The organism is Coralloluteibacterium thermophilum (assembly GCF_042654365.1).
Classification (GTDB): Bacteria; Pseudomonadota; Gammaproteobacteria; order Xanthomonadales; family Xanthomonadaceae; genus Coralloluteibacterium; species Coralloluteibacterium thermophilum.
The window spans coordinates 112713-202837 of record NZ_JBHSGG010000017.1 but is presented as its reverse complement, the minus strand read 5'-3'; the positions used below and the strand labels follow the sequence as shown (position 1 = coordinate 202837).

The 90125-nt window shown below is 71.3% G+C and carries 82 protein-coding genes and 7 tRNA genes (1 of these 89 only partly in view); 32 read left to right on the top strand and 57 right to left on the bottom strand.

What is annotated here, in order from left to right; genetic code table 11:
• Positions 1–153: 153 nt before the first annotated feature.
• The 3 genes from ACFO3Q_RS07170 to ACFO3Q_RS07160 form a co-directional block, all read right to left on the bottom strand.
• A tRNA-Thr gene (locus tag ACFO3Q_RS07170) sits at positions 154–229 on the bottom strand.
• Positions 230–260: 31 nt separating this feature from the next.
• Positions 261–334 (bottom strand) — tRNA-Gly (locus ACFO3Q_RS07165).
• Between the two features lie 12 nt (positions 335–346).
• Positions 347–432, bottom strand: a tRNA-Tyr gene (locus ACFO3Q_RS07160).
• Positions 433–632: 200 nt separating this feature from the next.
• On the opposite strand from ACFO3Q_RS07160, the gene gph reads away from it, so the two are divergent.
• Positions 633–1325, top strand: coding sequence for a phosphoglycolate phosphatase (gph, locus tag ACFO3Q_RS07155; RefSeq protein WP_377003950.1), 693 nt, complete (start codon positions 633–635; stop codon positions 1323–1325).
• Between the two features lie 197 nt (positions 1326–1522).
• Here the strand turns inward: gph and ychF are convergent, their stop codons facing one another.
• The 8 genes from ychF to ACFO3Q_RS07115 all read right to left on the bottom strand — a co-directional run bounded on the left by ychF (position 1523) and on the right by ACFO3Q_RS07115 (position 8714).
• The gene (ychF, locus tag ACFO3Q_RS07150; RefSeq protein ID WP_377003949.1) at positions 1523–2614 is read right to left on the bottom strand and encodes a redox-regulated ATPase YchF; all 1092 of its coding nucleotides are present in this window, start codon (positions 2612–2614) and stop codon (positions 1523–1525) included.
• 172 nt (positions 2615–2786) lie between these two features.
• Positions 2787–3368 (bottom strand): aminoacyl-tRNA hydrolase, encoded by a 582-nt coding sequence (pth, locus tag ACFO3Q_RS07145; protein ID WP_377003948.1) that lies wholly within the window; start codon positions 3366–3368, stop codon positions 2787–2789.
• 82 nt (positions 3369–3450) lie between these two features.
• Entirely contained in the window at positions 3451–4074 is a 624-nt protein-coding gene (locus tag ACFO3Q_RS07140) for a 50S ribosomal protein L25/general stress protein Ctc (protein WP_377003947.1), read from the bottom strand.
• Between the two features lie 303 nt (positions 4075–4377).
• Positions 4378–5340, bottom strand: coding sequence for a ribose-phosphate diphosphokinase (locus ACFO3Q_RS07135; protein WP_377003946.1), 963 nt, complete (start codon positions 5338–5340; stop codon positions 4378–4380).
• A gap of 62 nt (positions 5341–5402) precedes the next feature.
• Positions 5403–5477 (bottom strand) — tRNA-Gln (locus ACFO3Q_RS07130).
• Positions 5478–5524: 47 nt separating this feature from the next.
• The gene (gene ispE / locus ACFO3Q_RS07125; RefSeq protein ID WP_377003965.1) at positions 5525–6433 is read right to left on the bottom strand and encodes a 4-(cytidine 5'-diphospho)-2-C-methyl-D-erythritol kinase; all 909 of its coding nucleotides are present in this window, start codon (positions 6431–6433) and stop codon (positions 5525–5527) included.
• Positions 6421–7029: a lipoprotein insertase outer membrane protein LolB gene (gene lolB / locus ACFO3Q_RS07120; RefSeq protein ID WP_377003945.1), complete on the bottom strand. Its 609-nt coding sequence runs from the start codon at positions 7027–7029 to the stop codon at positions 6421–6423. The genes ispE and lolB overlap by 13 nt, the downstream gene beginning before the upstream one ends.
• Positions 7026–8714 carry a tetratricopeptide repeat protein gene (locus tag ACFO3Q_RS07115; RefSeq protein ID WP_377003943.1) on the bottom strand — a complete coding sequence of 563 codons (1689 nt, stop codon included), beginning with the start codon at positions 8712–8714 and terminating at the stop codon, positions 7026–7028. The genes lolB and ACFO3Q_RS07115 overlap by 4 nt, the downstream gene beginning before the upstream one ends.
• 69 nt (positions 8715–8783) lie before the next feature.
• Between ACFO3Q_RS07115 and hemA the strand changes: the two genes are divergently transcribed.
• From hemA to zupT, 5 genes are all read left to right on the top strand, one after another.
• A complete protein-coding gene (hemA, locus tag ACFO3Q_RS07110; protein WP_377003942.1) occupies positions 8784–10085 on the top strand; it encodes a glutamyl-tRNA reductase in 1302 nt (433 codons plus the stop codon).
• Positions 10063–11148 carry a peptide chain release factor 1 gene (gene prfA / locus ACFO3Q_RS07105; RefSeq protein WP_377003941.1) on the top strand — a complete coding sequence of 362 codons (1086 nt, stop codon included), beginning with the start codon at positions 10063–10065 and terminating at the stop codon, positions 11146–11148. Before hemA ends, prfA begins: the two co-directional genes overlap by 23 nt.
• Before the next feature lie 22 nt (positions 11149–11170).
• The gene (locus ACFO3Q_RS07100; protein WP_377003940.1) at positions 11171–13042 is read left to right on the top strand and encodes an O-linked N-acetylglucosamine transferase, SPINDLY family protein; all 1872 of its coding nucleotides are present in this window, start codon (positions 11171–11173) and stop codon (positions 13040–13042) included.
• Positions 13039–13560, top strand: coding sequence for a molybdenum cofactor biosynthesis protein B (moaB, locus tag ACFO3Q_RS07095; protein ID WP_377003939.1), 522 nt, complete (start codon positions 13039–13041; stop codon positions 13558–13560). Before ACFO3Q_RS07100 ends, moaB begins: the two co-directional genes overlap by 4 nt.
• 221 nt (positions 13561–13781) lie before the next feature.
• The gene (gene zupT / locus ACFO3Q_RS07090; protein WP_377003938.1) at positions 13782–14591 is read left to right on the top strand and encodes a zinc transporter ZupT; all 810 of its coding nucleotides are present in this window, start codon (positions 13782–13784) and stop codon (positions 14589–14591) included.
• Positions 14592–14616: 25 nt separating this feature from the next.
• Here the strand turns inward: zupT and ACFO3Q_RS07085 are convergent, their stop codons facing one another.
• From ACFO3Q_RS07085 to ACFO3Q_RS07075, 3 genes are read right to left on the bottom strand one after another with little or no spacing between them, the layout of a single operon-like run.
• Positions 14617–14889: an acylphosphatase gene (locus tag ACFO3Q_RS07085; RefSeq protein ID WP_377003937.1), complete on the bottom strand. Its 273-nt coding sequence runs from the start codon at positions 14887–14889 to the stop codon at positions 14617–14619.
• Positions 14886–15452, bottom strand: a complete 567-nt coding sequence (locus ACFO3Q_RS07080) for a TlpA family protein disulfide reductase (RefSeq protein WP_377003936.1) — start codon at positions 15450–15452, stop codon at positions 14886–14888. The genes ACFO3Q_RS07085 and ACFO3Q_RS07080 overlap by 4 nt, the downstream gene beginning before the upstream one ends.
• The gene (locus tag ACFO3Q_RS07075; protein WP_377003935.1) at positions 15449–16723 is read right to left on the bottom strand and encodes a YihY family inner membrane protein; all 1275 of its coding nucleotides are present in this window, start codon (positions 16721–16723) and stop codon (positions 15449–15451) included. The genes ACFO3Q_RS07080 and ACFO3Q_RS07075 overlap by 4 nt, the downstream gene beginning before the upstream one ends.
• 263 nt (positions 16724–16986) lie before the next feature.
• Between ACFO3Q_RS07075 and wrbA the strand changes: the two genes are divergently transcribed.
• From wrbA to ACFO3Q_RS07055, 4 genes are all read left to right on the top strand, one after another.
• Positions 16987–17580, top strand: coding sequence for an NAD(P)H:quinone oxidoreductase (wrbA, locus tag ACFO3Q_RS07070; RefSeq protein WP_377003934.1), 594 nt, complete (start codon positions 16987–16989; stop codon positions 17578–17580).
• Complete coding sequence (locus ACFO3Q_RS07065) at positions 17577–17933, top strand: DUF2069 domain-containing protein (protein WP_377003933.1); 357 nt, start codon at positions 17577–17579, stop codon at positions 17931–17933. The genes wrbA and ACFO3Q_RS07065 overlap by 4 nt, the downstream gene beginning before the upstream one ends.
• A gap of 33 nt (positions 17934–17966) precedes the next feature.
• Positions 17967–18452, top strand: a complete 486-nt coding sequence (locus tag ACFO3Q_RS07060; protein ID WP_377003932.1) for an asparaginase domain-containing protein — start codon at positions 17967–17969, stop codon at positions 18450–18452.
• Between the two features lie 181 nt (positions 18453–18633).
• Positions 18634–20403, top strand: a complete 1770-nt coding sequence (locus ACFO3Q_RS07055) for a phosphoenolpyruvate carboxykinase (GTP) (protein WP_377003931.1) — start codon at positions 18634–18636, stop codon at positions 20401–20403.
• A 136-nt stretch (positions 20404–20539) separates the two neighbouring features.
• Here the strand turns inward: ACFO3Q_RS07055 and ACFO3Q_RS07050 are convergent, their stop codons facing one another.
• Positions 20540–22282, bottom strand: coding sequence for a S8 family serine peptidase (locus tag ACFO3Q_RS07050; protein WP_377003930.1), 1743 nt, complete (start codon positions 22280–22282; stop codon positions 20540–20542).
• A gap of 375 nt (positions 22283–22657) precedes the next feature.
• On the bottom strand, positions 22658–23212 hold the full coding sequence (sufT, locus tag ACFO3Q_RS07045) for a putative Fe-S cluster assembly protein SufT (RefSeq protein WP_377003929.1): 555 nt from the start codon (positions 23210–23212) through the stop codon (positions 22658–22660).
• A gap of 234 nt (positions 23213–23446) precedes the next feature.
• Between sufT and ACFO3Q_RS07040 the strand changes: the two genes are divergently transcribed.
• Complete coding sequence (locus ACFO3Q_RS07040; RefSeq protein ID WP_377003928.1) at positions 23447–23872, top strand: hypothetical protein; 426 nt, start codon at positions 23447–23449, stop codon at positions 23870–23872.
• Positions 23873–23941: 69 nt separating this feature from the next.
• On the opposite strand, the gene ACFO3Q_RS07035 is transcribed toward ACFO3Q_RS07040, so the two are convergent.
• The 4 genes from ACFO3Q_RS07035 to ACFO3Q_RS07020 form a co-directional block, all read right to left on the bottom strand.
• Positions 23942–25393, bottom strand: coding sequence for an NAD(P)(+) transhydrogenase (Re/Si-specific) subunit beta (locus ACFO3Q_RS07035; RefSeq protein ID WP_377003927.1), 1452 nt, complete (start codon positions 25391–25393; stop codon positions 23942–23944).
• On the bottom strand, positions 25390–25701 hold the full coding sequence (locus ACFO3Q_RS07030; RefSeq protein ID WP_377003926.1) for an NAD(P) transhydrogenase subunit alpha part 2: 312 nt from the start codon (positions 25699–25701) through the stop codon (positions 25390–25392). The genes ACFO3Q_RS07035 and ACFO3Q_RS07030 overlap by 4 nt, the downstream gene beginning before the upstream one ends.
• 58 nt (positions 25702–25759) lie before the next feature.
• A complete protein-coding gene (locus tag ACFO3Q_RS07025; RefSeq protein WP_377003925.1) occupies positions 25760–26863 on the bottom strand; it encodes an NAD(P) transhydrogenase subunit alpha in 1104 nt (367 codons plus the stop codon).
• Between the two features lie 194 nt (positions 26864–27057).
• Positions 27058–29376: a DUF1631 family protein gene (locus ACFO3Q_RS07020; RefSeq protein ID WP_377003924.1), complete on the bottom strand. Its 2319-nt coding sequence runs from the start codon at positions 29374–29376 to the stop codon at positions 27058–27060.
• A 127-nt stretch (positions 29377–29503) separates the two neighbouring features.
• Between ACFO3Q_RS07020 and ACFO3Q_RS07015 the strand changes: the two genes are divergently transcribed.
• Genes ACFO3Q_RS07015 through ACFO3Q_RS07005 form a run of 3 tightly spaced genes read left to right on the top strand, consistent with a single transcriptional unit; the run spans position 29504 to position 31602 of the window.
• Positions 29504–30088: a nitroreductase family protein gene (locus ACFO3Q_RS07015; RefSeq protein ID WP_377003923.1), complete on the top strand. Its 585-nt coding sequence runs from the start codon at positions 29504–29506 to the stop codon at positions 30086–30088.
• A 1-nt stretch (position 30089) separates the two neighbouring features.
• Positions 30090–30992 carry a 5'-3' exonuclease gene (locus tag ACFO3Q_RS07010; protein WP_377003922.1) on the top strand — a complete coding sequence of 301 codons (903 nt, stop codon included), beginning with the start codon at positions 30090–30092 and terminating at the stop codon, positions 30990–30992.
• Between the two features lie 28 nt (positions 30993–31020).
• Positions 31021–31602 carry an NUDIX hydrolase gene (locus ACFO3Q_RS07005; RefSeq protein WP_377003921.1) on the top strand — a complete coding sequence of 194 codons (582 nt, stop codon included), beginning with the start codon at positions 31021–31023 and terminating at the stop codon, positions 31600–31602.
• A 102-nt stretch (positions 31603–31704) separates the two neighbouring features.
• On the opposite strand, the gene pip is transcribed toward ACFO3Q_RS07005, so the two are convergent.
• A complete protein-coding gene (pip, locus tag ACFO3Q_RS07000) occupies positions 31705–32655 on the bottom strand; it encodes a prolyl aminopeptidase (protein WP_377003920.1) in 951 nt (316 codons plus the stop codon).
• A 10-nt stretch (positions 32656–32665) separates the two neighbouring features.
• Positions 32666–34048, bottom strand: coding sequence for an FAD-binding oxidoreductase (locus tag ACFO3Q_RS06995; protein WP_377003964.1), 1383 nt, complete (start codon positions 34046–34048; stop codon positions 32666–32668).
• A gap of 92 nt (positions 34049–34140) precedes the next feature.
• Here ACFO3Q_RS06995 and serA point away from each other — a divergent pair, with 92 nt between their 5' ends.
• Positions 34141–35376, top strand: a complete 1236-nt coding sequence (serA, locus tag ACFO3Q_RS06990) for a phosphoglycerate dehydrogenase (RefSeq protein WP_377003919.1) — start codon at positions 34141–34143, stop codon at positions 35374–35376.
• Positions 35377–35598: 222 nt separating this feature from the next.
• Here serA and ACFO3Q_RS06985 read toward each other — a convergent pair.
• The 10 genes from ACFO3Q_RS06985 to ACFO3Q_RS06940 all read right to left on the bottom strand — a co-directional run bounded on the left by ACFO3Q_RS06985 (position 35599) and on the right by ACFO3Q_RS06940 (position 44033).
• Positions 35599–35675, bottom strand: a tRNA-Pro gene (locus ACFO3Q_RS06985).
• An 87-nt stretch (positions 35676–35762) separates the two neighbouring features.
• Positions 35763–36119 (bottom strand): MerR family transcriptional regulator, encoded by a 357-nt coding sequence (locus ACFO3Q_RS06980; RefSeq protein ID WP_377003918.1) that lies wholly within the window; start codon positions 36117–36119, stop codon positions 35763–35765.
• A complete protein-coding gene (locus tag ACFO3Q_RS06975; RefSeq protein WP_377003917.1) occupies positions 36100–36399 on the bottom strand; it encodes an integration host factor subunit alpha in 300 nt (99 codons plus the stop codon). The genes ACFO3Q_RS06980 and ACFO3Q_RS06975 overlap by 20 nt, the downstream gene beginning before the upstream one ends.
• Before the next feature lie 15 nt (positions 36400–36414).
• A complete protein-coding gene (pheT, locus tag ACFO3Q_RS06970; protein ID WP_377003916.1) occupies positions 36415–38796 on the bottom strand; it encodes a phenylalanine--tRNA ligase subunit beta in 2382 nt (793 codons plus the stop codon).
• 156 nt (positions 38797–38952) lie between these two features.
• Positions 38953–39948, bottom strand: a complete 996-nt coding sequence (pheS, locus tag ACFO3Q_RS06965) for a phenylalanine--tRNA ligase subunit alpha (protein WP_377003915.1) — start codon at positions 39946–39948, stop codon at positions 38953–38955.
• A 172-nt stretch (positions 39949–40120) separates the two neighbouring features.
• Positions 40121–40480 (bottom strand): 50S ribosomal protein L20, encoded by a 360-nt coding sequence (gene rplT / locus ACFO3Q_RS06960; RefSeq protein ID WP_377003914.1) that lies wholly within the window; start codon positions 40478–40480, stop codon positions 40121–40123.
• 16 nt (positions 40481–40496) lie between these two features.
• Entirely contained in the window at positions 40497–40694 is a 198-nt protein-coding gene (gene rpmI, locus ACFO3Q_RS06955) for a 50S ribosomal protein L35 (protein ID WP_377003913.1), read from the bottom strand.
• Between the two features lie 202 nt (positions 40695–40896).
• Positions 40897–41418, bottom strand: coding sequence for a translation initiation factor IF-3 (infC, locus tag ACFO3Q_RS06950; protein WP_377003963.1), 522 nt, complete (start codon positions 41416–41418; stop codon positions 40897–40899).
• Positions 41419–41478: 60 nt separating this feature from the next.
• A complete protein-coding gene (gene thrS / locus ACFO3Q_RS06945) occupies positions 41479–43392 on the bottom strand; it encodes a threonine--tRNA ligase (RefSeq protein ID WP_377003912.1) in 1914 nt (637 codons plus the stop codon).
• 218 nt (positions 43393–43610) lie between these two features.
• Positions 43611–44033, bottom strand: coding sequence for a group III truncated hemoglobin (locus ACFO3Q_RS06940; protein ID WP_377003911.1), 423 nt, complete (start codon positions 44031–44033; stop codon positions 43611–43613).
• 147 nt (positions 44034–44180) lie between these two features.
• On the opposite strand from ACFO3Q_RS06940, the gene ACFO3Q_RS06935 reads away from it, so the two are divergent.
• A complete protein-coding gene (locus ACFO3Q_RS06935; protein WP_377003910.1) occupies positions 44181–45566 on the top strand; it encodes an MBL fold metallo-hydrolase RNA specificity domain-containing protein in 1386 nt (461 codons plus the stop codon).
• A gap of 436 nt (positions 45567–46002) precedes the next feature.
• On the opposite strand, the gene ACFO3Q_RS06930 is transcribed toward ACFO3Q_RS06935, so the two are convergent.
• Positions 46003–46077: transfer RNA gene (locus ACFO3Q_RS06930), tRNA-Val, on the bottom strand.
• 109 nt (positions 46078–46186) lie between these two features.
• Here ACFO3Q_RS06930 and ACFO3Q_RS06925 point away from each other — a divergent pair.
• Positions 46187–46912, top strand: a complete 726-nt coding sequence (locus ACFO3Q_RS06925) for a hypothetical protein (RefSeq protein WP_377003909.1) — start codon at positions 46187–46189, stop codon at positions 46910–46912.
• Here ACFO3Q_RS06925 and uvrB read toward each other — a convergent pair.
• A complete protein-coding gene (gene uvrB, locus ACFO3Q_RS06920) occupies positions 46902–48932 on the bottom strand; it encodes an excinuclease ABC subunit UvrB (RefSeq protein WP_377003908.1) in 2031 nt (676 codons plus the stop codon). The genes ACFO3Q_RS06925 and uvrB overlap by 11 nt on opposite strands.
• Positions 48933–49137: 205 nt before the next feature.
• On the opposite strand from uvrB, the gene ACFO3Q_RS06915 reads away from it, so the two are divergent.
• Both ACFO3Q_RS06915 and ACFO3Q_RS06910 read left to right on the top strand, forming a co-directional pair.
• Positions 49138–49677, top strand: a complete 540-nt coding sequence (locus ACFO3Q_RS06915) for a GspH/FimT family pseudopilin (protein WP_377003907.1) — start codon at positions 49138–49140, stop codon at positions 49675–49677.
• A 51-nt stretch (positions 49678–49728) separates the two neighbouring features.
• Positions 49729–49805 (top strand) — tRNA-Asn (locus ACFO3Q_RS06910).
• Positions 49806–49887: 82 nt separating this feature from the next.
• On the opposite strand, the gene ACFO3Q_RS06905 is transcribed toward ACFO3Q_RS06910, so the two are convergent.
• The 10 genes from ACFO3Q_RS06905 to grxD form a co-directional block, all read right to left on the bottom strand.
• Positions 49888–50301 carry a type IV pilin protein gene (locus ACFO3Q_RS06905; protein ID WP_377003906.1) on the bottom strand — a complete coding sequence of 138 codons (414 nt, stop codon included), beginning with the start codon at positions 50299–50301 and terminating at the stop codon, positions 49888–49890.
• A gap of 29 nt (positions 50302–50330) precedes the next feature.
• A complete protein-coding gene (locus ACFO3Q_RS06900) occupies positions 50331–54116 on the bottom strand; it encodes a pilus assembly protein (protein WP_377003905.1) in 3786 nt (1261 codons plus the stop codon).
• Between the two features lie 8 nt (positions 54117–54124).
• Positions 54125–54643 carry a pilus assembly PilX family protein gene (locus ACFO3Q_RS06895; RefSeq protein WP_377003904.1) on the bottom strand — a complete coding sequence of 173 codons (519 nt, stop codon included), beginning with the start codon at positions 54641–54643 and terminating at the stop codon, positions 54125–54127.
• 22 nt (positions 54644–54665) lie between these two features.
• On the bottom strand, positions 54666–55865 hold the full coding sequence (locus ACFO3Q_RS06890; RefSeq protein WP_377003903.1) for a PilW family protein: 1200 nt from the start codon (positions 55863–55865) through the stop codon (positions 54666–54668).
• Complete coding sequence (gene pilV / locus ACFO3Q_RS06885) at positions 55862–56329, bottom strand: type IV pilus modification protein PilV (protein ID WP_377003902.1); 468 nt, start codon at positions 56327–56329, stop codon at positions 55862–55864. The genes ACFO3Q_RS06890 and pilV overlap by 4 nt, the downstream gene beginning before the upstream one ends.
• Positions 56317–56862: a GspH/FimT family pseudopilin gene (locus ACFO3Q_RS06880; RefSeq protein WP_377003901.1), complete on the bottom strand. Its 546-nt coding sequence runs from the start codon at positions 56860–56862 to the stop codon at positions 56317–56319. Before ACFO3Q_RS06880 ends, pilV begins: the two co-directional genes overlap by 13 nt.
• Positions 56863–57164: 302 nt before the next feature.
• Positions 57165–58547, bottom strand: coding sequence for a nucleotide 5'-monophosphate nucleosidase PpnN (ppnN, locus tag ACFO3Q_RS06875; protein ID WP_377003962.1), 1383 nt, complete (start codon positions 58545–58547; stop codon positions 57165–57167).
• Positions 58548–58680: 133 nt separating this feature from the next.
• Complete coding sequence (locus ACFO3Q_RS06870; protein ID WP_377003900.1) at positions 58681–61956, bottom strand: TonB-dependent receptor; 3276 nt, start codon at positions 61954–61956, stop codon at positions 58681–58683.
• 328 nt (positions 61957–62284) lie between these two features.
• Entirely contained in the window at positions 62285–63052 is a 768-nt protein-coding gene (locus ACFO3Q_RS06865; protein WP_377003899.1) for an SDR family NAD(P)-dependent oxidoreductase, read from the bottom strand.
• Positions 63053–63054: 2 nt separating this feature from the next.
• Positions 63055–63375 (bottom strand): Grx4 family monothiol glutaredoxin, encoded by a 321-nt coding sequence (gene grxD, locus ACFO3Q_RS06860; RefSeq protein WP_377003898.1) that lies wholly within the window; start codon positions 63373–63375, stop codon positions 63055–63057.
• 110 nt (positions 63376–63485) lie between these two features.
• On the opposite strand from grxD, the gene ACFO3Q_RS06855 reads away from it, so the two are divergent.
• Positions 63486–64061 (top strand): superoxide dismutase, encoded by a 576-nt coding sequence (locus tag ACFO3Q_RS06855; RefSeq protein WP_377003897.1) that lies wholly within the window; start codon positions 63486–63488, stop codon positions 64059–64061.
• A gap of 130 nt (positions 64062–64191) precedes the next feature.
• Here the strand turns inward: ACFO3Q_RS06855 and ACFO3Q_RS06850 are convergent, their stop codons facing one another.
• A complete protein-coding gene (locus ACFO3Q_RS06850; protein WP_377003896.1) occupies positions 64192–65349 on the bottom strand; it encodes a 5-(carboxyamino)imidazole ribonucleotide synthase in 1158 nt (385 codons plus the stop codon).
• The gene (purE, locus tag ACFO3Q_RS06845) at positions 65346–65861 is read right to left on the bottom strand and encodes a 5-(carboxyamino)imidazole ribonucleotide mutase (RefSeq protein WP_377003895.1); all 516 of its coding nucleotides are present in this window, start codon (positions 65859–65861) and stop codon (positions 65346–65348) included. Before purE ends, ACFO3Q_RS06850 begins: the two co-directional genes overlap by 4 nt.
• A 65-nt stretch (positions 65862–65926) precedes the next feature.
• On the opposite strand from purE, the gene ACFO3Q_RS06840 reads away from it, so the two are divergent.
• The 3 genes from ACFO3Q_RS06840 (at position 65927) to ACFO3Q_RS06830 (ending at position 68646) form a co-directional block, all read left to right on the top strand.
• Entirely contained in the window at positions 65927–66190 is a 264-nt protein-coding gene (locus ACFO3Q_RS06840) for a Trm112 family protein (RefSeq protein ID WP_377003894.1), read from the top strand.
• Entirely contained in the window at positions 66187–67047 is an 861-nt protein-coding gene (gene nadC, locus ACFO3Q_RS06835; RefSeq protein WP_377003893.1) for a carboxylating nicotinate-nucleotide diphosphorylase, read from the top strand. The genes ACFO3Q_RS06840 and nadC overlap by 4 nt, the downstream gene beginning before the upstream one ends.
• Before the next feature lie 1260 nt (positions 67048–68307).
• The gene (locus ACFO3Q_RS06830) at positions 68308–68646 is read left to right on the top strand and encodes a DUF3301 domain-containing protein (RefSeq protein WP_377003892.1); all 339 of its coding nucleotides are present in this window, start codon (positions 68308–68310) and stop codon (positions 68644–68646) included.
• Between the two features lie 5 nt (positions 68647–68651).
• Here the strand turns inward: ACFO3Q_RS06830 and ACFO3Q_RS06825 are convergent, their stop codons facing one another.
• From ACFO3Q_RS06825 to ACFO3Q_RS06800, 6 genes are all read right to left on the bottom strand, one after another.
• Positions 68652–69134: a ClpXP protease specificity-enhancing factor gene (locus tag ACFO3Q_RS06825; RefSeq protein ID WP_377003891.1), complete on the bottom strand. Its 483-nt coding sequence runs from the start codon at positions 69132–69134 to the stop codon at positions 68652–68654.
• The gene (locus ACFO3Q_RS06820; protein WP_377003961.1) at positions 69131–69766 is read right to left on the bottom strand and encodes a glutathione S-transferase N-terminal domain-containing protein; all 636 of its coding nucleotides are present in this window, start codon (positions 69764–69766) and stop codon (positions 69131–69133) included. The genes ACFO3Q_RS06825 and ACFO3Q_RS06820 overlap by 4 nt, the downstream gene beginning before the upstream one ends.
• Positions 69767–69970: 204 nt before the next feature.
• Positions 69971–70714: a cytochrome c1 gene (locus ACFO3Q_RS06815; RefSeq protein WP_377003890.1), complete on the bottom strand. Its 744-nt coding sequence runs from the start codon at positions 70712–70714 to the stop codon at positions 69971–69973.
• On the bottom strand, positions 70707–72005 hold the full coding sequence (locus tag ACFO3Q_RS06810; RefSeq protein ID WP_377003960.1) for a cytochrome b: 1299 nt from the start codon (positions 72003–72005) through the stop codon (positions 70707–70709). The genes ACFO3Q_RS06815 and ACFO3Q_RS06810 overlap by 8 nt, the downstream gene beginning before the upstream one ends.
• A gap of 17 nt (positions 72006–72022) precedes the next feature.
• Positions 72023–72628 (bottom strand): ubiquinol-cytochrome c reductase iron-sulfur subunit, encoded by a 606-nt coding sequence (petA, locus tag ACFO3Q_RS06805; protein WP_377003889.1) that lies wholly within the window; start codon positions 72626–72628, stop codon positions 72023–72025.
• A gap of 227 nt (positions 72629–72855) precedes the next feature.
• Entirely contained in the window at positions 72856–73761 is a 906-nt protein-coding gene (locus ACFO3Q_RS06800) for a transglycosylase SLT domain-containing protein (RefSeq protein ID WP_377003959.1), read from the bottom strand.
• 105 nt (positions 73762–73866) lie between these two features.
• Between ACFO3Q_RS06800 and miaB the strand changes: the two genes are divergently transcribed.
• The 7 genes from miaB to corA all read left to right on the top strand — a co-directional run bounded on the left by miaB (position 73867) and on the right by corA (position 80687).
• The gene (miaB, locus tag ACFO3Q_RS06795) at positions 73867–75216 is read left to right on the top strand and encodes a tRNA (N6-isopentenyl adenosine(37)-C2)-methylthiotransferase MiaB (protein WP_377003888.1); all 1350 of its coding nucleotides are present in this window, start codon (positions 73867–73869) and stop codon (positions 75214–75216) included.
• A 564-nt stretch (positions 75217–75780) separates the two neighbouring features.
• On the top strand, positions 75781–75999 hold the full coding sequence (locus ACFO3Q_RS06790) for a hypothetical protein (RefSeq protein WP_377003887.1): 219 nt from the start codon (positions 75781–75783) through the stop codon (positions 75997–75999).
• A gap of 43 nt (positions 76000–76042) precedes the next feature.
• On the top strand, positions 76043–77035 hold the full coding sequence (locus ACFO3Q_RS06785) for a PhoH family protein (RefSeq protein ID WP_377003886.1): 993 nt from the start codon (positions 76043–76045) through the stop codon (positions 77033–77035).
• A gap of 33 nt (positions 77036–77068) precedes the next feature.
• Positions 77069–77539 carry an rRNA maturation RNase YbeY gene (gene ybeY / locus ACFO3Q_RS06780; RefSeq protein ID WP_377003885.1) on the top strand — a complete coding sequence of 157 codons (471 nt, stop codon included), beginning with the start codon at positions 77069–77071 and terminating at the stop codon, positions 77537–77539.
• 67 nt (positions 77540–77606) lie between these two features.
• Positions 77607–78470, top strand: coding sequence for an HlyC/CorC family transporter (locus ACFO3Q_RS06775; RefSeq protein WP_377003884.1), 864 nt, complete (start codon positions 77607–77609; stop codon positions 78468–78470).
• Between the two features lie 2 nt (positions 78471–78472).
• Positions 78473–79651: a lipoprotein N-acyltransferase Lnb domain-containing protein gene (locus ACFO3Q_RS06770; protein WP_377003883.1), complete on the top strand. Its 1179-nt coding sequence runs from the start codon at positions 78473–78475 to the stop codon at positions 79649–79651.
• A 43-nt stretch (positions 79652–79694) separates the two neighbouring features.
• Positions 79695–80687, top strand: a complete 993-nt coding sequence (gene corA, locus ACFO3Q_RS06765) for a magnesium/cobalt transporter CorA (protein ID WP_377003882.1) — start codon at positions 79695–79697, stop codon at positions 80685–80687.
• A gap of 133 nt (positions 80688–80820) precedes the next feature.
• Here the strand turns inward: corA and ACFO3Q_RS06760 are convergent, their stop codons facing one another.
• The 5 genes from ACFO3Q_RS06760 to ACFO3Q_RS06740 all read right to left on the bottom strand — a co-directional run bounded on the left by ACFO3Q_RS06760 (position 80821) and on the right by ACFO3Q_RS06740 (position 88064).
• Complete coding sequence (locus tag ACFO3Q_RS06760) at positions 80821–81819, bottom strand: ArsA family ATPase (RefSeq protein ID WP_377003881.1); 999 nt, start codon at positions 81817–81819, stop codon at positions 80821–80823.
• Positions 81810–82079: a cory-CC-star protein gene (locus tag ACFO3Q_RS06755; RefSeq protein ID WP_377003880.1), complete on the bottom strand. Its 270-nt coding sequence runs from the start codon at positions 82077–82079 to the stop codon at positions 81810–81812. The genes ACFO3Q_RS06760 and ACFO3Q_RS06755 overlap by 10 nt, the downstream gene beginning before the upstream one ends.
• A gap of 6 nt (positions 82080–82085) precedes the next feature.
• Positions 82086–83768, bottom strand: a complete 1683-nt coding sequence (locus tag ACFO3Q_RS06750; RefSeq protein WP_377003878.1) for a carbon starvation CstA family protein — start codon at positions 83766–83768, stop codon at positions 82086–82088.
• Between the two features lie 134 nt (positions 83769–83902).
• Positions 83903–85966, bottom strand: coding sequence for a prolyl oligopeptidase family serine peptidase (locus tag ACFO3Q_RS06745; protein ID WP_377003877.1), 2064 nt, complete (start codon positions 85964–85966; stop codon positions 83903–83905).
• A 109-nt stretch (positions 85967–86075) separates the two neighbouring features.
• Positions 86076–88064 carry an alpha/beta hydrolase family protein gene (locus tag ACFO3Q_RS06740; protein WP_377003876.1) on the bottom strand — a complete coding sequence of 663 codons (1989 nt, stop codon included), beginning with the start codon at positions 88062–88064 and terminating at the stop codon, positions 86076–86078.
• Between the two features lie 131 nt (positions 88065–88195).
• On the opposite strand from ACFO3Q_RS06740, the gene ACFO3Q_RS06735 reads away from it, so the two are divergent.
• Together ACFO3Q_RS06735 and ACFO3Q_RS06730 are read left to right on the top strand one after the other, a co-directional pair.
• A complete protein-coding gene (locus tag ACFO3Q_RS06735; protein ID WP_377003875.1) occupies positions 88196–88705 on the top strand; it encodes an ankyrin repeat domain-containing protein in 510 nt (169 codons plus the stop codon).
• A 90-nt stretch (positions 88706–88795) separates the two neighbouring features.
• Positions 88796–90125: the 5' portion of a catalase gene (locus tag ACFO3Q_RS06730; RefSeq protein WP_377003874.1), read on the top strand. Its footprint extends 380 nt past the window's final position; only the first 1330 of its 1710 coding nucleotides appear in the window; the start codon lies at positions 88796–88798; its stop codon lies beyond the right edge, outside the window.

The following is a 90125-nucleotide window of genomic DNA, read 5'->3' as shown; positions in this document are numbered from 1 at the left end:
TGCCGTGGTCAACGTGACCGATCGTGCCGACGTTCACGTGCGGCTTGGTGCGCTCGAACTTTCCCTTGGCCATGGCTGGTAATGATCCGTTGTGTGCTTGGTGGAGTTTTTTTCGGTCAAACGCCGCCCTGCTTGCGCAGGGCGGCGATCGGATGGTGCTCACGACTGGAATCGAACCAGCGACCTCCTCCTTACCAAGGAGGTGCTCTACCGACTGAGCTACGTGAGCGAAACTGTGCTGCGACGAGGATCGTTCAATGTGGAGCGGGAGACGGGAATCGAACCCGCACCATCAGCTTGGAAGGCTGAGGTTCTACCATTGAACTACTCCCGCGCCGCGCGGAACTGGTGGAGGGAGGTGGATTCGAACCACCGAAGGCGTAAGCCAGCAGATTTACAGTCTGCCCCCGTTGGCCGCTTGGGTATCCCTCCGGATGGAGCAAGTAGCAAAGAGCCGCTCATTCTGGCGGCGCCGCGCCCCGCTGTCAACGCTTTGTCGACCCGAGATGCGAAGGCGCCCGCCGGCACAGTCTAGCGCGGCGCCGGGCGCCGCGGAGGCCCCGGGCGGCTGCACGCCACGTCGCCGCCGCAGCCTGCAGACTCGCCGGGTCCTCCACCTGCCGGCAGCCCCAATGACCCGACCGTACGACGCCGTCCTCTTCGATCTCGACGGCACCCTCCTGCACAGCGCGCCCGACATCGTGAACGCGATGAACGCCAGCCTCACGGCCAACGGCCTGGACGCCCTCCCGAGCGACCGGCTGATCAGCTTCATCGGCAAGGGCACGCCGGTGCTGGTCGCGCGCGCGCTGGAGGCGCAGGGGCGTGGCGGCGACCCGGCCCTGGCCGAGCGCGTCCACGCGGGCTACCTCGCCGCCTATTCCGAGCGGATCGGCGAACGCGGCGTGCTCTTCGAGGGGGCGCGGGACTGCCTGGCGACGCTGGCCGGGCGCGGGATCGCCATCGGCATCGTGACGAACAAGTACCGGCGGTTCACCGAGACGGCGCTCGCCCAGCACGGCATCGCCGACTATCCCTCGGTGATCGTCGCCGGCGACAGCCTGCCGGAGCGCAAGCCGCGCCCCGAGCCGCTGCTGCACGCCTGCCGCGCCCTCGGCGCGACGCCCGCGCGCACCCTGATGGTGGGCGACTCGGTCAACGACGCGGAGGCCGCGCGCGCCGCCGGCTGCGACGTGGTCTGCGTCACCCATGGCTACAACGAGGGGCGCCCACCGGAGACCCTGGGCACGCCGCTCATCCACGACCTCGCGGCCCTGCCGGCGTGGATCGACGGCCGCGCGGCGGACGTGGCCACGGGGGACTGAGCGGGGCGGTGCTGCGGGAGGGGGCGGGCGGGGCCCTGGGCCCTGGGCTTGGGGCCCTGGGCTTGGGGCTTGGGGATTGGGGCCTGGGGCCTGGGCCTGGGCCCGGGCTGGAAGTCGGGGGGCGGATGCCCGGCGGCGGTCGGCCGGGCCGGGCTCGACCACCGGCCGGCGCCACGAGGCCGGCCGGGCGACCGCGGTCAGACGTTGAAGCGGAAGTGCAGCACGTCGCCGTCCTGGACGACGTAGTCCTTGCCCTCCAGGCGCAGGCGCCCTGCTTCCTTGGCGCCGGCCTCGCCCTTCAGGCGGATGAAGTCGTCGTAGGCGATGGTCTCGGCGCGGATGAACCCCTTCTCGAAGTCGTTGTGGATGACCGCCGCCGCCTGCGGCGCGGTCGCGCCCTTGCGCACCTGCCAGGCGCGGACTTCCTTCACGCCGGCGGTGAAGTAGGTCTGCAGGCCGAGCAGGGTGTAACCGGCGCGGATCACGCGGTTGAGGCCCGGCTCGTCGAGACCCAGGTCCCTGAGGAACTCGTCGCGGTCGGCCTCGTCGAGCTGGGACAGCTCCTCCTCGATCGCGGCGCACACCGGCACCACCTCCGCGCCCTCGGCCGCGGCGCGCTCGCGCACGCGGTCGAGGTGCGGGTTGTTCTCGAAGCCGTCCTCGCGCACGTTGGCGACGTACATCACCGGCTTCATGGTCAGCAGGAACATGTCGCGGATCGCCGCACGCTCGTCCTCGGACAAGCCCAGCGCGCGCACGGGACGCCCCTCGTCGAGGCCGGCGCGGACGCGGGTCAGCAGCGCCTTGCGCGCGATGGCGTCCTTGTCCCCGGCCTTGGACGCCTTCTCGGCGCGGACGAGCGCCTTCTCGACCGAGTCGAGGTCGGCGAGCGCGAGCTCGGTGTCGATGGTCTCGATGTCGGCGATCGGATCGACCTTGCCGGCGACGTGCACGATGTCGCCGTGCTCGAAGCAGCGCACCACGTGGGCCACCGCGTCGACCTCGCGGATGTGCGCCAGGAACTTGTTGCCCAGGCCCTCGCCCTTGGAGGCGCCCGCGACCAGGCCGGCGATGTCGACGAACTCCACCGAGGTCGGGACCACCTTCTGCGGCTTCACGATCTCGGCCAGCGCGTTGAGGCGCGGGTCCGGCACCGGCACCACGCCCACGTTGGGCTCGATGGTGCAGAACGGGAAGTTCGCCGCGGCGATGCCCGCCTTGGTCAGCGCGTTGAAGAGGGTCGACTTGCCCACGTTGGGCAGGCCGACGATGCCGCATTTGATGGCCATGGTTTTCCGGGAGAAGCGGGAAGAGGGAGTCGGGAAGAGGGAATGGTAGGGGTATCGCGGTCCGAAGGTCGCGGGACGCCGGGGAGTACGGAGCCGGGGCGGCGGGCACGGAGCGGAAGCGGCACGACGAGCGAGCCTGCCCCTTCCCTCTTCCCGATTCCCTCTTCCCGCCTCACCCCTTCGCGGTATGCAACCGCTTCATCGCCTCCTCGGCCTTGCCGGCGACCAGCAGCGGCAGCACGTCCAGGGCGTCGTCGATGGCGCGCAGGATGGCGGCCTCGTCGTCCTTGCCGGGACGGCCGAGCACCCAGGGCGTGACCTTGTCGCGCTGCCCGGGATGGCCGATGCCGATGCGGAGGCGGTGGAAGCGGCCGTGGCCGAGGTGCTGCATGGTGTCGCGCAGGCCGTTCTGGCCGCCGTGGCCGCCGTCGAACTTGAGCCGCGCAGTGCCCGGCGGCAGGTCGAGTTCGTCGTGCGCCAGCAGCGCCGCCTCGGGCTCGAATTTCCAGAACCGCAGCGCCGCGTTCACCGCGCGGCCGCTCAGGTTCATGAAGGTGGCCGGCTTCAGCAGCCAGACCGGACGGCCGTCGATGTCCACGCGCGCGGACTCGCCGTGCAGCTTGCCGTCGAAGGAGAAGCGCGCGCCGAGGCGCTGCGCCAGGATGTCCACGAACCAGAACCCGGCGTTGTGCCGGGTCATGGCGTACTCGGGCCCGGGATTGCCCAGGCCCACGATCAGGCGAAGGCCGCTCATGCCGCCCGCACCGCCCTGAAGGCGTCCGGGCGGCGCGGCGCCCGCCGCGCGTCGCTGGCGACGTGACGGCGGGCGCGCGGCATCACTTCTCGCCTTCGCCCTCGCCCTCGGCCGCCGGCTCGGCGTCGGCCTGGACGTAGCCGGCGGTGACCACCGCCACGTCGTGCTCCTTGCCCAGCTTCAGCTCGGGGATCTCGACGCCCTGCGGGAGCTTCAGGTCCGACAGGTGCACGATGTCGCCGGGCGAGAGGTTCGCCAGGTCGAGCTCGATGAACTCCGGCAGGTCCTTCGGCAGGCAGCTGATGCCGATCTCGTTGCAGTTGTGGGTGATGACCACGCCCGAGGTCTTGCCGGCCGGCGAGGTGTCCTGATTCAGGAAGTGCAGCGGCACGTTGACGCGGATCGCCTCGTTCTCGCTGACCCGCAGGAAGTCGAGGTGCAGGATCAGCTGCTTGAACGGGTGGCGCTGCATGTCGCGCAGCAGGACCTTCTCGGCCTTGCCGTCGACGTCGAGCGTCAGGATCGAGGAGTAGAACCACTCGTTCTGGCTGGCGAGCCAGATCTTCTCGTGGTCGAGCTGGACGCTCGTGGGCTCGGCGTGGCCGCCGTAGATGATGGCCGGGATCTGGCCCGCGCGGCGCAGGCGGCGGCTCGCACCCTTCCCTGCTGCTTCGCGGCCCGTGGCCGAAATGGTGTGTTCGCTCATGGATGACTCACTGGTTGGACGCCGACGACGCGGCAAGGACGCCCCTCCCGCGACCAGGAGGGACAGATTTCGGAGAAAACCGGGGAGTTTAGCGCGGCGGAGCGGTGGGGGAAAGGTTCGCGGGGCTCGGGGCTCGGGGCTCGGGGCTCGGGGCTCGGGGCTCGGGGCTCGGGGCTCGGGGCTCAGGGCTCAGGGCTCAGGGCTCAGGGCTCAGGGAAAGATGAAACCACCGGGCCCGACGGACCCACGGCCCCTGTGCCCCAAGCCCTGTCCCCAGGCCCCACCTGCGCCCTGCCCGCTTCATCAATCGAGATACAGCGAACTCACCGACTCGCCGAAGGCGATGCGGCGGATGGTCTCGGCCAGGAGTTCGGCGACGCTGAGCTGGCGGATGCGGCTGCAGCTGCGGGCGGCTTCCGAGAGCGGAATGGTGTCGGTGACCACGAGCTCGTCGAGCTGGGACCCCTCGATGTTCTTCACCGCGGGGCCGGACAGCACCGGGTGGGTGCAGTAGGCGACCACCTTGCGCGCGCCGTGCTCCTTGAGCGCGGCCGCGGCGGCGCACAGGGTGCCGGCGGTGTCGACGATGTCGTCGACCAGCACGCAGGTCTTGTCGCGCACGTCGCCGATGATGTTCATCACCGTGGCGACATTGGCGCGCGGGCGGCGCTTGTCGATGATGGCGAGGTCGGCGTCGTCCAGGCGCTTGGCGATGGCGCGGGCGCGCACCACGCCGCCGACGTCGGGCGAGACCACGATGACGTTGCGGGTGCCGTGCGCGCGCCAGATGTCGGCCAGCAGCAGCGGCGAGGCATAGACGTTGTCGACCGGCAGGTCGAAGAAGCCCTGGATCTGGTCGGCGTGCAGGTCCACCGTCAGCACGCGGTCGGTGCCCACCGCGTCGAACATCTTGGCGGCGACCTTGGCGGTGATCGCCACGCGCGAGGAGCGCATGCGGCGATCCTGGCGGGCGTAGCCGAAGTACGGCACCACTGCGGTGACGCTGGCGACCGAGGCGCGCTTGAGCGCGTCGATCATCACCAGCATCTCCATGAAGTTCTCGGCGGTCGGCGCGCAGGTCGGCTGGATCACGAAGACCTCCTGCCGGCGCACGCTCTCCTCGATCTCGACCTGCACCTCTCCGTCGGAGAAGCGGCCCACCACGGCCTTGCCGGGGCGGACGCCGAGTTCGCGGCAGACCGCGTGCGCCAGCGGGCGGTTCGCGGTGCCGGTGAATACGAGGAGGTTGCCGTTGTCGATCGCCATTGCCGTAGGGGTCCGTGGATGCGAGGCCTGGGCCCGGGCCCCGACGGCCCGAATACCGAAACTGGCTGGGGCGGCAGGATTCGAACCTGCGAATGCCGGGATCAAAACCCGGTGCCTTACCACTTGGCGACGCCCCAACGTTGAGACGGCAAGAAGCCAGAAGTAAGCGTCCGCCCGCGGCCGCTTACGTCTCGCCTCTCGCCTCCAGGCCCGACCACGCCGCCAGACGGCGATGCAGCGGTGACTCCGACGCCCCCGCGGTGACGATGCTGCGCCACGCGGCCGGAAGGCTGCGCTGCGCCGCCACCGCGGCGGCCTCCGTGTCGAACTCGGCGAAGCAGCCCGCGCCGGTGCCGGTGAGCCGGGCCGGGCCGACGCGCGAAAGCGCGTTCAGCACGGCATCGACCGCCGGTTCGCGGCGACGCAGCACCGGCTCGAACGCATTGTCGAGTACGGTGCCGGACACGAAGTCGTGCATTGTCGTTGCGGGTGCATCACGGGTCAATTCGGGCGCCGCGAACAGCGCCGCCGTCGGCACCTGCACGCCGGGGTCCACCAGCAGGTACCAGGCCGGCGGCAGGTCGATCGGGAGGAGCCGCTCGCCGACCCCCTCGGCCCAGGCGTTGCGCCCCCGCACGAACACCGGCACGTCCGCGCCCAGGCGCAGCCCCAGCGCCGCCAGGCGCTCGATGCCCAGCCCGGTGCCCCACAACCGGTCCAGCGCCACCAGGACGGTGGCCGCGTCGGACGAGCCGCCACCGAAGCCGCCACCGGCGGGAATGCGCTTGTCGATCTCGATGTCCGCACCCAGGGCGGTCCCGGACGCCACCTGCAGCAGGCGCGCGGCGCGCACGGCGAGATCCTGGTCGGGCGGGACGCCGGCCAGGCCCGCGCCGCGCCGGACCAGGCCGTCGTCGCGGAGCCGCAGGCGCACCGTGTCGCCCCACTCCAGGATGCGGAACACCGTCTGCAGCAGGTGGTAGCCGTCCTCGCGCCGCCCGACGATGCGCAGGAACAGGTTGAGCTTGGCCGGCGCCGGCCAGGCCGACCAGCCGTCCGCGGCGCGCGCACCCACCGCGTTCACTCGCCCCAGGCGTCGATCACCAGGCGCACGCGGGCGCCGGTGCGATCCTCGGCGAAGACCCGCAGCGGCCGCGCGGGCGTGGCCGCGTCCCAGGCGCGGTAGTCGACCGTCCAGCCCTGCTCGCGGATCAGTGCCGGCCGCCCCTCGGGGGCGAACTCGATGTCGGCCCGCGCGCTCGCGCGCGCGCCGCGCACCCAGGCCTGGAGGGCATCGAAGGGGATCAGCCAGCCGGTGGCCTCGTACAGCAGGGCCTGCGGGTCGGCGCCGTGGCGCGTGCCGCCGTCGAGCCCCTCCAGGCGCACCTGCCCGCCGTTGCGGACCAGGGTCCAGCTGCGCCGGGTCACGGGCGCCGCCAGCCGGATCTCGAAATCCTCGCCGCGCTGCACCCACTCGATGCGCCCGTTTCCGCCGTCGCCCTCGGCGCTGACCGCGATGCGCCCGGAGAACGACCACGCCGGGCGCGCCGCCAGCGCCTGCTCGCGCGCGGCCTGGGCGGCGAGCAGGGCGGCGTCGGCCGGCTGGCGCGCCGGCGGCGCGGTGGCGCAGCCGGCGAGGACGAGCAGCACGGCCGCCAGGGCCGCGCCGCAGCGCAGGAATCGGGTCACGGCAGGTAGGTCTCCAGCGTGCGCCGCAGGGCGCGGTTGTCGGGGTCGAGCATGCGGCCCTGCTCCCAGACCTCGCGCGCGGCGTCCTCCTGCCCCAGCACCCAGAGCACCTCGCCCAGGTGGGCGGCGATCTCGGCGTCCGGCTGCAGGTCGAACGCGCGGCGCAGGTGCGCGAGGGCCTCGATGTGGCGGCCGAGCCGGTAGAGCACCCAGCCCATGCTGTCGATGATGGCGGGCTGGTCCGGCCTCAGCTCGAAGGCGCGCTCGATGTAGCCCAGCGCCTCCTCGTGGCGGTCGGTGCGGTCGGCCAGCGTGTAGCCCAGCGCGTTGAGCACGTCGGGGTTGTCCGGCTGGTCGATCAGGATGCGGCGGAGGTCGGCCTCGGCGAGGTCGATCCGGTCGGCGCGCTCGTAGGCCAGGGCGCGCGCGTACAGCAGCTCCGGGTCGTCCTCGAAGACGGCCAGGGCCTGCCCGTACAGGGCGATGGCCTCGGTGCCCATGCCGCGCCGCGTCAGCAGCTCGGCCTCCAGCAGGTAGGCGGCGCGGCGCAGCTCGCCGTCCTCCTCCTCGTCGTCCTGGATCTCCGAGAGCGCGTCGCGCGCGGCCTCCAGCTGCTCCTGCCCGTCGAGGATCACGGCCATCCGCAGCCGCGCCTGCGCGCGCTCCGGACCGCTGGCGACACTGCGGTACCAGTTCATGGCCTCGTTCGGCAGGTCGAGGTATTCCGCCAGCTGGCCCAACAGCAGGCGACGCTCCGGGTCCACGCTGCCCGGATCGGCGGCACGCACCTCCTGGTAGAGCGCGACCATTCCCGGCTCGTCGCGCACCCGCGCCAGGAGACTGGCACGGGCGGCGTAGCTGGCGTTGTCCTGCTCGCCCCGGGCGAGCGTGTCGGCGGCCGCCTGCGGATCGCCGAGGGCGTCGTACTCGCCGGCCGCGGAGAGGCGCAGGGCGGCATCGTCGGGCGCAGCGGCCAGGGCCCGCTCGATGGCCGCGCGCGCGGCCTCGGCGTCGCCCTGCATGCGGTGGCGCCCGGCCTGCAGCAGCCAGGCGCGGGGCTCGTCCGGGAAGCGCGCGACCGCACCCTCGACCACGCGGGCGGCGAGGTCCGCGCGGCCGAGCTGCTGGGCGAGCCCGCCGAAGGCGAGCCAGGCCTGGAAGTCGTCCGGGAGCACCTCGCGCTCGACGATGTCGGCGAGCAGGTCGCCCACCTGTTCGCGGTCGCGGTGCCCGGCCAGGGTCGAAAGCGCGCGCCGCCAGCCGTCGGGCTCGGCGATCAGGGCCAGGAGGTCGGTGCGGGCGGCCTCGACGTCGCCGGTGGCGAGCGCCAGCGCGGCCGATGCCGCCATCACGCCCTGCGCCTCCGGCGCCTGCCGGCGCCACAGCCGCAGCGCGGCGCGGGCGGTGGCCTGGTCCTGCGCCAGCAGGGCGATGCGGGTGGCGCGCTCGGCGAGGCCGGCGTCGGGCATGGCTTCGGCAGCGGCCAGGTAGCGGCGGGCGGCCTCGGCCGCGTCCCCGCCCTGCAGGGCGAACTCGCCCGCCAGGGCCGCCTCGAGCGTCTCCGGCGCCAGCGCGCGCTCCCGACCGCCCTCCCCGGCGTCCTGCGCGGCCGGCGCATCCTCCTGCGCGACGGCACCGCCCATCAGGACGGCGAGCAGCGCGCAACACAGTTTGTGATAGGTCATGGAACTGCGCGATCGGCGACTGGCGGTACAATTCCGCGGTTTCCAGCCAGCTTAACGCAAGCCGCTTCCATGCCGTTGCTCGCCCTCGGGCTCAACCACCAGACCGCCCCCGTGGCGCTGCGCGAGCGCGTGGCGGTGCCCGCGGCCGCGCTGGACCAGGCCCTGCGCGCCCTGCGCACGATGCCCGGGGTGGAGGAGGCGGCGCTGCTGTCGACCTGCAACCGCACCGAGGTCTACGCGCGGGTGGCGGACGTCGCCGACGACACCGTCGGGCGCTGGCTCGCCGAGCACCACGGCATCGAGGCGCAGCGCCTGGAGCCCTACCTCTACCGCCACCACGACGCCGACGCCGTCCGCCACCTGTTCCGGGTGGCCACCGGGCTGGACTCGCTGGTGCTGGGCGAGCCGCAGATCCTGGGCCAGGTCAAGCAGGCCTGGGCCGCGGCGCGCGACGCGCACGCGCTCAAGACGCCGCTCGACCGCCTGTTCCAGCAGTGCTTCACGGTGTCCAAGCGGGTGCGGACCGACACCCGCATCGGCGCCCACCCGGTCTCGGTGGCCTTCGCCGGCGTGCGCCTCGCCCAGCAGGTGTTCGCGCGGCTCGACCAGGCGACGGTGCTGCTCATCGGCGCCGGCGACACCATCGAACTCGCCGCCCGCCACCTGGCCGACGCCCAGGTCAAGCGCCTGCTGGTCGCCAACCGCACGCTCGAACACGCGCAGGCGCTGGCGCAGCGCTTCGGCGGCTACGCCCTGCCGCTGGCCGACCTGGATCGCCACCTCGCGGAGGCCGACATCGTCATCTCGGCCACCGCCAGCCGCCTGCCGGTGCTGAGCCGGGCCCAGGTGGCGCGCGCCCTGGGCGAACGCCGCCACCGCCCGATGTTCCTGCTCGACCTCGCGGTGCCGCGCGACATCGAGGCCGATGCCGCGCAGCTCGACGACGTCTACCTCTACACGGTCGACGACCTCGACCAGGTCATCGAGGAGAACCGCCGCTCGCGGCGCGAGGCCGCCGAGCAGGCCGAGGCCATCATCGAGCTGCAGGTCGGCCACTACATGGCCTGGTGGCACGCGCGCGACCGCCACGACGCGCTCAAGCGGCTGCGCGCCGGGGCCGAGGCCCAGCGCGCCGAGGCGCTGGCGCTGGCGCGCGAGCGCGTCGCCCGCGGGCACGATCCCGAGACGGTGATGGACTGGCTCGCCAACCGCCTCACCAGCCGCCTGCTGCACGCGCCGAGCGCGGCCCTGCGCGACGCCGCGCTGCGCGGCGACACCGACCTCCTGCGCGCCGCCGAGCGCCTCTACGGCCTCGACGAGGCCGCCACCCTCACCGGAGCCACTGCCGATGACGCCGGGCCTGCTGCGTAAGCTCGAAGCCCTGGCCGAACGTCGCGAGGAAGTCGGCCGCCTGCTGGCGGAGCCCGATGTCGTCGCCGACGGCGCGCGCTTCCGCGACCTGGCCCGCGAGTACGCCCAGCTCGAACCGCTGGCCGAGGGCATGGCCGCCCTGGACCGGGCGCGGCGCGAGCTGGCCGACGCCGAGGCGATGCGCGCCGACCCGGAGCTGCGCGACCTCGCCGACGAGGAGATTCCCGCCGCGCAGGCCCGCATCGCGGCGCTGGAGGAGGAGCTCGGACGCCTGCTGGTGCCGGTCGACCCGCGCGACGAGGCCAACCTCTTCCTCGAGATCCGCGCCGGCACCGGCGGCGACGAGGCGGCGATCTTTGCCGGCGACCTGTTCCGCATGTACGCCCGCTACGCCGAGAGCCGGCGCTGGAACGTGGAGATCCTGTCGGAGAGCCCGGGGGAGCACGGCGGCTACAAGGAGATCGTCGCCCGCATCGAGGGCCGCGGCGCCTACTCGCGGCTGAAGTTCGAGTCCGGTACCCACCGCGTGCAGCGGGTGCCGGCCACGGAATCGCAGGGGCGCATCCACACCTCGGCGGCGACGGTGGCGATCCTGCCGGAACTCGACGAGATCGACGACGTCCAGATCAACCCCGCCGACCTCAAGACCGACACCTTCCGCGCCTCGGGCGCGGGCGGCCAGCACGTCAACAAGACCGACTCGGCCATCCGCATCACCCACATCCCCACGGGCATCGTGGTGGAGTGCCAGGACGAACGCAGCCAGCACAAGAACCGCGCCCGCGCGCTGAGCCTGCTCAAGGCCCGCCTGCTGGACGAGGAGCGCGCGCGGCAGACCGCGGCGCAGGCGGAGTCGCGGCGGCTGCAGGTGGGCTCGGGCGACCGCAGCCAGCGCATCCGTACCTACAACTTCCCGCAGGGCCGCATCACCGACCACCGCGTCGAGGGCCTGACCCTGTACAAGCTCGACGAGATCGTCGCCGGCAACCTGGACGAACTCGTCGACCGCCTCACCCGCGAGCACCAGGCCGACGAGCTGCGCCTGCTGACGGAGGCGGGGTGACCGTCGGCGAGGCGGCGTGCCGGTGAGCGCCGACCCGCGCGCCGAGTACGAACGCCTGGCGCGGGCCACCCAGCTCCGCCCGCACGACCCGGCGGCCTGGCGCGATCTCGGCGTCTTCTACCTGGGGCTCGGCCAGGCGGCCGACGCACTGCGGCTGTTCGAGCGCGCCCTGCACGCGGGCCCGGACCTCCCCGCCTGCCTCTACCTGTGTCACTTGCGCCAGCAGGCCGGCGACCTCGGCGGGGCGGAACGGGCCGCGCGCGCGGCGCTCGCGCTCGACCCCGCGAGCGCCGACGCGTGGTTCCTGCTCGGCAGCGTGCAGACCGCGGCCGGGACGCCGGCCGAGGCCGCCGCGAGCTATGCGCGCAGCGCGGAGCGCCGCCCCGAGGCCGCCGAGACCTGGCACAACCTCGGCATCGCCCGCGATGCCGCCGGCGACAAGCCGGGCGCGCTCGCCGCGTTCCGCCGCGCGCTGGGCGTCGATCCCGGCCTCGCCGCGAGCCTGGCACAGGCGGTCTACCTGCAGCGCGAGCTGTGCGACTGGGAGGGCCTGGACGCGGCGGCCGCGCGCCTGCACGCCGCGGTCGAGGCCGGCGTTCCCGGCGCCACGCCGTTCTCCTTCCTGTCGGAACCGGTCTCCCCGGCGCTGCAGCTGCGCTGCGCGCGGCTGCATGCGGCGCGTCTCGAGGCGGAGGCCGCTCCCCTGCGCGCCCGCCTCGGTGCGGCACCCGCAGCGCGTACGACCGCGGGCGAGGAGGACATCCGGGTCGGCTTCGTCTCCTCCGGGTTCAACAATCATCCGACCGCGCTGCTGGTCGTCGAGCTGATCGAACGCCTGCGCGGCAGCGGGCTGGCCACCGTCGGGATAGCGACCCGGCCCGACGACGGCGGCGCCCTGCGACGCCGGCTGGCGGCGGCCTTCGACGGCTTCGTCGATGCCGGCGCGCTGTCGATGCCGGCGCTGGCCGCGCGCCTGCGCGCGGAGCGGCTCGACATCGTGTTCGACCTGCGCGGCTACGGCGACGGCACGGTCAGCGAGGCCTTCGCCGCGCGGGTCGCGCCGGTCCAGGTCAACTGGCTGGCCTATCCCGGCACCTCGGGCGCCGGCTTCATCGACTGGCTGCTCGCCGACGCAGTGACCGTGGATGCCGCCAACCGCGACGGCTTCAGCGAGGCGGTGCTGCGCCTGCCGCACTGCTTCCAGCCGTCCGACACCACCCGCGAGGTCGGCGTTCCACCGCCGCGCGAAGCGCTGGGGCTTCCGACGGCCGGCCCGGTCCTGGCCAGCTTCAACAACGCCTACAAGATCTCGCCCGCGGTCTTCGACGCCTGGATGCGCATCCTCGCAGGGGCGCCGGACGCCTGCCTGTGGCTGCTGTGCGCCAAGCACCCGGACGCCGACCGGCGCCTGCGCGCCGCGGCGGCCGCGCGCGGCGTGGATCCGGCGCGCCTCGTGTTCCAGCCCAAGCTGCCGCACGCGCAGTATCTCGCCCTGTACCGGCACGCCGACCTCTTCCTCGACACCTGGCCCTACGGCGCGCACACCACGGCGAGCGACGCCCTGTGGGCCGGCTGCCCGTTGCTGACCCTGCCGGGCCCGACCTTCGCCTCGCGCGTGGGCGCCTCGCTGCTGTCCACGCTCGGCGTCGCCGACGCGCTGGTCGCGGGCGACGTCGAGGACTACGTCGCCCGCGCGGTCGCCCTCGCGGGCGACGCCGACGCGCGCGCACGCCTGGCCGCGCGCCTGCGGCAGGCGCGCGACGACGCCCCGCTGTTCGACATGCGCCGCTTCGCGACGGACTTCGCGCGCGCGGTGCGCCACATGGTCGCCCGGAGCCGCGCCGGGCTCGCGCCGGCCGACCACGACCTCCCGCCCACTGGAGCGCCGCCATGACCGCCACCGCCGACTTCATCCCGCTCGCTCTCTGCGTGCTGACCGTCTCGGACACGCGCACGCCGGAGACCGACAGCTCCGGCGACTATCTCGTCGGGGCGCTCACCGCGGCCGGGCATCGGCTGGTCGGGCGCGCCCTGCTGCCGGACGACCGCTACCGGCTGCGCGCGGTGGTCTCGGCGTGGATCGCCGACGAGGGCGTGGACGGCATCCTGGTCACCGGGGGCACCGGCTTCACCGGCCGCGACTCGACGCCGGAGGCCCTGCTGCCGCTGTTCGACAAGGTCATGGACGGCTTCGGCGAACTGTTCCGCGCGATCAGCTTCGAGGAGATCGGCACCAGCTCGCTGCAGTCGCGCGCGGTGGCGGGGCTGGCCAACGGCACCTTCGTCTTCTGCGTGCCGGGCTCGACCTCGGCCTGCCGCACCGCGTGGGAGCGCCTGATCTCCGCCCAGCTCGACGCCCGGACCCGCCCCTGCAACCTCGCCACGCTGCGGCCGCGCCTGCGCGAGCGCTGATGCCCTTCCCTGTGCACGTGTTTCCGGCCCCGGCTGCGCGTGCCGCCCACGGCGCGGCGTCGGCGCTCCCATCCGGTGGGAAACGGCCCGCCCCGCGTCGCGCACGTCTCGAAGGACGTGACACGCTCTAGACTCGCCGCGGACGACGATGCGCGCCACGCAACGGCGCGGTCGCCGCCGGCGTCCTCCGATTTTCCGACCCTGCAGGCATCGCGACCCCGATGGATCCCATCCCCACCTCCAACCTCCTGCTCGCCCTTGCCGTCACCACCGCGGCGGGACTGGCGACAGGGCTCGGCGGCCTGCTCGTGTTCGCCTCGCGCACGCCCAATCCCCGCCTCCTCGCGTTCGGGCTCGCCTTCGCCGGCGGCGCGATGGTCTACGTGTCGCTGACCGAGATCCTCACCAAGTCGATCGAGGCCTTCACCCTCGGCTTCGGCGACCGCTTCGGGTTCACCTACGGCACGCTGTGGTTCCTGGGGGGCGTCCTGCTGATCGTCGCCATCGACCGCCTGGTGCCCAACCCGCACGAACGGCTGGCGGTGGACGACCCGTACTTCCGCGAGAACAACCGCGACTACATCCGGCGCGTCGGCCTGCTGACCGCGGTGGCGATCACCGCGCACAACTTCCCGGAAGGGCTGGCGACCTTCTTCGCGATGCTGGAGAACCCCGGCATCGGCCTGCCGCTGGCGTTCGCGATCGCCATCCACAACATTCCCGAGGGCATCGCGATCGCGATCCCGGTGTACTACGCGACCCACAACAAGGCCTACGCGTTCGTGGCCTGTCTCGTCTCGGGCATGGCCGAACCGGTCGGCGCCGTGCTGGGCTACCTGGTGCTGGCGCCGTATCTGTCGCAGGCGGTGTTCGGCGCCGTGTTCGGCGTCATCGCGGGCGTCATGGTCTTCCTTGCCCTGGACGAACTCCTGCCCACCGCCAAGCGCTACGCCAAGGGGCACGAGACCGTCTACGGCCTGGTCACCGGCATGGGCGCGCTGGCGGTGAGCCTGGTGCTGTTCAAGTGGTAGCCCGCCGCGCGGACCCGCGCGACGCTCAGTAGGTGTGGAAGCCGCCCCCGGCGGCGACGTCGAGCTCGACCGGCTCGCGCCGCACCGCGTCCACCCGCGCGGCTTCCGGCCCCTGCCACAGCCAGCGCTCCAGGGCGTCCACCGCCTCGGGCTCGCCGATGGCCAGGACCTCCACGCCGCCGTCCTCGAGGTTGCGCGCGTAGCCGCGGATGTCCAGGCGCTCCGCCACGTCGCGAGCGCTGGCGCGGAAGAACACGCCCTGCACGTAGCCTTCGACGAAGAAGCGCGCCGCGATCACGCGGCGGCCTCGTGCGCGGCGATGGCCGCCTCGAGCTCCTCCGAGGTCACCGGGCCGAGGAAGCGGCGCGCGACGGCGCCGTCCGGCGCCACCAGCCACGTCGTCGGCAGGCCCCGCGGGGGCTGGATGCCCTCCGGCGTGGCGTAGACGTCGACGATGGCGATGGGATACCCGGCCGGATGCTCCTCCAGGAAGGCGCGCATGGCCTCGGGCTCGATGTCCTCGTAGGCCAGGCCGATGACGCGCACGTCCTCCCTGCGCGCCGCGAAGGCGGTGAGGTCGGGGATCTCCTTGAGGCAGGGCGTGCACCAGGTGGCCCAGAAGTTGACCACGACCCAGCGCCCGCGTTCGGCGGCGAGGTCGAAGCGGCCGTGGTCGAGGGTGTCCAGCGCGAAGGCGATGGTGGGTTCGCCCGTGGTCGCATCGGCCCCGGGGGCGCCTGCCGGCGCAGCCGTCCCGTCGGCGCCGGCGCCGGCGGGTTCCGGCGCCGGCGGGGCCGGTGGCGGGGCTTCGCCGCAGGCGGAGAGCAGCAGGACGAGGGCGATGCCGGCGATGCGGGTCATGGGAGGGCGGGTTCCTCGATGTCGTTGAGATAGCTGCCGACGCTGCGGCGCAGGGCGTCGCGCATCGGCAGGCGCAGGTCGTCGAGCGCGGCGGCCGCGGCCCTGCCGAGCGCGTCGTCGCGGCAGGGCAGCCGCGCCTCGGCGATCGGCACGCGCAGCGCCGCGGACTCGTAGAGCTCGTCGAGGCTGATGTCGTCGAGATCGCGCGTCAACAGCCACTCGCCGTGCTCGCTGCGCTGGACCACGCGGATGTCGGCCAGCTCGCCGAGCATGCGCTGCAGCATGTCGTCGGTGAGGCAAGGCTCCAGCAGGTGGATGATGTCGGTGCGCAGCCCGCGCCCGCGCGCCCGCGCCTGGCGCAGGCGCCCCAGCAGCCGCAGCATGCCGAACAGCTCGTAGCCCGGGGGCAGGCGCATGGCCGCCGGCTGGTAGCGGAAGGCCGACAGCGCGGCGGCGAAGGTCGCGCCCAGCAGCACCACCACCCAGCTCAGGTACAGCCAGAACAGGAAGATCGGCAGCACCGCCAGCGCGCCGTAGATCTGCTGGTAGGACGCGTTGCGCAGGTAGAGCGCGAAGCCCCACTTGGCCGCCTCGAACAGCACGGTGGCCAGCAGGCCGCCGGCCACCGCGTGGCGCAGCGCGACCGTGCGGTTCGGGATGACCGCGTAGGCGAGGGTGAAGACCGCCAGCTCGATCAGCCAGGGCAGCAGGCGCAGCAGGCGTTCCACGAGGCTCGGCGTGCCCAGCCCGGAGAAGCCGGGCAGCGCGAACAGGAAGGACGAGGCGGCGAGCGCGGCCACCGCCATCAGCGCACCGAGGGTCAGGACCGTCCAGTAGACCAGGAAGCGGGTCATGCTCGGGCGCGTGGTGCGCACCCGCCAGATCCGGTTGAAGGTCGCCTCGACGCTGGCCATGGTCCACAGCGCGATGGCCAGCAGGGTGATGACGCCGACCATGGTGAGCCGGCTCGCCGCGGCCGCGAACCCGGTCAGGTACTCCTCGACCGCGCGTGCCGAGCCCGGGACGAAATTCTGGAAGACGAAGTGGGTGAGCCGCTCGCTCCAGTCGCTGAAGACCGGGAAGGCCGACAGCACGCCGAACACCGCCGTCGCCAGCGGCACGAGGGCGAACACCGTCGTGTACGACAGCGATCCCGCCACCTCCAGGCAGCGGTCGTCGCGGAAGCGCCGCCACAGGAACAGCGAGAAGCTCCGGATCCGCTCGCGATCGATCCGTTCGGCCCAGGCGCGGAGGACGGTGAGGGGTTGCATGGGGGGAGGATACTGGCCGGGTCGTTGGAAGCGGGAGGCGGCAGAGGCGGGAAGTGGGAATCGGGAATCGGGAATCGGGAATCGAGAATGGAGATGCCTGGTGCCGGGGTGCCCGGTTCCACAGGAGGCCGGCCGGGCACCGCCCCCCCCCAACTGGACGCCGCGCCCCAGGTCCCCATTCCCCATTCCCACTTCCCGCCCCCCGTTCCCCCATCCCCCGTATCCCCCTACCCTACCCCCCTCCCCTCCCTCCCTCCCAGCCGATGCCCGACATCCTCGTCCTCTACTACAGCCGCGGTGGCGCGGTCGCACGGTTGGCGCGGATGGCGGCGCGCGGGGTCGAGGAGGTCGAGGGCATGCAGGCACGGCTGCGCAGCGTGCCGCCGGTGGCGCCGGTGACCGAGACGGCGCGGCCGCCGGAGCCCGACGAGGGCGCCCCCTACGCGACCAAGGCCGACATCGCCGAGTGCGCGGGCCTGCTGCTGGGCAGCCCGACGCGCTTCGGCAACATGGCTGCGCCGCTCAAGCACTTCATCGACAGCCTGGGCCCGGAATGGGCGATGGGCACGCTCGTCGGCCGACCGGCCGGCGTGTTCACCTCGACCGCCTCGCTGCACGGCGGCCAGGAGGCGACCCTGCTCAGCATGATGCTGCCCCTGCTGCACCAGGGCATGCTGGTGATGGGCATCCCCTACACCGAGCCCGATCTCGGCCGCACCCGCAGCGGCGGGACGCCCTACGGTGCCAGCCACGTGTCCGGCCAGGACGACGACCCGGTCCTGACCGACGAGGAACAGCGCCTGGCGCGCGCGCTGGGACGGCGCGTGGCCGAGGCGGCGCGGAGGCTCGCGGCATGAATGCCCATCGCCTCGCCCTGCTCGGGATCATCGCGCTGACCGTCCTGCAGCCGGTCTGGCACGTCTGGCTGATGCCGCCGCGGCAGGCCGACCCCGGCATGACCGCGCTGCTGTTCTCCCTCCCCCTGCTGCCGGTGCTGGTGCTGGGCATGCTGCGCCGGCCGAGCACGACCTTCTGGGGATCGGTCGTCGCCCTGCTCTACTTCGTGCACGGCGTGACCGAGGCCTGGGGCAGCGACGGCGTCAATCCGCTCGCCCTGATCGAGATCGCGCTGGCCTGCGGGATCGTGCTCGCCGCGAGCTGGACCGGCATGCGCGCGCGCTTCGCCCGGCGCCGCGGCCGGACGCCGTAGAATCCCGCCTTTTCAGCGAGGCGGAATCTCCCGATGGACCAGCTGTGCATCGTCACCACCGGCGGCACGATCGACAAGGTCTACTTCGACGACAAGTCGGACTTCCAGGTCGGCGAGCCCCAGATCGGGCGCATCCTCGAGGAGCTCGGCGTCGCCTTCCGCTTCACCGTGATCCCGCTGGTCCGCAAGGACAGCCTGCACCTCACCGACGACGACCGCGCCCTGATCCGCCAGGCCATCCTGGCCCAGCCGGCGCGGCACGTGCTGATCACGCACGGCACCGACAGCATGGTGCAGACGGCCCGGGTGCTGGCCGACGTGCCCGACAAGACCATCGTGCTGACCGGCGCGCTCAATCCGGCGCGCTTCCGCGGATCGGACGCCGAGTTCAACATCGGCTGCGCCGTCGGCGCCGTGCAGACCCTGCCGCCCGGCGTCTACATCGCCATGAACGGGCGCATCTGGGACCCGCACAAGGTCCGCAAGAACGTCGAGGCCAACCGCTTCGAGGCGCTTTGAGGCAGGAGTGAGTGGAGAGGAGTGAAAAACGAATGCGGCCAGCCGCGCTCGCGTGCGGGGCGACGGCCCGCTTTCCCCTTGCTCGTTTCTCACTCCTCCCTACTCACTCCTCAAGCTCCTGACACCGGTTACTTGTGCGACGCCGCGTGCCGCTTCTGCTGCGGTGCGGAATAGTTGCGCGATGAACAGTTCCCTCGACAGCCTCAACCGCTGGGTCGACGACGTCGCCCGGCTCACCCGCCCCGACCGCATCCACTGGTGCGACGGGAGCGATGCCGAAGCCGACATCCTGCGCCGCAGGATGGTCGAGCGCGGCGAACTCATCGAACTCAACCCCGACAGCCATCCCGGCTGCACCCTGCACCGCTCGCATCCTGACGACGTCGCGCGCGTCGAGCACCTGACCTTCGTGTGCACGCGCGAGGAGGCCGACGCCGGCCCGAACAACCACTGGATGGCGCCGGACGCCGCGCATGCGAAGATGGACGCGCTGTTCGACGGCTGCATGCGCGGCCGCACCCTCTACGTGGTGCCCTACTGCATGGGCCCGATCGATTCGCCGCTGTCGCGCTGCGGCGTGGAGATCACCGACAGCCCCTACGTGGTGCTCAACATGCGGCTGATGACGCGCATGGGCAGCGCGGCCCTGGCGCGGATCGAGCGCGAAGGCCGCTTCGTGCGCGGGCTGCACTCCACCGGCGAGCTCGACCCGGAGCGCCGCTTCATCATGCACTTCCCGGAGGAGCTCACCATCAAGAGCTACGGCTCCGGCTACGGCGGCAACGCCCTGCTCGGCAAGAAGTGCCACGCCCTGCGCATCGCCAGCTTCCAGGCGCGGCAGGAGGGCTGGCTCGCCGAGCACATGCTCATCGTCGGCATCCAGAACCCCGAGGGCCGCACGCACTACGTCGCCGCGGCGTTCCCGAGCGCCTGCGGCAAGACCAACCTCGCCATGCTGATCCCGCCCGAGCGCTATGCACGGGCAGGCTGGAAGGTGTGGACGGTCGGCGACGACATCTGCTGGATGACGCCCGGCCCCGACGGCCGCCTGTGGGCGATCAACCCGGAGGCCGGCTTCTTCGGCGTCGCCCCGGGCACCTCGGCCAGGACCAACCCCAACGCGCTGGCGATGCTCGACCGCGATGCGATCTTCACCAACGTCGCGGTGGACGCGGAGAACCGCCCCTGGTGGGACGGGCTTCCCGGCGCCCCGGTGACGGACTGGAAGGGCAACCCCGCAGCCGGGGACGCGCCGGCCGCGCATCCGAATTCGCGTTTCACGGTCTCCGCGCGGCAGTGCCCGAGCTGGTCGCCGCACGCCGAGGACCCGCAGGGCGTGCCGATCTCGGCCATCGTCTTCGGCGGCCGCCGCGCCTCGCTGGTGCCGCTGGTGTTCGAAGCCTTCGACTGGAGCCACGGCGTCCTCGTCGGTGCCGCCATGGCCTCGGAGACGACGGCCGCGGCGACCGGCGCGGTCGGCGTGCTGCGCCGCGACCCGATGGCGATGAAGCCCTTCTGCGGCTACCACTTCGGCGACTACTGGGCCCACTGGCTCGGCTTCGAGCGCCCGGGCGCGGAGCTGCCGCGGATCTTCCACGTCAACTGGTTCCGCAAGGGCGAGGACGGCCGCTTCCTGTGGCCGGGCTTCGGCGAGAACATGCGCGTGCTGGAGTGGATGGTGCGCCGCATCGAGGGCAGCGCCGACGCGGTGGACAGCCCGATCGGCCGCCTGCCGGCGGCGGAAGCCCTCGACACCGCCGGCACCGGCGTCGATCCCGCGACGCTGGACGCCCTCCTCGAGGTCGATCCCGCCGCATGGGAGGCGGAGTTCCGGGACATCGAGGCGTTCTTCGCCGACTACGCGCCACGGGTGCCGGAGCGGCTCCACGCGCGCCTCGCGCATCTGCGCGAAGGCGCCGCCGCTGCCGCCGCCGCGACGACGACGACCTAGCGGCGCAGGGAAGATCGGGAGACGGAAGCGCGCGCAACCCGCGCGCCCTTCCGGCCGCGGCCGGCACGTGCCGGCCCGCGGCGGAGGAGAGCGGGCCGCGCGCCGGCTCGCCGGCCGCGGCCCGCCGCACCGCTACTCAGTAGTTCGCCACCAGCGTCACGCCGGAATAGCTGGAGTAGCCGCGCACCAGCACGTGCCAGGTGGTGGCCTGCGGACTGGAGAAGGTGCAGGTCTCGTTGTTGCCGGACAGGTAGGGCCGGCAGTCGTAGCTGCTGGTGGTCGGCGCGCTCCCGCGGCGCACGTACAGGTCGGCATCGCCGCTGCCGCCGGAGATCCGCACCTGCAGGCTGCTGCGACCGGGCGGCACGACGATGGTGTAGCGGCGCTCGCTGCCGCTGCTGCCCGAGAGGCCGGACACCGGCACGCCACTGGCCAGCTGGTTGGGCGGCGGCGGCTCCGGGTTCCCGCCCCCGCCGCCCTGCGCCGCCAGCACCGCCGCATGCGCATCGACGATGCCCGCGCCACAGCCGCCCGAGCAGGCGCCGGGGAGCGGCCGCGCGGTGTTCTTGAGGATGGTCTCTACCTGCGCCGGCGTCAGCGGCGTCGGCGCCACCGACTGCATCAGCGCGACCACGCCGGCCACGTGCGGCGCCGCCATCGAGGTGCCGTTGTAGGAGGCGTAGCCCGCGCTGCCCTGCGTCGTGCTGCCGGTGTTCAGTGTCGAGAGGATGCCCTGCCCCGGCGCGGACACGTCGATGCCGGCACCGTAGTTCGAGAAGCTCGCGCGCGCGCCCTGGCGGGTCGTCGCGGCCACCGCGATGACGTTCTGGCAGTTCGCGGGCACCGCGCCCGACACGTTGGTGTTGCTGTTGCCCGCCGCCACCACGACGGTGGTGCCGCGGTTGACCGCGCCGTTGATCGCGCTCTGGTAGCTCGACGAACAGCTGCCGCCGCCGCCCAGGCTCATGTTGATGACCTCTGCCGGATTGGCGTTGGCCGGTACGCCGGGAACGCTGCCCCCGGAGGACCAGGTGATCGCGTCGACGATGTCGGAGGTGTAGCCGCCGCACTTGCCCAGCACGCGCGCGTGGACCAGCCTGGCGCCGTAGGCCACGCCGGCCACGCCCACACCGTTGTTGCCGACCGCCGCCACCGTGCCGGCCACGTGCGTGCCGTGCCAGCTCGACGCGCTGGCCGGACGGCCGATGCCGCACTCGTTGGCGCCGTACCAGTCGCCCTCGTCGTTGGGGTTGCCGTCGCGCGCATTGCCGTCCCGCGCCATCGCCGCGTCGCTGATGAAGTCGTAGCCAGGCAGCGTGTTGCCGACCAGGTCGGGATGCGGCGTGCTGCCGGTGTCGATGATGGCGACGACCGTGCCGGCGCCGGTGGTGATGTCCCACGCCGGCGGCAGATTGATGCCGCCGGTGGGCTCGTGGTAGTGCCACTGCTCGGCGTAGCGCGGATCGTTGGGCGTGGCGAGCGGCCGCATGAGCTGGTCCACCTCGACGTACTCCACGCCGGGCACGCTGGCGAGCTCCCGCATCAGGGCCTCGGCGGCATCGCGGTCGAGCGCGCGGTCGAGCCGGACCAGGTCCGCGCCGACGGACAGGCGGCGCATGTGCTCGAGTCGCGGCGCGACGCGCGCGCCCGAGAGGGGCGCCGCACGCGCGGCCGCGCCCGAGAGCACGGCCGCGACCCGGGCGGGCGCGGCCGCCTCGGCGCTGCCGTCGGCGAACTTCACGATGAAGCGGTGGTAGCGGCCCTCGTCGGCCAGTGCGGACGTATCGACGCGGGCGGCGAACGCCGGCGCGGCGGAGAGGGCGGTGGCGACGGCGGCGACGAGCAGGCCGCGGCGGAGCGTGGTGCGGATCGATGACATGGGAGCGTCCCTGAAAACGTGGGTCCAAGGTTTCGCCGCACCCGTCCGGGCGCAGCGCGCGACGTACACACATCCGCCCCCTGTCGCGCCTGCGGCGCGTGGCTGAAACAGCCCTGTCACGATCTTGTGCCGGCCAGGCGCCAGCAAACCTTGAACGGGATCAAGGTTCTTCGGGAACCGCCCGCGCAGGCGTGAGCCCGGGGTCGAGGCACCGCGATGGATGGGTGAAGCGGGGACGCCCCGGTCGTGAGCGATGGCGGTGGGGCTGCGCCTGTGCCCTGTGCCCTGTGCCCTGCGCCCTGTGCCCTGGGCTTAGGGCTTAGGGCCTGGGCATTGAGTACCTGCCCCCGGCCCGGCCCGGCCCGGCCCACAGGCTCACAGCATCCCGGTTTCCAGCCGCGCCGCCTCCGACATCATGGTCTGGTTCCATGGCGGGTCGAACACGAGCTCCACGTCGGCTTCGGCGACGGTCGGGATGAGTTCCAGCTTGCTGCGCACGTCGTCGACCAGGATCTCACCCATGCCGCAGCCGGGGGCGGTCAGGGTCATGCGCACGTCCACGCGGCGCTCGCCGCTTTCGGTGCGGCCGAGTTCGCACTCGTAGATCAGGCCCAGGTCGACGATGTTGACCGGGATCTCCGGGTCGAAGCAGGTCCGCAGCTGCAGCCAGACCAGCCGCTCGACGTCCTCGTCGGTGGCCTCGGGGGGCAGCTCGGGCGGGTCGACCGGCTCCTTGCCGATCGCATCGGCATCCTGCCCGGCGACGCGGACGAGATTGCCCTCGACGAAGACCGTGAAGCTGCCGCCCAGCGCCTGGGTGATGTAGCCCGCGGTGCCGGCGGGCATGGTGACGCGATCGCCCTGGGGAACGAGGACGACCTCGCAGTCTCGCTCGAACCGGATCGGCTCGCTGGTACGGGAGTAGCTCATCTGTATCGCTTCGCGGGGGATGTCGCTATGGTACGGCGCCCTAGAGCGCGTTAAGCACTTCGAGATGAGATGCGTGGGCCGTCTGCGGCGCGGAACCGGTGTGGCAGGGCGCAGCCTTGGCTGCCCGCCGGGGCAGGCCCTGCGGCGCCGGCTCGGTGCCGCTGACGCCGCACGCCAGCCCGCTTCGCACTCACCTCGAAGTGCATGACACGCTCCAACAGGTGTAGCCGCCGCGTGCCGAGTACAACCCCTTCGCGCTGGATCCTCGCCGTGTTCGCGCTCGCGGCGGGCGTGCTCGGCGTCGCCGCCGTCTGGGCCCTCGCGAGCGTGATGCTCGGCGGCCTGCAGGGCTGGATGGCCTTGGTGGCCGCCGCCGATGCCGCCCTCCTGCTGCGCCTGGCCGGCGTCGCCCCGGGGCGCGTGCGGAGCCTGGCCGCGGTCCTGGCGACGCTGGCCACCGCCGCGCTCGCCGCCTGGTTCAGCGTCGCCGGCGAACTCGCGCCCCTGTTCGGCCTGCGCCCGCTGGACGCGGTGCTGCGCCTCGGCACGGACACCGCCGTCCTGCTGGTCCGGCAGGCGGCGACCGTCGCGGACCTGGCCTGGGTCGGGCTTTCCCTGCCCGTCGCCGCGTGGCTCGGCGCGGGAAAGAAGGAGGAATGAGCCGGGAGGCGCTTCGCCGCGCCATGTGGACGCGAAGCCCTGGGGACCGGACGCGCCGCGTCGCTCCGCTCAATGCCCGCCGTCGAGCGCCTTGAGCTCGGCGACCAGCTGGTTGGCCATCTCCGCGCCGTCGCCGTAGAGCATGCGGGCGTTGTCGGCGTAGAACAGCGCGTTCTCGATCCCGGCGAAGCCGGTGCCGCGCCCCCGCTTGATCACGATGACGTTGCGCGCCGCGGCCACGTCCAGAATGGGCATGCCGTAGATCGGCGAGGCGGGGTCGGTCTTCGCCACCGGATTGACCACGTCGTTGGCGCCGATCACCAGGGCGACGTCGGTGGTCGCGAACTCGGGATTGATCTCGTCCATGTCCGCGATGAGGTCGTAGGGCACCCCGGCCTCGGCGAGCAGCACGTTCATGTGGCCCGGCATGCGGCCGGCCACCGGATGGATGGCGAAGCGCACCTTCACCCCGCGCTCGATCAGCTTCTGCGACAGCTCCCAGATCTTGTGCTGGGCCTGGGCCACCGCGAGGCCGTAGCCCGGCACGATCACCACCCGTTCGGCGTAGGCCATCATGGCGGCGACGTCGCCGGCCTCGATGGGCTTCTGCGCGCCCTCGACCGCCTGTGCCTGCCCGCCGCCGCCGAAGCGCGCGAACAGCACGCGGGAGATCTTCCGGTTCATGGCCCTGGCCATCAGCCGGGTCAGCAGCAGGCCGGCCGCGCCGACCATGGTGCCGGCGATGATCAGCGCCTCGTTCTGCAGCACGTAGCCCTCGAAGGCGACGGCCAGGCCGGTCAGGGCGTTGTAGAGCGAGATCACCACCGGCATGTCCGCCCCGCCGATCGGCAGCGTCACCAGCACGCCGATGGTCAGGGCGACGAGGAAGAAGGCCACCACCATCCAGGCCGAGGGCATGGCGTCGATGCCGACGCGGAAGCCGTGTCCCGCGAACAGGAGAGCGAGGACCACGGCCCCCGCCAGCAGCGCCAGGTTGATCGCGTTCTGCCCCGGCAGCGCCAGGCGCCTGTCCAGGCGGCCGTCGAGCTTGGCCCAGGCCACCACCGAGCCGGACAGGGCGATCGACCCGATCAGCCCGCCGAGCAGGGCCAGCTCGGCCTGCGGATGCGGGATCTGCAGCAGGGTCATGCCGCCGACGACCGCCGGGTCGGCCACCGGGCTGAGCATGCGCAGCAGTTCGACCGCGCCGATCGCCGCGGCGGCGCCGCCGCCCATGCCGTTGTAGAGCGCGACCATCTGCGGCATGTCCGTGATCGCCACCTTCTTGCCGGACACCCACGCCAGCACCGTGCCGAGCGCCAGCGCGACGAGGATCAGTCCGAGGTTGTGCAGGTCGGGCAGGAGGAAGGTGACGAAGGTCGCCAGCAGCATGCCGAGGCCGGCCCAGCGGATGCCGCTGCGCGCGGTCGCCGGCGAGGCCATGCGCTGCAGGCCGAGGAGGAACAGCGTCGCGGCGGCGAAGTAGCTGGCGTCGATCAGGAACCCGAGCGCGCCGCTCATGCCGAGCCCTCCCCGCCCGCGCCCGGCTTCTTCGAGCTCCTGAACATCTCGAGCATGCGCTCGGTGACCACGTAGCCGCCGGCCGCGTTGCCGGCGCCCAGCGCCACCGCGACGAAGCCGATGGCCTTCTCCAGCGTGGTCTCGGCGTGGCCGAGCACGCCCATCGCGCCGATCAGCACGATGCCGTGGATGAAGTTCGATCCCGACATCAGCGGCGTGTGCAGGATCACCGGCACCCGCGAAATGATGACGTGGCCGGCGATGGCCGCCAGCATGAAGATGTAGAGCGCCACGAACCCGTCGATCATCGTCGTCCCGTCCCGTTGTCGCGCGGCCGCCGCCGCATGGCCTGCGATGTGCCCCCGCTCAGCCGAGCAGCCGTCCGGCGTGCGCGTAGGCCGTCTTCGCGATCAGCTCGTCGTCGAAGTCCAGCACGAGCCCGCCGTCCTTCAGCATCGGCGCGAGGAAGTTCCACACGTTGCGCGCGTACATCTCGCTGGCGTGCAGCGCGCCGCTGCTGGCCAGGTCGAGCGGCCCGATCACCACCACGCCCCCGACCTCGACCGATTCGCCCGGCACCGTCGCCTCGCAGTTGCCGCCGGTCTCGGCGGCGAGGTCGACGACGACGCTGCCCGGCCGCATCCCCTCCACCATGGCGCGGCTCAGGATGCGCGGCGCCGGGCGCCCCGGCACCGCGGCCGTGGTGATCGCCACGTCCACGCCCTTCAGGTGTTCGGCGAGGCGCTGCTGCTGCTCGGCACGCTCCTCGGCGTCGAGCTCCCGGGCGTAGCCGCCCTCGCCCGCCGCGCTGACGCCGAGGTCGAGGAAGCGCGCGCCGAGGGATTCGATCTGCTCGCGCGTCTCCGGGCGGACGTCGAACCCCTCGACCTGCGCGCCCAAGCGGCGCGCGGTGGCGATGGCCTGCAGGCCCGCGACGCCGGCGCCGATCACCAGCACCTTCGACGGCCTGATCGTGCCCGCCGCGGTCGTGAGCATCGGGAAGAAGCGCGGCGCGCGCTCGGCCGCGATCAGCGCGGCCTTGTAGCCGGCCATGCCGGCCTGCGAACTGAGCACGTCCATCGCCTGCGCGCGCGTGGTGCGCGGCAGGCGTTCGAGCGGGAAGGCGGTGAGCCCGCCGGCGACGTAGCGCTCTGCCCGCGCAGCGTCCGCGTGGGGCGCGAGCAGGCCGATCACGACCGCGCCGGGCCTGAGCCGCTCCAGCACCGGGAGCGGCGGGGCCTGCACGGCGAGCACCACGTCCGCGTCCGCCAGGGCCTCCGGCAGCGCACCGTCGGCGACGGTCTCGGCCTCGGCATAGGCGTCGTCGGGAAAGAAGGCCCGCGCCCCGGCACCCACCTGCAGGCGCACCCGCGCCCCGGCGGCCCGCATCCTGCGGCAGGTCTCCGGCGTCGCCGCGACCCGGCGCTCGCCCGCCGCGCTCTCGCGCAGCACCACGATCTCGACGGCCATGCTTCCCTCCAGAGATGGCGGCCCACGCCACAGCCTGCCACACCCTTCGGGGCAAGTGCGAAACGGCGCCGGGGCCGCCTGTCGGGCGTGCGCCGACGGCGGCGCATGCGTCCCCGTTCTGCGCGGGGCGACACGCCCGGCAGGCGGGATCTCGACGATGGACTCCCCGCGCGCGGTCCTGGCCGCGGTGGGCCTCAGGCGACCGGCGCGCCGTTCCGGTTGACCGCCGCGCCGAGGCGGCCGAGCACCTGGTGCATGGCCTGCTCGAAGGCGGTGTCGCCCTCGCGGATGACCAGCTCGCCGGCGTGCAGCTTGGCCGCCAGCTCCTCGAGCGAGGCCACGCAGATGCGCAGGCCGCGGCGATTGACGAACAGCCGCTTGCTCGAGATGGGGCTGATCCAGGACAGCTTGGCCGGCTTCATCTCGCCGTCGGCGTCGCGCAGCTCGATCCAGGTGCCGACCTTGAGCGCGCGCAGGCGCTCCATCTCCTCCGGCAGATGGGTGCCGACCTCGACCGGCTCCTCCTCGGTCGGAGAGGCCTGCTCCATGCGTGGCATCGGCACCGCGAGCGCCTCGACCACCCGTGCGGTGCTGCCCTCGGCCCCCGACAGCTCGGCGGCGATGGCGTCGGCCTGCGCGGCCGCGGCGCCGGGATCGCCGCCCGCGGTGGAGAGCATGGTGTCGATCGCGGCCTGCAGCACCTCGCGCGCCTGCACCCGGGCCTGTTCGTCGGCGGGCCAGTTCGCGGTCAGGGTCAGTACCTGCTCGCCCAGCGCGAGCGCGTCGCGGTAGGCGGTGGCACCGATGCCGCCGCGCAGGATCACCATGGTGAGGTGGTGCAGCCAGGCGTTGTTCAACAGCATGCGCACCGCCGGCGAGGGCTCTCGCCCCGCCAGGGTGGCGTCGAGGTCGGCCATGGCGCGCGCCCGCGCGCGGTCCAGGCGCTCGCGGCCCTGCTGGGCCTCGGCGGCGCGCTTCTCCGCGAGGGCGACCCGGCGCCGGTAGCGCTCGACGAACTCGTTGAAGTCCTGCTCCACCGCCTCGAAGATCGCGATGTCCTCGTTGAACTCGTGGGTGAGCCGGTCCACCGCATGCTCGACCTGGTCGAGGAGTTCCCGGTCGCGCTCCGGCTCGCCGCCGGCCAGGGCCTCCGACAGCGAGTTGAGCAGGCGGCGCGCCGGATGCGTCTTGCGCAGGAACATGCGCCGGTCGAGCAGGGCGACCTTGACGTAGGGCACGAGCAGCCGGCCCAACAGGGGCCGCGCCCCGGTCGGCAGGTCGCGCTCGTCGAGCAGCACGTCGAAGAGCATGCCGACCAGGTCGATGGCGTCCTCGTCCGTCGGGTCGACGCGGGTCTCGCCCGGGTTCAGGCCGAGGCGCTCGGCGTTCTTGAGCAGTTCGTTCTTGAGCAGCCCGGTGACGGACTGCTCGGGATCCTCGATGGCCGCCTGCACGTTGAGCGGCGGGTGCGCCTGCAGCAGGGAGAGGATCGACAGCATCTCGCGCGAACTCAGCGGACGCGCCCCGCTGCCGCCGCCGGCCGCCTGGGCCGGCAGCCCCGGCGCCACGGCGGGCGCGCCCGCGCCCGGCGCCGCCACGCGCTGCTCGCGGTAGGCCTGCAGCAGTTCCGAGAGCGTCTCGTAGAGGAGGTCGTCCTGCGCCTCGGCACCGCGCGCGCCCTCGCCCGCGGCGCCGGACACGCCCGCGGCCTGCAGCGCGGCGCGCGCGTCGGCGACGACCTCGCGCACGTCCCGCCCGTCGGCGTCGATCGCCCGCGACGCGCCCGTGCGCGGTCGGGCCGGGGCCGCCGGGTCCGGGACCGTCGGCAGCACGCCCGCCTCGGCGAGACGCTGGTTGAGGTCCAGGCACAGCGCATCGATGCGGCCGCCGAGGGCGCGCTCGTAGAGCTTGAACAGGACGAGCTTGACCGCGATGCCGATCTCGAGGCCGCGCAGGGCCACGCCGAGACCGGCCGCGACGTAGGCCGCGCCGGCGGGATTCTGGGCGGGATCGAGGCTGGCGAGCCCCGCCGCCGCGGCGACGCGCTGGTCCAGCGTCTGCAGGCTGCGCCCGAGCCGCCGCTGCAGCGTCTGCGCGAGCATGTCGATCGCGAGCTGCTCCTCGAGATCGTCCTCGGCCACGAGGCGCAGCTCGCCTTCGCGCGCGGGCGCATCGCCGAGGCGCTCCGCCGAGCGCGGTTCGCCCGCCTCGAGCGCGCGGAACCCGGCGCGGAAGTGCTCGCCGTAGGCGCCCAGCACCTGCTCGCGCTTGAGCCGGAGCTCGCGCATGGCGTCGAAGTACTGCTGGTGCCGCCCGTGCCCGCCGGCGGCTCCGCCCTGGAGGAAATCGAACAGCGTGTCGTCGACCTGCCCCAGGGCCTCCGCGAGCATGGCGACCAAACGCGACTGCGTGATCTCCGCGACCTGCGCCAGCGCGGCGCGGGCGGCGGGCGACGCACCCGTGCGGCGGCCAGTGATGTCCACCACGTTTTCAGGGCGCGGTGCGCGGTCCATGACAACCATCGGGGGGCGGGGGGATGCGCCTGAAGCGCAGGCAGCGCACCATAGCCGGCACGTATCGAAACCGGCTGCGATGCGCGTCACAGTCCATGTGCGGTCGGGCGGCTGCTAGAGTGCCCGCATGCCTCACTCCGTTCAAGGCGCGCTCGGGCGCCTCCTGAGCCGTCGTTCGGTCCCGAGTCGTCTCCTCGCCGCGCCCGGCCCCGACGCCGCGCAACTGCGGCGGATGCTCGAAGCGGCCTCGCGCGTGCCCGACCACGGCAACCTCGCGCCCTGGCGCTTCATCGCCATCGACGGCGACGCCCGCCTCGCGCTGGGCGAGCGCCTCGCGGCGCGCGCGCGGGTGCGCGATCCCGGTGCGCCGGACGCGGTGGTCGAGAAGGCGCGCCGGCGGTTCGCGCAGGCGCCGCTGGTCGTCGCGGTCGTCTGCCGGCCGCTGCGCGACCACAAGGTCCCGGTGATCGAGCAGCAGCTCACCACCGGCTGCGTGTGCTTCGCCCTGCTTCAGGCCGCCGATGCCCTCGGCTTCGGCGCCCAGTGGCTGACCGGCTGGGCCGCCTACGATCGCCCCTTCCTCACCGAGCTGGGGCTGGCCCCGGACGAGGAGCTCCTGGGCTTCGTCCACATCGGCACGCCCACCGAGGTCGTGCCCGATCGCGAGCGCCCCGACCCGGATGCCCGCCTGAGCGCCTGGCGGCCGCTCTGACATGCACGCGCCGACGCACGCACCGCTGTACCTGGTGGACGCCAGCCTCTACGTGTTCCGTGCCTGGCACGCGGCGGACCTCGACGCGGTCGACGCCGAGGGCCAGCCCGCCGGGGCGGTGCACGGCTTCGCGCGCTTCCTGCTGGAGTTCCTCGAGCGCCAGCGCCCCGTGCGCATGCTGCTGGCCTTCGACGAGGCCCTGCGCACCGGCTTCCGCAATGCGCTGTTCCCTGCCTACAAGGCGAACCGGCCGCCGCCGCCCGACGACCTGCGCCGGCAGTTCGCGCACTGCCAGGCGCTGTGCCGCGCGCTGGGCCTGACGGTGCTGGCGGACACCCGCTACGAGGGCGACGACCTCATCGGCAGCGCGCTGGCGCGGCTGCGCACGGACATCCCGCACGGGGTCATCGTCTCGGCCGACAAGGACCTGTCGCAGCTGCTGGTGGGCGACGATGAGCAGTGGGACTACGCGCGCAACCTGCGCTGGCGCGCCCACGAGGTGAAGGCCCGCTACGGCGTGCATGCGCACCAGATCGCCGACTACCTCGGCCTGACCGGCGACGCCATCGACAACATCCCGGGCGTGCCCGGCATCGGCGCCAAGACGGCCGCGGTGCTGCTGGCGCACTTCGGCAGCCTCGACGCCCTGCTCGACCGGATCGACGAAGTGCCCTACCTGCGCCTGCGCGGCGCCGCGACCTGTGCCGAGCGCCTGCGCACCCACCGCGCGCAGGCGCTGCTGTCACGGCAGTTGGCGACACTGGCGCTGGACGCCCCGCTGCCCGAGGACTTCGGTGGCGCCGAGCGCCGGCCGGCGGATGCCGCGGCGCTCGACGCGCTGATGGAGCAGGTGCGCTTCGGCCCGATGAGCCGGCGGCGCCTGCGCGAGGCGGCGGCCCTGTAGACCCGAACCGAGCCCGTCAGCACGCGCCATGGACCAGATCGAGACCCTGTGGGAAGGCAAGTACCTGCGGATCAAGCGCCGCGGGACCTGGGAGTTCGTCGAGCGCACCAACGCCGACGGCATCGCGGTGATCATCCTGGCGGTGACGCCGCAGGACGAACTGCTGTTCGTCGAGCAGTACCGCGTGCCGGTCGACGCGAAGACCATCGAGATGCCCGCCGGCCTCGTGGGCGACGTCCACGGCAGCGAGAGCGTGGAACTCGCCGCCGCGCGCGAACTGGAGGAAGAGACCGGCTGGCGCCCCGCGTACTGCGAGCTGCTGATGACGGGCCCGAGCACGGCCGGCATGTCGAACGAGAAGGTCGCCTTCGTCCGCGCCACCGGGCTCACCCGCATCCACGACGGCGGCGGCGACGCGAGCGAGGACATCGTCGTCCACGCGATCCCCCGCGCCGACGCGCCCGCCTGGCTCGCCGCCCGCATGGCGGAGGGCTATGTCATGGATGCCAAGGTGTGGGCGGGGTTGTGGTTCGTGGAGCGAGGGGTTGGAGGGCGGGAATCGGGAATGGGGAATCGGGACCCGAAGGCGACACCGACGCGCACGGATTGATCCGCCCGCAGCGCCTCAGGCGGCAGAGCGACCGCCGCCGAGCCACTGTCCCACCGGTCAACGCACGCTCCCATTCCCGATTCCCGCTTCCCCCCAACCGCTTCACCCCACCCGATACCCATCCGTCGCCCGCACCAGCGCGGCGGCGATCTCGGGCTCGAAGGCGGAATGGCCCGAGGTGGGGCAGATCTCCAGCCGGGCCTGCGGCCAGGCCCTGTGCAGGTCCCAGGCGTTGGCGACGGGACAGACAACGTCGTAGCGCCCGTGCACGATGGTGCCGGGGATGTCGGCGAGGCGGTGCGCGTCGCGCAGCAGCTGGTCCTCGACCTCGAAGAAGCCGCCGTTGACGAAGTAGTGGCACTCGATGCGCGCGAAGGCCAGGGCGAACTGCGGGTCCTCGTGCGCGGCCATGAAGTCCGGGTCCTGGTGCAGGTAGCTGGTCGCCGCCTCCCACACCGACCAGGCGCGCGCCGCCGCCAGACGCGTGGCCTCGTCCTCCGAGGTCAGCCGGCGGTGGTAGGCGGAGATGAGGTCGTGCCGCTCCACCGGCGGGATCGGCTTGAGGTACTGCTCCCAGGCGTCCGGGAACAGGCGCGAGGCGCCCTCCTGGTAGAACCACTCCAGCTCCCACCGGCGCAGCATGAAGATGCCACGCAGCACCAGCTCGCTCACCCGCTGCGGATGCGTCTCGGCGTAGGCCAGGGCCAGCGTCGAGCCCCAGCTGCCGCCGAACACCTGCCAGCGGTCGATGCCGAGGTGTTCGCGCAGGCGCTCGATGTCGGCGACGAGGTCCCAGGTGGTGTTGTCGACGAGGTCGGCATGCGGGGTCGAGCGACCGGCGCCGCGCTGGTCGAACAGCACGATGCGGTAGGCCGCCGGGTCGTGGAAGCGGCGCATCTTCGGGCTGCAGCCGCCGCCCGGGCCGCCGTGCAGGATCACCACCGGCTTGCCCTCGGGATTGCCCACCTGCTCGTAGGCGAGCGAATGGCGGTCGTCCACGCGCAGGCGGCCGCTGTCGTAGGGCTGGATCTCGGGGTAGAGCGGGTCGGTCATGGTCGGTCCGTCAGTCGAAGAGCTTGCCGGGGTTGAGGATGCCGTGCGGGTCGAACACGCGGCGGATGCCGCGCATGAGCTCGACCTCCGCGGCGCTGCGCGTGTGCCCGAGGTAGGGCTTCTTGAGCAGGCCGACGCCGTGCTCGGCGGAGACGCTCCCGCCGTGGCGCGCGATGACCTCGCCCAGCAGCGCCGTCACGCGGCCGCATTCGCGCACGAAGTCGGGGTGCGCCAGCGCCTGCGGCTTGAGGATGTTGATGTGCAGGTTGCCGTCGCCGATGTGACCGAACCACACCACCTCGAAGTCGGGATACTCCCGCGCGATCAGCGCCTGCGCCTCGGCCATGAAGGCCGGCATCGCGGACACCCGCACCGAGACGTCGTTCTTGTACGGCAGGTGCGGGGCGAGGCTCTCGGAGATGCCCTCGCGCAGCGCCCAGAGCTCGGCGTTCTGCGCGCCGCTCTGGCCGATGACGCCGTCGAGCAGCAGGCCGTCGCCGGCGCAGCGCTCGAACGCGGCCAGGGCGCGGGCCTCGGCCTCGCCGACGGCATCGAACTCGCAGACCACGTAGAACGGCGCGTCCGTGTCGAGCGCGCGCTGCGCGCCGCGCGCCAGCACGTGCGCCAGCGCGCGGTCGGTGAAGAACTCGAAGGCGGTCAGCGCCACCGCGGAGCGGAAGGCGTCGAACACCCGCATGATCGCCGCCGCGTCCGGGAGGGCCAGCAGCATCACCTTGGGGTCGGCCGGCGGCTCGGCCAGGGCCAGCGTCGCCTCGACCACGATGCCCAGGGTGCCCTCGGCACCGATGAACAGGTGCCGCAGGTCGTAGCCGGTGGCGTTCTTGACCAGCCCGCGGTTGAGGTCGAGCACCTCCCCGGTGCCGGTGACCACCTTCAGCCCCGTCACCCGGTCGCGGGTCATGCCGTAGCGCAGCACCTTGATGCCGCCCGCGTTGGTGCTGACGTTGCCGCCGATCTGGCTCGACCCCTTGCTGGCGAAGTCCACCGGGTAGAACAGGCCGCGCTCGGCCGCGGCGTTGTGCACGGCCTCGGTCGCGATCCCGGCCTGCACGGTCAGGCTGCGGTCGATCGGGTCGAAGTCCAGCACCCTGTTCATGCGGTCCAGCGCGACCACGACCTCGCCGGCCGCCGCGACGGCGCCCCCGGACAGGCCGGTGCGCCCGCCCGACGGCACCAGGGCGACCCGGTGGGCGATGGCCCAGCGCACGATGGCCTGCACCTCGCCGGCGGACTCGGGAAGCGCGACGGCGGAAGGCGCCGGCGCGACCTGGCGCGTCCAGTCGCGTCCGTAGTGGGCGAGGTCGGCGGGCTCGGTGAGGACGCGCGCCTCGCCGAGGAGGCCGCGCAGCGCGGCGAGCGCGTCGGGTTCGATCAGGATGGACACGCCACGCAGTGTAGCGCGCGGCACGGCCGGCGCAGCGCGGGGCTCTGGCATAGTTGGTGCCGGTCCCCGCCGTTCCCGCCATGCGCCGCACGAGCTTTCCCAAGTCCGAGATCAAGGTCCTGCTCCTGGAGGGCGTCAGCGCCAGCGCGGTCGAGGCCTTCCGCAGCGCCGGCTACACCCGCATCGAGCGCCACGAGAAGGCGCTGGAGCCGGCGGCGCTCCACGCGGCCCTGGCCGACACCCACATCCTCGGCATCCGTTCGCGGACCCAGCTCGACGCGGCGGCCCTGGATGCCGCGCCGCGCCTGATCGCGGCGGGCTGTTTCTGCATCGGCACCAACCAGGTCGACCTCGCACACGCGCAGCGTGCCGGCATCCCGGTGTTCAACGCCCCCTACTCCAACACCCGCAGCGTCGCCGAGCTGGTGATCGCCGAGATCATCATGCTGCTGCGCCGGATCCCGGAGAAGAACGCCCTGTGCCACCGCGGCGGCTGGGCGAAGTCGGCCGCCGGCAGCTACGAGGTGCGCGACAAGGTGCTGGGCATCGTCGGCTACGGGCACATCGGCACCCAGGTCGGCGTGCTGGCCGAGTCGCTGGGCATGCGGGTGATCTTCCACGACATCGAGACCAAGCTCTCGCTCGGCAACGCCCGCCCGGCGCAGGGGCTGGACGACCTCCTCGCACGCGCCGACGTGGTGACCCTGCACGTGCCCGAGACCGCCGCCACCCACGGCATGATCGGCGCCGCCGAACTCGCGCGCATGAAGCGCGGCGCCAGCCTGATCAACGCGTCGCGCGGCACCGTGGTCGACATCGACGCCCTCGCCGCCGCACTCGACGACGGGCAGATCGGGGGCGCCGCCATCGACGTGTTCCCGGTCGAGCCGACCGCCAACGCCGAACCCTTCGTCTCGCCGCTGATCGGCAAGGACAACGTGTTGCTGACCCCGCACGTGGGCGGCAGCACCCAGGAGGCGCAGGAGAGCATCGGGCTGGAGGTCGCGGCCAAGCTGATCCGCTACAGCGACAACGGCTCGACCCTCTCGGCGGTGAACTTCCCCGAGGTCGCCCTGCCCGAGCACGCCGGCAGCCGCCGCCTCCTGCACATCCACCGCAACGTCCCGGGCGTGCTCACGCGCATCAACGAGGCGTTCTCGGCCAACGGCGTCAACATCGACGGCCAGTACCTGCAGACCCGCGGCGAGGTCGGCTACGTCGTGATCGACGTCTCCGCCGACGAGGACGCCATCCAGCCCCTGCGCGCCGACCTCGCGGCGATCCCGGGGACCTTGCGGACGCGGGCGTTGTATTGAGGGGACGGGGCTTGAGGGCTTGGGGCTTGGGGCTTGGGGCTTGGGGCTTGGGGCTTGGGCAGGAGCATGGCGCCCGGCTCTGCGCCTTCATGCCTACGCCCCGAGCCCTACGCCCTATGCCCTATGCCCTATGCCCTATGCCCCTGCCTGCCCTGCGCCCGCCCTCCACCCCCACAACGCAAAACGGCGCCCAAGGGCGCCGTTCGCGATCGAGTTCCGAAGTGGTCGGGACGGCCGGATTCGAACCGACGACCCTCTGCCCCCCAGGCAGATGCGCTACCAGACTGCGCTACGCCCCGACACGGGACCTCGAGTTCCGCGTGGGGGAACGCGGAGGCGGGATTATACGCGCCATGCGTCCCGCTGCACAGGGCCCGGCGGGCGGTTCAGCGCCGCAGCAGCTGCAGCACTTCCTCGAGTTCGAGCCGGACCTGGTGGACGATCTGCGCCGACATGGCCGACTCGTTCCTGCCCGCCTCGCCTTCCAGGCGCAGGCGCGCGCCGCCGATGGTGTAGCCCTGTTCGTAGAGCAGGCCACGGATCTGGCGGATCATCAGGACGTCGTGGCGCTGGTAGTAGCGCCGGTTGCCGCGCCGCTTCGCAGGCTTGAGGCTTGGGAACTCGGTCTCCCAGTAGCGCAGCACGTGCGGCTTGACGTCGCACAGCTCGCTGACCTCACCGATGGTGAAGTAGCGCTTGGCCGGGATCGGCGGAAGTTCGCGGTTACTGCCCGGATCCAGCATAGGCCTCGACCCTCTCCTTGAGCTTCTGTCCCGGGCGGAAAGTCACCACCGTCCGCGCGGAAATCGGAATCTCCTCGCCGGTCTTGGGATTCCGGCCGGGCCGCTCGTTCTTGCGGCGCAGGTCGAAGTTGCCGAAGCCCGACAGCTTGATCTGCTGGCCACGCTCCAGCGAGGCGCGCAGTGCATCGAAGAACGCGTCGACGAATTCCTTCGCCTCGCGCTTGTTCAGACCGACCTCCTCGAAGAGCCGTTCCGCCATCTCTGCCTTGGTCAGTGCCATCACGCCCCCTGTTGCCTATCCGCGGATCCTGGCCCCATGGGACTCGGCCAGCGCAGCGACCGCAGCCGCCACCAGCGCTTCGACCTCGCGGTCGGTCAGAGTGCGCGAAACGTCCTGCAAAATCAAGCCTATAGCCAAGCTCTTGAAGCCCGGTTCGACCCCCTTCCCGACGTAGCGATCGAACACCAGGGCTTCACGCAGCACCGGGCCGGCGGCGGCCCGCAGGGTGGCCTCCAGCGCCGCCCACGGCACCGCGTCCTCGACCACGACCGCGATGTCCCGGCGCACCGAGGGGAAGCGCGAGACGCTGCCGGCGCTCGGCAGGGCGCGCACCGACAGCGGCGCGAGGTCGATCTCGAAGCCCACCAGCTCGCCCTCGAGGTCGAGCGCGCGCACCAGCCGCGGGTGCAGGTGGCCGATCCAGCCCAGGCGCTCGGCGCCGCGCCAGACCTCGGCGGCGCGTCCCGGATGCAGCCACGGCGCGTCGGTCGGGCGGAACGTCACCGCGCCGGCGCCACCGATGGCGAGCAGGCTCTCGAGGTCGCCGCGCAGGTCGTAGAAGTCCACCTCGCGGTCCTCGCCGCTCCACTGCTCGGCCGACGCCGGACCGCAGGCGACGGCGGCGATGCGCGGGGTCTCCTGCGGCGCGGCCCCGGCGGCCTGCGCCGCCTGGAACACGCGTCCGATCTCGAACAGGCGCACCCGCTGCTGCTGCCGTGCGCGATTGCCGCGCAGCGAGGCCACCAGGCCGGGCAGCAGGGCGCTGCGCATGACGCCCAGCTCCGAGGTGAGCGGATTGGCCAGCGCCACCGCGCCGGTGTCCAGCCCCCAGGTCGCCAGCGTGGCGGCATCGAGGAAGGCGTAGTCGATGGCTTCCAGGTAGCCGCGCGCGACCATGCGGCGCCGCAGCTCCCCCTCGTCCACCCGGGTCTCGCTCGGCACCGCCAGGCGGATCTCGCCGGCAGGCATGCGCGTCGGGATGGCGTCGTAGCCGTGGATGCGCGCGATCTCCTCGATGAGGTCCTCCTCGATCGCGATGTCGAAGCGGCTGCTCGGCGGCATCACCGCCCAGCCGGCATCGGTCGCCTCGACGCGCATGCCCAGCGCGCGCAGGATGCGCTCGACCTCGGCGTCGGCCACGTCGAGGCCGAGCACGCGCGCCAGCCGCGCACGACGCAGGGTCACCGGCACCGGGCGCGGCAGGTCCTCGCCGCGCTCGGCCTCGACGACCGGGCCGGCCTCGCCGCCGGCGAGATCCAGGATCAGGCGCGTCGCGCGCTCGATGGCCAGGCGCGGCAGCGCGGGATCGACGCCCCGCTCGAAGCGGTGCGAGGCGTCGGTGTGCAGGCCGAAGCGGCGGGCGCGGCCGATGATGGCCGAGGGCGCGAAGTGCGCGGCCTCGAGCAGGACGTTGCGGCTGGCACCGGTGACCCGCGAGTCCCAGCCGCCCATGACGCCGGCCAGTGCCAGCGGGCCGCGCGCGTCGGCGATCAGGAGGTCGCGGGCCTCCGGGGCCACGGTGCGTTCGTCGAGCAGCTTCACCATCTCGCCGGCCCGCGCGTGCCGCACCACCACCGCCCCCTCGACCGCATCGGCGTCGAAGGCGTGCATGGGCTGGCCGAGTTCGAGCATGACGTACTGGGTGACGTCGACCAGCAGCGAGATGGGCCGGATGCCGGAACGGCGCAGGCGCTCGGCCATCCACAGCGGCGTGCGCGCCGCCGGGTCGATCCCGCGCAGGATGCGGCCGACGTAGCGCGGGCAGTCGGCGCCGGCCTCCAGGCGCACCTCGGGTGCATCGGCGAGGGTCGCGGGCACCGGGTCGACGGGCACGGGGCGCACCGCGCCGCCGAGCGCCGCGGCCACGTCGTGGGCGATGCCGCGCAGCGAGAAGCAGTCGGCGCGGTTCGGCGTGAGCTTGAGCTCGATGGCGCAATCGGGCAGGCGCAGGTAGTCGGCCAGCGGGGTCCCCGCCGGCGCGTCCGGCGGCAGCTCCATCAGGCCGGCGGCGTCCTGGTCGAGCCCGAGCTCGCGTGCCGAGCAGAGCATGCCCGCCGACTCCACGCCGCGCAGCTTCGCCGCCTTGATCCGGACATCCCCCGGCAGCACCGCGCCGATGGTCGCCAGCGGCGCCTTCAGCCCCGGCCGGGCGTTCGGTGCGCCGCAGACGATGGTCAGCGTCTGCCCGCCCGCATCGACCGTGCACACCTGCAGACGGTCGGCCTCGGGATGCGGCCGGCACTCGACCAGTTCGGCCACCACCACCCCGTCCAGCCCGCCGCCCAGCTCGGTCGCCTCTTCCACTTCGAGGCCGATGGCGGTCAGCGCCGCCAGCAACCGCTCGCGCGGGGCGTCGGTGGGGATGTGTTCGCGGAGCCAGGATTCGGGGAATTTCATGGTCGGAGCGGGAGAGGCGGATGAGAAGGAGAGGCGGGAATGGGGAATCGGGAAGCGGGAACGGGAGGATCCCGGGGCCCGATGCGGAGCGCTTCCTGCGGGCCGCCGCGCTGGAACGGCCTGCAGGTCCCGATTCCCTCTTCCCGCCGTTCGAAACTACGCGAACTGCCTGAGAAACCGCGTGTCGTTCTCGAAGAACTGCCGCAGGTCGTTGACGCCGTAGCGGAGCATGGCGAAGCGCTCGACGCCCATGCCGAAGGCGAAGCCGGTGTAGCGCTCCGGGTCGACGCCGCAGGCGCGCAGGACGTTGGGGTGGACCATGCCGCAGCCGAGGACCTCGAGCCAGCGGGTGGAGCCGTCCGGCTGCTGCCAGGCGATGTCCACTTCGGCCGAGGGCTCGGTGAAGGGGAAGTAGCTCGGGCGGAAGCGCATCTCGAAGTCGCGCTCGAAGAAGGCGCGCACGAACTCGGCCAGCGTGCCCTTGAGGTCGGCCATGCTCGAGGTCTCGTCGATCAGCAGGCCCTCGCACTGGTGGAACATCGGCGTGTGGGTCTGGTCGGAGTCCGAGCGGTAGACCTTGCCGATGGCGATCATGCGCAGCGGCGGGGTGTGGGTCTGCAGGTAGCGCACCTGCACCGGCGAGGTGTGGGTGCGCAGCAGGCGCCCGTCGGGGAAGTAGAAGGTGTCGTGCATCGCCCGCGCGGGATGGTGCGGCGGGAAGTTGAGCGCCTCGAAGTTGTACCAGTCGTCCTCGATCTCGGGGCCGTCGGCGCGCTCGTAGCCCAGCCGCGCGAAGATGTCGGCCATGCGCTCGATGGTGCGGGAGACCGGATGCAGGCCGCCCTGCTCCGGGTCGCGCCCCGGAAGGGTCACGTCGATGCGCTCGGCCGCCAGGCGCGCGGCCAGCGCCGCGTCCTCCAGCACCGCCTTGCGCGCGGCCAGCGCCTCGCCCAGCGCGTCGCGGGCGCGGTTGATCCGCTCGCCCGCGGCCTTGCGCTCCTCTGCCGGCAGCCCGCCCAGGGTCTTGAGCTGGGCGGTGATGCTGCCCTGCTTGCCGAGCAGGCCGACGCGCAGCGCGTCGAGCGCCTGCAGGTCGGGCGCCGCGCCGATGGCCTCCAGCGCGTCGCGGGTGAGGGTGTCGATGTCGCTCATGCAGCCGCCTTCGTGTCGTCGCGCCGGAGCGCGCTCCTGATCACCGGAAAAGAATCGAATCCCCAGAAACGAACATGGGGAAGAGCTTGCGCTCTTCCCCATGCGGTGGACGGTGGTCCGTCCAGGATGTCGCGCAGAGGTCGCCGGAGGCAACCTGCGGAACGTCCTCGTGTTACGCCGCGAGCGCGCCCTTCGCCTTCTCGGCGAGCTTGCCGAAGGCGGCCGCGTCGTGCACGGCGATGTCCGCCAGCACCTTGCGGTCGAGGCCGATGCCGGCCTTGGACAGGCCGTTCATGAAGCGGCTGTAGCTCAGGCCGTGCAGGCGGGCCGCCGCGTTGATGCGGGTGATCCACAGGCTGCGGAAGTTGCGCTTCTTCTGCTTGCGGCCGATGTAGGCGTACTGCAGCGCCTTGGTGACCGCCTGCTTGGCGACGCGGAAGACCTTGCGACGGGCGTTGTAGTAGCCGCGCGCGGACTTGATGACCTTCTTGTGGCGGCGACGTGCGGTGACGCCACGCTTGACTCGTGCCATGACTCAGATCCTCGACTCAGAGATAGGGAAGCATGCGATCCAGACGGCCGGCGTCCTCGGCGCGGACGTGGTTCGTCTGCCGCAGGTTGCGCTTCCGCTTGGTGCTCTTCTTCGTGAGGATGTGGCTCTTGAAGGCGTGGCCGGCCTTGTACTTCCCGGAAGCGGTCTTCCGGAAACGCTTGGCCGCCGCCCGGTTGGTCTTGATCTTGGGCATTGTCGTGTCCTGACGTTCTTCGTGACTGGCCAAGGGCGGTGGCGCGAGGCCACGCTTTCCGTCCTGCCCATGCCGGCTTGTAGGCCGCACGCCTGCGCGCGCGACGGGTTCCATGAAAACGAACGACCCGGCCGAAACCGGGTCGCGCATTATGCAGGCCTCAGGAAGCCTTTGCAATTCAGCGGGTTCCCCCGCGAACCGTTCAGGTCTTCTTCTTCGGCGCGATCATCATCACCATCTGGCGCCCTTCCAGGCGCGGGCGCTGCTCGATGACCACCTCGTCGCCGAGGTCGGCCTCGATCTTCTGCGCCATGGCCAGCCCCAGCTCCTGGTGCGCCATCTCGCGGCCGCGGAAGCGGATGTTGACCTTGACCTTGTCGCCCTCCTCGATGAAGCGGCGCAGGTTCCGCAGCTTGATCTCGTAGTCGCCGGAGTCGGTGGTCGGGCGGAACTTGAGTTCCTTGAGCTCGACCTGCTTCTGCTTCTTCTTGGCGGCCGACGCCTTCTTCTGCGCCTCGAACCTGAACTTGCCGTAGTCCATGATCCGGCAGACCGGCGGATCCGCGTTCGGCTGGATCTCGACCAGGTCGAGGCCGTCCTCCTCGGCGAGGCGCAGGGCCTCGTCGCGCGAGAGCACGCCCACCATTTCGCCGTCCGCACCGATCACGCGCACGCGCGGCACGCGGATCTCGAGGTTCTTGCGGTTCTGCTTCTCGGTACTGATTCGTGGATCCTCTTGGAGTTCTCGGCGCCGCCACTCCCGGGGAGCGGCGGCGGAATGACATCAGGGCGAGCCCTGCGGCGCGGATTCTGCACGCAGCCGGGCGGAGAACGCGTCAACGGCCATGCTGCCCAGGTCTTCCCCGGATCGCGTGCGCACCGCGACGGTCCCGTCCTCACGCTCGCGGTCCCCGATCACCAGCAGATACGGGACCCGCTTGAGCGTGTGGGCGCGAATCTTATAGCCGATTTTTTCGTTCCGCAAATCCGCTTCGACCCGGAATCCTTGATTTGCAAGGGTTTTCCGAACGGCCTCCACGGCATCGGCCTGGGCGTCGGTGATGTTCATCACGACTGCCTGCACCGGCGCCAGCCACGCCGGGAACTGGCCGGCGTGGTGCTCGATCAGGATGCCGATGAAACGCTCCATCGAGCCGACGATCGCCCGGTGCAGCATGACGGGATGGCGGCGCTGGCTGTGCTCGTCGACGTACTCGGCGCCGAGGCGGCCGGGCATCATGAAGTCCACCTGCATGGTGCCCAGCTGCCAGGTGCGGCCGATGGCGTCGCGCAGGTGGTACTCGATCTTGGGGCCGTAGAAGGCGCCCTCGCCCGGCAGCTCCTGCCAGTCCACGCCGCAGGCGCCCAGCGCGGCGCGCAGGGCGCCTTCGGCCTTGTCCCAGGTGGCGTCGTCGCCGAGGCGCGATTCCGGACGCAGGGCGATCTTGACCTGGATGTCCTCGAAGCCGAAGTCGGCGTAGACCTTCAGCGCCTGGCGGTGGAAGGCGGTGACCTCGGCCTCGACCTGGTCCTCGGTGCAGAACACATGGCCGTCGTCCTGGGTGAAGCCGCGCACGCGCAGGATGCCGTGCAGGGCGCCGGACGGCTCGTTGCGGTGGCAGGCGCCGAACTCGCCGTAGCGGATCGGCAGGTCGCGGTAGCTGTGCAGGCCGTGGTTGAAGATCTGCACGTGGCCGGGGCAGTTCATCGGCTTGAGCGCGTAGGTGCGCTTCTCCGACTCGGTGAAGAACATGTTCTCCTTGTAGTTGTCCCAGTGCCCGGACTGCTTCCACAGGGAGACGTCCAGCACCTGCGGGCACCGCACCTCCTGGTAGCCGGAATCGCGGTACACGCCGCGCATGTACTGCTCGACCACCTGCCAGATCGCCCAGCCCTTGGGATGCCAGAAGATCAGGCCGGGCCCCTCCTCCTGGAGGTGGAAGAGCTCCTGCTGCTTGCCGATCCGGCGATGGTCGCGCTTCTCCGCCTCCTCGATCCGCTGGATGTAGGCGGCAAGCTGCTTCTTGTCCGCCCAGGCGGTGCCGTAGATGCGCTGCAACTGCTCGTTCTTGGCGTCGCCGCGCCAGTAGGCGCCGGAGATGCGGGTCAGCTTGAACACCTTGAGGAAGCGTGTGTTCGGCACGTGCGGGCCGCGGCACATGTCGACGTATTCCTCGTGGTGGTACAGGCCCATCTGGGTCTCGTCGGGCATGTCCTCGATCAGGCGCAGCTTGTAGTCCTCGCCGCGGGCCTTGAAGACCTCGATGACCTCGGCGCGCGGCGTCATCCGCTTGACGACGTCGTAGTCCTTGTCGATGAGTTCGCGCATGCGCTGCTCGATCGCGGCGAGGTCGTCCGGCGTGAACGGGCGCTCGTACCAGATGTCGTAGTAGAAGCCCTCTTCGATCACCGGCCCGATCACCATCTTCGCGGTCGGGTAGAGCTGCTTGACGGCATGGCCCACGAGGTGCGCGCAGGAGTGACGGATGATCTCCAGCCCCTCCTCGTCCTTCGGGGTGATGATCTGCAGCGTGGCGTCGTGGTCGATGGGGTCGCAGGCATCCACCAGCCGGCCATCCACGCGGCCGGCCACGGTGGCCTTGGCGAGGCCGGGGCCGATGGACTGGGCGACCTCCATCGTGGTGACGACGTGGTCGAACTCGCGGCGGCTGCCGTCGGGGAGCGTGATCGTGATCATGGTCATGGATGCGGGAACGGGTGGCTGCGGCGGGGCACGAAAAAGGCGCCACGAGGGCGCCTTCCGGAGGTCGGGCCTCGTAGACGGCTAGCGCTGGAGACGGGTAGTGCTCATGTCGCACGCTCGACCGGCGTTTCCGCGGGCCACCTGGTTCCGGAAAAGGGCGGTCGATTCTAGCAGCGGCACGGGCGCAGCCGCGAGGGCCGCCCGCCGGAGGCTCAGGCGCCGGCGTTTCCGTCGTCGGGTCGCCCGGACTGGACGCGATAGCGGGCCAGCAGGGTTCCTGCGACGCGCTCGGCCGCGGCATCGGCCACCTCGCGCATGACGGGATTTCCCATCTCCGCGGTCGTGGCACGGAACAGCGCCAGCCAGCGCGCGAACAGCCCGGCGTCCAGTCCAGGCAGGGCCAGGTGGCGCTGCACCGGCGCGCCCCGGAAGCGACGCGTGCCGCGCAGCATCGCCGACCAGAAGTCCACGAGCTGGGCCAGGTGCTCCGGCCAGTCGTCGACGTGGCGCTCGAACAGCGGGCCGAGCACGGCGTCGGCACGCACGCGGGCGTAGAAGCCGTGCACCAGCCGCTCCACTTCGGCTTCGGTGCACAGCTCGGGACCCGGCCTCGGCCGGTCGTCGTCGGATTCCATCGCTGTTCCTCGGCAGTGACGGTCGGCGGCGGTGGACCCGCCGCCGACCAGTGTGGGCGCCCCGGCATGCGACCGCATTGATCCGGATCACGGCGGCCCGGCGCCGCGGGCCGCATGCTGCGGTCTCCGCCGACCGGAGGCCCCCCGATGCCCGACGCCCCGCCGACCCTGCGCTTCCTCGGCGCCGCCGACACCGTCACCGGCTCGCGCTACCTGGTCGAGGCCGGCGGACGCCGCATCCTCGTCGACTGCGGCCTGTTCCAGGGCTACAAGAAGCTGCGCGAGCGCAACCGCGCCGACTTCCCGGTCGACCCGGCCAGCATCGACTGCGTCCTGCTCACCCACGCCCACCTCGACCACAGCGGCTACATCCCGGCCCTGGTGCGGGACGGCTTCCGCGGCGAGGTGCTGTGTACGCCGGCCACGCGCGACCTCTGCGAACTGCTGCTGCCCGACAGCGGACACCTGCTGGAGGAGGAGGCGCGCTACGCGCTGCGCAAGGGCTATTCGAAGCACGCCACGCCCATTCCGCTCTACACGGAGGAGGACGCCCGCGCCAGCCTGCGCCACATCCGTACCCGCCCCTTCGACGCAGCGTTCGAGGTCGGCCCCGGCATCCGCGCCCGCTTCCTGCACGCCGGGCACATCCTCGGCGCCGCGCAGATCCATCTCGAGGTCCAGGGTATCCGCCTGCATTTCAGCGGCGACCTGGGGCGCCCGCACGACCCGCTGATGCGCGCGCCCGCACCGCTGCCGGCCTGCGACGTGCTCGTCTGCGAATCCACCTACGGCAACCGGGTCCACCCGGCCATGGACCCCGAGCAGGAACTGGCGCCGGTGATCCGGCGTGTGGCGGCGCGCGGCGGCACGATCGTGGTGCCGGCCTTCGCGGTCGGCCGCGCGCAGGCGCTGATGCTCGACATCGCGCGCCTGCGGCAGAAGGGCGAGATCCCCCCGCTGCCGGTGTTCCTCAACAGCCCCATGGCGATCGACGCGACCGAGCTGTACCGGCGCCACCACGACGAACACTGCGTGCCCGAGACCGAGTGCAGCGGCATGTACGGGATCGCGACCCTGGTGCGCACGGTCGAGGAGTCCATCGCGCTCAACCGGCGCCGCGGGCCGATGATCATCCTCTCCGCCAGCGGCATGGCCACCGGCGGCCGGGTGCTGCACCACATCGCCGCCTTCGCGCCCGAGCCGCACAACGCGATCCTGCTCTCCGGCTACCAGGCCGCGGGCACGCGTGGCGCCGCCCTCGCAGGCGGCGCGACCTCCCTGCGCATGTTCGGCCGGGAGGTTCCGATCCGCGCCGAGGTCGTCCAGCTGCAGAGCCTGTCCGGCCACGCCGACGCCGCCGAGCTGGTCGCATGGATGGGCGCGCAGCGCGACGCACCGGCCATCACCTACCTCACCCACGGCGAGCCGGACGCGGCCGACGCCCTGCGCCTGCGCGTCCGCCACACCCTCGACCGCGCCTGCCGCGTCCCCGAGCACATGGAGCGCGTCGCCCTGGCCGCCGGCTCGCGCTGACGGGTGGCGCTCGGGCGGTACGGGGGGGGCGACAGGGCACCGCGCCACGGCGCGCCGCTGCGGTTCCCGGGGGCACGTCGTGTCGGGCACGGGCAGGATGGCGTCGGCCGATATCCGACAGGTATCCGGAGACAGGGCGGCAGACACACGCCATGCAGGGCGCGCGGAGGTATGCGGCACGCATTCGACCCGGTCTTCCGTGGCGACGCAGGCCCTGCGCGATGGGAGCGCCCTCCTCGCTGCTGCGGCCGGGCCTTCCGGTGGGCAGTCGCCTCCGAGACGCCGGATGCAGGCGCGCGTTCGTCGCCGTCGGGAAGCGACAAGCGGAGTCGGGAGTGCTGTGCTGTGCGGTTCGCCTGCGGCCTCGGCCCTGGCGCCGCCGGCCCAGGGAATGGCCGGCCTTCCGATCAGGTCCACCCGGGCCGTGGCGCCGAGGTGGTGGGCGGTACAGGGTTCGAACCTGTGACCCCTACCATGTCAAGGTAGTGCTCTACCGCTGAGCTAACCGCCCTGATCGGGCCGCGCAGTGTAGCGGGAGCTGGCCCTGTGCACAACTGGTTCCCGCTCGGCGCACGCTGCCGTAGAACGAAGCTCTTCGCGAGGGAACGTCTGGGGAGATCATGTCGGCAGAGAACGTGTATCGCCACTTTTACAGGACACTGCGGCTCGGTGCCGCCGAGCTCAGTGATGGTGGAGGCCCATTCGGCTTCGACGTCACAACCGCTCTCGAATTCGACTATCTCATCGAACGCTACGATTGCGACGTCATCATAGAAACCGGCAGCAACGTCGGTGATACCACGGAGTATCTTGCACGCGCCTATCCGAACCGAACGATCATCACCTGCGATGTCGTCGACAGATACGTCGACCTGGTGCGGCGCCGGGTCGGTTTCATGCCGAACACGATCGTGGAGAAGATGGATTCGCCCGACCTGATCAGGAAGTACGCACCCCGATTCCGGAGGCCGCTGTTCTACCTCGACGCGCACTGGTACGACGCGTGGCCCTTGGAGCGCGAACTGGCGCTCATCAATGTCGGCGTGGTGTGCGTCGACGATTTCGACATAGGCCATCCGCGCTTTGGCTTCGACAGCTACAACGGCATCAAGTGCGACGGCGCTCTGCTAGGGCGCTTCGCCGAGAAGATCCCAGTCCACTATACGAACAATCCCGAAGCAGAGTACGAACTGCCCTGCCTGCAGCCTGGTCGCCGCGGCGGAAAAGCCTATTTCCAGATCGGCATGGGCATCGACTACCTCCAGTGCCACCGCTATTTCCGGCAGCGTCCGACACCGGGCGGCGAGGCGCCTCGAGCGGATCCCGGACCGATTGTCAGGCCCTGAGCGCCTCGGCCTTGATCTTCTGGATCTGATCGCGCACCCGCGCGGCCTCCTCGAACTCCAGGTCCTGGGCGTGCCTGTACATGGCCTGTTCGAGCTGCTTGATGCGGGTGGCGAGCTCGGCGGGCGAAAGCGCCGCGTAGTCGATGCGCTCCTCCGCCACGGCGGTCGCCTTCTTCCTGCCGCGTCCCTTGCCGACCTTCTCCATCTCCGGCTCGGCGCGGGCGCCTTCCATGACGTCCATGATCGCGCGCTGCACCGACTGCGGCGTGATGCCGTGCTCGCGGTTGTATTCGACCTGCTTCGCGCGGCGGCGGTCGGTCTCCTCGATCGCGGCCTGCATCGAGCGGGTGATCCGGTCGGCATAGAGGATGGCCTTGCCGCGCACGTTGCGGGCGGCACGGCCGATGGTCTGGATCAGCGAGCCGGACGACCGCAGGAAGCCCTCCTTGTCCGCGTCGAGGATCGCCACCAGCGACACCTCGGGCATGTCCAGTCCCTCGCGCAGCAGGTTGATGCCGACCAGCACGTCGAACTTGCCCAGACGCAGGTCGCGGATGATCTCGGTGCGCTCGACGGTGTCGATGTCGGAGTGCAGGTAGCGCACCTTGACCTCGTGCTCGGCGAGGTACTCCGTGAGGTTCTCCGCCATGCGCTTGGTGAGGGTGGTGATCAGCACGCGGTCGCCCATCGCCACGCGTGCGTGGATCTCGCTCAGCACGTCGTCGACCTGGGTCGCGACCGGGCGGATCTCCACCTCGGGATCGACGAGGCCGGTCGGCCGCACCACCAGCTCGATCACCTGGTCGCCCGATTTCTCGAGCTCGTACTTCCCGGGCGTCGCGGAGACGAACACCATGCGCGGCGCGCGCAGCTCCCACTCCTCGAAACGCAGCGGGCGATTGTCCAGCGCCGACGGCAGCCGGAAGCCGAACTCGACCAGCGTCTCCTTGCGCGCGCGGTCGCCGCGGTACATGCCGCCGATCTGCGGCACGGTGACGTGCGACTCGTCGAGCACCAGCAGGGCGTCCGGCGGCAGGTAGTCGAACAGCGTGGGCGGAGGCTCGCCGGGCGCACGCCGGGTCATGTGCCGCGAGTAGTTCTCGATGCCCTGGCAGAAGCCGACCTCGGCCATCATCTCCAGGTCGAAGCGGGTGCGCTGCTCCAGGCGCTGGGCCTCGACCAGCTTGTTGTTGGCGTACAGCCATTCGAGCCGCTCCTTCAGCTCGACCTTGATCGTCTCGATGGCGTTGAGCACGCTCTCGCGCGTGCTGGCGTAGTGGGTCTTGGGGTAGATGGTGTAGCGCGGGATCCTGCGCAGCATCTCGCCGGTGAGCGGATCGAACAGGCTCATGTTCTCGATCTCGCCGTCGAACAGCTCGATGCGGACGGCCTCGGCGTCGGACTCGGCCGGGAACACGTCCACGACCTCCCCGCGCACGCGGTAGGTGCCGCGCCGCAGCTCGACGTCGTTGCGCGTGTACTGCAGTTCGGTGAGCTGGCGGATCAGCTGGCGCTGGTCGATGTGCTCCCCCTTGGCCAGGATCAGGCGCAGGGAGAGATAGTCCTCGGGGTCGCCCAGGCCGTAGATCGCCGACACCGTAGCCACGATCAGCGCATCCGGGCGAGAAAGCAGGGCCTTGGTCGCGGCCAGCCGCATCTGCTCGATGTGGTCGTTGATCGAGCTGTCCTTCTCGATGTAGGTGTCCGAGGCCGGGACGTAGGCCTCCGGCTGGTAGTAGTCGTAGTAGCTGACGAAGTACTCGACCGCGTTCTTCGGGAAGAACGACTTGAACTCGCCGTAGAGCTGGGCCGCCAGGGTCTTGTTCGGCGCCATGACGATGGTCGGCCGCTGCACCGCCTGGATCATGTTGGCGATGGTGAAGGTCTTGCCCGAGCCGGTGACGCCCAGCAGCGTCTGGTGCGCCAGGCCGGCCTCGAAGCCCTCGATCAGGCGACGGATGGCCGCCGGCTGGTCGCCGGTGGGCTTGTACGGGGAGACCAGCTCGAAACGTTCGCTCATGACGACGGCACATGGGGGCGGCGGGGCCGAAAGTACAGCAGCCAGGCCCCTGCGCGTCGCGGTGGGGACAGCTTGCAGCAGGCTTTGCGAGGACGCGCGCCCCGCGGCAGGCGGATTTCCTACCGCCGGCGGCGCCATCGTCGGGCGGCGGGCGCCCGGGGCCGCGCGGCAGGCTGTGCGTCCGCACCCGCCAGGACGGCGCACGATGCAGAGGACGCACAGCCGGGGCCTGACCCTGATCGAATTGCTGACCGTGCTCGCGGTCGTCGCGGCGATCGCGGGCCTTGGCCTGCCTGCGCTGCGGGACGTGGGCGACCGCGCCCGCGCGAGCAATGCCCTCCACCACCTGAGCGCGACGCTGGCCAGCGCCAGGACGACCGCCATCCACCGCCGCCAGCCGGTGACGGTCTGCCCCGCGGGCCCCGACGGGCGCTGCCGGAACGACCCGACGTGGAGCGGCGGCTGGCTGATCTACCTGGATCCCGGACGCAGGGACCAGCCCGCGAGCGAGGCCGACGTGCTGCGCAGGATCGACGGCGACCGTCGCATCGCCCTCGCCACCACGGCGGGCCGCCTGCGCGTGCGCTTCCAGCCGGACGGCCGCAGCGGCGGCAGCAACCTGAGCATCCGCCTGTGCAGCACCGGGCCGCGCGCCCGCCTGCTGGGCCGGGTGGTGGTCAGCAACAGCGGACGCACGCGCAGCGAACGCCCCGCCGGCACCGAGCCCTGCCCGTTCGTGCCGTGAGCACGCACGGGGCTTGACCCGCATCATCGGCAGGCTAAAATGTGCGACCCCGCCCGAATAGCTCAGCTGGTTAGAGCACTTGACTGTTAATCAGGGGGTCGCTGGTTCGAGTCCAGCTTCGGGCGCCAAGATCCAACGAAGAAGCCCCGCCATCGGCGGGGCTTCTTCGTTTCCGGGTTCCGGGTTCCGGTCTAGTGGCCGGATGCAGCGCTACCAGCACTCCTGCAGCGTCGCCGGGCTGCTGTCGTTGCCCTTCGCCGTCTTCGCACCCGTGTTCCGCAAGGTCAGCATGCCGCAGCGGTCCTTCTCCTGCCCGCCAGCGGCCAGCGGCTGGGCGCTGAGCGTGAACGCATGGTCGGTCACGGCCGCATCGATCCTGTAGAACGCCGTGCCCGTGCGCGGCGAGTGCGTCGGCAGGTTGACGCCGACATAGGAGTTGTTGGTGGTGTGATGCCGCTCGAGCAGTTGGGAGAACTCGACGAGGTCGGCCTTGACCTGCCCGCGGCGCCCCTTGCGCACGCTGTCCTGATAGCTCGGGATGGCGATGGCGGCGAGGATCGCCACCACCGCCACCACGATCATCAGCTCGATGAGGGTGAATCCGGAGTTCCTGTTCGTCTTCATTGCCGCGCCCCCTGAGGCCGTCGCGTTGTTCATCGGATCTGGCGCCACGACTGCCGGCCGCAGCCGCGCGCCAGGTACATGGGCTGGCTGCCCGCCGTCTGCACCACCAGGTCGCAGGTACGGTTGAGTTCCGCCTCGATCTGCTCCGCCGTGGCGCCCGCGCCGAGGGCCTGCGGCGGCGGCGGCAGCACGACCGCGATCTCGGTCACCGGCGCATCGCCGCCCGTCTCCAGCGCGACGCCGCCGGCAGGTTCGCCGAGCGGGCTCGCGGTGGGGCTGCCGATGCGCAGGTTGCCGAGCGAGGGCAGGCCGCTCAGCGCATTCAGCGCGTAGAGCCAGTTCCGGCCGCCGCCGGCGCAGGCATCGGAGCTGCCCGGCTCAAAGGTGGTGAAGAAGACGATGCCGTTCTGCAGCCTCGGGTAGCCCACGAAGCGCTCGCCCGCCAGGGTAGCCCTCTCGTTCTGGACCAAGGCGAGGTCCAGGTACCAGCCGGCATGGCTCATGTAGTTGACGGCACTGGCGGTCACATTGCGGACGTCAGGGTCGGCCGCGCTCGGCGAGAGCGTCTGGCGCTGCAGCGGCCGCGTGACCGGCTCGCCGTTGTCCCAGACGCCGTAGAAGCGCTGCAGGCTGGTGTCGGCGGCATCGTTCTCGAACGCGAAGCTGCCGGTTCCGAAGTAGAGCATGACGCCGCCGCCGGGTCCGGTCGCGGCCTCGAGACCGCCAGTGATGGGCTGCGGGTTGCCTTGGTCGTCGGTCGCCGTGAACAGCGGCTGGTCGTACGCCAGCGAGTCGTCGCGGAGATCGAACTTCCAGATGTTGCCGCGCTGGTCGGCGCCATACACCGTATCCGCGTAGCCGTCGGTGCCCTGGATCTGGCTGCCATTGTCCGGGCTGGACCGCCAGCGATCGAGGACGATGATGTTCCCGAGGCCGTTCTGGACGCGGTCGCGATCCGCGCCATGCGAGCGGGTCGCCGCGATGGTGCGCGTCTGGCCCGTCCTCATGTCGACCACGAACAGCACCGGGTCGTTGTTGTCGCTGCCGTAGCCGTTGCCGAACACCGCGACCCAGGTCGGCGTGTTGCCGCGCAGCACCGGCACGACGACGGGCTTGCTCACCACGTGGCCGATGTCCCGCCAGACCTCGCGCCCGCGCATCTGGTCGCTGATCTCCCACAGCACGGCGTTGGCGGAGAAGCTGGAGGGATTGCTGATGTCGAGCGCGAACACGCCCCTGCCGCCGGCGCCCGCGGTCCCCACCGCGACGGTGCGCCAGTCGTTCGCACCGAAATAGGCGTCGGACACGGTCACCGGGCCGTCCACGTAGTAGCGGTGCTGGAACTTCTGGTTGTCGCGGTCCTCGGGGCGGTACGGGAACGCCAGGTTCCCGAGGTGCCCGACGGCGGTCGTCGGGATGTAGGCGAAGGCTTCCGTGCCGCTGTCGCCGTTGAAGGCGTGGAACATGCCGTCGTTGGCGCCGACCAGCACCAGCGGCGCGCGGTCGGCCTTGCGCGCCAGATAGTCGCGGTAGCGCAACGGGTCCTGTTCGGTGCCGGCGAGCCCGGCGTAGCCGTAGTTGTCGCGGGGGGAGGCGATGACCGGCGTGGAGTTGACGATGTCGCCCAGCGGCGTGGTGCGGTCGCGGAAGGTGCCGCCGTTGCGGACTTCCCGCGAGGCGTCGCCCATGAGGTACCTCAGGAAATCCTGCACCGAGCCGAGCTGCGCAAGATCGCTGCCGGTGCAGCGCGCCCTGCCGTTGCTGCAGAGCAGAGCGCGACGCTCCGTGTCGTTCGCGCCGAACGCGGCCGGCGCGAACGGCGCCAGCTGGGGCCTGGCGTCGTTGTTGCCGTGCCCCCGGCCGACCACCGTGTTCCGCGCCCGCACGTCCGGTGCCGGCAGTCGCTGCGCCGCATCCCACAGGCGCGTATAGCTGATCTCACCCGCCGTCGCGACCGGGCGCTCGGCGATGAGGCGCGAGTACCAGTCGGTCCCGTTGTTGCCCGAGGTGAAGCTCGGAGTGACCGTGAACGAGCTCTCGCCCACGCGCGCGCCGGTGAGACCGAGGCTGCCCGAAGGACTTTCGCCGCCGCCGACCGAGGCGAGCACGCGCTGCATCGCCTCGGTGACGTCCACGGGCGTCTTCGCGTTCACGAAGTCGCCGCGGGCGTTGATGGTCCCGTGCCAGATCTCGTCGACGGTGGGTGCGCCATCCGAGCTTCTCGGATTCCCGGCGGCGTTCCAGTTCGGCGGATTCGCGAACGGGTCGGCCGTCGCCGCCTCGTTGACGTCGAAGATCGCGCCGCGCGCGCCCAGGGTGACGCCGTAGAAGTTCATGTGCAGGTTGGACTGGCAGTCCAGGCGCGGGTCCGGGTTCGCGCCGCGGCATGCGTCCGGCACCGGGACCTGGCCGGCGGGGAAGCCGGCGCCGGTACGCAGGGGCGCGAGGCCGCCGCTGGCCGTGTCGAGGTAGTAGCGCGCGGCGATGTCCGCGATCGTGTTGCTGAAGTTGTCCGCGAACGGGGCCCCCATGTTGCCGTCCACGTTGCCGACGTTGGTAGGCCCGGTGTTGCTGTTGGTGAAGCCGTCGGTGAACAGCATGCCGCCGTTCTTCTGGCAGGCGTAGACGATCGGCGCCCCAGCGTCGGTGCGACGGAACTGCTCGCCCAGGTGGGCCACGGCGTCGCGGTTCGGCGTGCCGCCCCCCGCGTTCACCAACCCGCCTGCCTGCAGACCGAAGAAACTCTGGTACAGCGGGGCGCGTTCCGTCGGCATCTCGTGCATCGTCACGTTGACGCGATTGTTGATCGTGAAGTAGCCGATCCGCATGTTGTTGACGCTGTACACCGCGTGCGTCATCGAACCCACCATCGCCAGCAGGCGGCTGCGGTGGTACTGGAACCAGTTGGCGAAGTTCTGGATGGCGGCGTTGTAGGCCTGCTGCGTCGTGTAGTTCGCCAGCTTGATCTCGTAGCGGCGCATGTTGCAGCCCGGGCCGCAGGCGTTGTTCACGATCGGCCGGTACTGGTCCTGGGTCCGGTACCCGGGAGGGGCCGGATCGTTGGCCGGCAGGTAGAAGGTCGCGGGGAAGTAGTCGAAGGCGACCGTCGTGTTGCTGGTGATGCTCCTGGCGGCCGTCGACCAGCTGTTGCCCTGGCGGTGCCGCATCCCCCGCCCCGCGAGATCGGGGATGCTCATGCCATTGAGCATCTGGAAGGTCTCGCCGGTGTTCGCGCGGTTGGCCGTGAGGTTGTAGACGACGTTGTAGGCGCGCGAGAAGCTGTTGCCGTAGATCGCCGGGTTGCGCGGGTCCGCACGGGTGGCGCTGGGGGTCGCGTTCGGCCAGAGGCTGCCGTCGGCGTTCCGCCAGGGCTCATAGGTGATGCCGGGGTTGAAGTAGCCCGCGTTGTAGACGTGCGATCGGGCGAAGCCGAACGCATCCAGCGGGGGAATGGCGCGTCCGGGGCTGTACGAGCTGTTGTAGCCGTCGTGGGGGAACAGGTAGAGGTAGCAGTCCGTCGAGTTGTTGCTGCAGGCCGCGCCGACGTTGAAGAACGAACCGTTGTTGGCGAAGAAGCTCGAGTTCGAGCTGTTCCACTGCATCCTGCCGTCGCCGCCCGGGAAGAGGCGCTCGAACGTCATCGAGTTCGAGTCGTCCACGGCCATGATGAAGGCGGGCGCGACCGGGGTGCCGAGGCTGAGCGGATACTGAGCGAGCTGTCCCTGCCCCTGCGCAGCGCGCACGGGCGCCGAGAGGCCCCCGAGGGCGCTGAGGAGGAAGACCAGGGCGCCGAGCGCGAATTTGTTCGCAGTCATGGCTGTCCTTATGGGAGGTAGACGGTATCGACGACCACGCGGGCGCTGGCCGTGGGCGGGTTCGTGGCGTCCGACGGCTGGACGTCGGCAGCGAAGGCGGAGATCTGGTAGGTCAGGTCCGTGTTCTCGCTCAGCGGGCGCACGCCCTGGCCGAGCCCGCCGCCACCCGGACTGCACTGGTCGATGCGGCGCGTACGCACCTCGCGCAGCGCCGCGATGTCGATGGCCTCCGACCAGGCGGCCGGGTCGAACGACGGATCGCAGCGCTCCTGGTCGGCGTTGAACGAGCCGCTGCCGGGACCGAGGGCGTGCAGGATGTCGTTCTCCTGCTGGCGCGCGAGGCTCTCCGCGTTCTGGAAGGCCCGGTTGGCCGCCAGGTAGGCGCCCGTCATCCGCTCCTGCAGGCTGGCGACCTGCATGCCGGTGACGCCGATGAGCGCAAGGAGGATGAGCAGGACGAGCGCCACGTACAGCACCGCGCCGCGCTGGCGCTGCCGGCCCGGGCGTTCGAGGATCGGTCGGCGCATTGGATTCCGGACGGCCATGGGCTCAGTTCCCGAACAGCCGGTTGCGCAGGGCAACCGTGGTTTCGTAGGCGTTGCGCGCGCGCGTATCGCCGGCGGACGGCGTCAGCTGGACGCCGAGGACGTGGTATTCGCTCCCCTCCTCGCCCCGCACGACGGCGGCCGGATTGGGGCTCCGCACCAGCAGGCCCATGTGCACGGCGCCCACCAGGCGCCAGGTGGCGGCTGCGGCCTCGCTGGTGGCGGCATTGCCCAGGCCACCGCTCCCGGCCGGATGCACCTCGCCGATGTAGCCGGTCGGCCGGTTGGCGCTGGTTCCGCTGATGCCGTAGGCGAACTGCAGCGTCTCCACCCCCTCGACGAGCTCCTCGACTTCGCTGCTGCCCGGGCCGGTGTAGCGGAGCCGGTACAGGGCCGGTTCGCCCACAGGGTTGAGCCCCACGTAGTAGAAGATGCTCTCGGCGCGGAACAGCTGCGCATTGCCCGGCTCGAAGTGGTTGCGGAAACCGAGCTGACCCGCGCCCACCACCGCCTCGACGCTGCTGCTGCCCTCGGCGATGCCCGGGCTGGTGAAGACGGTCACGAACGAGCAATCGGCGACGCCCAGGAACTGCGGCGTCCCCGCCAGCCCGGCGCGAAGCACCGGTCCCCGTTCCGCGTCGAAGCCGATGGTCGGCGCATTGCCTGCTCCCGGGTTGAAGCCCGTCACCGGAACGCCGTCGGGCGCGAGGAAGCGCAGCGCAAGCACGTCGCTGCCGGCGACGGCGCGACCGGCGACTTCCGGAGGCAGTGCGGGCGTCCACTGACTGGCGTCGCCGATGCTGGGCGTGGCGGGCAGGGTCCGGGCGGCGCCGGAACCGGTGCCGTTCGCCTCGTAGCCCTGCATCGAGATGTGGAACTGCTGGTGCGCCGGCAGCGCGTTGTAGGCCGCCTCGGTCCCCGCCGTCGCGCTGGCGAGCGTGAAGGTGGCCGGCCCCTGCAGGAGATGGGTCTGGTCGTTGACGCAGCCGAAGTGCCCGGCCATGCGCAGGTCGCGCTGCAGATAGTCCACCGCGAAGCGGCTGCCCTCCTGCACGCGCGAGGCGCCCTCGGAAAGCTGGTACGCCGCGCGGGAGGCCGCGAAGATCTGGACCAGGCCCAGCATGAGCACGGCCCCGATGGCCAGCGCGACCATCAGCTCGACGAGGGAAACGCCGCGGACGGCGGGGCGCGCAGGATGGCTCATAGCGTCGCCTCCAGGACGAACTCGGTGATCTGCCGGTTCTCGGCTTCCTCCCAGCGCGCATCGGTCCATGCGATGCGGACCGTGGCGTGGTTGCCCACGACCGTCACCTGCGAACGCCCGTTGGGCAGCGCGCGCGAAACCCTGCAGCGCCACTGGTCGCGGGAGGTCTCGGGCCCCATGGTGCCGGCGACCTGGCAGGCGCCGGTGCCCGTCCACCCGGTCAGCCCGGCGTCCGCGTACAGGCCGCGCAGGCGATGCGTCGCGCGCACGGAGTCGAGCATCTCGTAGGCCAGGTTGGTGGCGACCGTGCGGTAGTTCGAGCTCTGCGTGAACCGCAGGCCCATGGTCTGCAGGAGCGCGAGGCCGAGCAGGCCGATGCCGAGGATCAGCAGCGCGATCAGCACTTCGATGAGCGAGAAGCCCTGGGCGCGCAGGCCGCGCGGCGAAAGCGTCATGCGGCGCATGGCTTGTTCTCCGTCTTGACCCGCCCGATGCGGGTGATGGTGATCTCGCGCCGCAGGTTTTCCCCTTCCTTGCAGCCGGTCGGCTCGATCGCGATCGTCGCGTCCGCGGTACCCTGCAGCCTGCCCCGGTTGTCGAAGGCGAAGCGGGTGCGCGAACTCTCGACCAGCACGTTGGCGGACGCGGCCGCCTGGCGCAGCACCTCGTAGCTCGCCGTGCTCCCCGCCTCGCCCTCGCTGCGCCGCGCCACCATCCAGCCCTCCGCGAGCGAGGTCCCCTCCTCGCATGCGTCGCCGCTTTTGCTGCCGCACAGCACGATCTCGCGTTTCATCGGATCGTTGAACGCGTAGTTGCTTCGCAGCGCCTCGGTCCGCGCCAGGTTGATCGCGGCGATCATCTCGTTGGTCGCCGTCGCGGCGCGATTGCTGCGGATGACGCCCTGGAAGCTCGGGAAGGCGATCGCGACCATGATCGCGAGCACCGCGATCGTGACCATGAGCTCGATGAGGGTGAATCCGCGGGTGCGCGGTGCCATGCCGGTGTCTCCCCTGGTGTCGGCGCGGCGATCCTAGGCACTCGACGCGGCAGGCGCACGCCGCGGGCGACAAGCGGCGGCCGAAGGGCGATGAACGTCGTGTGAGGGCGGCAGAAGCCGTCGCCCCCCCCCGGACGATGCGCGCAGAGGCGCCGGCGTCGCGAACCGACCGATGGACGCAATCACGTGGAAGAGCCCGTCCCAGGTGGACGCGTGGTGGTGCCTTCCCCGCGTTCCTCGCGCCGGCGCGCCGGACGGGCGCTCCCGGTCGCAGACAGACAGCCCGCCGGGCCGTCGCGTCCCTACGCGACGACGCGGTAGCAGGGCTTGTAGTCGCCGGCGATCTTCATGCGCCGCTGCTCGACGAAGGCGCGCAGGAGCGCGTCGAGGTGCTGCATGAACTCCGGGTCGCCATGGATCTCGAACGGCCCGTGGGCCTCGATCCGGCGCATGCCGTCCTCCTTGACGTTGCCCGCCACGATGCCCGAGAAGGCACGGCGCAGGTCCGCCGCCAGAAGGTGGACCGGCCGGTCGCGGTGCAGGTCCAGCCCCCGCATCGCCTCGTGCGTCGGCACGAACGGCTGCTGGAACTCGAACGGGATGTGCAGCGTCCAGTTGAAGAAGAAGGCGTCCTGCGTCTCCAGGCGGTGCTGCCGGACCCGGCGCACGCCCTGGAGCATCTCGCGGGCCACCTCGGCGGCATCCTCGATGATGATCCGGTAGCGGGAGGTCGCGGCCTCGCCCAGGGTGAGGCGGAGGAAGCGGTCGATCTGCTCGAAGTAGCCTGCCGCCGAGCGGGGGCCGGTGAAGACCAGCGGGAACGGCAGCTCGGCGTTCGCCGGGTGCAGCAGGATGCCGAGCAGGTAGAGGATCTCCTCGGCCGTCCCCACGCCGCCGGGGAACACGATGATGCCGTGGCCCAGGCGGACGAAGGCCTCCAGGCGCTTCTCGATGTCGGGCAGGATGACCAGCTCGTTGACGATCGGGTTGGGCGACTCCGCCGCGATGATTCCGGGCTCGGTGATGCCGATGTAGCGGTTGTGCGTGCGCCGCTGCTTGGCGTGCGCGATGTTGGCGCCCTTCATCGGCCCCTTCATCGCGCCAGGGCCGCAGCCGGTGCCGATGTCGAGCCCGCGCAGGCCCAGCTGATAGCCGACGGCCTTGGTGTACTCGTACTCCTCGCGGCCGATCGAGTGGCCGCCCCAGCAGACGACGAGGTTCGGGTCCGCGTTGGCGATCAGGAGGTGGGCGTTGCGCAGGATCTCGAAGACGGCGCTGGTGAGCCCCTCGGAGGTCTGCAGGTCGAAGCGGCCGCTGTCCTCGATCTCGGTCGCGGTGTAGGCGATGTCGCGGACGACCGCGAACAGCAGCTCGGCCACGCCCTCGATGATGCGCCCGTCGACGAAGGCCATCGCCGGCGCGTTCTCGAGCATCAGCTTGATGCCGCGCTCCTGCTGCTGGACCTCGATGTCGAAGTCCGGGTAGAGCTCCTGCGCGGCGCGCGGATCGTCGGACTGGCTGCCGCTGGTCAGCACGGCCAGGGCGCAGCGCCGCAGCAGTTCGTGCCGCCCCCCGGTCGAGGCGTCCCTCAGGCGTGCCACCTCGTGGCGCGAGAGGACGGTGAGCCCGCCACGCGGGTAGACGCGGGTGCTGACGGTGGGGAGGCCGGAACGGTTGACGGTCATCGTGCTGGGCATGCGTGAGCGAGCCGGCGAATGTAGCACCGCCCGCCCCGCGCGCGCATGAGCGCCGAACGAAGAAGGGCCGGCATTTCCGCCGGCCCTTCGGGTGTCGCCTGCTTCGATCAGGTCGCCCGGATCAGAAGCGGTAGCGGAACGTCAGCTGCGCCGACCAGCGCGAGAGGCCGTTGTCGTCGTACAGACGCGGGGTCCAGACCTGGCTCTCGTTGAAGTCGTAGATGTACTTGCCGGTGGCCTCGTCGACGCCCCGGAAGTTCACCGCACGCAGGTCGGAGAACGGCGACTGCTCCTCGACGCGGCCCCAGTCCTTATTGATCAGGTTGCCGACGTTCATGATGTCGAGCACCAGCTCGCTCTTGTGCCCGGCGAAGAAGCCCGGGAACTCCTGGCTGACGCGGATATCGAACGTGTTCACCCAGCTGTTGCGGCTGCCGTTGCGCTCGGCCGGGCCGCCGGCGTAGCGGGCCAGGTCCGGGTGCTGGTTGAGCCACTCGAAGAACGCGTTCTCCATCTCGGCGCCGCCGGTGAACAGCACGTCGCCACGGCCGGCCGGCACGTACAGCAGGTCGTTGACGTAGCCGTCGCCGTTCATGTCGTTGAGGAAGCGCCAGCTGTACGGACGGCCCGCACGCCCCTCGTAGAGCACCGTGACCGAGGTGCGGTAGTCGCCGAAGAACGCCTTCTGCCAGCTCAGCGTACCGATGAAGCGGTCGCGGATCTCGTAGTTGGCGGTGGCGGCGACGTCCTCGTTCGGATCGACCACGGCGCGCGAGTTCCAGTTGGAGATCGCACGCGAGGAGGTCAGCGGGCTCACCTCGGTCGCCTCGGTGTGGGTGTAGCCCAGCGACCAGCCCCAGGTGTCGGTCAGCGGCTTGCTCAGGCTCACCGTCAGGGAGGTGCTGTCGCCCTTGTCGGTGTTCTTCATGAGGATGACACCGTCGTTGTGCCAGCCCGTGACGTTCTCGTAGCCCGGGGGCAGCTGACCGGCAGCGCGCAGCGCTGCGAGCTCGGCGTTCTGGTTGGCGCGGAAGCCGCCGCCGGCTGTCGCCGGATTGCCCCAGTAGATCGGCCTGCCGTCCTGGCCGATGGCCGTCGGCGCGCCGAGGTCCAGGCGCTCGAACATCAGGCCGTCCTTGTTGCGCATGTGGATCAGCTCGGCGCTGGCGACGATGCCGGCCCAGGGCAGCTCATGGTCGAACGCCAGGTTCGCCTTCCACACCGACGGCTGCTTGATGCCCGGCTCCATCAGGTTGACCATCATCGCGTAGCCCGCGGCCGCCGGCGGCGTGGTCGGGTTGTCCGGATCCGGGTTGAACGGCAGCGACGCCCAGATGGCCTCGCGCTCGGCCTGGGTCATGTCGGTGTTGAGCAGCGCGTCGTAGCCGATCAGGCCGAAACCGCTGTTCTGGTAGGAGTTGCCCACCCAGACGTTGGCGGCAGCGCCCTGGAACAGGCCGAGGCCGCCGCGCAGCTGGGTCGGACGATCGCTGTCGAAGGTGTAGTTGAACCCGAAGCGCGGCTGCCAGAAGTTGCTGTCGAGCGTCTGGCGGTTGTCGTAGCCGTAGATCTGCTGGACGAGCTGGTTGTGCATCGGCACGTCGTCGAGATCCGGAATGTCGACGCGCAGGCCGAACATCAGGCTCAGGTTGTAGTTGACCGCCCAGGTGTCCTGCAGGAACAGGCCGGTGTTGCGGTGCTTGTAGCGCATGGCCACGGAGTCGAGATCGAAGCCGGGCACCGGTGCGTTGAGGCGGTAGTTCCAGTACTGACCGTTGCGGAAGTGATCCAGGCTCGCGAACTCGTAGCTGCCCCAGATGTTCTGGGCGTACATGTTGTAGATGTCGTTCGACGTCCAGTCGAAGCCGAACTTCAGCGTGTGGTCGCCGACGTACAGGTTGCCCGCGAAGAACACGTCGAGCGTCTCGGTCTCGATCTGGTTGCCGTGACGGAACTGGTCCGTACCGAAACCGATGGTCGGGCGGCTGCTCTGGAAGCGATCGGCGTCCACGCTGTCGGGGGTGACGTTGATCGCGACCTGCGGCAGGCGCGCGTTGACGTTGCTGATCGAATCGTAGGTACGGCGGCCGACCTTCATCTCCGTCGAGAAGTTCGGGCTCCAGTCGCTGAACAGCTGCAGCACCTGCTGGTCGACGGTCTTGTCGATGTTGTACCAGCGCGAGCTCAGGCCGAGCGAGTTGTTGCCGAATCCGGCGATGACGGGATCGGTCTGCTCGACGCGCGAGATGCGCAGCGAGGCGCGGTGGTCGTCGGTGATGTTCCAGTCGATCTTGGCGGCGTATTCCTCGACTTCCTGCTTCAGGCTGCTCGGGATGCTGAGGTCGCCGATGTCGATGCCGTAGACGTCGCGGGCGATCTGCTGCGCCTCGGCGATGTCGGCCGCGGATACGTCCACGATGTTGGAGGCGCCCGAACCGATGGGGCCGTAGGAGCTGCCCGGGCTGGTGCGAGTGAACTTCTCGTAGTTCGTGAAGAAGAACAGGCGATCCTTGATCAGCGGGCCGCCGAAGGTCGCGCCGTAGGTCTCCTCGTCCTGGAAGCCGGCGAAGTCGGTGCCGTCCTCGTTGTCGCGGACCCAGCTGTTGTCGCGGTAGACGTAGTAGGCCGAGCCGCCGAACTCGTTGGTGCCCGACTTGGTCACCGCATCGACCACTGCACCGGTCGCGCCGGTGATGGTGGTGTCGTAGTTGGCGACGTCGACGCGGATCGACTCGATGGCGTCGAGGGAGACCGGCTGACGGATGGTCGGGAAGTTGTTCGACTCCAGACCGAAGGTGTCGCTGGTGTTGACGCCGTCGACGCGGATGGCGTTGAAGCGCGGGTTCTGGCCGGCGACCGTGATCTCGCCGCGGCCCTTGTCGGACTGCGCGATGCGCGGGTCGAGGCGCATGTGGTCCTGGATGTTGCGCTGGATCGTCGGCAGGCCCTCGATCTGCTCCAGGGTCACCGTGGTGCCCGCGCCCATGCGGTCGGGGCTGAAGGTGTCGACGTTCATCGCCGTACCGACCACCTGCACCGCCTCGAGCGTGGTCGCGCCGATCCGTGCGCTGACGTTGGAGACGTCGCCGAGGGTCAGGTAGACGTTCTCGCGCACCTCGGTGCGACCGTTGCCGGTAATCGTAATCGTATACGGGCCGCCGACGCGGAGACCGCGCGCCGAGTAGCGTCCGCTGGCGTCGGTGGTCGTGTTGCTGACGGTGCCCGAGGGCGTGTGCAGGATCGTCACCTGCGCGCCGGAAACCGGCGCGCCGGCGGTGTCGGTGATCACGCCACCGACGCCGGCGGAGGTCTGCTGCGCCATGGCGGGCGCGGTCGCCAGAGCGGCGAGCAGACAGATGGACAGGCGCGAGAGTCGGACCTGGCTACGGTTCATCATGTTGGGTGCCCTGTGGGTCGTTGCTTTGAAATTGGTGATTGCGGCTGTGACGCTGCCGCAGCGATCGACGGCCGTCGCGGCCGTCTCGTCTAGCGCTGGGAATCCCGCCCCGCGGGGGCGCTGCCCTGCGCCGCCTGCGGTTAACTAGAGTTTAACAGCATAGCGACGCCCGATGACACTTCCTTGACAGGCTGCGTGCTCGATGCCGCGCCGCAACATTCGCGGCGGGAACAGGCGCTTAGAGCAGGCACGCGTGCCGCGGGAGCCCGCCGGGGCCACCCGGCGCGCGGAGCCCCGCCGCGGGAAAGCCCGGGCGGGCGGTGCGGCTCTAGCTGAGCGCCTGTCCGGGGGAAGCGCCCTCCCGGACGACGTGCACGGTGCCGCGTTGCGCGGCGCCGGCGGGCGACAGCAGGTGGACGCAGGCGGCGGCGTAGGCGCCGGGCCCGGGGGCGCCGTTGAGCGCCTCGTTCATGAACGCCTTCGCCCGGAGCCCCGTACGCATCGGCCCGGGCTCGAGCGCGCTCACCCGCACCGGGCCGTCGCGCGTCTCGTCATGGAGGATCCGCATCAGGCCGAGCAGCCCGTGCTTGGAGACGCCGTAGCCGCCCCAGTAGGCCTTGCCGATGCGCTCCAGCTCGTCGAGCACGAAGACGACCGCCGCATCCGGCGCCTGCTTCAGGAGCGGCAGGCAGGCCTGGGTCAGCAGGCAGGGCGCGGTCAGGTTGACGTGCAGCGCACGGGCGAAGTCGAGCGGCGCGGTGTTCGCGAGCGGCGTCAGCCCCTTGAAGTCCACCGCAGCATGCAGGATGCCGTCCAGCCGGCCGAGCTGGCTCCGCAGCGCCTCGGCCATCGTCTCGTAGTCCTCCGGCCCAGCCCCCTCCAGGTCGAGCGGGTAGGCCGCGGGCTCCGGCCCGATGCTGGCGAGCGCGTCGTAGAGCTTGTTGAGCTTCGGGACGCGGCGCCCGACCAGCACGACCGTGGCCCCGGCGGCGGCGCAGGCGCGTGCGGCGGCCTCGCCCAGCCCGCCATTGGCCCCGGTGATCAGCACCACCCGCCCGGCGAGGACGCCCTCGCCTGCTTCCTGCGTGCTGTCCATCCTCAGGCCTTCTGCGTGTCCGCGACCATGCGCGCGAGCTCGCCGCTCTGGTGCAGTTCGAGCGTGATGTCGCAGCCGCCGATCAGCTCGCCGTTGATGAACAACTGCGGGAAGGTCGGCCAGTTCGAGAAGCGGGGAAGGCTCGCCCGGATTTCCGGGTCCTCCAGCACGTTGACGTGGTGGAAACGGCCGGCCCCGGCCTCCTTCAGCGCCTGCGCCGCGCGGCTGGAGAAGCCGCACATCGGGAACTGCGGCGTGCCCTTCATGAACAGCACGATGGGGTGACCCTGGACTTCGGCCTGGATCCGTTCGATGACGCTCATGCGCTACCTCTGTCGTCGATGCCCGCGCCCGCATGGGCGGACGCCTTCCACACGGCGCCGTGCCGCGGGGAACGGGATATTCTAGCCTGTTGCCCGCGCCACCCGCCCCGATGCCGATCGACCTGCCCACCCTGCCCCACGCCCGCGACGCGCTCGCGCCGCGCCTGTCCGCCCGGACGCTGGCCGCACAGGAAGAGATCGCACGGACGCTGCTGGCGCGGATCAACGCGCGCATCGCGGGGACAGCACTGGACGAGGTCGGTCTCGACGGACTCCTCGACCGGGCGCAGGGCGCGCTCCACCGGGACGCGGCCGAGCTGTGGTCGCACGCCTTCTACTGGGACGCGCTCGCCCCCCTCGGTGGCGGCACGCCATCGCGCGCGCTGGCCGCCGCCATCGAGCGCGACTACGGCGGGTCCACCGGCCTGCGCAGGGAGTTCGATGCGGCGGCCCTTGCGCTGGAAGGTTCGGGCTGGGTCTGGCTGGTCCGCCGTGGGCACGGCCCGCTGGCGATCGTCGCCGTGCGCGGCAGCGGCCTGCCGGCCGGGCCGGAAGACACGCCGCTGCTGGCCTGCGACCTCTGGGAGCATGCCTACTACCTCGATTACCAGGACCGCCGTGCCGCCTATCTGGACGCCTTCTGGAAGCACGTGGACTGGCGCGTGGTGTCCTCGCGCCTGCGGTAGGCGCAGGTGCCGCCGGAGCAGGCCCCGGGGCGCCGCCGCCGCGAGGCGGTCGCGGCCAGCGCCGGCGCAAGGCGCCATCCTTCGTGCGGAGCGCCCTCGGCCGCGACCGCCTGCGCCGCGCGCCGGGGCGTCAACCGCCCCGCAGGCACGCGATGACGGGCGCGACCTGCGGTTGCCGGCCCAGCGCCCTGCCGACGCGCTCCAGTGCGTCGGCAAGGGCCTCGAGGTCGTCGGCCCGGAGCGTCGCGTGGCCGACCTTGCGGCCGGCGCGCGCGCTCTTGCCGTAGTCGTGCCAGTGCCCGCCCGCTTCGGCCAGCACCGGCTGCCGGTCCGGCAGTGCGCCGATCCAGTTCAGCATGCAGGCATGCCCGCGCGCACGGGTGTCCCCCAGCGGCAGGCCCAGCACCGCACGGAGGTGATTCTCGAACTGCGAGGTCTCCGCCCCCTCGATGGTCCAGTGGCCGGAGTTGTGCACGCGCGGCGCCATCTCGTTGGCCAGCAGTGCGTCGCCGCACTGGAACAGCTCGAGCGCGAACACCCCGACGTAGTCCAGCGCGTCCGCCAGGCGCCGGGCGTGCCCGAGCGCCAGGGCCTCGATCTCCGCGCCGGCCGGCGCCGGCGCGAGGGTGGCGGCGAGGATGCCGTCCTCGTGCCAGTTCTGGCTCAGCGGCCAGGCGCGGAACTCGCCGTCGCGGGCGCGCACGGCGACCACCGAGAGCTCGCGGTCGAAGCGGACGAAGCCTTCGAGGATGAGTGCCGCCGACGGCCCGCCCAGCGCCGCCCAGGCTGCGTCGGCGTCGGCCGCGCTCCGCAGGCGGAACTGGCCCTTGCCGTCGTAGCCGAAACGCCGGGTCTTCAGGATGGCCGGCGCGCCGACGCGCGCCAGCGCGGCGTCGAGCGCCTCGCGCGAATCCACCGCCTCGAAGGCCGGCACCGGAATCCCGAGCTCGCGGAACAGCGACTTCTCGGCGAGACGGTCCTGCGCCACGGCGAGCGCGCGCGGGCCGGGATGGACGGGGATGCGCCCGGCCAGCCACTCGGCCGCTGCGGCCGGCACGTTCTCGAAGTCGAAGGTGGCCACGTCCACGCTCGCCGCGAACTCGGCCAGCGCCGCAGCGTCGTCATAATCCGCCCTGAGCTGCGGCACGAGCTGCGCCGCGCAGGCCTCCTCGGCGCTGTCGAGCACGAGGAAGCGCAGGCCCAGCGGCGCGCCCGCGAGCGCGAGCATGCGCGCGAGCTGGCCGCCGCCCAGGATGCCGACGCGGCCGGGATGCGGCGTCGCCGTCATGCCCCGGCACCGGGCCGCGGATCGGGCGCGGCGAGTACGTCGTCGGTCTGCCTGCGCCGGAACGCCGCCAGCGCCTCGGCGATGGCGGGGTGTCCCGGCGCCAGCATGGCCGCGGCGAACAGCGCCGCGTTGGCCGCGCCCGCCTCGCCGATGGCGAACGTCGCGACCGGCACGCCGGCAGGCATCTGCACGATCGACAGCAGCGAATCCAGCCCGTTGAGCGCCCTGCTCTTCACCGGCACGCCGAGCACGGGCACCGCGGTCTTGGCCGCGAGCATGCCCGGCAGGTGGGCCGCGCCGCCCGCGCCGGCGATGATGGCGCGCAGGCCGCGCGCCTCCGCGCCGGCCGCGTAGTCGAACAGGAGATCGGGCGTGCGGTGCGCGGAGACGACCTGCACCTCGTGCGGCACGCCGAGCGCCTCGAGGCGCGAAACCGCCTGGGACATGGTCTCCCAGTCGCTACGGGATCCCATCACCACGCCGACGAGAGGGGCGGAACCGGTGCTTTGCATTGGCAGGCCGCGGAGGCAAAAGCGTATTCTAGCGGCGTTGCCCCGCTTTGATGAGCTGCCCCCGCATGGATCGTCGCCTCCTGGACCTGCTGTGTTGCCCCGAGACCCGGCAGCCGCTCGCGCTCATGTCGGGCGAGGAGCTCGACGCACTCAACCGTGCGATCGCCGCCGGCCAGGTCCAGCGCAGCGACGGCGCGCCGCAGACCGAAGGCTGGCGCGAGGGCCTCATCACCGCCGATCGCCGCCGCGCCTACCGCGTCGACGACGGGATTCCCGTCCTGCTGGCCGAGGAAGGCATCGCCACCGCCCAGGTCGCCGGACTGGCGTGAGCGGCCTCGCGTTCGCCCCGCCGGATCCACGGACGGTCGCGGCGGACGTCGCGCGCGCCCTGGAGGAGGACGTCGGCAGCGGCGACGTCACAGCGGCCCTGGTGCCGGACCTGCCGGCGCAGGCGCGCTTGCTCTGCAAGGAGCCCGCCGTCGTCGCCGGTGGTCCGTGGTTCGAGGCGGCGCTGCGCGCGCTCGACCCCGACGCGCGTGTCGAGTGGCAGGTGGCGGAGGGCGACCGCGTCGACGCGCCGCACCCCATCGCCCTCGTCCACGCGCGCACGCGCGCGTTGCTCTCCGCCGAGCGCACGGCGCTCAATTTCATCCAGACGCTGAGCGGCACCGCGACCGCCACCGCGCGCTTCGTCGCGGCGGTGGCCGGCACCCGTGCGCGGATCCTCGATACCCGCAAGACCCTCCCCGGCCTGCGCATGGCGCAGAAGTACGCGGTGCGTGCCGGTGGCGGGCTCAACCACCGCATCGGCCTGTTCGATGCAGTGATGATCAAGGAGAACCACGTCCGCGCCGCGGGCTCGGTCACGGCGGCGATCCGTGCCGCGCGGGCGGCGCAGCCCGCCCTGCCGCTGATCGTGGAGGTCGAGAACCTCGACGAACTGCGCGAAGCGCTGGCTGCGGGCGGCGACCGCATCCTGCTCGACGACTTCGATCTGGACGACATGCGCACCGCGGTCGCCCTGGCCGGAGGACGCGTGCCGCTCGAAGTATCCGGCAGCGTCACCCTGGAACAGGTGCGCGCCATCGCCGAGACCGGCGTGGACTGCATCTCCATCGGCGGCCTGACCAAGCACGTGCACGCGATCGACCTGTCGCTGAAGCTGGTCGGGGGATCTGAGGAGTGAGTGGAGAGGAGTGAGGAACGAGGGGGGGCATGACCGCGCTGTCTCTCGTGTCTCACTCCCCATCCCTCACTTCTCAAGCGTCAAAGGCGCCCCCTCCCCAACCCTCCCCCGCTGGCCGCGGGGGAGGGGGCTGGTTGGCTCGAGGAGTGAGTGGGAGGAGCGAGGAACGACAGTGGAGGACCACACTGCCTCTCGTTTCTCACTCCTCATCCCTCGCTTCTCGCTGTAGAGCTCCTTCCCCCGCCTGCGGGGGAAGGCCGGGATGGGGGTGAGCGCGCGCAGCGCGCTGCCTGGGGCGTGGGGGCGAAGAAGGACGACGCTGGTGCGCGGGTGCGGTTGCACCTCGCTTCCCACTCCCATCCCTCACTTCCCAAGCGTCGAAAGCGCCCCCTCCCCAACCCTCCCCCGCTGGCCGCAGGGGAGGGCGCTGGTTGGCTTGAGGAGTGAGTGGCGAGGAGTGAGGAACGAGGCTGGAGGACCACGCTGTCTCTCGTTTCCTCACCTCTCGTCCCTCACTTCTCGCTGTAGAGCTCCTTCCCCCGCCTGCGGGGGAAGGCCGGGATGGGGGTGAGCGCGCGCAGCGCGCTGCCTGGGGCGTGGGGGCGAAGAAGGACGACGCTGGTGCGCGGGTGCGGTTGCACCTCGCTTCCCACTCCCATCCCTCACTTCCCAAGCGTCGAAAGCGCCCCCTCCCCAACCCTCCCCCGCTGGCCGCAGGGGAGGGCGCTGGTTGGCTTGAGGAGTGAGTGGCGAGAAGTAAGAAACGCAGGGGCGGGGCGGTTGGCCCTTCTCTCGTTTCTCACTCCTCCTGCCTCACTCCTCGCCGTGAAGGCCGGGATGGGGGCAAAGCGCGCGCAGCGCGCTGCCTTGAGCATGGAGGCGAAGAAGGACGACGCGGGTGCGCGGGTGCGGTTGCACCTCGCTTCTCCCATCCCTCACTTCCCAAGCGTTGAAAGCGCCCCCTCCCCCAGCCCTCCCCCCGCTCTCCGCGGGGAAGCGTCGAAAGCGCCCCCTCCCCAGCCCTGCCCCGCTCCCCGCGGGGAGGGGGCTGGTTGGCTTGAGGAGTGAGTGGGGAGAAACGAGAAACGCAGGGCGGGCCGGCTGGCCCTTCTCTCGTTTCTCACTCCTCCTGCCTCACTCCTCGCCGTAAAGGTCGGGATGGGAGTAAGGCGCGCAGCGCACGGCCCGGGACATGCGGGCGGGTGACGAAGACGAAGGCGTGCCTTGTCCGCGGCCGCACCCAGCCCCACACTTCCGGGCATGGCCAGCGCGCTCGTCTTCCTCATCGTCTTCGGCATCGTGGCCGCATTCTGGTCGGCGCACCGTGCCGCGGCGGAAGCCGCGCTACGGATCGGCCGCAACGCCTGCGCCGCGGCCGACGTGCAATGGCTGGACCAGAGCGTGCAGCTCGCCGGCATGCGGCTGCGGCGCCACCCCAGCGGCTGGATCGGCATCGAGCGCAGCTACCACTTCGACTACTCACGCGCGGGCGACGACCGTCACCGCGGGCGCATCGTCATGCTGGGTTCGGAACTGCGGGAGTTCGTCGGGCCGGGCCGCGGCGACGCCGAGCCGCTCGCCTTCCCACGGGCGGGCTGAACGCCCTACTTCACGATCTTCAGGTGCGCGCCCCGGCGCGGTGGCGATGGCGGCGGCGTGTCGTCGCCGTCGTCCGGACCGTCCGACTCCGAGGCCAGCGCCAGCTCCGGGCGTCCGCGTGCCGGTTCGTCGGCGAGGTCGTCGGCGGCATCGCCGGCGAGCACGTCCTCCGGCAGCACCATCCCCTGCCCGGTCTCCTGCGCATAGATCGCCTGCACCGCCGGCAGCGGCACGCGCACCGGCTGGCTGACGCCGCCGAAGCGCGCCATGAAGCGGACCTGGTCGTCGCCGAGGTCGAGCTGGGCGACCGCGCGCGGGGCGATGTTGAGCACGACCCGCCCGTCCTTGACCGCCGAAGCGGGCACCTGCACGCCGGTGCGCGAGGCGTCGACCAGCAGGTAGGGCGTCATGTCGTTGTCGACGATCCACTCGTAGAGCGCCCGCAGCAGGTACGGGCGGTTCGAGGTCATGGCGGGAGGCGTGCTCATGCCGGCAGTTCGCGCAGCGCCTTCTCCTCGGGCGTCAGGCTGCGCACGAAGCCAGGGCTGCGGAAGATCCGCATGCCGTAGTCCTCGATCGGCTTGGCGTCCCTCGGCAGCGCGACGCCCAGCGCCTCCAGGCGCCAGATGATGGGCGCGATGGCGCAGTCGGCGAGGCTCATCTCTGGGTTGAGGAAGAAGCGCGAGGCCTTGAACAGGGGCAGCGAGGCCACGAGGATCTCGCGCAGGCGCTTGCGGCCTGCATCCTGCTGCTGCTTGTTGCCGTACTGGATGGCCTGCACGTGGGGGACCCAGTCGTGCTCCAGGCGCAGCATCGCCAGGCGCAGCCGCGCGCGGGCCAGCGGGTCCACCGGCATCAGCGGCGGGTGCGGATAGCGCTCGTCGAGGTACTCGGTGACGACCGAGGCCGAGTACAGCACCAGGTCGCGCTCGGTCAGCGTCGGCAGCGAGCGGTAGGGGTTGAGCTCGGCCAGCTCCTCCGGCGGATCCGTGGGATCGACCAGCACCATCTCGTAATTGACGCCCTTCGCCGCCAGCACCAGGCGCACCCGGTGACTGAGCACATCGTCGCGTCCAGAGAACAGGGTGAGGGCGTTCCGCAACCTCGGGCTCGTGGCCATCATGCTTAGCTCCGCCGGGTCCATCCCGGGCGCGCGGCACGCGGGCCCACTGCCCCCGTCACCGACGCGCAAGGGTTAAAAAAACGCCCGGGCGACGTCAAGCCGGCCCGGGCGCTGGTATCGATTACAGCATCTGATCCGCCGCACGCGCCGACCGTCGGCCGTCGCGGCACCGGAGGGCCGGGGCTGGTTCGCCCGGCCCGATCAATGCACGTCCCGCCAGTATTCCTTCTTGAGCAGCCAGGTCAGGCCGGTCAGCACCGCCAGGAACAGCAGGACCCAGACGCCCAGGGCGCGGCGCTGCAGTGCGGCCGGCTCGCCGACGTACTCGAGGAAGGCGGTGATGTCCCGCGCCACCTGGTTGAACTCGCGTTCGCTCAGGCGGCCCGGCTCGGCCAGCTCCAGCCCTTCGACGTGCGTCTCGCCGTTCTCCTCGACGAGGACCGCGCGCTGGATGCCCTGGAGCTGCCACAGCGGGTTCGGCATGGACGCGCCGGGGAACAGGGTGTTGTTCCAGCCGAGCGGACGCTCCTCGTCGATGTAGAACGACTTCAGGTAGGTGTAGATCCAGTCCACGCCGCGCGAACGCGCGATCAGGCTCAGGTCCGGCGGCGCCTGCCCGAACCAGGCCACGCCGTGGCCGGGATCGATGCCGGTCTTGACCACGTCGCCGAACTGCACGCCGACGAAGTTGAGGTGCTCCTGCACCATCTCCTCCGGCAGGCCGAGATCCTCGGCGATCCGCGAGTAGCGCTGGTACTGCAGCGAGTGGCAGCCGGCGCAGTAGTTCATGTAGAGCGCCGCGCCGCGCTGCAGCGACGCGGTGTTGCCGATGTCGGTCCCCGCGCTCTGCAGCTCGGCGTAGGGATCGGCGGCCAGCGCCGCGGGCGCGGCGATGGCGAGGACGAGCGCGAACAGGCGCCTGGCGAACGTGCTGGGCTTAGTCATGCTGGGGAATCCGCTCCGGCACCGGCTTGGTACGGTCGATGGCCGACCACCAAGGCATCGTGAGGAAGAAGGCGAAGTAGTAGACGGTCAGGATGCGCGCCAGCAGGGTGCGCAGGTCGGAGCCGGTCACCATGCCGAGATAGCCCAGCACCACGAAGGACACCACGAAGATGCCGATCAGCACCTTCGACAGCAGCCCGCGGTAGCGGATCGAGCGCACCGAGCTGCGGTCGAGCCACGGCAGGAAGAACAGGATGATGACCGCGGCGCCCATGACCAGCACGCCCCACAGCGAGGTGCCGAAGAACGACGGGACCGCGCGCAGCATCGCGTAGAAGGGCGTGAAGTACCACACCGGCGCGATGTGGTCCGGCGTCACCAGCGGGTTGGCCGCGGTGAAGTTCGGCGGCTCCAGGAACAGCCCGCCCACCGTCGGCGCGAAGAAGATCACGAACGCGCAGAGGGTGAGGAAGAAGGCCACGCCGAAGAGGTCCTTCACCGTGTAGTACGGGTGGAACGGGATGCCGTCCGCCGGCTTGCCGTTCTCCTTGACCTTCTTGATGTCGATGCCGTCGGGGTTGTTCGAGCCGACCTCGTGCAGCGCGCCCAGGTGCATCACCACCAGCAGCAGGAGCACCAGCGGCAGGGCGATGACGTGCAGCGCGAAGAAGCGGTTGAGGGTGGCGTCGCCGACCACGAAGTCGCCGCGGATCCACTCGGTCAGCGGCTCGCCGATGCCGAACGGGATCGCGCCGAACAGGTTGATGATCACCTGGGCGCCGTGGTAGCTCATGTTGCCCCAGGGCAGGATGTAGCCGAAGAAGGCCTCGGCCATCAGCACCAGGAAGATCAGCATGCCGATCACCCACACCAGCTCGCGCGGCTTCTTGCTCGATCCGTAGATCAGGCCGCGGAACATGTGCAGGTACACCACGACGAAGAACATCGAGGCGCCGGTGGAGTGCATGTAGCGGATCAGCCAGCCCCACGGCACGTCGCGCATGATGTACTCGACCGAGCCGAAGGCCTCGGCGGCGCTCGGCTTGTAGTGCATCGTGAGGAAGATGCCGGTCACGATCTGGTTGACCAGCACCAGCAGCGCGAGCGAGCCGAAGTAGTACCAGAAGTTGAAGTTCTTCGGAGCGTAGTACTCCGTCATGTGCTTCTTGTAGAACGGGCCCAGCCCCGGGGTGCGGGCGTTGAACCACTCACCCACGCCGGCGATCGCACGGGAAACCCGTCCACCCTGCGGCGGCGCCTTGGCGGCCGGCGGGGTGTCGTAGTTGGACATCGGATACTTGGACGACATCAGGCGGCTCCTTCAGGCGCTTCACCGATCAGGACGACGTCGTCGCCGACGAACCGGTAGGGCGGCACGCGGAGGTTGTCCGGCGCGGGCATGCCCTGGTAGACGCGGCCTGCGAGGTCGTAGAACGAGTTGTGGCAAGGGCAGAAGAAGCCGCCCTGCCAGTTCGCGTCCCACGGCTGCGGCTGGACCTCGGGGCGGTGCAGCGGCACGCAGCCCAGGTGGGTGCAGATGCCGACCAGCACGCCGATCTCGGGCGTGAGGGAGCGCGTCTGGTTCTTCGCCCACGCCGGAGTGAAGTCGGCGTTGTCCGAGGCCGGATCGGCCAGGCGGCCCTCCAGCCCGGGCAGGGCCTCGATCTGGCGCTCGGAGCGCTTGAACACGAAGATCGGCTGGCCACGCCATTCGGCACGGACGAGCATGCCCGGCTCGTTGTCGATACGGCTGATATCGACCTCGGTGGGCGCGCCCGCCAGCTGCGCACGCGCGCTGGGAAGCCAGGATTTCACGAAAGGAACGGCGACCAAGCCCGCTCCGACCGCCCCGACCACTGCTGTGGAGGCGGTTAGGAAGCGGCGTCGGCCGTTGTTGACCCCAGGATTAGCCATCCGGCTCTCCGCAAACGTCTTAGGTGGCTGGTTTAGCTGCCGCTGCCGGACGTACGACACCCGGCAACAAAGACCGCGAAGTCTAGCGGAAGCGTGAACCGCGCGACAACGCGCTGCTGCGTCCGGATGCTTCGCCGAGGACGCCGCGGGCACGACGGAACGGGCGCGGAGCCGCCCGGGAAGGCCCGGGAACGCACCGCGCGGAGCCGACCGGCCGCCGCCGCAGGCTACTGCGCGCCGCCGACCCCGCTGGCGGCCACGGTCGCCGCCGCACCGGCGCGCGCGCCGCGGTAGCGCTCGGCCAGCACCGCGACCCGCTCCACGTAGCGCTGCGTCTCGGCGTAGGGCGGGACGCCGCCGTGGCGGTCGACTGCGCCCTCCCCCGCGTTGTAGCCGGCGGTGGCGAGCCGGACGTCGCCGTTGAAGCGCTTGAGCAGCCAGGCGAGATACTGGACGCCGCCGCGGATGTTCTCGCTGGCGGAGAACGCATCCGTCACGCCGAAGCGCGCCGCGGTCGGCGGCATCAGCTGCATCAGCCCCTGGGCGCCCTTGTGCGACAGCGCGTTGGGGTTGAAGGCCGACTCGGCGTGGATCACGGCGCGCACCAGGGCCTCGTCCACCCCGTAGAGGGCGGCGGCGGAGGAGATCTCGGCCGCGTAGGCATCGAGGTTGAGCCGCACGTTGCCGAAGTCGACCGCCGGCCGCGCGCCGCAGGCGTAGCAGGTCTCGATGTAGGAGAACAGCATGCGCGCGCTCTGCACGCCGGCGGGGCGGACGTTGGTGTAGTGGGTCACGCCGCCGCGCTCGTACCGGTAGACCGCGCCGCGGCTCACCCGCGCACCGGCGGGCACGTTCGCCGGCGCGGCGGCCACGGGACCCGTCGAGGTGCGGAAGTCCACCCGGGGCGAGGACGCGGCGGCGTCCCCGGAGGCGGCCGGACGAGCCCGCTGGGCCTGGGCGCGTTCCGGCGAGTAGGTCGCCACCACCTTGCACTGGGCCCCGGGCATGCGCGTGCTGCTGTAGTTGTTGACGCCGTCGGCGCCGACGCAGCGGTACAGGGTGCCGGCGCCCGCAGGCGCGGCCATCGCGAACAGGCACAGTGTGAGCGTCGCGCGAATCCCCATGCCGCGCACCTTAACCGCGCCTGCACCGACTGCCAAGTTCTTGTGCGTGAAGGATTTGGCCGGTTTCGTGACGGCCACTACACTATCCGGCCGCTCTCTCCCAGACGCCCTTCCATGGCCGGCAAGCTCTTCATCAAGACCCACGGCTGCCAGATGAACGAGTACGACTCGGCCAAGATGGCCGACGTGCTCGCGGCAGAGCACGGACTGGAACTGACCCAGGACGAGGCCGAGGCGGACGTCATCCTGGTCAACACCTGCTCGATCCGCGAGAAGGCGCAGGAGAAAGTGTTCTCCCAGCTCGGCCGCTGGAAGCAGCACAAGGCGGACGGGCGCCCGGTGCTCATCGGCGTGGGCGGCTGCGTGGCCAGCCAGGAGGGCGAGGCCATCATCAAGCGCGCGCCGTTCGTGGACCTGGTGTTCGGCCCGCAGACCCTGCACCGCCTGCCGGCGCTGATCGCCGCGCGCCGGGCGACCGGCAAGCCGCAGGTGGACATCTCCTTCCCCGAGATCGAGAAGTTCGACCGCCTGCCGGAGCCGCGCGCCGAAGGCCCCACCGCCTTCGTCTCGATCATGGAGGGCTGCAGCAAGTACTGCAGCTACTGCGTGGTGCCCTACACGCGCGGCGAGGAGATCAGCCGCCCGTTCGACGACGTGCTCGCCGAGGTCGCGCAGCTCGCCGGCCAGGGCGTGCGGGAGGTCAACCTGCTCGGCCAGAACGTCAACGCCTACCGCGGCCCCATGTTCGAGTCGGAGGACACCGCCGACCTCGGCCTGCTGATCCGTGCGATCGCGCAGATCCCCGGCATCGGCCGCATCCGCTTCACCACCTCGCATCCGCTGGAGTTCTCCGACTCGCTGATCGAGGCCTACCGCGACGTGCCGCAGCTGGCCAACTACCTCCACCTGCCGGTGCAGGCCGGATCCGACCGCATCCTCGCGGCCATGAAGCGCGGCTACACCGCGCTCGAGTTCAAGCAGAAGATCCGCAGGCTGCGCGCGGTGCGGCCCGACATCTCGATCTCCTCGGACTTCATCGTCGGCTTCCCCGGCGAGACCGAGGCCGACTTCGCCAAGACCATGAAGCTGATCGAGGACGTGGGCTTCGACCAGTCGTTTTCGTTCATCTTCTCGGCACGGCCCGGCACTCCTGCGGCCAACCTGCCGGACGAGACCCCGGCCGCGGAGAAGAGCTCCCGCCTCGCCCGGCTGCAGGCGGCGATCACCGCGAACGCGCGGCGCATCTCGGAAGGCATGCTGGGCACGGTGCAGCGCGTCCTGGTGGAGAAGGTCTCGGCCAAGCGCGCGACGGAGATCACCGGGCGCACCGAGAACATGCGCTACGTGAACTTCCCCGGCCACCCGCGCCTGGTCGGCCAGTTCGTCGATGTCGAGATCACCGAGGTGATGACCAACTCCCTCCGCGGCCGCCTGGTGGCGGTGGACGCCGACTGCGCGGCCTGAGGCGGCTCGGGGCTCGGGGCTCGGGGCTCGGGGCTCAGGGCTCAGGGCTCAGGGCTCAGGGCTCAGGGCTCAGGGCTCAGGGCTCAGGGCTCAGGGCTCAGGGCTCAGGGCTCAGGGCTCAGGGCTCAGGGCTCAGGGCTCAGGGCTCAGGGCTCAGGGCTCAGGGCTCAGGGCTCAGGGCTCAGGGCTCAGGGCTCAGGGCTCAGGGCTCAGGGCTCAGGGCTCAGGGCTCAGGGCTCAGGGCTCAGGGCTCAGGGCTCAGGGCTCAGGGCTCAGGGCTCAGGGCTCAGGGCTCAGGGCTCAGGGCTCAGGGCTCAGGGCTCAGGGCTCAGGGCTCAGGGCTCAGGGCTCAGGGCTCAGGGCTCAGGGCTCAGGGCTCAGGGCTCAGGGCTCAGGGCTCAGGGCTCAGGGCTCAGGGCTCAGGGCTCAGGGCTCAGGGCTCAGGGCTCAGGGCTCAGGGCTCAGGGCTCAGGGCTCAGGGCTCAGGGCAGAGTAGCGTCCCCAATTCTCACCCCAAGCCCCAAGCCCCAAGCCCGCCCCCCAACGCCCCCCACACCCAAGCCCATGCCCCGCCTCCTCATCGCCGCCACCCTCGCCGCCCTCCTCGGCGCCCTGTGCATGGTCGGGGTCTACCACCTCACCCTGCAGGACACCCAGCTGCGGCCGACGCCGCTGGCCTGGACCCTGCTCGTGGCCGGGAAGCTGTTCGTGTTCGCCGCGGTTGCCATGGCGATGCACGCGCTGCGCTCCCGCCGGCGCGCCGCCGGACCGGGCGGCGACTGAACCGGCCGCTGGAAAGCCGACGAACCGCCCCCATCTGGCGCGCATGACCGCATCCCTCTCGCAGCGCGACTTCACCCTCGAGCCGGCCGACACCGAGCGGCTGGCGAACCTGACCGGGGCCCTCGACGCCCACCTCCGCCAGATCGAGCTGCGCACCGGCACCGAGATCGCCAACCGCGGCAACGTCTTCCGCGTGATCGGCGAGGCCGAGGCCGCAGGCGCCACCGAGCGCCTGCTGCGCCAGCTCTACGAGGACGCCGGTTCGGAAACCCTGACCCCGCAGGTGGTCGACGCGCGCCTGGGCGAGGCCAACCTGGAGCAGCTCGCCGTGGAGACGGCCGCGCAGGCGCAGGAGGTCGCGATCCGGGTGAAGCGCGGCACCGTGAAGGGCCGCGGCCCCAACCAGGCCAGGTACCTGCACGCGATCGCCACCCACGACATCAACTTCGGCATCGGCCCCGCCGGCACCGGCAAGACCTTCCTCGCCGTCGCCAGCGCGGTCGAGGCGCTCAACACCTCGCGCGTGCAGCGCATCGTGCTGGTGCGCCCGGCGGTGGAGGCCGGCGAGAAGCTCGGCTTCCTGCCCGGCGACCTCTCGCAGAAGGTCGATCCCTACCTGCGCCCGCTGTACGACGCGCTCTACGAGATGCTGGGCGTGGAGAAGGTCGCCAAGCTGATCGAGAAGTCGGTGATCGAGATCGCCCCGCTGGCCTACATGCGCGGACGCACCCTCAACGACGCCTACGTGATCCTCGACGAGGCCCAGAACACCACCGTCGAGCAGATGAAGATGTTCCTGACCCGCATCGGCTTCGGCACGACCGCGGTCGTCACCGGCGACCTCAGCCAGGTCGACCTGCCCAGGCACGTGAAGTCGGGCCTGCGCGACGCGCTCGAGGTGCTGAAGGACGTGGAGGGGATCTCGTTCACGCTGTTCAACGCCCGCGACGTGGTCCGCCACCCGCTGGTCGCCCGCATCGTCCGCGCCTACGACGGCCGCGACGCCGAGGCCGGCGCCGCCACCGCGCTGCGCTAGGATTCTCCGCCGGACCCTCCCGAGCCCCACGCGATGCCCCGCCGCCCGCCCGAAGTCGACGTCTGCGTGAGCTACGGCACCGCACGGGCCGGCGTGCCCGCCGCGGTGAGCTTCCGCCGCTGGGTGGCGGCCGCGCTGGCCGACCGGGTCAAGCGCGCCGATCTCGCGATCCGCATCGTCGACGAACGCGAGGGCCTGGCCATGAACCGGCACTACCGCGGGCGCGACTACGCCACCAACGTGCTCAGCTTCCCCGCCGAGCTGCCCGACGGCGTGGACCTGCCCATTCTGGGCGACATCGTGATCTGCGCCCCGGTCGTCGCCCGCGAGGCGCGGGCCCAGGGCAAGCCGCTCAACGCCCACTACGCCCACCTCACCGTGCACGGCGTGCTGCACCTGCTGGGCATGGACCACGACGACCCGCGCGAGGCCGAGGCCATGGAGACGCTCGAACGACGCATCCTGGCCGAGCTCGGCATCGCCGACCCCTATGCCGACGCCTGAGCCCCCCTTTCAGGGCCGCGAAGGCCCGATCCGCTAGACTCCCCTTCCCGCATTCTCCAACCGCACCATGTCCGAGGACCCTTCGAGTAGCCCCTTGCCCGCCCCCGAGCGCCGTTCCTGGTTCGAGCGCCTGAGCCAGGCCCTCTCCGGCGAGCTTCACAGCCGCGAGGAACTCGTCGCGCAGCTGCGCGAATCCCAGGCCAAGGGCCTGTTCGCCGCAGACACCCTGAAGATGATGGAGGGCGCGCTGGCCGTGTCCGAGCTGTCCGTGGGCGACGTGATGGTGCCGCGCGGGCAGATGGTCTCGCTGCCGGTGGACGCCCCCTTCCTCGAGACGATGAAGCAGGTGGTGGCCTCCGGCCACTCGCGCTTCCCGGTGCACGGCGAGGACAAGGACGAGATCCTCGGCATCCTGCTGGCCAAGGACCTGCTGCGCGGGGTGGTCGAGGACAAGGGGCCGGGGAGCATCCGCGAACTGCTGCGCCCGGCGGTGCTGATTCCCGAGTCCAAGCGCCTCAACGTGCTGCTCAACGAGTTCCGGCAGTCGCGCAACCACATGGCCATCGTGGTCGACGAGTACGGCGGCGTCGCCGGGCTGGTGACCATCGAGGACGTGCTGGAGCAGATCGTGGGCGAGATCGACGACGAGCACGACGACGACGACCGCGACGCCGCCGCCCTGGTGGCCGCGCAGGCCGACGGCCAGTTCATCGTCGATGCGCTGACGCCGATCGCGGACTTCAACCGGGTGTTCGGCGCGGACTTCTCCGACGACGAGTACGACACGGTCGGCGGCCTGGTGACCGCGGCGATCGGGCACCTGCCCGAGGCCGGCGAGGAGCTCGTGCTCGACCGTTTCCACTTCCGCGTCTCGCGCGCGGACGGGCGCCGCGTCCAGGCCTTCCTGGTCAGCCCGCAGGCCGCCGCCTGAGCGTGCGCGCCGCCAGCCTGCGGGCCCTGCTCGCCGCCCTGCTCCTGCTCGCCTGCTGCGCCAGCGCCGCCGCGCAGGCGCCGCGCATCGGCGTGGTGACCATGGCCCCGGGCACGGAGTACTGGTCGCGCTTCGGACACAACGCGGTGATCGTGGACGACCCGGCCCAGCCCGAGCCGGTCATGTACAACTACGGGTTCTTCGATTTCGAGGCGCCCGGCTTCCTCCCCAACTTCCTGCGCGGGAAGATGGCGTACCTGCTCGTGGCCCTGCCCGCGCGCGAGGACCTCGCCCGGTACGACCACGAGGGACGCGGGGCCGTCGTGCAGTGGCTCGACGTGGCGCCCGAGGCGGCCCGCGAGCTGGCCGACTTCCTCGAATGGAACGCGCGGCCGGAGAACGCGACCTACCGCTACGACTACTTCACCGACAACTGCTCCACGCGCGTGCGCGACGCGGTGGATCGCGCCCTCGACGGCGCGCTGCGCCGGCAGCTCGATACGCGCTCGCGCGGGCTGACCTACCGCAGCGAGGCGCTGCGCCTGGGGCAGCCCACCCTGTGGCTGGCACTCGGCATGCACTTCGGCCTGGGCCCCCACGCCGACCGGCCGCTGTCGCGCTGGGACGAGGCCTTCGTGCCCTCGCGGCTGGCGGAGAGCCTGCGCGAGGTCCGCGGCGCCTCCGGCGGTCCCCTGGTGGTGGCCGAGACCGAGATCCTGCCGCACCGCATCGCGCCCGAGCCCGCGCAGGAGCCGCGCTGGGTCTGGCGCTTCTTCGGTCTCGGGCTGGCGGCCGCGGTCGCCCTCCTGCTGCTCGCCACCCGCACGCCGCGGGCGGTGGCCACGGTCGCCGCCGGCTACTGGACCCTCACCGGCCTCGCCGGCGTGGGCCTGGCCTCCCTGTGGCTGTTCACCGACCACGTCGCCGGCTGGGCCAACGAGAACCTGCTGCTGGCCAGCCCGCTGGCGCTCGCCCTGGTGCCGGGCGCGCTGGCGCTGGCGAGGGGACGCAGGCCCGGGCGCGCCTTCCTGGTCCTGCTCCATCTCGTCACCCTGCTCGCGGCCACCGCCGGCTTCCTGAAGCTCCTGCCGTTCCGCATCCAGGACAACCTCGACTGGGTGGCCCTGCTGCTGCCGGTGCAGATCGCCCTCCTGATCGTCGCCAGCCGGCGCCCGCGCTGAGCCCGCTGGGCGCGGGGCCGCCGCCCGCGCGATGATGCGGGGCATGGACAGCTCCGCCCTTCCCGCCGGCGTCGTCACCTGCGCCGTCTACGACCGCGACGGCCGCCGCCGCGACATCCCCGTGGCATCCATCAGCGACGCCCTGGCGAGCGACGACGGGAGCTTCGTCTGGCTCGGCCTCTACGAGCCGGGCGCCGACCTGCTGGCGAGCCTGCAGGAGGAGTTCGGCCTGCACGAACTCGCGGTCGAGGACGCGCACAAGGCCCATCAGCGCCCGAAGATCGAGGCCTACGGCGACTCGCTGTTCGTCGCGGTGCACACGGTGCAGCGGATCGACGACGCCGTGCGTTTCGGCGAGACCCAGCTCTTCGTGGGGCGGCGCTTCCTGGTCACCGTCCGCCACGGCGCCTCCCTCTCCTACGCGCCGGTCCGGGCGCGTTGCGAGCGCGAGCCGCGGCTGCTGGGCCTTGGGCCGGCGTATGCCGCCTACGCGGTGCTGGACTTCATCGTGGACAACTTCCAGCCGATCGTGCAGGAGTACCAGGACGATCTCGACCGCCTGGAACGGGCGATCTTCTCGGCCAACTACCGCAACGAGACCATCAAGCGCCTGTACCGCCTCAAGCGCGAGCTGATCCGCACACGCATGGCCGTCTCGCCGCTGCTCGACATCGTCTCGGCCCTGAGCCGCTCGTACGCGGACATGATTCCCCGGGAGATCCGGCCCTACTACCGCGACGTGCACGACCACGTGGTCCGCGTGAACGACGCCATCGACGTGCAGCGCGAGATGCTCACCGCGGCGATGAACGTGAACCTCTCCCTGGTCACCGTGGCGCAGGGCGAGATCGTCAAGCGCCTCGCCGGCTGGGCCGCCCTGGCCGCGGTGCCGACCCTCATCGCCAGCTGGTACGGCATGAACTTCGAGCACATGCCGGAACTGGGCGGACGCTGGTCCTACGCCGTGGCGATCGCGCTCACCGTGGCCATCGCCGGCGGCCTGTACGTCGTGCTCCGCCGCGCCCGCTGGCTGTAGGACTGCGCCACGCCGTTGGGAGCAGCTCGCCTCGACCCGGGCCGGTGGGAGCGGCTTCAGCCACGACGGGGGCGGCTCGTCCGACCGGGGCCGGTAGGAGCGGCTTCAGCCGCGACCCCGGCGCCGACCGGGCCTAGGAGACGCCGAGCACGCGCGCGAATCCCCGCAGGGCCTCGCCGCCCACCACCTCGTCGGGCTGCAGCGGGATCTCCTGCACCGGCAGGGCGGGAAGGGCCTCCGCGAGCATGTCGAGGTAGCGCGCCTCCTGCGCCCGGCGATGGGCGAGGAAGTCGCCGGCGTCGGCCGGCGCGCGCTTGTTCACCACCAGGCCGCCGACATGGACCCCAGAACGGCGGAGCTGTGCCTCGAACTCGATGGTCTCCAGCACCGGCAGGCGCTCTGCGGCGAGCACGATGACGAAGGCGGTACGTTCCGCGTCCGTCATCGTCTCGCGCAGATGGGCGAAGCGGTGGCGGCGGCGGTGCAGGATGCCGCGGATGCGGGCCACCCGGTCGTCCGGCGGCACCGGCGCGTCCGGGTCACGGCCGATGATGCGGTCGCCCATGCCTTCGTCGCGCCCGAAGTTGCGCAGCGCCTCGCCGAAGCGGGCGCTGCGCTCCTGCCGGTGCAGCATGCCCTCGGTCCAGGCCGAGATGAGTTCGGGCAGCGCCATCAGGCGGGCGGTGTGACCGGACGGGGCGGTGTCGAACACCAGCAGGTCGTAGCCGCCGAGGCCGGTCTCGACGGTCTCCGCAATGCGCTCCAGCAGCGCGGCCTCGTGCATCCCCGGGGCGTCGCGCGAGAGCGCCATGTGCTTCTCGATCTCGCCGCCCATCTCGCGCGGCATCATCCGCCGCAGCGCGTCCTCGACCTCGGACAGGTGCCTGTCCACGCTCCGTTCCGGATCGATCTCCAGCGCATCGAGGCCCGGCGCGACGCGGACCGGCTCCGGGCCCACCGGGCGCTCCCAGAGATGCCCCAGGTTGTGCGCCGGGTCGGTGGAGACCAGCAGGACGCGGCGCCCGGCGTCGGCCGCGGCCAGCGCCACGGCGGCCGCGACCGTGGTCTTGCCCACGCCGCCCTTGCCGCCGAAGAACAGCACGCGGCGCGAGGCGGCGAGCTCTAGCAGCATCCGATGTGGTCCAGCGGCGAGCGCTCCATGCCCATGCGGCGGTGCCAGTCGTGGAAGCGCTCGTACATCACCGGCATGAGTTCGAGGGTGTAGAAGGCGGCCGGGTTCGGCACGCCCAGCGCCTCGGAGTAGACCAGCAGCATGAACAGGTCGTCCTCGTCGCGCTGCGCGCGCGCGAAGGTACGCCGGTAGGGCGCGGCGTAGAACTCCGCGAGGCCCGCCTGCAGGCGGGCCAGCCACGAGGACTCGTGCGCGCCCATCGTCGGTCAGCCGTAGGTCTCGTCCTTGAACGGCGCCGCGTCGGCACGCCTGCTGCGGCGCATGGCGATGGCGGCCTCCAGCGCGACCCACAGGGCCGCGACCAGGATCACGACGTCCATGACCAGCAGGAGCCAGTTCTCCTGCCGGTAGAACTCGCCGAGCTGCACGACCAGGGCGATGATCGACATCGTCAGCAGGAAGGCCAGCGGGATCACGACCATCCACACCGGGCGGCGCAGCTTGATGAGGATCACCGCGATGATCGACAGGGTCAGGCCGGCGAGCAGCTGGTTGGTGGTGCCGAACAGCGGCCAGATGATCATGCCGCCGGTACCGCCCTCGCCCACGCCGAAGGCCAGCGCCAGGCAGATGCCCAGGGCGATGAGGGTGCCCACCACGCCGTTGATCTTCCAGCCGGCGAGCTCGCCCGCCTCCTGCACCACGTAGCGCTGCAGGCGCAGGCCGGTGTCCATGGTGGTCGCGGCGAACAGGATGGCCATGGTCGCCAGGATGGTCGCGCCGAGGTCGGCGGGCAGGCCCAGGCCGGCCACCAGGATGGCGTCGCCGCCCGCCACGAAGGCGTTGACGCCGCCCCCGCCGAACTGCGTGTAGACCGCCTGCCAGTCCACCAGGGTGGCGAAGCCCGCGGTGCAGCAGATGATGGTCGCCAGCGACAGCATGCCCTCGCCGACGGCGCCGAAGTAGCCGACGAAGCGCGCGTCGGTCTCCTTGTCGAGCTGCTTCGAGGTCGTGCCCGAGGCGACGAGGCCGTGGAAGCCGGAGATGGCGCCGCAGGCGATGGTCACGAACAGCAGCGGAACGAGCGACGGCGTGCCTTCGGGCACCGCGTCGTTGAACGCCGGCGCGACCACGTCGGGCGAGGCGATCAGCACCGCGACGTAGAGCAGGCCGAGGCCCACGAAGAGCTGCAGGCCGTTGATGTAGTCGCGCGGCTGCAGCAGCACCCAGACCGGCAGGAGGGAGGCGATGCCGGCGTAGGTGAACAGCAGGAGGATCCAGAACGAGCGCGGGCTGAGGCCGAGGATGCTCTCCGGCAGCACGACCGGGTAGGAGTTGCCCACGATGATGAGCGCGTACAGCACGATCACGCCCACCACCGACGGCCACAGCAGGCCGACCTTGAAGCGGTAGAACAGCTGGCCGATCACCAGCGCCACGAGGATGGCGCCCCAGGTCGGGATCACCGAGGTGGGGGTGGAGACCAGCAGGTTGGAGATCACCACCGCGAAGGCGGCGTTGACCATCAGCAGCAGCAGGAAGATCACCACCAGGAACAGGTTGCGCCCGCGCGCGCCGATCACGCTGCCTGCGAGGATGCCGATCGACTTGCCCTTGTTGCGGGCGCTCGCCCACAGCGCGCCGAAGTCGTGCACGCCGGCGAAGAAGATGGTGCCCAGGGTCACCCACAGGAAGGCGGGGCCCCAGCCCCAGATCACGGCGATCGCCGGGCCGACGATGGGGGCGGCGCCCGCCACCGACGTGAAGTGGTGGCCCCAGAGCACGAACTTGTTGGTCGGGACGTAGTCCACGCCGTCGTTGAACTCGTGCGCGGGCGTGCGGAAGCTCGCGTCGAGGCGGTAGATCCGCTGGCCGATGTACTTCGAATAGAAGAGATAGCCGGCCGACATCGCCGCCAGGCCGACGATCATCAGGACGATCGAGTTCATGGAATCTGCTCCCCTGCCGCGGCCGCGCCGCCCTCGAGATGATCCGGCAGCATGGTCGCACCGCCGCGTGAAAGGAACTCCCGACCGGGGCGGTTTCGACCAAAGTCGAATGCCCCGGCCGGTCGGGACCGCGCCTACCGCCCGATGTGCTTCTGCAGCCAGGCGTTGACCGTGTCGTGCCAGAGCACGCTGTTCTGCGGCTTCAGCACCCAGTGGTTCTCGTCCGGGAAGTACAGCAGCTGGGACTCGATGCCCTGGCGCTGCAGCGCCGTGAAGGTCGAGAGACTCTGGTCGATGGGCACGCGGAAGTCGTTCTGCCCGGCGACCACCAGCATCGGGACCCGCCACTCGGCGATGTGGCGCGCGGGATTGTGCCGCTCGTACCCCTCGGGATTTTCGGCGACGGTGCCGCCGTGCTCCCACTCCGTGAACCACAGCTCCTCGGTCACCAGGCCCATCGAGCGGGTGTCGAAGACGCCGTTGTGGTTCACCAGGCACTTCCAGGGCGCGTTCCACTGCCCGGCGATCCAGTTGACCATGTAGCCGCCGTAGCTGGCGCCGAGCGCGCAGGCGCGGTCGCCGTCGAGGAAGGGGAACTGCTGCTGGGCCGCGGCCCAGCCCTTCTGCAGGTCCTCGAGCGGCTTGCCGCCCCAGTCCCCGGAGATCGAATCGGTGAAGGCCTGGCCGTACCCGGTCGAGCCGTGGAAGTCGATCATGACCACGGCGTAGCCCTGGCCGGCGTAGGTCTGCGGGTTCCAGCGGTAGCTCCAGCCGTTGCCGAAGCTGCCCTGCGGCCCGCCGTGGATGAGGAAGGCGACCGGGTAGCGCTGGCCCTCGCGGTAGTTCCACGGCTTGACCACGTAGCCGTACACGGTCGCCCCGTTCCAGCCGGGGAAGCTGAACTGCTCGAAGTCGCCGAGGGCGAGCTCCGCCAGCCGCGCGTCGTTGCTGGCGTCGATGCGGCGCTCCGCGCTGCCGTCGGCGCGCGCGACGAACAGGCGCGCCGGCGACTGCAGGCTGGCGCGGGTGTAGGCGAGGGTCTCGCCCGCGACGCTGAAGCCCTCGACCGTATCGCCGCCGACGACATCGGTGACCCTGCCGCTGGCCACGTCGATGGCGAACAGCGGGTGCGTACCCAGGTGATCCGCCGCGGTGTAGAGCGTGCGGCCGTCCGGCGACAGCGCGAGGCTGCCGGCCGAGCGATCCCAGTCCGGGGCGATCTCCCGGGTGCGGCCGCTGGCGAGGTCCATGGCCATCACCGCGAAGCGGTCCGCCTCGAAGCCAGGCCGGCGCATCGCCCGGTAGTACAGCGTGCTGCCGTCCTGGGAGAACACGGGCCCGGTGTCCCAGGCCGGGTTGGCCTCGGTCAGGTTCCGCGGCGCCGTCTCGTCCCCGATCCCGGCGAGGAAGATGTCGAAATTGGTGGACCAGGGCTCGCTGCGCCCGGCGATGCGCACGCTGAAGGCGAGCGCGCTGCCGTCCGGGCTCCAGGCGTATTCGCCGGCGTCGCCGAACGGCCTGGAGGGGATGTCCCCATCGATGCCGCGGCTCACCAGCACCGGCCGACCGGCGCCGTCCTCGCCGAGCGGCGCAGCGAAGAGCTGGCTGCGGCGGCCATCGCGCCAGGCGTCCCAGTGGCGGACGAAGAGCGCGTCGTAGAGCACGCCGGAGGCCTGCCGCGCCTCCACCTCGTCCAGGCGCTGCGAGGTGCAGGCGAGATCGGCGCCGCAGTCGGGGAAGACCTCGAAGCTCAGCGCCAGGTGGCGGCCGTCCGGGGACAGCTTGTAGGTCCCGACGTCCAGCGGATAGTCGGTGACCTGCCTCGGCGCGCCGCCGTCCACCGGCTGCGCCCAGACCTGGCTGCTGCCGGACTGCGAGGACAGGAAGTAGACCGTGCGCCCGTCGGGCGAGAAGCTGGCGCTGCTCGCGGCCATGTCCTCCGGCGTCAGCCGGCGCGGCGGCCCGAGGTCGCGCGTGCGCAGGTTGCGGATCCACAGGCCGCTGCGCGCGCTGTTGGCCTCCAGGTCGGCCTCGCGCACCGGGAAGACCAGCATGCCGCCGTCCGGCGACAGCGAAGGCGCGCCGACGCGGTCGAAGGACTGCAGATCGCGCACGTCGAGGCCGCGGGTCGCGGCATCGACGGGCAGGGCCAGGCAGGCGCAGGCGGCGGCCAGGGCAAGGGAAAGCGGACGGACCATCGACGCACTCCGGTCGGACGAAAAGTCGCCGGATGGTAGGCGAGCGCCGCGCGCGGGCGCAAAGCGGCGGGCGGAGACGGCCGCGGCAACGCCGCAGCCGCCGTCCCGCTCAGCGTGCGGCCGTCCGCGTCTCGCCGATGTGGGCGTCGAAGAAGTCCAGCAGACGACGGTAGTACTCGAGCCGGTTCTCGCGCCCGTAGAAGCCGTGACCTTCCGTGCGGTAGATCAAGGTCTCCACCGGCACCCCCGCCTCCTCGAGCGCGCGCGCCATCGCTTCCGTGTGGTCCACGGGAGCACGCTTGTCGGCACCGCCGGCGGCCAGGAATACAGGCACGCGGATGCGATCCGCCAGCCGTGTCGGCGAATGTGCGGCGAGGTCCTGGCTCCCGAGGGCGTCGCGGAGGAAGGTCCGACCGGAGCGACGCTGCGGAATGTCGCCGCGCCGGTGCATCAGGGCGAGATCGTAGACGCCCACGTAGCCCACGGCGCAACGGTAGAGGCCGGGTTCCTTCGCGACGCCCATCAGGGCGGCGTAGGCGCCGTAGCTGCCGCCATAGATGCAGGTGCGCGCGGGATCCGCCACGCCCTGGTCCACCGCCCAGCGGGTCGCGTCGGTGAGGTCGTCCTGCATCGCCCGGCCCCACTGCTGGAAGCCCGCGCGGACGAAACCACGGCCGTAGCCACCAGAGCCGCGGAAGTTGACCTGCAGCACCGCGTATCCCTGCGCCGCCAGCAACTGCGGCTCGAGGTCGAAGGCCCAGGTGTCGACGATCGTGAAGGGCCCGCCGTGGGGATTCACGATCAGAGGCAGGTTCCGGCCGTCGCTGCCTGCAGGAAGCGTCAGATACCCGTGCAGCAGGAGGCCGTCGCGGGCGGTGATGGCGACCGGCCGACGCTCGCCCATCCGCCGCGGGTCGATCCCCGCTCGTCGCGAGAGGAAGAAGTCGGCGCTCTTCCGCTCCGCGTCGAAGAAGTAGTAGTCGCCAGGGCTGCGGTCCGACTCCGTGTAGAGCAGGCCGGTCGCGCCATCGCGGGTGAAGCTGGAGAGGACCACGGTGTGGCCCTCGAAGGCCGCCTCCAGCGAGCGCACCAGGCGGGCATCGGGGTGTTCCGGGTCGAAGTAGCGCGACTCGGGGTGCCCCGCCTCGAAGCGGGCACCCAGCAGGGTCCGCCCATCCGGAGACCAGATCAGGCTACGCGGATCGGAGGCCTCGTGGCGGAGCACCTGCGTACGCAGTCCCGTCTCGGTGTCCAGGCGCTCGATGGCGTCGGGCCCGCTCTCCATCTCGACCTGCAGGTAGGCGTGGCGGCCGCCGACGTCGAAGCCGAGCGGATACACGCCGACGCCGGACGCCGCTTCGTCGTTGATCAACTGCCAGTCGCTGCCGCGGCGGTCGCGGTAGTAGGTGCGGGTGTTGTTGTCGGCGCCTGCCCCGACGGCCAGTCGCACCTCGCCTCGCTGGTCGGCGACGAAGGACGCCCTCTGCACCGGCGCCCGCGCCACGCGCTGCCGACGACCGTTGTGGATGTTGAGCCGCTCGACCTGCGTATACGGATCGGAGCGCGCGCCACGCTCCTGCCAGGGCCACACCGCGATCAGGACCTCGTCCGGCACGTCGGGCAGCGGATCGATCACGAATGCCGAGGCATAGGCGGCCTGCCGCCTGGGGATGTTGCTCCCGACCTGCTGCCCCTGGCTGGCGCGATAGCCGAACAGATTGCTCGCCCCGCTCCCATCCGCGTTGACGGCGAACAGCTCCCCCGTCGGCACCGGCTGTTCGAGACTGCCGCTGGATTCGCCTCCCGAAACGACCAGGCGCTCGTCGTTCGCCCACCAGAAGTCGGCGACGTGGAACGTTTCGCCGAGCGAGAAGGCCCCATGCGGTCGCCGTGTCTCCGTCAGGTAGACCACAAGCACGGTGCCGTGGTCGTCGGAGGGCTGCGAGACCGCATAGTAGCGGCCCGTCGGCGACAGCTTGATCGTCTCGAACACGTCCTTGGCCAGGAACGCCTCCAGCGCCGGCGGCGCCGCGTCCTGCTCCGCGGCCGCCGCGCTCCCCAGCACGAGCCCGGCCAACAACCACAGCACTCCCCTCATCCCTTCCTCTCCCCTGCATCCATGAAGGCGTGCATCCTAGGCGCTGTCGACGCCGCCGTCTCGCGGGCAGCGCTACGAGTACGCAGCCGGGCGAACGCGCGCCACGCCATTCCGACGCCATGGAGGCACATGTGAGCAGCCCCTCACCGCCGCACCTCGACGACGAGACCCACGCCAAGGTCCAGGCGCTGTTCCACCTGGTGCGCAGCGGCGAGCACGCTCCGCTGGAGCGCCTGCTCGGCATGGGGCTCGTGCCCAACCTGCGCGACGGCAAGGGCGACAGCCTGTTGATGCTCGCCGCCTATCACGGCCACGCCGACCTGGTGCGCCTGCTGCTGCGGCACGGCGCCGACCCGGAGCTCGCCAACGACCGCGGCCAGACCCCGCTGGGCGCCGCTGCCTTCAAGGGCGACGCCGAGGTCGCGCGGGCCCTGCTCGAGGGCGGAGCGGCGGTGGATGCGCGGATGCCGGGCGGCCGGACGGCGCTGATGCTGGCCGCCATGTTCGACCGGACCGCAGTGCTCGAACTCCTCCTGGCGCACGGCGCGGACCCGGGCCTCGCCACGGACGACGGCGCCCGCCCCCTCGACCTCGCGCTGGGGATGGGCGCGCAGGCAGCCGCGGCCCGCCTATCGGAGTGATCGAAAAAAATCATGGAAACGTGCCGCCGCGTGCACGCGACATGACGGATGCTGGCCCGACCCAACCAGACGGCAGGGAGGAGCAGGACCATGAAAGACTCCAAGGACAACGCCCCCGGCGAGCGCGTGCTGACCAACCGCCAGGGCCACCCCATCTGCAACAACCAGTCGCAGCGCACGGTCGGCAGCCGCGGCCCCGCAACGCTGGAGAACTACCAGTTCCTGGAGAAGATCAGCCACTTCGACCGCGAGCGCATCCCGGAGCGGGTGGTGCATGCGCGGGGCTTCGTCTGTTACGGCGAGTTCGAGGCCACCGGGAAGATCGGCGACGAGCCCGCTGCGACGTACACCCGCGCGAAGATCTTCTCCCAGGCCGGCAAGAAGACGCCGCTGGCGATCCGCTTCTCCACCGTTATCGGCGGGCGCGACTCCTCCGAGGTCGCCCGCGACCCGCGCGGCTTCGCGGTGAAGTTCTACACCGAGGACGGGAACTGGGACCTGGTCGGCAACAACCTCGCGGTGTTCTTCATCCGCGACGCGATCAAGTTCCCCGACGTGATCCATTCGCTCAAGCCGGATCCTGTCACTTTCCGCCAGGAGCCCAACCGCATCTTCGACTTCATGAGCCAGACGCCGGAGTCGATGCACATGCTGACCCACCTGTTCAGCCCGCGCGGCATCCCGGCGAGCTACCGGCACATGGAAGGCTTTGGCGTGAACACCTACAAGATGGTCAACGCGAAAGGGCAGACCGTGCTGGTGAAGTACCACTTCCACCCGCGCTGCGGCATCGCCAGCCTCACCGCGGACGAGGCCGCCAAGGTGCAGGGCCAGGACCTCGGTTCCGCGTCGAAGGACCTGTACGAGGCCATCGAACGCGGCGACTACCCGCAGTGGGACATGTACGTGCAGATCATGGAGGACCACGAGCACCCCGAGCTGGACTGGGACCCGCTGGACGACACCAAGATCTGGCCGGAGAAGGACTTCCCGCTGCGCCACGTCGGCGTGATGACGCTCAACCGCAACGTCGAGGACCACCACAACGAGAACGAGCAGATCGCCATGGGCACCGGCGTGCTGGTGGACGGGCTCGACTTCTCCGACGACAAGATGCTGGTCGGCCGCACCTTCTCCTACTCCGACACCCAGCGCTACCGGGTGGGCTCGAACTACCTGCAACTGCCGGTCAACCAGCCCAAGGGCGTCAAGCGCGTGCAGACCAACCTGCGCGGCGGCCAGATGTCCTACGGCGTGGACCTGGCGCCGGGCCAGAACCCGCACATCAACTTCGAGCCGTCCATCCACAACGGGCTGCACGAGGCGCCGGACATGGGACCGAACAACCCGCCGGAGATCCGCGGCGCGCTGACCCGCAGCGTGATCGAGCGCCGCAACGACTACGTCCAGGCGCGCGGCC

What these genes read in the sequence shown, in the direction of transcription:
- wrbA (WP_377003934.1), top strand. Translation starts at nt 16,987, where the DNA reads ATGCCCGACATCCTCGTCCTCTACTACAGCCGCGGTGGCGCGGTCGCA.
- ACFO3Q_RS07065 (WP_377003933.1), top strand. Translation starts at nt 17,577, where the DNA reads ATGAATGCCCATCGCCTCGCCCTGCTCGGGATCATCGCGCTGACCGTC.
- ACFO3Q_RS06855 (WP_377003897.1), top strand. Translation starts at nt 63,486, where the DNA reads ATGCCGATCGACCTGCCCACCCTGCCCCACGCCCGCGACGCGCTCGCG.
- corA (WP_377003882.1), top strand. Translation starts at nt 79,695, where the DNA reads ATGGACAGCTCCGCCCTTCCCGCCGGCGTCGTCACCTGCGCCGTCTAC.
- thrS (WP_377003912.1), bottom strand. Translation starts at nt 43,392, where the DNA reads ATGATCACGATCACGCTCCCCGACGGCAGCCGCCGCGAGTTCGACCAC.
- ACFO3Q_RS06755 (WP_377003880.1), bottom strand. Translation starts at nt 82,079, where the DNA reads ATGGGCGCGCACGAGTCCTCGTGGCTGGCCCGCCTGCAGGCGGGCCTC.
- pheT (WP_377003916.1), bottom strand. Translation starts at nt 38,796, where the DNA reads ATGAAATTCCCCGAATCCTGGCTCCGCGAACACATCCCCACCGACGCC.
- moaB (WP_377003939.1), top strand. Translation starts at nt 13,039, where the DNA reads ATGACCGCCACCGCCGACTTCATCCCGCTCGCTCTCTGCGTGCTGACC.
- ACFO3Q_RS06940 (WP_377003911.1), bottom strand. Translation starts at nt 44,033, where the DNA reads ATGGAATCCGACGACGACCGGCCGAGGCCGGGTCCCGAGCTGTGCACC.
- ACFO3Q_RS07080 (WP_377003936.1), bottom strand. Translation starts at nt 15,452, where the DNA reads ATGACCCGCATCGCCGGCATCGCCCTCGTCCTGCTGCTCTCCGCCTGC.
- ACFO3Q_RS06870 (WP_377003900.1), bottom strand. Translation starts at nt 61,956, where the DNA reads ATGATGAACCGTAGCCAGGTCCGACTCTCGCGCCTGTCCATCTGTCTG.
- purE (WP_377003895.1), bottom strand. Translation starts at nt 65,861, where the DNA reads ATGCAAAGCACCGGTTCCGCCCCTCTCGTCGGCGTGGTGATGGGATCC.
- ACFO3Q_RS06905 (WP_377003906.1), bottom strand. Translation starts at nt 50,301, where the DNA reads ATGAAGACGAACAGGAACTCCGGATTCACCCTCATCGAGCTGATGATC.
- ACFO3Q_RS06820 (WP_377003961.1), bottom strand. Translation starts at nt 69,766, where the DNA reads ATGGCCACGAGCCCGAGGTTGCGGAACGCCCTCACCCTGTTCTCTGGA.
- ACFO3Q_RS06915 (WP_377003907.1), top strand. Translation starts at nt 49,138, where the DNA reads ATGCAGAGGACGCACAGCCGGGGCCTGACCCTGATCGAATTGCTGACC.
- ACFO3Q_RS06890 (WP_377003903.1), bottom strand. Translation starts at nt 55,865, where the DNA reads ATGAGCCATCCTGCGCGCCCCGCCGTCCGCGGCGTTTCCCTCGTCGAG.
- ACFO3Q_RS06840 (WP_377003894.1), top strand. Translation starts at nt 65,927, where the DNA reads ATGGATCGTCGCCTCCTGGACCTGCTGTGTTGCCCCGAGACCCGGCAG.
- ACFO3Q_RS07135 (WP_377003946.1), bottom strand. Translation starts at nt 5,340, where the DNA reads ATGGCGATCGACAACGGCAACCTCCTCGTATTCACCGGCACCGCGAAC.
- miaB (WP_377003888.1), top strand. Translation starts at nt 73,867, where the DNA reads ATGGCCGGCAAGCTCTTCATCAAGACCCACGGCTGCCAGATGAACGAG.
- ACFO3Q_RS07020 (WP_377003924.1), bottom strand. Translation starts at nt 29,376, where the DNA reads ATGGACCGCGCACCGCGCCCTGAAAACGTGGTGGACATCACTGGCCGC.
- ACFO3Q_RS06775 (WP_377003884.1), top strand. Translation starts at nt 77,607, where the DNA reads ATGTCCGAGGACCCTTCGAGTAGCCCCTTGCCCGCCCCCGAGCGCCGT.
- prfA (WP_377003941.1), top strand. Translation starts at nt 10,063, where the DNA reads ATGACGCCGGGCCTGCTGCGTAAGCTCGAAGCCCTGGCCGAACGTCGC.
- ACFO3Q_RS07050 (WP_377003930.1), bottom strand. Translation starts at nt 22,282, where the DNA reads ATGTCATCGATCCGCACCACGCTCCGCCGCGGCCTGCTCGTCGCCGCC.
- ACFO3Q_RS06980 (WP_377003918.1), bottom strand. Translation starts at nt 36,119, where the DNA reads ATGCTGGATCCGGGCAGTAACCGCGAACTTCCGCCGATCCCGGCCAAG.
- ybeY (WP_377003885.1), top strand. Translation starts at nt 77,069, where the DNA reads ATGCCCCGCCGCCCGCCCGAAGTCGACGTCTGCGTGAGCTACGGCACC.
- ACFO3Q_RS06830 (WP_377003892.1), top strand. Translation starts at nt 68,308, where the DNA reads ATGGCCAGCGCGCTCGTCTTCCTCATCGTCTTCGGCATCGTGGCCGCA.
- ACFO3Q_RS06975 (WP_377003917.1), bottom strand. Translation starts at nt 36,399, where the DNA reads ATGGCACTGACCAAGGCAGAGATGGCGGAACGGCTCTTCGAGGAGGTC.
- gph (WP_377003950.1), top strand. Translation starts at nt 633, where the DNA reads ATGACCCGACCGTACGACGCCGTCCTCTTCGATCTCGACGGCACCCTC.
- ACFO3Q_RS06750 (WP_377003878.1), bottom strand. Translation starts at nt 83,768, where the DNA reads ATGAACTCGATCGTCCTGATGATCGTCGGCCTGGCGGCGATGTCGGCC.
- ACFO3Q_RS06865 (WP_377003899.1), bottom strand. Translation starts at nt 63,052, where the DNA reads ATGGACAGCACGCAGGAAGCAGGCGAGGGCGTCCTCGCCGGGCGGGTG.
- ACFO3Q_RS06760 (WP_377003881.1), bottom strand. Translation starts at nt 81,819, where the DNA reads ATGCTGCTAGAGCTCGCCGCCTCGCGCCGCGTGCTGTTCTTCGGCGGC.
- ACFO3Q_RS06740 (WP_377003876.1), bottom strand. Translation starts at nt 88,064, where the DNA reads ATGAGGGGAGTGCTGTGGTTGTTGGCCGGGCTCGTGCTGGGGAGCGCG.
- ACFO3Q_RS06815 (WP_377003890.1), bottom strand. Translation starts at nt 70,714, where the DNA reads ATGACTAAGCCCAGCACGTTCGCCAGGCGCCTGTTCGCGCTCGTCCTC.
- ACFO3Q_RS06825 (WP_377003891.1), bottom strand. Translation starts at nt 69,134, where the DNA reads ATGAGCACGCCTCCCGCCATGACCTCGAACCGCCCGTACCTGCTGCGG.
- ACFO3Q_RS07030 (WP_377003926.1), bottom strand. Translation starts at nt 25,701, where the DNA reads ATGATCGACGGGTTCGTGGCGCTCTACATCTTCATGCTGGCGGCCATC.
- ppnN (WP_377003962.1), bottom strand. Translation starts at nt 58,547, where the DNA reads ATGACCGTCAACCGTTCCGGCCTCCCCACCGTCAGCACCCGCGTCTAC.
- petA (WP_377003889.1), bottom strand. Translation starts at nt 72,628, where the DNA reads ATGGCTAATCCTGGGGTCAACAACGGCCGACGCCGCTTCCTAACCGCC.
- ACFO3Q_RS06785 (WP_377003886.1), top strand. Translation starts at nt 76,043, where the DNA reads ATGACCGCATCCCTCTCGCAGCGCGACTTCACCCTCGAGCCGGCCGAC.
- ACFO3Q_RS06925 (WP_377003909.1), top strand. Translation starts at nt 46,187, where the DNA reads ATGTCGGCAGAGAACGTGTATCGCCACTTTTACAGGACACTGCGGCTC.
- uvrB (WP_377003908.1), bottom strand. Translation starts at nt 48,932, where the DNA reads ATGAGCGAACGTTTCGAGCTGGTCTCCCCGTACAAGCCCACCGGCGAC.
- ACFO3Q_RS07015 (WP_377003923.1), top strand. Translation starts at nt 29,504, where the DNA reads ATGCCTCACTCCGTTCAAGGCGCGCTCGGGCGCCTCCTGAGCCGTCGT.
- ACFO3Q_RS07075 (WP_377003935.1), bottom strand. Translation starts at nt 16,723, where the DNA reads ATGCAACCCCTCACCGTCCTCCGCGCCTGGGCCGAACGGATCGATCGC.
- pth (WP_377003948.1), bottom strand. Translation starts at nt 3,368, where the DNA reads ATGAGCGGCCTTCGCCTGATCGTGGGCCTGGGCAATCCCGGGCCCGAG.
- rplT (WP_377003914.1), bottom strand. Translation starts at nt 40,480, where the DNA reads ATGGCACGAGTCAAGCGTGGCGTCACCGCACGTCGCCGCCACAAGAAG.
- serA (WP_377003919.1), top strand. Translation starts at nt 34,141, where the DNA reads ATGCGCCGCACGAGCTTTCCCAAGTCCGAGATCAAGGTCCTGCTCCTG.
- ACFO3Q_RS06900 (WP_377003905.1), bottom strand. Translation starts at nt 54,116, where the DNA reads ATGACTGCGAACAAATTCGCGCTCGGCGCCCTGGTCTTCCTCCTCAGC.
- grxD (WP_377003898.1), bottom strand. Translation starts at nt 63,375, where the DNA reads ATGAGCGTCATCGAACGGATCCAGGCCGAAGTCCAGGGTCACCCCATC.
- ACFO3Q_RS07060 (WP_377003932.1), top strand. Translation starts at nt 17,967, where the DNA reads ATGGACCAGCTGTGCATCGTCACCACCGGCGGCACGATCGACAAGGTC.
- ACFO3Q_RS07035 (WP_377003927.1), bottom strand. Translation starts at nt 25,393, where the DNA reads ATGAGCGGCGCGCTCGGGTTCCTGATCGACGCCAGCTACTTCGCCGCC.
- ACFO3Q_RS06935 (WP_377003910.1), top strand. Translation starts at nt 44,181, where the DNA reads ATGCCCGACGCCCCGCCGACCCTGCGCTTCCTCGGCGCCGCCGACACC.
- ACFO3Q_RS06790 (WP_377003887.1), top strand. Translation starts at nt 75,781, where the DNA reads ATGCCCCGCCTCCTCATCGCCGCCACCCTCGCCGCCCTCCTCGGCGCC.
- ACFO3Q_RS07025 (WP_377003925.1), bottom strand. Translation starts at nt 26,863, where the DNA reads ATGGCCGTCGAGATCGTGGTGCTGCGCGAGAGCGCGGCGGGCGAGCGC.
- ACFO3Q_RS07115 (WP_377003943.1), bottom strand. Translation starts at nt 8,714, where the DNA reads ATGACCTATCACAAACTGTGTTGCGCGCTGCTCGCCGTCCTGATGGGC.
- pheS (WP_377003915.1), bottom strand. Translation starts at nt 39,948, where the DNA reads ATGAGCGACATCGACACCCTCACCCGCGACGCGCTGGAGGCCATCGGC.
- ACFO3Q_RS06895 (WP_377003904.1), bottom strand. Translation starts at nt 54,643, where the DNA reads ATGCGCCGACCGATCCTCGAACGCCCGGGCCGGCAGCGCCAGCGCGGC.
- ACFO3Q_RS07005 (WP_377003921.1), top strand. Translation starts at nt 31,021, where the DNA reads ATGGACCAGATCGAGACCCTGTGGGAAGGCAAGTACCTGCGGATCAAG.
- sufT (WP_377003929.1), bottom strand. Translation starts at nt 23,212, where the DNA reads ATGAGCTACTCCCGTACCAGCGAGCCGATCCGGTTCGAGCGAGACTGC.
- ACFO3Q_RS07140 (WP_377003947.1), bottom strand. Translation starts at nt 4,074, where the DNA reads ATGAGCGAACACACCATTTCGGCCACGGGCCGCGAAGCAGCAGGGAAG.
- ACFO3Q_RS07010 (WP_377003922.1), top strand. Translation starts at nt 30,090, where the DNA reads ATGCACGCGCCGACGCACGCACCGCTGTACCTGGTGGACGCCAGCCTC.
- zupT (WP_377003938.1), top strand. Translation starts at nt 13,782, where the DNA reads ATGGATCCCATCCCCACCTCCAACCTCCTGCTCGCCCTTGCCGTCACC.
- ACFO3Q_RS06850 (WP_377003896.1), bottom strand. Translation starts at nt 65,349, where the DNA reads ATGACGGCGACGCCGCATCCCGGCCGCGTCGGCATCCTGGGCGGCGGC.
- pip (WP_377003920.1), bottom strand. Translation starts at nt 32,655, where the DNA reads ATGACCGACCCGCTCTACCCCGAGATCCAGCCCTACGACAGCGGCCGC.
- pilV (WP_377003902.1), bottom strand. Translation starts at nt 56,329, where the DNA reads ATGCGCCGCATGACGCTTTCGCCGCGCGGCCTGCGCGCCCAGGGCTTC.
- hemA (WP_377003942.1), top strand. Translation starts at nt 8,784, where the DNA reads ATGCCGTTGCTCGCCCTCGGGCTCAACCACCAGACCGCCCCCGTGGCG.
- ACFO3Q_RS06880 (WP_377003901.1), bottom strand. Translation starts at nt 56,862, where the DNA reads ATGGCACCGCGCACCCGCGGATTCACCCTCATCGAGCTCATGGTCACG.
- ACFO3Q_RS06810 (WP_377003960.1), bottom strand. Translation starts at nt 72,005, where the DNA reads ATGTCCAACTACGACACCCCGCCGGCCGCCAAGGCGCCGCCGCAGGGT.
- rpmI (WP_377003913.1), bottom strand. Translation starts at nt 40,694, where the DNA reads ATGCCCAAGATCAAGACCAACCGGGCGGCGGCCAAGCGTTTCCGGAAG.
- ACFO3Q_RS06745 (WP_377003877.1), bottom strand. Translation starts at nt 85,966, where the DNA reads ATGGTCCGTCCGCTTTCCCTTGCCCTGGCCGCCGCCTGCGCCTGCCTG.
- ACFO3Q_RS07055 (WP_377003931.1), top strand. Translation starts at nt 18,634, where the DNA reads ATGAACAGTTCCCTCGACAGCCTCAACCGCTGGGTCGACGACGTCGCC.
- ychF (WP_377003949.1), bottom strand. Translation starts at nt 2,614, where the DNA reads ATGGCCATCAAATGCGGCATCGTCGGCCTGCCCAACGTGGGCAAGTCG.